This is a genomic window from Aquirufa aurantiipilula, from assembly GCF_019923745.1.
Classification (GTDB): Bacteria; Bacteroidota; Bacteroidia; order Cytophagales; family Spirosomataceae; genus Aquirufa; species Aquirufa aurantiipilula.
In genome coordinates this window covers 1-115343 of sequence record NZ_JAANOG010000008.1, presented here as the reverse complement: position 1 = coordinate 115343, position 115343 = coordinate 1, and the positions used below count along the sequence as shown (strand labels likewise).

The 115343-nt window shown below is 38.1% G+C and carries 96 protein-coding genes, 1 tRNA gene and 1 pseudogene (1 of these 98 running past the window's edge); 46 read left to right on the top strand and 52 right to left on the bottom strand.

What is annotated here, in order from left to right; all coding sequences use genetic code 11:
• From G9H60_RS10190 to G9H60_RS10175, 4 genes are all read left to right on the top strand, one after another.
• On the top strand, positions 1-2990 hold the 3' portion of the coding sequence (locus G9H60_RS10190) for a PVC-type heme-binding CxxCH protein (protein WP_223143953.1). The gene continues 64 nt to the left of window position 1, outside the view; only the last 2990 of its 3054 coding nucleotides appear in the window; its start codon lies off the left edge, out of view; the stop codon is at positions 2988-2990.
• Between the two features lie 2 nt (positions 2991-2992).
• A complete protein-coding gene (locus tag G9H60_RS10185) occupies positions 2993-3922 on the top strand; it encodes a hydroxypyruvate isomerase family protein (protein WP_223143952.1) in 930 nt (309 codons plus the stop codon).
• 63 nt (positions 3923-3985) lie between these two features.
• Positions 3986-4273: an autorepressor SdpR family transcription factor gene (locus tag G9H60_RS10180; protein WP_223143951.1), complete on the top strand. Its 288-nt coding sequence runs from the start codon at positions 3986-3988 to the stop codon at positions 4271-4273.
• 56 nt (positions 4274-4329) lie between these two features.
• On the top strand, positions 4330-4887 hold the full coding sequence (locus G9H60_RS10175) for a hypothetical protein (protein WP_223143950.1): 558 nt from the start codon (positions 4330-4332) through the stop codon (positions 4885-4887).
• On the opposite strand, the gene G9H60_RS10170 is transcribed toward G9H60_RS10175, so the two are convergent.
• Genes G9H60_RS10170 through G9H60_RS10160 form a run of 3 tightly spaced genes read right to left on the bottom strand, consistent with a single transcriptional unit; the run spans position 4884 to position 7735 of the window.
• Positions 4884-6149 (bottom strand): MFS transporter, encoded by a 1266-nt coding sequence (locus tag G9H60_RS10170; protein WP_223143949.1) that lies wholly within the window; start codon positions 6147-6149, stop codon positions 4884-4886. The two genes, G9H60_RS10175 and G9H60_RS10170, sit on opposite strands and share 4 nt — an antisense overlap.
• The gene (locus G9H60_RS10165) at positions 6130-6924 is read right to left on the bottom strand and encodes a hypothetical protein (protein ID WP_223143948.1); all 795 of its coding nucleotides are present in this window, start codon (positions 6922-6924) and stop codon (positions 6130-6132) included. Before G9H60_RS10165 ends, G9H60_RS10170 begins: the two co-directional genes overlap by 20 nt.
• Positions 6911-7735, bottom strand: a complete 825-nt coding sequence (locus tag G9H60_RS10160; protein WP_223143947.1) for an MOSC domain-containing protein — start codon at positions 7733-7735, stop codon at positions 6911-6913. The genes G9H60_RS10165 and G9H60_RS10160 overlap by 14 nt, the downstream gene beginning before the upstream one ends.
• Positions 7736-7853: 118 nt before the next feature.
• On the opposite strand from G9H60_RS10160, the gene G9H60_RS10155 reads away from it, so the two are divergent.
• Positions 7854-9173, top strand: a complete 1320-nt coding sequence (locus G9H60_RS10155) for a TolC family protein (protein WP_223143946.1) — start codon at positions 7854-7856, stop codon at positions 9171-9173.
• On the opposite strand, the gene G9H60_RS10150 is transcribed toward G9H60_RS10155, so the two are convergent.
• Complete coding sequence (locus tag G9H60_RS10150) at positions 9144-10955, bottom strand: ABC transporter ATP-binding protein (protein WP_223143945.1); 1812 nt, start codon at positions 10953-10955, stop codon at positions 9144-9146. The two genes, G9H60_RS10155 and G9H60_RS10150, sit on opposite strands and share 30 nt — an antisense overlap.
• Before the next feature lie 90 nt (positions 10956-11045).
• On the opposite strand from G9H60_RS10150, the gene nusB reads away from it, so the two are divergent.
• Genes nusB through G9H60_RS10120 form a run of 6 tightly spaced genes read left to right on the top strand, consistent with a single transcriptional unit; the run spans position 11046 to position 16526 of the window.
• Positions 11046-12209: a transcription antitermination factor NusB gene (gene nusB, locus G9H60_RS10145; RefSeq protein WP_223143944.1), complete on the top strand. Its 1164-nt coding sequence runs from the start codon at positions 11046-11048 to the stop codon at positions 12207-12209.
• A 1-nt stretch (position 12210) separates the two neighbouring features.
• Positions 12211-12510 (top strand): YtxH domain-containing protein, encoded by a 300-nt coding sequence (locus G9H60_RS10140; RefSeq protein ID WP_109323430.1) that lies wholly within the window; start codon positions 12211-12213, stop codon positions 12508-12510.
• A gap of 1 nt (position 12511) precedes the next feature.
• Positions 12512-12949: a DUF1573 domain-containing protein gene (locus tag G9H60_RS10135; protein WP_223143943.1), complete on the top strand. Its 438-nt coding sequence runs from the start codon at positions 12512-12514 to the stop codon at positions 12947-12949.
• Between the two features lie 17 nt (positions 12950-12966).
• Positions 12967-13257 (top strand): preprotein translocase subunit YajC, encoded by a 291-nt coding sequence (gene yajC / locus G9H60_RS10130; protein WP_109323432.1) that lies wholly within the window; start codon positions 12967-12969, stop codon positions 13255-13257.
• A gap of 4 nt (positions 13258-13261) precedes the next feature.
• Positions 13262-14683, top strand: coding sequence for a dephospho-CoA kinase (gene coaE, locus G9H60_RS10125; protein ID WP_223143942.1), 1422 nt, complete (start codon positions 13262-13264; stop codon positions 14681-14683).
• 40 nt (positions 14684-14723) lie between these two features.
• Positions 14724-16526 carry a DNA polymerase III subunit gamma/tau gene (locus G9H60_RS10120; RefSeq protein WP_223143941.1) on the top strand — a complete coding sequence of 601 codons (1803 nt, stop codon included), beginning with the start codon at positions 14724-14726 and terminating at the stop codon, positions 16524-16526.
• On the opposite strand, the gene G9H60_RS10115 is transcribed toward G9H60_RS10120, so the two are convergent.
• The 13 genes from G9H60_RS10115 to G9H60_RS10055 all read right to left on the bottom strand — a co-directional run bounded on the left by G9H60_RS10115 (position 16523) and on the right by G9H60_RS10055 (position 28932).
• Complete coding sequence (locus G9H60_RS10115) at positions 16523-16828, bottom strand: helix-turn-helix domain-containing protein (RefSeq protein WP_223143940.1); 306 nt, start codon at positions 16826-16828, stop codon at positions 16523-16525. The genes G9H60_RS10120 and G9H60_RS10115 overlap by 4 nt on opposite strands.
• 146 nt (positions 16829-16974) lie before the next feature.
• Positions 16975-17511, bottom strand: a complete 537-nt coding sequence (locus G9H60_RS10110; RefSeq protein WP_223143939.1) for a DUF1697 domain-containing protein — start codon at positions 17509-17511, stop codon at positions 16975-16977.
• Complete coding sequence (locus G9H60_RS10105; protein WP_223143938.1) at positions 17511-17945, bottom strand: nuclear transport factor 2 family protein; 435 nt, start codon at positions 17943-17945, stop codon at positions 17511-17513. Before G9H60_RS10105 ends, G9H60_RS10110 begins: the two co-directional genes overlap by 1 nt.
• A gap of 50 nt (positions 17946-17995) precedes the next feature.
• Complete coding sequence (locus G9H60_RS10100; protein WP_223143937.1) at positions 17996-19252, bottom strand: glutamate-5-semialdehyde dehydrogenase; 1257 nt, start codon at positions 19250-19252, stop codon at positions 17996-17998.
• A 13-nt stretch (positions 19253-19265) separates the two neighbouring features.
• Positions 19266-22325 (bottom strand): BamA/TamA family outer membrane protein, encoded by a 3060-nt coding sequence (locus G9H60_RS10095; RefSeq protein ID WP_223143936.1) that lies wholly within the window; start codon positions 22323-22325, stop codon positions 19266-19268.
• Between the two features lie 48 nt (positions 22326-22373).
• Positions 22374-23414 carry an NAD(P)/FAD-dependent oxidoreductase gene (locus G9H60_RS10090; RefSeq protein WP_223143935.1) on the bottom strand — a complete coding sequence of 347 codons (1041 nt, stop codon included), beginning with the start codon at positions 23412-23414 and terminating at the stop codon, positions 22374-22376.
• On the bottom strand, positions 23401-24087 hold the full coding sequence (cmk, locus tag G9H60_RS10085) for a (d)CMP kinase (RefSeq protein ID WP_223143934.1): 687 nt from the start codon (positions 24085-24087) through the stop codon (positions 23401-23403). Before cmk ends, G9H60_RS10090 begins: the two co-directional genes overlap by 14 nt.
• A complete protein-coding gene (locus G9H60_RS10080; RefSeq protein ID WP_223143933.1) occupies positions 24080-24802 on the bottom strand; it encodes an alpha/beta fold hydrolase in 723 nt (240 codons plus the stop codon). Before G9H60_RS10080 ends, cmk begins: the two co-directional genes overlap by 8 nt.
• Position 24803: 1 nt before the next feature.
• Positions 24804-25328, bottom strand: coding sequence for a hypothetical protein (locus G9H60_RS10075; RefSeq protein ID WP_223143932.1), 525 nt, complete (start codon positions 25326-25328; stop codon positions 24804-24806).
• 6 nt (positions 25329-25334) lie between these two features.
• Positions 25335-26588 carry an ATP-dependent Clp protease ATP-binding subunit ClpX gene (gene clpX, locus G9H60_RS10070; protein ID WP_223143931.1) on the bottom strand — a complete coding sequence of 418 codons (1254 nt, stop codon included), beginning with the start codon at positions 26586-26588 and terminating at the stop codon, positions 25335-25337.
• Positions 26589-26590: 2 nt separating this feature from the next.
• Positions 26591-27298: a ClpP family protease gene (locus G9H60_RS10065; protein ID WP_109323446.1), complete on the bottom strand. Its 708-nt coding sequence runs from the start codon at positions 27296-27298 to the stop codon at positions 26591-26593.
• A 141-nt stretch (positions 27299-27439) separates the two neighbouring features.
• Positions 27440-28780: a trigger factor gene (locus G9H60_RS10060; protein WP_223143930.1), complete on the bottom strand. Its 1341-nt coding sequence runs from the start codon at positions 28778-28780 to the stop codon at positions 27440-27442.
• 67 nt (positions 28781-28847) lie between these two features.
• Positions 28848-28932 (bottom strand) — tRNA-Leu (locus tag G9H60_RS10055).
• A gap of 303 nt (positions 28933-29235) precedes the next feature.
• Here G9H60_RS10055 and G9H60_RS10050 point away from each other — a divergent pair.
• A complete protein-coding gene (locus tag G9H60_RS10050) occupies positions 29236-30927 on the top strand; it encodes a sodium:solute symporter (protein ID WP_223143929.1) in 1692 nt (563 codons plus the stop codon).
• On the opposite strand, the gene G9H60_RS10045 is transcribed toward G9H60_RS10050, so the two are convergent.
• Together G9H60_RS10045 and G9H60_RS10040 are read right to left on the bottom strand one after the other, a co-directional pair.
• A complete protein-coding gene (locus G9H60_RS10045; RefSeq protein ID WP_223143928.1) occupies positions 30911-31486 on the bottom strand; it encodes a peptidylprolyl isomerase in 576 nt (191 codons plus the stop codon). The two genes, G9H60_RS10050 and G9H60_RS10045, sit on opposite strands and share 17 nt — an antisense overlap.
• 47 nt (positions 31487-31533) lie before the next feature.
• Positions 31534-32745: an MFS transporter gene (locus G9H60_RS10040; protein WP_223143927.1), complete on the bottom strand. Its 1212-nt coding sequence runs from the start codon at positions 32743-32745 to the stop codon at positions 31534-31536.
• A 270-nt stretch (positions 32746-33015) separates the two neighbouring features.
• Here G9H60_RS10040 and G9H60_RS10035 point away from each other — a divergent pair, with 270 nt between their 5' ends.
• From G9H60_RS10035 to G9H60_RS10025, 3 genes are read left to right on the top strand one after another with little or no spacing between them, the layout of a single operon-like run.
• The gene (locus G9H60_RS10035; protein WP_223143995.1) at positions 33016-34155 is read left to right on the top strand and encodes a Gfo/Idh/MocA family protein; all 1140 of its coding nucleotides are present in this window, start codon (positions 33016-33018) and stop codon (positions 34153-34155) included.
• 11 nt (positions 34156-34166) lie between these two features.
• Positions 34167-35312, top strand: coding sequence for a Gfo/Idh/MocA family protein (locus G9H60_RS10030; RefSeq protein ID WP_223143926.1), 1146 nt, complete (start codon positions 34167-34169; stop codon positions 35310-35312).
• A 5-nt stretch (positions 35313-35317) separates the two neighbouring features.
• A complete protein-coding gene (locus G9H60_RS10025; RefSeq protein ID WP_223143925.1) occupies positions 35318-36370 on the top strand; it encodes a sugar phosphate isomerase/epimerase family protein in 1053 nt (350 codons plus the stop codon).
• Between the two features lie 245 nt (positions 36371-36615).
• Here G9H60_RS10025 and dnaG read toward each other — a convergent pair whose 3' ends face one another.
• The 8 genes from dnaG to kduD form a co-directional block, all read right to left on the bottom strand.
• Positions 36616-38580, bottom strand: coding sequence for a DNA primase (dnaG, locus tag G9H60_RS10020; protein ID WP_223143924.1), 1965 nt, complete (start codon positions 38578-38580; stop codon positions 36616-36618).
• A gap of 4 nt (positions 38581-38584) precedes the next feature.
• Complete coding sequence (locus tag G9H60_RS10015; protein ID WP_223143923.1) at positions 38585-39823, bottom strand: NupC/NupG family nucleoside CNT transporter; 1239 nt, start codon at positions 39821-39823, stop codon at positions 38585-38587.
• 26 nt (positions 39824-39849) lie between these two features.
• Positions 39850-42138, bottom strand: coding sequence for a polyphosphate kinase 1 (ppk1, locus tag G9H60_RS10010; protein WP_223143922.1), 2289 nt, complete (start codon positions 42136-42138; stop codon positions 39850-39852).
• A gap of 8 nt (positions 42139-42146) precedes the next feature.
• Positions 42147-42359 carry a hypothetical protein gene (locus tag G9H60_RS10005; RefSeq protein WP_223143921.1) on the bottom strand — a complete coding sequence of 71 codons (213 nt, stop codon included), beginning with the start codon at positions 42357-42359 and terminating at the stop codon, positions 42147-42149.
• A gap of 4 nt (positions 42360-42363) precedes the next feature.
• Complete coding sequence (gene gyrB / locus G9H60_RS10000) at positions 42364-44331, bottom strand: DNA topoisomerase (ATP-hydrolyzing) subunit B (RefSeq protein WP_223143920.1); 1968 nt, start codon at positions 44329-44331, stop codon at positions 42364-42366.
• Positions 44332-44471: 140 nt separating this feature from the next.
• Positions 44472-45992, bottom strand: coding sequence for a bifunctional phosphoribosylaminoimidazolecarboxamide formyltransferase/IMP cyclohydrolase (gene purH / locus G9H60_RS09995; RefSeq protein ID WP_223143919.1), 1521 nt, complete (start codon positions 45990-45992; stop codon positions 44472-44474).
• Between the two features lie 175 nt (positions 45993-46167).
• Positions 46168-47340 (bottom strand): glycoside hydrolase family 88 protein, encoded by a 1173-nt coding sequence (locus G9H60_RS09990; RefSeq protein ID WP_223143918.1) that lies wholly within the window; start codon positions 47338-47340, stop codon positions 46168-46170.
• Positions 47341-47419: 79 nt separating this feature from the next.
• Positions 47420-48175: a 2-dehydro-3-deoxy-D-gluconate 5-dehydrogenase KduD gene (kduD, locus tag G9H60_RS09985; protein ID WP_223143917.1), complete on the bottom strand. Its 756-nt coding sequence runs from the start codon at positions 48173-48175 to the stop codon at positions 47420-47422.
• A 185-nt stretch (positions 48176-48360) separates the two neighbouring features.
• On the opposite strand from kduD, the gene G9H60_RS09980 reads away from it, so the two are divergent.
• On the top strand, positions 48361-48573 hold the full coding sequence (locus G9H60_RS09980; RefSeq protein WP_223143916.1) for a DUF2188 domain-containing protein: 213 nt from the start codon (positions 48361-48363) through the stop codon (positions 48571-48573).
• Positions 48574-48575: 2 nt separating this feature from the next.
• Entirely contained in the window at positions 48576-49010 is a 435-nt protein-coding gene (locus tag G9H60_RS09975) for a hypothetical protein (RefSeq protein ID WP_223143915.1), read from the top strand.
• A gap of 222 nt (positions 49011-49232) precedes the next feature.
• On the opposite strand, the gene G9H60_RS09970 is transcribed toward G9H60_RS09975, so the two are convergent.
• Positions 49233-50072 carry a helix-turn-helix transcriptional regulator gene (locus G9H60_RS09970; RefSeq protein WP_223143914.1) on the bottom strand — a complete coding sequence of 280 codons (840 nt, stop codon included), beginning with the start codon at positions 50070-50072 and terminating at the stop codon, positions 49233-49235.
• 131 nt (positions 50073-50203) lie between these two features.
• Here G9H60_RS09970 and G9H60_RS09965 point away from each other — a divergent pair, with 131 nt between their 5' ends.
• Entirely contained in the window at positions 50204-51169 is a 966-nt protein-coding gene (locus G9H60_RS09965; protein WP_262900010.1) for a phytanoyl-CoA dioxygenase family protein, read from the top strand.
• Between the two features lie 58 nt (positions 51170-51227).
• On the opposite strand, the gene G9H60_RS09960 is transcribed toward G9H60_RS09965, so the two are convergent.
• Positions 51228-52574, bottom strand: coding sequence for a glycoside hydrolase family 88/105 protein (locus G9H60_RS09960; RefSeq protein WP_262900009.1), 1347 nt, complete (start codon positions 52572-52574; stop codon positions 51228-51230).
• Between the two features lie 127 nt (positions 52575-52701).
• The gene (locus G9H60_RS09955) at positions 52702-55551 is read right to left on the bottom strand and encodes a PQQ-dependent sugar dehydrogenase (RefSeq protein WP_223143912.1); all 2850 of its coding nucleotides are present in this window, start codon (positions 55549-55551) and stop codon (positions 52702-52704) included.
• 169 nt (positions 55552-55720) lie between these two features.
• Between G9H60_RS09955 and G9H60_RS09950 the strand changes: the two genes are divergently transcribed.
• Complete coding sequence (locus G9H60_RS09950; RefSeq protein ID WP_223143911.1) at positions 55721-56146, top strand: YybH family protein; 426 nt, start codon at positions 55721-55723, stop codon at positions 56144-56146.
• Here G9H60_RS09950 and G9H60_RS09945 read toward each other — a convergent pair.
• The 4 genes from G9H60_RS09945 to G9H60_RS09930 all read right to left on the bottom strand — a co-directional run bounded on the left by G9H60_RS09945 (position 56127) and on the right by G9H60_RS09930 (position 58948).
• Positions 56127-56741, bottom strand: a complete 615-nt coding sequence (locus G9H60_RS09945) for a low molecular weight phosphatase family protein (RefSeq protein ID WP_223143910.1) — start codon at positions 56739-56741, stop codon at positions 56127-56129. The genes G9H60_RS09950 and G9H60_RS09945 overlap by 20 nt on opposite strands.
• 67 nt (positions 56742-56808) lie before the next feature.
• A complete protein-coding gene (locus G9H60_RS09940) occupies positions 56809-57666 on the bottom strand; it encodes a diacylglycerol/lipid kinase family protein (protein ID WP_223143909.1) in 858 nt (285 codons plus the stop codon).
• A gap of 9 nt (positions 57667-57675) precedes the next feature.
• Positions 57676-58104, bottom strand: coding sequence for a CBS domain-containing protein (locus tag G9H60_RS09935; protein WP_223143908.1), 429 nt, complete (start codon positions 58102-58104; stop codon positions 57676-57678).
• Positions 58105-58213: 109 nt separating this feature from the next.
• Complete coding sequence (locus tag G9H60_RS09930) at positions 58214-58948, bottom strand: dioxygenase family protein (RefSeq protein ID WP_223143907.1); 735 nt, start codon at positions 58946-58948, stop codon at positions 58214-58216.
• Between the two features lie 164 nt (positions 58949-59112).
• Between G9H60_RS09930 and G9H60_RS09925 the strand changes: the two genes are divergently transcribed.
• The 4 genes from G9H60_RS09925 (at position 59113) to G9H60_RS09910 (ending at position 64109) form a co-directional block, all read left to right on the top strand.
• Positions 59113-59829 (top strand): SDR family oxidoreductase, encoded by a 717-nt coding sequence (locus tag G9H60_RS09925; protein ID WP_223143906.1) that lies wholly within the window; start codon positions 59113-59115, stop codon positions 59827-59829.
• Between the two features lie 78 nt (positions 59830-59907).
• A complete protein-coding gene (locus G9H60_RS09920) occupies positions 59908-61224 on the top strand; it encodes an MFS transporter (protein WP_223143905.1) in 1317 nt (438 codons plus the stop codon).
• Positions 61221-62171 carry a carbohydrate kinase family protein gene (locus G9H60_RS09915; RefSeq protein ID WP_223143904.1) on the top strand — a complete coding sequence of 317 codons (951 nt, stop codon included), beginning with the start codon at positions 61221-61223 and terminating at the stop codon, positions 62169-62171. Before G9H60_RS09920 ends, G9H60_RS09915 begins: the two co-directional genes overlap by 4 nt.
• Before the next feature lie 6 nt (positions 62172-62177).
• Positions 62178-64109, top strand: a complete 1932-nt coding sequence (locus tag G9H60_RS09910; RefSeq protein WP_223143903.1) for an amylosucrase — start codon at positions 62178-62180, stop codon at positions 64107-64109.
• Between the two features lie 16 nt (positions 64110-64125).
• On the opposite strand, the gene G9H60_RS09905 is transcribed toward G9H60_RS09910, so the two are convergent.
• Positions 64126-65016, bottom strand: coding sequence for a sugar phosphate isomerase/epimerase family protein (locus G9H60_RS09905; RefSeq protein WP_223143902.1), 891 nt, complete (start codon positions 65014-65016; stop codon positions 64126-64128).
• A gap of 175 nt (positions 65017-65191) precedes the next feature.
• Here G9H60_RS09905 and G9H60_RS09900 point away from each other — a divergent pair, with 175 nt between their 5' ends.
• Entirely contained in the window at positions 65192-66274 is a 1083-nt protein-coding gene (locus tag G9H60_RS09900) for a Gfo/Idh/MocA family protein (RefSeq protein ID WP_223143901.1), read from the top strand.
• Between the two features lie 63 nt (positions 66275-66337).
• On the opposite strand, the gene G9H60_RS09895 is transcribed toward G9H60_RS09900, so the two are convergent.
• Positions 66338-68383 carry a S9 family peptidase gene (locus G9H60_RS09895; protein WP_223143900.1) on the bottom strand — a complete coding sequence of 682 codons (2046 nt, stop codon included), beginning with the start codon at positions 68381-68383 and terminating at the stop codon, positions 66338-66340.
• Positions 68384-68440: 57 nt separating this feature from the next.
• On the opposite strand from G9H60_RS09895, the gene G9H60_RS09890 reads away from it, so the two are divergent.
• The 3 genes from G9H60_RS09890 to G9H60_RS09880 all read left to right on the top strand — a co-directional run bounded on the left by G9H60_RS09890 (position 68441) and on the right by G9H60_RS09880 (position 71843).
• Positions 68441-70474, top strand: a complete 2034-nt coding sequence (locus tag G9H60_RS09890; RefSeq protein ID WP_262900008.1) for a M13 family metallopeptidase — start codon at positions 68441-68443, stop codon at positions 70472-70474.
• A 320-nt stretch (positions 70475-70794) separates the two neighbouring features.
• Entirely contained in the window at positions 70795-70950 is a 156-nt protein-coding gene (locus tag G9H60_RS09885) for a tyrosine-type recombinase/integrase (protein WP_262900007.1), read from the top strand.
• A 500-nt stretch (positions 70951-71450) separates the two neighbouring features.
• The gene (locus G9H60_RS09880) at positions 71451-71843 is read left to right on the top strand and encodes a hypothetical protein (RefSeq protein ID WP_223143899.1); all 393 of its coding nucleotides are present in this window, start codon (positions 71451-71453) and stop codon (positions 71841-71843) included.
• A 155-nt stretch (positions 71844-71998) separates the two neighbouring features.
• On the opposite strand, the gene G9H60_RS09875 is transcribed toward G9H60_RS09880, so the two are convergent.
• The 7 genes from G9H60_RS09875 to G9H60_RS09845 form a co-directional block, all read right to left on the bottom strand.
• Complete coding sequence (locus tag G9H60_RS09875; protein ID WP_223143898.1) at positions 71999-73444, bottom strand: RagB/SusD family nutrient uptake outer membrane protein; 1446 nt, start codon at positions 73442-73444, stop codon at positions 71999-72001.
• 18 nt (positions 73445-73462) lie between these two features.
• The gene (locus G9H60_RS09870) at positions 73463-76612 is read right to left on the bottom strand and encodes a SusC/RagA family TonB-linked outer membrane protein (RefSeq protein WP_223143897.1); all 3150 of its coding nucleotides are present in this window, start codon (positions 76610-76612) and stop codon (positions 73463-73465) included.
• A gap of 175 nt (positions 76613-76787) precedes the next feature.
• A complete protein-coding gene (locus G9H60_RS09865; RefSeq protein ID WP_223143896.1) occupies positions 76788-78218 on the bottom strand; it encodes a SusD/RagB family nutrient-binding outer membrane lipoprotein in 1431 nt (476 codons plus the stop codon).
• 21 nt (positions 78219-78239) lie between these two features.
• Positions 78240-81446: a SusC/RagA family TonB-linked outer membrane protein gene (locus tag G9H60_RS09860; protein ID WP_223143895.1), complete on the bottom strand. Its 3207-nt coding sequence runs from the start codon at positions 81444-81446 to the stop codon at positions 78240-78242.
• A 206-nt stretch (positions 81447-81652) separates the two neighbouring features.
• Entirely contained in the window at positions 81653-82966 is a 1314-nt protein-coding gene (locus tag G9H60_RS09855; protein WP_223143894.1) for a gluconate:H+ symporter, read from the bottom strand.
• Between the two features lie 167 nt (positions 82967-83133).
• On the bottom strand, positions 83134-84000 hold the full coding sequence (locus tag G9H60_RS09850; protein ID WP_223143893.1) for a sugar phosphate nucleotidyltransferase: 867 nt from the start codon (positions 83998-84000) through the stop codon (positions 83134-83136).
• Between the two features lie 8 nt (positions 84001-84008).
• Positions 84009-85085, bottom strand: coding sequence for a GHMP family kinase ATP-binding protein (locus G9H60_RS09845; RefSeq protein ID WP_223143892.1), 1077 nt, complete (start codon positions 85083-85085; stop codon positions 84009-84011).
• 78 nt (positions 85086-85163) lie between these two features.
• Between G9H60_RS09845 and G9H60_RS09840 the strand changes: the two genes are divergently transcribed.
• Positions 85164-86249: a DUF5009 domain-containing protein gene (locus G9H60_RS09840; RefSeq protein WP_223143891.1), complete on the top strand. Its 1086-nt coding sequence runs from the start codon at positions 85164-85166 to the stop codon at positions 86247-86249.
• Positions 86250-86346: 97 nt separating this feature from the next.
• On the opposite strand, the gene G9H60_RS09835 is transcribed toward G9H60_RS09840, so the two are convergent.
• The 3 genes from G9H60_RS09835 to G9H60_RS09825 form a co-directional block, all read right to left on the bottom strand.
• Positions 86347-86739: a group III truncated hemoglobin gene (locus tag G9H60_RS09835; protein WP_223143890.1), complete on the bottom strand. Its 393-nt coding sequence runs from the start codon at positions 86737-86739 to the stop codon at positions 86347-86349.
• Positions 86732-88048 (bottom strand): vanadium-dependent haloperoxidase, encoded by a 1317-nt coding sequence (locus tag G9H60_RS09830; protein ID WP_223143889.1) that lies wholly within the window; start codon positions 88046-88048, stop codon positions 86732-86734. Before G9H60_RS09830 ends, G9H60_RS09835 begins: the two co-directional genes overlap by 8 nt.
• 65 nt (positions 88049-88113) lie before the next feature.
• Complete coding sequence (locus tag G9H60_RS09825; protein WP_223143888.1) at positions 88114-89322, bottom strand: NAD(P)/FAD-dependent oxidoreductase; 1209 nt, start codon at positions 89320-89322, stop codon at positions 88114-88116.
• Between the two features lie 86 nt (positions 89323-89408).
• Here G9H60_RS09825 and G9H60_RS09820 point away from each other — a divergent pair, with 86 nt between their 5' ends.
• The 3 genes from G9H60_RS09820 to G9H60_RS09810 are packed head-to-tail and all read left to right on the top strand — an operon-like array spanning position 89409 to position 91725.
• A complete protein-coding gene (locus G9H60_RS09820) occupies positions 89409-90170 on the top strand; it encodes an alpha/beta fold hydrolase (protein ID WP_223143887.1) in 762 nt (253 codons plus the stop codon).
• Entirely contained in the window at positions 90146-90841 is a 696-nt protein-coding gene (locus tag G9H60_RS09815; protein WP_223143886.1) for a hypothetical protein, read from the top strand. The genes G9H60_RS09820 and G9H60_RS09815 overlap by 25 nt, the downstream gene beginning before the upstream one ends.
• A gap of 2 nt (positions 90842-90843) precedes the next feature.
• Complete coding sequence (locus G9H60_RS09810; protein WP_223143885.1) at positions 90844-91725, top strand: NAD kinase; 882 nt, start codon at positions 90844-90846, stop codon at positions 91723-91725.
• Between the two features lie 83 nt (positions 91726-91808).
• Here the strand turns inward: G9H60_RS09810 and mutS are convergent, their stop codons facing one another.
• On the bottom strand, positions 91809-94454 hold the full coding sequence (gene mutS, locus G9H60_RS09805; protein ID WP_223143884.1) for a DNA mismatch repair protein MutS: 2646 nt from the start codon (positions 94452-94454) through the stop codon (positions 91809-91811).
• Between the two features lie 297 nt (positions 94455-94751).
• Between mutS and G9H60_RS09800 the strand changes: the two genes are divergently transcribed.
• The 9 genes from G9H60_RS09800 (at position 94752) to G9H60_RS09760 (ending at position 105273) form a co-directional block, all read left to right on the top strand.
• Positions 94752-96506: a GMC family oxidoreductase gene (locus G9H60_RS09800; protein WP_223143883.1), complete on the top strand. Its 1755-nt coding sequence runs from the start codon at positions 94752-94754 to the stop codon at positions 96504-96506.
• On the top strand, positions 96506-97144 hold the full coding sequence (locus G9H60_RS09795) for a gluconate 2-dehydrogenase subunit 3 family protein (protein ID WP_223143882.1): 639 nt from the start codon (positions 96506-96508) through the stop codon (positions 97142-97144). Before G9H60_RS09800 ends, G9H60_RS09795 begins: the two co-directional genes overlap by 1 nt.
• Positions 97137-97883, top strand: a complete 747-nt coding sequence (gene pgeF / locus G9H60_RS09790; protein ID WP_223143881.1) for a peptidoglycan editing factor PgeF — start codon at positions 97137-97139, stop codon at positions 97881-97883. Before G9H60_RS09795 ends, pgeF begins: the two co-directional genes overlap by 8 nt.
• Positions 97884-98290: 407 nt before the next feature.
• Positions 98291-99157: a hypothetical protein gene (locus tag G9H60_RS09785; RefSeq protein ID WP_223143880.1), complete on the top strand. Its 867-nt coding sequence runs from the start codon at positions 98291-98293 to the stop codon at positions 99155-99157.
• A gap of 15 nt (positions 99158-99172) precedes the next feature.
• A complete protein-coding gene (locus tag G9H60_RS09780) occupies positions 99173-100441 on the top strand; it encodes a YcaO-like family protein (RefSeq protein WP_223143879.1) in 1269 nt (422 codons plus the stop codon).
• Between the two features lie 3 nt (positions 100442-100444).
• Entirely contained in the window at positions 100445-101164 is a 720-nt protein-coding gene (locus G9H60_RS09775) for a tetratricopeptide repeat protein (protein WP_223143878.1), read from the top strand.
• A 4-nt stretch (positions 101165-101168) separates the two neighbouring features.
• Positions 101169-101999: a SagB family peptide dehydrogenase gene (locus G9H60_RS09770; RefSeq protein ID WP_223143877.1), complete on the top strand. Its 831-nt coding sequence runs from the start codon at positions 101169-101171 to the stop codon at positions 101997-101999.
• A 2-nt stretch (positions 102000-102001) separates the two neighbouring features.
• On the top strand, positions 102002-103165 hold the full coding sequence (locus G9H60_RS09765; protein ID WP_223143876.1) for a hypothetical protein: 1164 nt from the start codon (positions 102002-102004) through the stop codon (positions 103163-103165).
• Entirely contained in the window at positions 103162-105273 is a 2112-nt protein-coding gene (locus tag G9H60_RS09760) for a carboxypeptidase-like regulatory domain-containing protein (RefSeq protein ID WP_223143875.1), read from the top strand. The genes G9H60_RS09765 and G9H60_RS09760 overlap by 4 nt, the downstream gene beginning before the upstream one ends.
• 2 nt (positions 105274-105275) lie before the next feature.
• Here the strand turns inward: G9H60_RS09760 and G9H60_RS09755 are convergent, their stop codons facing one another.
• The 4 genes from G9H60_RS09755 to G9H60_RS09740 are packed head-to-tail and all read right to left on the bottom strand — an operon-like array spanning position 105276 to position 108053.
• Positions 105276-106001 (bottom strand): carboxypeptidase-like regulatory domain-containing protein, encoded by a 726-nt coding sequence (locus tag G9H60_RS09755; RefSeq protein ID WP_223143874.1) that lies wholly within the window; start codon positions 105999-106001, stop codon positions 105276-105278.
• A gap of 58 nt (positions 106002-106059) precedes the next feature.
• Complete coding sequence (locus G9H60_RS09750; protein ID WP_223143873.1) at positions 106060-106890, bottom strand: phosphatidate cytidylyltransferase; 831 nt, start codon at positions 106888-106890, stop codon at positions 106060-106062.
• Positions 106891-106899: 9 nt separating this feature from the next.
• Complete coding sequence (locus G9H60_RS09745) at positions 106900-107106, bottom strand: DUF2007 domain-containing protein (RefSeq protein WP_223143872.1); 207 nt, start codon at positions 107104-107106, stop codon at positions 106900-106902.
• On the bottom strand, positions 107103-108053 hold the full coding sequence (locus G9H60_RS09740) for a CPBP family intramembrane glutamic endopeptidase (protein WP_223143871.1): 951 nt from the start codon (positions 108051-108053) through the stop codon (positions 107103-107105). The genes G9H60_RS09745 and G9H60_RS09740 overlap by 4 nt, the downstream gene beginning before the upstream one ends.
• A 33-nt stretch (positions 108054-108086) precedes the next feature.
• On the opposite strand from G9H60_RS09740, the gene dusB reads away from it, so the two are divergent.
• The 3 genes and pseudogenes from dusB (at position 108087) to G9H60_RS13450 (ending at position 111333) form a co-directional block, all read left to right on the top strand.
• Positions 108087-109079 carry a tRNA dihydrouridine synthase DusB gene (dusB, locus tag G9H60_RS09735; protein WP_223143870.1) on the top strand — a complete coding sequence of 331 codons (993 nt, stop codon included), beginning with the start codon at positions 108087-108089 and terminating at the stop codon, positions 109077-109079.
• Positions 109080-109082: 3 nt separating this feature from the next.
• Entirely contained in the window at positions 109083-109970 is an 888-nt protein-coding gene (locus G9H60_RS09730; RefSeq protein WP_223143869.1) for a DMT family transporter, read from the top strand.
• Positions 109971-110064: 94 nt separating this feature from the next.
• Positions 110065-111333, top strand: a pseudogene (locus G9H60_RS13450) (DUF2851 family protein).
• On the opposite strand, the gene G9H60_RS09715 reads toward G9H60_RS13450, so the two are convergent.
• The gene (locus G9H60_RS09715) at positions 111325-113079 is read right to left on the bottom strand and encodes a family 43 glycosylhydrolase (protein ID WP_223143866.1); all 1755 of its coding nucleotides are present in this window, start codon (positions 113077-113079) and stop codon (positions 111325-111327) included. The pseudogene G9H60_RS13450 and the gene G9H60_RS09715 sit on opposite strands and share 9 nt — an antisense overlap.
• An 87-nt stretch (positions 113080-113166) precedes the next feature.
• Between G9H60_RS09715 and G9H60_RS09710 the strand changes: the two genes are divergently transcribed.
• Genes G9H60_RS09710 through frr form a run of 3 tightly spaced genes read left to right on the top strand, consistent with a single transcriptional unit; the run spans position 113167 to position 115205 of the window.
• Complete coding sequence (locus tag G9H60_RS09710) at positions 113167-113865, top strand: fatty acid desaturase (RefSeq protein ID WP_223143865.1); 699 nt, start codon at positions 113167-113169, stop codon at positions 113863-113865.
• Between the two features lie 52 nt (positions 113866-113917).
• On the top strand, positions 113918-114628 hold the full coding sequence (pyrH, locus tag G9H60_RS09705; protein ID WP_223143864.1) for a UMP kinase: 711 nt from the start codon (positions 113918-113920) through the stop codon (positions 114626-114628).
• Between the two features lie 16 nt (positions 114629-114644).
• Entirely contained in the window at positions 114645-115205 is a 561-nt protein-coding gene (frr, locus tag G9H60_RS09700) for a ribosome recycling factor (protein WP_109323537.1), read from the top strand.
• Positions 115206-115343 lie beyond the last annotated feature (138 nt).

Below are 115343 nucleotides of genomic sequence, written 5' to 3'. Positions count from 1 at the left end.
TTGTCTCTTCTTTTTACAAAAATCAATCTGCCCGTTGGGGCCAAGTTTTATTGGATTCATTAACTGAATCGCAAAAAAGACAAACAGAAAATGCTTTAAAAGGGTTAAAAATACATCCTGAACTAGAAATCACCCTATTTGCTTCCGAACCAATGCTTCAAAACCCGACTAACATCGATGTCGATGCACAAGGTCGTGTTTGGGTCGTAGAAGCTTACAATTACCGTCCTAATATCAACGGAAACCCGACAAACCCTCAGGGCGACAAAGTGTTAATTCTCGAAGACACGAATGGTGATGGGAAAGCGGATTCAAGAAAAATATTTTATCAATCACCAGAATTAAATGCTCCACTTGGTATAGCTGTGCTGGATTCCATGGTCATAGTTTCTCAAAGTCCGTATATCTGGAGAATGTTTGACGATAATCGAGATGGGAAAGCGGATCGCAAGGAAGTCATGTTTCAAGGAATTGGTGGTGAGCAACATGATCATGGCGCCCATGCCTTTACATTTGGTCCTGATGGAAAACTCTATTTCAACTTTGGAAATGAAGGAGGACAATTATTAGACGCGCAAGGAAAAGCTGTCTTGGATCAAGATGGAGACCCCATTGGGCCTAAAAAATACAAGCAAGGCATGGCCTTCCGTTGTAATGTAGATGGTTCACAGGTAGAGGTTCTTGGACATAATTTCAGAAACAATTATGAAGTAGCCGTTGATTCCTATGGTGGTTTATGGCAATCTGACAATGATGATGACGGAAATAAAGGTGTGAGAATCAATTTCGTGATGGAACATGGAAACTATGGATACCGTGACGAAATGAGTGATGCGGGTTGGTCAGCCAATCGTACCAATATTGAACCAGAAATCCCTAGAAGACATTGGCACTTGAATGACCCAGGCGTTGTACCTAATTTATTGCAAACAGGCTCAGGCTCACCTACGGGATTGATTTTATATGAAGGTAATTTATTGCCCAAGGCCTTTCAAAATCAAATGATTCACTGCGATGCAGGTCCTAATGTAGTAAGAAGCTATCCCGTTAAAGCCCAAGGTGCAGGCTATGAAGCTAGTATCCTACCTTTGGTAGAAGGAATCAATGACCAATGGTTTAGACCTGCAGATGTAACCGCTGCTCCCGATGGGTCCTTATTCATTGCCGACTGGTACGACCCAGGCGTTGGTGGACATCAAGCTGGCGACCAAACCAAAGGTAGAATTTATCGTGTTGCTCCTAAAGGCCATGCATACCAGGTAAAGTCAATGCCTTTGAATACTCCGGAGAATGCTATTCTTGCATTAGAAAACCCCAATTTGGCTCAAAGGTATTTGGCATTTAAAAAATTAATGAATTGGGGTAAATCTGCTGAATCTGCCTTGGAAAAATCTTATCAAAATAATGCAAATCCGCGCATGAAAGCACGTGCTTTCTGGGCTTTAATGAAAACGACACAAGCACAGAAATACCTGCAATTAGCTGCAAATGACGGATTAGCGGATATTCGCATGATGGCTATTCGTCAGGCGAAAAGAACTCCATTCGCTCAGTGGAAAGAACTTGCAACATCTTGGGTGAAGGATGAAAACCCACAGGTTCGTCGGGAATTAGCCATTGCTTTACGTCATTTTCAAGATCCACAGGCAGATGTTATGTGGGCACAATTAGCCCAGCAACACAATGGCCAAGACCGTTGGTACTTAGAAGCGCTAGGTATCGGTGCGGATGGACTTTGGAACAGTCGATTAAATGCTTATTTAGCTCTTTCTGTTAATTCGTCTTCAGCAGCATTTCAAGATGTTATTTGGAGAGCTAGAACAGAAAATGCGCTTCCATACATTTTTGCTGAATTAAAAAGCAATCAAACTCTATCACAAAAACTTCGTTATTTCAGAGCGCTAGATTTTATTCCAAGTGATAAAAAATCAGGTATGTTAATTGATCTGATATCCAAAAATTTCCAAGGACAAACCGAGTCTCAGTTAATTGGATTACGGCATATCAATCCAACATTCATCGCTTCCAATGCCGACGCCAAAAAAGTATTGAGAGATTTATTACCTAAAACTTCCGAAGTAGAATATTTAGAATTGGTCGAGAAATACGAGTTAGCGGAGGAAAAAGAAAAAGTATTGCAAATGGTTTTGACTGGCAAGCAAAGTAGAAAAGCAAGGTCAATCCTCTATAAATTAAATGGAGGTGCTGCTTTGGTGGCTCAAACTTTTCAAAAAGGGAATGAAGACCAACAAAAAGCTATTATCGAATCCATTCGCTGGATTGGTCAGCCAAGTACCTTATCTCTGTTATTTGATGCCATGAACCAGAAAAACCTGTCTATGAGCATTAGAAAAGAAGCTGCCCGAAGTTTAGGTAATTCTGCCAATGGTGAAAACTATGTATTGGATATTTTAAAAAATAAAAAAGTAAGCACCGAATTTATTCCTTCCGTGGTTGAAGGTGTCAGTAGAACATGGAGAAAGGCTGTTCGTATGGAAGCTAATTCCTATTTAGGTGGAACCACTCAAAATGCCAAAACAAAACATCTGGATTTGAACACCCTTTTAGGACAAAAAGGAAATGCGCAAGCCGGAATAAAGGTATTTGTCGATCAATGTTCTATGTGCCATCAGGTATATCAAGAAGGAATCGACTTCGGTCCAAAATTAACGGAAATTGGCTCTAAATTATCCAAAGATGGCATGTATGTATCCATCATGCACCCTAATGCTGGAATAAATTTTGGTTATGAAACCTATGAAATATTAACCAAGTCTGGGGAGACTTACCAAGGTATCATCAGTTCTAAAAACGAAACGGATATTATCATGAAATTGCCCGGTGGAATGGTACAAAACTTCAAAACTTCCGCCTTAAAATCAGTGAAACAATTACCTAATTCCATGATGCCAGAAGGATTAGCCGATGCTATGAGCACCACGGATTTAGTCAACCTAGTCGAATATTTAACTACCTTAAAAAAGAAATAAACATGGATCGTCGTTCCTTTGCCCAAATGATGGGCGGAAGCTTATTGGGAGCAGGTGTTACTAGTAGCCAAGCTACTTTAGCTGCTTCATCAAGTCAATTACACAGCTTGGCTGCCGAGCCTGCATTTAGCTTAAAATATGCACCCCATTTCGGTATGTTCAAAAATCATGCTGGTCCAGATGAGATAGACCAATTAAAATTCATGCATGAAATGGGATTCCGTGCTTTGGAAGACAATGACATGATGGGCAAAAGTCCAGAGCTTCAAGCCAAAATTGGCGAGACACTCACCAAATTAGGAATGACCATGGGAGTCTTTGTAGTGAAGTTTGATGGCTTCTTTGACACTCAACACATGACTACAGGCAAAAAAGAGGCCACCGAAATGTTTGTAAAAGCCTGCAAAACAGCTGTAGAAACAGCCAAACGTTGCAATGCCAAATGGATGACTGTAGTACCTGGAAACTTCAATCGTAAACTGCCTTTAGGAGTTCAGACAGGCCATGTAATTGACAACCTTAAGCGTGGAGCAGAGATTTTTGAACCGCATAACTTAACCATGGTATTAGAACCATTAAGTGATAATCCTGATTTATTCCTTCGCTATTCTGATCAATCCTACATGATTTGTAGAGCCGTAGGTAGTCCTGCTTGTAAAATCCTATTTGATATGTATCACATGCAGCGCAATGAAGGTAACATGATTGCTAACATGGATTTATGTTGGGAGGAGATTGCCTATTTACAGATTGGAGATAATCCAGGAAGAAAAGAACCTACGACTGGTGAGGTGAATCATGCCAATATTTTCAAGCACTTAAGAAAGAAAGGATATACCGGAGTCTTAGGTATGGAACATGGAAATTTCTATCCTGGAAAAGATGGTGAGGTGAAATTAATTGAAGCTTATCGTAAGGAAGACAAAGGATAATTCCACGGATAATTTGGAATACTACCTTTATATTTAAATATTTGTTTAATTATTTAAGATATTATGGATATTGTATTCAAAGCAATCAATGATCCGACAAGAAGAGAAATACTTCGCTTTTTGACTCATGGCCCACAAAATGCGGGAACTATTGCTCAGCAATTTAACATGACAAAGCCTAGTATTTCTCATCATTTGGATTTATTGAAACAGGCTCAGTTGATCGATTTCAGCAAAAAGGGGCAATTTTTAGTCTATACCCTCAACAAGTCGGGCTTTGAATCCATACATGCTTGGTTTCAGCCCTTTACTTTATTTTTCGAATTGCCAAAGCCGAAAATCCGACTTTAATTTAGGTTTGACATAATCCAATCTTTCCTTAATTTCGTTTCCAAATTGCCATTCCTATGAATCATTCACTTCCAGCATCATTATCTTTTCTTCGTTCAGAACTTCCCTCCCATTGGGTTGGACTTGGAGTCATTCAGTTACCTAAGCGTAATTTTTTCCAATCCATCGGTGATTATTTTGCAGAAAAATCAGGAAAGCAGCGAATTTCTTTTGTAGTTGTGAATGAAGAATCCCTGAAAACCCTTCATTACCAAGGTTCTAGTTTGATTGGCAGCGAATTCATTGACATTCACAATTTGGACCATTTTTATTTCTCTGAAGGTAATACTTCGGATGGATTAGTTTCCCTCTTCAATTGTGAAGCAAGCGTCGTTATTTCAAAAAACAAAAAAGGGGATTTGAAACTAAAAGATTATTTCCTCAAAATCATGCCTGCTTTATTGGGAGAAAATGCAGAGCCTATCCGTAAAATTGAAGATATTCAATGGGCCCAAGAAAGTAAGAAACACATGGCTGAAGTTCTAAAACATTGGCCAGAACACATCAAAGCAAGAAAAGACAAAGAAGAAGCCGAGGAAAAAGAACGATTAGCTCAAGAAGCTCATATCAGTTAATCAACGGAGTCAACCTTTTTTGCCACTTGTAATTTCAGTAAATCCTTCGAGTTCAAAGCCACTAAGCTTACAATCACCAAAGTAGCTGTTGCCCCAAGCAATACAGATGGTACCGTTCCCATCAATTTTGCCATGACTCCTGATTCAAAGGCGCCTAGTTCATTGGAAGAACTTACGAATATTCCATTCACAGAAGAAACCCTTCCTCGCATCTCATCCGGTGTATAAAATCGTAAAACGGTTTGTCGGATAACCACACTCACCGAATCAAACGCACCTGTAAAAAATAGCGCCACAACGGATATCCAAAAATTGGTTGATATACCAAACACCAAGGTGGCTATTCCAAATCCAGCAATAGCTAACAATAAATTTCTCCATGCCTTCTCTAATGGTGGAAAATAAATCATACATCCCATGGATAATAGGGCTCCAATGGAAGGCGCTGCCCGTAAAATACCTAATCCCTCTGCTCCTACTTTCAAGATATCTTCAGCAAAAATGGGTAAAATAGCAATTACCCCTCCAAACAAGACTGAAAACAAATCCAAGGAAATGGCATACAGGATAATCTTGGTTTTAAAAACATACACAATACCCTCCTTTAAGCTATGCCAAATGGACTCATGAGTAACAGCTTTGGGAGGAACAGGTCTTTTCTTAATAAAAAACAAACAAGTCATCACTCCCAACAAAAACACAATAACCGTTTCTAATGAACCTGCCAAACCCAAATAGGCATACAAAAAACCAGCCATTCCAGGGCCCAAAATCGCTCCCAATTGCCAAAATGAACTATTCCAAGTCGCTGCATTAGCAAATACCTCTTTGGGCACCAAAAATGGATTTAATGAAGAGGCAGCAGGGCTGAAAAAACCTTTAGCCAAACCAATCAAAAATATGACAAAATAAATGGTATATATATGAAAATCAGGGCTTTGTGCGTCTAATTGTAGGCTTGAATAAAGCAATAAAAATGAACCTAAAATGATAATCGATAAGGAAATTTGCATGATCTTTCGCTTATCTCGATTATCGGCATAATGCCCCCCAAAAAGAGCCAAAGAAATATAAGGAATCACTTCTGCTAGTCCGATTAAACCCAAGGCTAAGGGATTGTGGGTAATCTTATAGATTTCATAAGACACAATCACCTCTTGCATCAAAAGTGCCATGGTGAATAAGGTATTACCCACAATAAAGGCTCTAAACTCCGGAAATTTTAAAGCGCTGTAAGCGTCCTTATTTTGAAAAAAACTCATAGGCGAAATACAGAAAAGGGCTACAATAAGCTAGTTCTCCCCAAGTACGTGAGGCTAGCTTGTTTTTTGAAAAATAATGAATCCAACATTGTATGGCAAATGTAATGGCAAATGGCATAAAAGCGATTTTTTCGTCGAAGTAAAACAACATACCTACAAATAGTACCAAAAAAATCCCTTCGACTCCTAATAAAATCCGTTTCCAGCTCTGTATAGATTTCAGCTGTCCTACTTCTTCCCATTCCCATAAACTATACATTCCCAAATTTTGGAATACCAAAAGAAACAACATCACCGCTAGTAGGACTGTCCATACCGACCAAGAAATTCGATACCAAGAACTAGCCCCAACTCCCATGGTATAAATCAAAGCCGTCAAGATTTCTTTACTGGATGACAGATGATTAAAGAATCCATAAAACCATAATATCCAATATATCAACATCATAGCACCCAAGCCGAAACCAAAGTAAATCAAATGTTGATCCAAAAAGAGCGTACTTACTCCACCCATTAGCCCCAACAAAACCAAGATTATCTTCATAGCGATAGCATGCTGAGATTGAAATATATGCCTCTCATCTTGTACCATTCCTTTCTTTCGATCTATTATTCGGTCAACTAAATAAATACCCCAAACAGCACAAGCCAAAGATAGCTGCTCAGAAAAACTAGGCATATCATTCAAAAAAATCTCATGTAGAAATGCCTGAAAAGCCATTGTTCCCAAAACAACATCTAAACTGACTAAATGGGCAATTTTAATAAACCGCATCTTGTTGAATTTGAACCATGATTTGATCTCCTACAGCTATTTTACCAAGAAGGTTAGGTACAAATTGCTGACCAAAATATACCTTATTACCAATCTTCCTAATGTGGCTTAGTGCTGTTAACACTTCCTTTTGAATCGTGCCTTGTTGAGGGTGAACTGTCACTAATTGACAACGAGCACAAGGTTTGGCCCCAAATAATTCAACATTCCCCGCTTGAATTTGCTTCCATGTATCTTCTTCAAACGCATTTGATCCGCTCACAATGATGTTAGGTCGAAAACGTAAACGATCAACCTTATCTCCCAATTCGTCTTCTAAAGCTTCATAAGAGGCCTCTGAACAAAGCAAAATAGGTAAAGCATCTGCGAAAGAACTTTCTTTGGACAAAGGAGTTTGATATTTTTCTTTAATGAACCGAGGTGAAGAATCCGTCAAACGCACTAAAAACACCCTTTCTTGTAACAATTGACTAAACCATTCAGACCAATCATCTAAGACCAATCTGGCCTCTACATGATCTTCCCAAATTTCTACCATTTTAGTTTCTCCCAATTCAATGGATGAGCTCAATGTTTTTTTCTGACCTGAATGCTTATCCTCGACTAAAAAACCATCAGCTTGTAGGCTCAATTGAAATCGAGTTAAATCTGGCCGAGTGCGTTGGGTGATAAATTTTCCCTGCTCATCAACTAACATATATCGGCGGTCACCTGCCAAGCCTTGAATTTCAACTTGGGCATCTTGAAGTGACAATGCACCCAAAGATTTTATGGGATAAATGTAGATTTGTGAGATTTCTAAAGTAGGCATAAAGCAAAAATAGCTAAAAACAACTCAAAATAGCTATGAGTACTTGTATGCTAAGTGTATCGGAAAATGCTCCAAAATCATTATGTTTGCTAATTATATATGCCAAATAGATTACCATATGAAGATATCAGGCCTAAGCATTAGCCTACTTGTTGCATTTTCAGTAAGTATATTTCCTTCTCAAGCGCAAAAAAACTTGAGTTTAGAAGATGCGATTCAACAAGGTTTACAAAACCACTATTCGATTCAAGTAGCGAAGAAAAGAGAAAAACAAGCATTAAATGACAACACCTTAGGTAATGCTGGATTTCTACCAACCATTACAGGTAATTTCAATAAAAACTATACCGTATCTGGCTTAAATCAAGAGTTTTTTGGAGGAATACGTGCTCCTTTAGTTCAGTCAGGGGTTAATTCCAATTCATCCAATACCGGTCTTGCTATGGTTTGGACTCTTTACGATGGAAAAGGTATGTTTATCCTGAGAGATCGTTTTAAAGAATTACAAAACTTAGGAGCTAAACAAACTGAGGCGACTATTGAGAACTTAATAGCCTTAATCAGCTCTTCTTATTATGACATCATCCGTCAGGATTTACGTGTCAATAACTTCAGAAAAGGATTAGAGATTTCCAATGACCGTTTGAAATTGGCCAAAGATCGCTTTGAAGTAGGACAAGGTTCCAAAGTAGATTTTTATTCAGCGCAGGTGGATTACAATGAAGACAAAGCTCTTTTATTAGCTCAAGAACAATCTTTTTTAAGCACTAAAATCAATTTCAATACGCTTTTGGTTAGAGATCACATGGTTGATTTTGATGTGGTTTCAACCATTGAATTATTGCCAAAACTGAAATTGGAAGAATTAAAAGCCCAAGCATTACAGCAGAATCCTAATTTAATTACTGCTTTATTAAATAAAAAAGTAGCTGATTTGGATATTAAAAATCTACAAAGTCAACAACAACCAGTGATAGATCTTTTAGCAGGATATAACTATAATACAGTTAACAATGGAGCTGGTTTTGGTGTTTCTAAAGGTAGTAGTGATGTGATGAACTACGGTATTCGTGCTTCCATCAATATATTTGACGGTAGTAACCAAAAACGTCGGATTCAAAATGCTAAAATCAATGCTGAAATCGCAGACTTACAAGTTGCAGACTTGAAAAACACCTTGGTTTCCAACATTGAAAAAGCCTATGTCAATTACGAAAATGCGTTAAACCTAATCAACCTGGAAACAGAGAATTACGGTATTGCAAAACAAAATATAGACATTGCATTTGATCGATTCAAAGTTGGAATTGCAACATCGTATGAACTAAGAGAGGTACAAAGAAACGCGGTAGCAGCCGAGACTCGATTGATTGAAGCAAAATTTGCTGCCAAAACAGCGGAGATTGAATTAATTCGATTGAGTGGTAACCTGCTCTAAATTCTGCTTTTCTTGATTTAATTGTTGTTGGTACAAATCATAATAACTACCCTTCTTTTTCATTAAAGAAGTGTGAGTTCCTTGTTCTACGATACGCCCTTCATGCAAGACAAATATTCGTTTAGCCAATTTGGCGGATGAAACACGGTGTGATATAATCACGCAAGTTTTACCCTCCATGATGTGTTTCAAATGATTTAAAATCTTATGTTCTGTGTGGGTGTCAACAGCTGATAAACAATCATCCAATACCAACATACCCAGATTTTTAGCCAAGGCTCTAGCTAAAGAAACTCGTTGTTTTTGTCCACCCGACAAGGTCACACCCCTTTCACCCAAAACGGTATCAAAGCGATCTGGAAATTCCATGATGTTTTCATAGACATCCGCATATTTAGCCGCTTGTTCCAAATCTGTTTGGCTTAAATCGGCTTGACCAAAACGAATGTTCTCTGCTATACTCGTTGAAAACAAAAATACATCTTGAGGAACAAATCCTAGGTTAGAGCGAACCAATTCCATGTCCCAATCTTTCAGCTCTATCCCATCCAATAATATTTTACCTGCGGTAGGATCATAAAAACGAGCCATCAAGGCCGCTATGGTACTCTTTCCTGAACCCGTAGTTCCTAGTAAAGCCACTGACTCACCAGGCTCAATTTCCAAATGAATATCACGCAAAACGGGGCGTTCGGTTTCTGGATAAGTAAAATCAACATGTTCAAATGTCCAACGACCTTGAATTTTTTGTCGGATTTGTTTGCCTGTCAATAGCTCTGATTTTACTTGTAAAAATTCATTGATTCTACCCTGAGAAGCTGCGGCTCGTTGAATTTGAGAACTTGTCCACCCCAAGGCGGTCACTGGCCAAGTCAACATGAATACATACATGATAAACTCGGTGATATTACCAATGGAGATTCTTCCAGCCATCACTTCCTGCGAACCCACATAAACCACCAACAGGGTAGAAAAACCTACCAATAGGGAAATCAAAGGAGTAAACAAGGAATCCACTTTGACCAAGTCCAGGGATTTCTTGCGGTAGTTAGCCGAGGCTTCTGCAAAAGCCTGAACCGATTCCTTTTCACGTACAAATGATTTCAAAACACGAATACCAGAAAAAGCTTCTTGAGCAAAAGTAGAAATGGTCGAGAGTCCTGCTTGAATTTCTTCCGATTTCCTCAAAACAAGGGAATTGACATAATAAATACTCACAGAAAGTATGGGCAGAGGTAATAAAACGTACCACATCAAAGTTTGATTGACATGCCACATGTAATAAATCACCAATACGAATACGCAAATCAGGTTAAGACCGTACATCATGCTGGGCCCTACATACATGCGCACCTTACTAACGTCTTCTGAAATACGAGCCATTAAATCACCCGTATTTTGCTTTCTATAAAATGATAAAGGCAGGGCTTGGTAATGCTCATAAATTTCATTTTTCATATCGTATTCGATATGTCTTGACATCACAATGAGCGTTTGGCGAACCATGAATAAAAAGACCCCTTTGATGAGTGCCATCAAAATAATCAATCCACCATAGAAAAATAAAGTAGCAGCAAAAACCTCGTAAAAAGCACCCTGAAGAGAGAATTGCTTGAAAAGAAAATAAACATCAATGGTCTCTGTCACCAAGTCCAAGGCATATCGCACTAATTGAGCAGGAACGACACCAAAAAAATTGGAACAAAAAGTAAAGACAATGCCTAAGAATAGCAGCCATTTATACTTCCAAAAATATTTATTGAGGTGACTTAGTGCGCCCATGCTTAATTTACTTCTAACAAAGATAGAATCTTTATCAATTAAAATCCTTAATTTTGTGTTTCAAACAACAAGAACGCTCTTTATTTTCGGATGGTAAACAGAAGATTACTTCGGGTGAAAGCATTTCAGCAATTGTATGCTTACAACACGCAAGAACGTGCCCAATATCAATTGGCATTTGACGAATTAGCTGTCATTTTTCAGCCAGATTTATCACTCATGGTCGCAAAGGAGGAACAAGCTCCTCGATTAGAAGGCCTAAAAAAATTAGCGGAGATACAATTAAACGAGTTTTTTCAAGAAATACCTACGGAAGAAAGTATACCTCCTGAATCTTTAGCTGCGGCCAAGTCGGTTTACCGAACCTATCAAAACAATACCAAAAAAATTGCTGAGAAGTTAAAAAAAGACATGGTTAAGGAAGTAGAGTCTATCTACAAGCAATACCTGAAAATCCTTTTTTACTTACAACATCTATCGGATATTGCCGTTTGGGATGAAAACCGCCGTTTATTAGAGAATCCCATCAAGACAGCACAACTGAGCAAAAACAAGATCTTGGCCATCATGCCTAAGTGGAAAGCCTTGCAACAAGCTTTTGAAGATCAGCACATTGGATGGTCTGAAGACGAGGAGAACCGCATCAAAAAATTGTTTTTAGAAGTTATTCTTTTGGATCAAACTTTCGTAGACTACCTTCCGAATGCTGGAAAAAGTTTCGAAGACGACATCGAAATGATTCGCTATATTTTAAAAACATTTATTCTAAAACACTCGAGTATGACCGAGTATTTTGAAGAAAAAGATTTAAATTGGCATCTTAATAAAGATGTAGTAAAAAGTTTGTCGACCAAAACATTTAAGGTAGATGCATTAGAAGATTTGAGCTTACAACCTTTAGCTCTTCAATGGGAAGATGATAAATTATTCTTTGAAGAGTTGTTTGAAAGTACCATTCAGAACGACAAAGATTTAGTGCTTTGGATTGGTGATCAAACGAAAAATTGGGAATCTGATCGTTTGGCCATGGCTGATTTTATTTTGTTAAAAATGGCTTTGACAGAAATGATTAAATTTTCCAGCATACCCGTTAAAGTAAGTATTAACGAGTACATTGAATTAGCGAAAAATTACTCTACACCCAAATCAGGGCAATTCATCAATGGTATTCTTGATGTAATTTCTTTGAGATTGATACACGAAAAAATAATTACTAAATCAGGTCGAGGATTAATCGACATAGCTAGCAAATAATATGAGTAGATCATCAAAATCCTTTTGGGCATTTGTCGTAGGAGCTGCCACAGGTGCAATTATTGGAATTTTATATGCCCCTGATAAAGGTGAGAACACCCGTAATAAATTGTATTTTCAGCTAAACAAATACAGAGAGCAATTGAAACAATTGATCAATGATATTGTAGAAGGTAAAGAAGTACCTGAAACGTTGGCGAAATCAGAAGGCAAAAAAGTGGTCAATGATACCAAAGTAAAAGCTGAAAAATTGTTGGAGGATGTAGAGAAAATGATGAGTCAGATTAAAGCAAAGCCTTAAGATGAAATACGTCATTGCCTTGTGCTTTTTAGGTCTTTTATCCTGTACCAACAAACAGAAAGAGGCTAGAAACTCAACAGAAGAATCCATTCCTATGGAATTGAGACCTTCGGTTGAAAAGCATCCTGTGATGAAATTTGATCAACCCGTAGTTTACCTAGGGAAAATCACTGAAGGCGATAGCATATCCTATACCTTTCATTTCAAAAATGAAGGAAATATGCCTTTAAAGATTTTAACTGTGAATGCTTCTTGCGGCTGTACAACCCCCAAATGGAGCAAAGAATTAGTTCAACCTGGCAAAAAAGGCTTCATTAAAGTTAGTTTTGATTCCAAAGGCAAGGAAGGGAAAGTTCAAAAAACCGTTACTGCTTACGCTAATACCATGCCATCCGATAATATGGTGGCATTCAAAGTAGAAATTAATAGAAAAAAATAATTAACAATCGAACAATTATGGCTAACAATCCTCAAATCATGCAAATCTTCCTTTTTGGTGGAATCTTTGTAGTGTTTTATTTTTTCATGATTCGTCCACAACAAAAAAAGGCGAAAGAAGCGAAAAAATTCATTGATGAATTAAAAACAGGTGATAAAGTAGTAACTATTGGAGGAGTACATGGAACCGTAGTTTCTATTCGTGAAAAAACATTGGTAGTAGAGATTGACTCTAGCAAAGGGGTTCGTGTCGTTTTTGAAAAATCAGCTATTTCAAAAGATGCTTCTTCTCGCTTAACTGAAGAGTAAATCCATGGAAAAAAGCCTTCGACCTCTTATAGGTATCACAGGCGGTATGGGATCCGGCAAATCAATCATTTGCCGGATTTTTGCTTGTCTAGGCGTTCCTGTTTTTGAAGCAGATAAAGTTGCCCACCAATTAGTGACAACTAACCCTGTTATTCAACAAAAAATCAAGGGTGCCTTTGGCCCAGAAAGTTTTGATGATCAAGGCACTTATAACCGAGATTATATTCGTAGTCGAGTTAAAAACAACCCGGATTTATTATCTGCTCTAAACCACATTATTCATCCAGCTGTTCGTGAAGCATTGCAGCAATGGGCACAAGTTCCCAGTTCGGCACCCTTTAAATTATATGAGGCAGCCCTTTTGACGAATAAAAATAAACCAGACTATATACACCAATTAATTGCCGTAGTTTGTCCTTTAGAAGAACGCATTGAACGGCTAGAAAAACGAAACCATTTAACCTTTGAAGACAACATGAAAATGTTACAAAACCAACCCAGCTACGAACAATACACCGAAGGTGTTGATTTGATTGTAAAAAATGGAAAAAATGACCGTGTTTGGCCACAAGTAGAAGCCATTTTCAAAAGACTTTCCCTCATTTTGATAACACTCTTAATTTTCAGTCAGACAAGTATAGGACAAATCAAAGCCATGACTTTCAATATCCGAATGGATACCAAGTCAGATGGCATTAATCAATGGTCAAATCGCAAGGATCACTGCGCTGAATTAGTCAAATATCACCAAGCTGATATTATTGGTATGCAGGAAGCATTTATTCACCAAATCAAAGATTTTGCGGAAAGATTACCTGGCTATACTTGGTTTGGACGGGGCCGCGACGATGGAAAAGAGGAGGGTGAATTTTCTCCTTTGTTTTACAATACCAAGAAATTTAAAGTCTTGGAACAAAAAACTTTCTGGTTATCAGATTCATGTGATAAAGTAGGTTTTGGTTGGGATGCGGCTTGTCGACGTGTTGTTACCTGGGGACATTTTCAAGACTTGAAAACAAAAAAGAAGTTTTATGTATTCAACACCCACTTTGACCATTTGGGAAAAGTAGCCCGTAGAGAAAGTGCCAAATTAGTATTGACTAAAATCAAAGAAATCGCTAAAAATAGTCCTGTCATTTTATTGGGAGATTTTAATGCCAAGCCAGAAGATGAACCGATTCAAATCTTAGTAGACCCTAAGAATCCAGACCGATTAACAAATGCTGAAAGCATTAGTAAAAATGGACATTATGGCCCCAAAAACTCATTCAATGCCTTCAAAGAGGAAAGAGAAAACAGTCAAATCGATTATATTTTCGTGAAAAATGGAGTTAGCTGTGAGCAACATGCCACACATTCTGAGACCTGGTCTAACCGATATCCAACTGACCATTTTCCAGTAAGCGCCACCCTCCGAATCCCTTAAATCGATTTGGGTTTTATGACCTCAAATTGTAACTTGCAGTATGGAAAATTTTATTGTTTCGGCGCGAAAATACCGTCCTACCCAGTTTGATTCTGTGGTTGGTCAAAGCCACATTACCACTACCTTAAAGAATGCGATCAAGTCGAATCATTTGGCTCAAGCATTTTTATTCTGTGGTCCAAGAGGCGTGGGTAAAACCACTTGTGCGCGTATTTTAGCCAAAACAATCAACTGTGAAAATCAAAGTGCAGAAGGTGAAGCTTGTGGTGCTTGTTCCTCTTGTCAATCCTTCCAAGAAAATACCTCATTGACCATACATGAGCTTGATGCTGCTTCGAATAACTCGGTGGATGACATCCGTAGTTTGATCGATCAAGTTCGATATCCGCCTCAAAACGGACGTTATAAGGTCTACATCATCGATGAGGTTCACATGCTTTCTGCCCAGGCTTTTAATGCCTTTTTGAAAACATTGGAGGAACCTCCCTCCTATGCCATTTTTATTTTGGCTACTACGGAGAAACATAAAATCTTGCCTACCATTTTATCACGTTGCCAAATCTTCGATTTCAACCGCATCAAATGGCAAGACATGGCCTTGCATTTAGCATCCATTGCAGAAAAGGAAAATATCACAGCAGAACCTGCAGCCTTAGAATTAATTTCCATCAAAGCCGATGGTGGTTTGCGCGATGCTTTGTCGATGTTTGATTTAAATGTCACCTTTTCAACCGACAATACCCTGCGCCACAAGGCTGTTTTAGAAAATTTACATATCCTAGATAGCGACTATTACTTCAGTCTAACAGATCATTTGTTAGAGCAAAACCATACGGCTGTTCTACTTCTTATTGAAGAAATCATGCGAAAAGGTTTTGATGGCATGCAGTTTATTTCGGGGCTAATGGAGCATTTGCGTTTATTATTATATGCCAAAGACCCCAAAACCTTGGCATTAATGGAAATGAGTGATGAGAGTAAAGCCAAGTTTAAAAAACAGGCGGAATTAACTTCCACTTCTTTTATACTTTCCGCCATGAATATCTGCGCTCAAGGAGAAGTAAATTATAAGAGTGCCAAAAATCCAAGATTGCATTTGGATTTAAGTTTACTGAAAATCAACTACTTAAATTCGGCATTCAAGCCTAACCAAACACCTGTGGTGGAGGACGGCGCTGGAAAAAAGCTTGAGGCTTCGGCCAATCCCACCCTGGAAAACAAGCTTGTTCCTGAACAAAATGCCTCAGTAAAACAGGAATTACCAGTAGAAAATGCCCCTACTCCCTCAGAAGAAATAAAAGATGTTAAAACAGAGCTGCCTGAAAATAGCCTGTCAAACCCTAGTCCTATCCCTAGTCGACCAAGCATCCAATCGTCAGGTTTGCGAAGTGCAAAAAAACTGGTTGAAACCAAACAAGCAGAACAAAAAGAAGCTACCTTATTGACAGGAAGTGCCACGGGGGCGGAGAATAAAACCTTTACTTTAGAGGACATTAGTCAAGAATGGATACGAATCGCAAAGGCATATGAGGCTAATCAGGACATCAATAAATATGTCATGATGAATCGGCCGATTGAACTTGTGGGTACGGTATTGCATTTAAAAGTAGAAAACGAATTGCAAATCCAGCAGTTTAACGAAGCCATACGAATGGAGGTTTTAAACCAACTACGCTCATCACTTCATAATTTTGATATTGACATTGAACTGGATATCCTAGTTCAGGAAAAAAGCGATAAAAAAGTATTATATACCCAATCTGATAAGTACGAATACCTTTCCGAGAAGCATCCTATTTTAGTAGAAATGAAACAAAGGATGGGATTGGACTATGAATTTTAAAAATCAATGGATATATGAAGTTGACCTCCTAGACCTACTTTTACTATTTTCTTCAAGGTCGACAATCGAACTTCTTTCACATCATTTTCAATTTTAGAAATATATGATTTCGTAGTCCCTACTTTCAAGGCTAATTCTTCTTGGGTTAATCCCTGATTTTTTCGAGCTTCATGAAGCAAGAAGCCTAATTTGAAATGTTGATATCCTGACTCAAATTGATCCCTCGAATTGTTATCAGAATTACCATAATTAGATTCAATAAATTGATCTAAACTAACAAATTCACTGTTTTTCGTTTTCATATATTATTCATTCAATATTGCTCTCTTCAAAGTGAGCTTTCAGCAAATGAAAGAAAATAGTATATCAATTCATCTCATGGATTTAAAACGAATAATAATTATCAAGAAACTGATAATTTAAACATCGAAAAATATATGGTAATCACTTAAAGCATATCTCGCAAAGTCAACATCGTCTTCCAATTTCGTGTAGTAGCAGAGACTTTCAGTTTATTCTCTAAGAAATTATTGCTCAATTTGGCGTTTCCATAACCTTTGGGAACATATAAATAAACTGCCCTTTCAATGAGTTGATAGGTCTCTTCCTGAAAGGCAAAACTTGCTAGTTTTTCCACGTCTTCTGCCAATGGCTCCTTCGCTAATAAAGTCACATACAATTTAGCTTCATCCAGATTATCCCGCCTTACAAAGGGATTATTGGCAATAATTTGATTCCAATTGGACACAGTAAAGACCTGAACATCTACCTCAAACCCAAATCTTTCTAGAATAGCTGAATGAATCTTTTCAACCATTTCATTTTCCATTAAATCCACACTTTGAAACAACACATTCCCACTTTGGATATAGGTCTGTACAGCCTCCAATCCTATTGATTCAAACATGGCTTTTAACTCCACCATCTTGATCATCTTCTGACCAGATACATTAATTCCTCTCAGCAAAGCAATGTAAGTAGCCATTAAAAATTATCGTAATAGGTGAAGTCTTGTACAATCTTACCATTTTCAATACGGAAAATAACAGCTATGGGAAGTTCGAATTTCTTTTGATCAGCTCCAGTACCCGTAGAAACAAACTCCACAGTCACCTGCTTGTCACCAGATGGATAAACGTTCAGCACTTGGTCATGTACATCTGGGAACTGCTGTTGCAAACCAGTATACTCCTCCACAAACTGAGCTTTGGTCTTTTTAATGACCTTCCTCCCAGAAGTAGGATCTTTAAATTCGGCTGAGTCAGCATACATTTCCGACAAGGCCTTCCAATCATGCTGATTAAACAAAATAAAATAACGTTCAATCAGTGCCTTATTCTTTTCCTCCATACTGCTGGATGAGCTTTGGCATGCTGTAAAAAACAGACCAAATGCCAGAAGTATACCTATTGCTTTCATCGTATAGAAATTAGACAAAGTAAAAACTACTTCAGAACTCTTTCAAAGTTTTATCTCACTTGACCATTCCCAACTAGCACCCATTTCTCTGTCACTAATTTCTCTAACGCAAATGGACCCCGAGCATGTAATTTCTGGGTTGAAATACCAATCTCTGCGCCCAATTCAAAAACTCCTCCATCGGTAAATCGAGTAGAGGCGTTCCAGTAAACGGCTGCCGTATCAATGGCCTGCAAAAAATAATTAGCCTCTGCCTCATCTTCCGAAATAATCGCCTCGGAATGACGAGAAGAATAATTCGATATATGTAAAATAGCTTCTTCAGTACTATCCACCACTTTAATGGAACAAGCAAAATCCAAAAACTCGCGACCAAAATCTTCTTCGGTTGCCTCAAATAAGTAAGGATAAGCCTGAGCCTTTAACAAAGCATAAGAACGTGGGTCGGCATGGATTTTAACGTGATATTGAATAAAATCATCCTGAATCAAACTCAAAAAACGAGATAATTTACTTGCATGAATGACTATGGTATCCAAAGAATTACACACAGATGGTCGAGTAACTTTGGCATTGACCACTACTGGAACTGCTTTAGCCAAATCAGCTGTTTCAGCCACATAGGTATGACAAACTCCAGCACCTGTCTCAATAGTCGGAACCAAAGATTCTCTACGTACTCGTTGAATCAAGGCATCTGATCCTCGTGGGATAATGACATCAATATATTTAGTCGCTGTTAATAAAGTGCTCACATGAGCTCGATCTGTTGGCAATAAACGTACTAAATCTTTCGAAAACCCATTTTTTTCTAAGGCTTGATGAATCAAGGAAACCAAAAAAGAGTTACTATACCAAGCATCAGTTCCTCCGCGAAGGACAGCAGCATTTCCTGAACGAATACACAAAGCAGCTACATCAATCGTCACATTGGGTCTAGATTCATAAATAACACCCACCACACCCAAAGGAACAGCTAGTTTCCGTAAGTGTAAACCATTCTTTAGCTGTTTCTCTAAAATCACCTGCCCAGATGGATCAGGCAATAACATGATATCACGTAAACTATCTGCCAAGGATTGAATGCGTTCTTCGGTCAACAATAACCGATCGCGCATGGGATTATTCGCCTCATAATTAGCCAAATCTTGGGCATTCGCTTGAATGACTCCCAATTTGTTTTCTTCCAATAAGGAAGCTAATTCAGATAAAATGGCATTTTTCTGATCACTGCTTGCCATAGCCAAGGAGATGGCGGCATGTCGGGTAGCAGCTAAAGAAGCTAATAGTTCACTCGTATTTTCCATGAATTAATGTAGGCTAAAAATCGTAACCAAATGACAAATAGGTTACTGGTGCTTTAATTTCTTTATTATCCATACCAAAGGCATAATCCAATTTGATGAAATAACCCAATAAATAAGCTCTGGCACCCAATCCATATCCAACTAAAAATGGATTTCTAAAATCGGTTACTGTAGCTAAAAATGGGTTGGTATTACCTCCATAGGTATTGGTATTGAATCCATTGGTTCTGGCAAATGGATTGGAGCCTGTCCAGGCACTACCTATGTCCGTGAAACCAGCAAATTGAAATGAATTCATGAATCTAGATTTGGAAAAATCTGGACCCATTAGGGATTTCAAAGGGACACGCAATTCTAAGTTCAACAGGATATGACTTTGTCCTGACAATTTATTGACATTAAAACCACGTAAAGGACTAGCTACATCACTCATAAATACATCTCGCTGGGCAATACCACCTGTCCCCATAGGATTCTCCTTATTTCTCCCCTCTCGTTGAATAAACAACCAATTATCTACGCCTCCCAGCATGGTTTGTGGTGCAGCAGCGTCCAAAGCATTGGAAGCAGATAAGCGAGCAGCCAATATGAAACTATTGCTTAGCTTCATGTAGCGACGCATATCCAGTCGTATACGACTAAAATTTTGGGGCAATGCTAAACCTGTTTGATATTCCGCAGAAAGATTCATTCGAAAACCCGTACGTAAATTTTCGCCCAAATGTACCGTATTATCAAAGGTATATTCCAATTTCGCGCCAGCATAAGTAGCCAAGTTTTCTGGAGTAGCCAGACTATACTGATCGATTGCTCTATTAGAACTGAATGACCCCGTAAAACTCACTTTGCTCAATAAATTAAATGGATATACTCCTTTAACTTCAATCCGATTATACCGTACTTTTTGAGAAAAACTTTCATTCTCTTGATCTAGCACCTTTCTGTCAAAACGCACAAACCAATCTATTTTATTAGCTAAATAACCATATTCAGCCCATAAATCTGCATTTCGCAAATTGGAAGTCACAAATATGCCTGTCCGAACCAAATGATTTTCTAATAAATCATTCATCTTCACCTCAAAAGAATAGCCCAATCCACGAATTGGATCCACCATGAAATTTCCTTCTGATTTGTTGACAACAAATGAATTCTGATAATCCACGGGACCCAATAATTTACCCGGATCTTTTCGTAATCGTTGACTTTGCTGCCTCAATTCTATCCTTGCTCTACGCTGATCTGCTCGACGAATCAAAGGCTTTTCTAGGCTATCCTTTGAAGTAAGCGTAGGGTCCACTGAAGTTAACTCATTCACTTGTGGATACCATCTACTTTGGCCAGCACTGATTAATGAGACAATTGGATAGGTGCTAATCATTTGAGTTAGCATATCGTTTTGACGTACGACCAAGAGATCTTTGGTCCATTCAGCAGATCTCCATGGACCTGATCGTGCGCTATTTTGAAAAAAAGTAGTGTCAGACCAACGCAAACTTATCAAATTAGTCCCTGATGTTTCTTCACTTAAAAAGGCCCAAGCTGTATCAGACACTTGTCTTAAATTATGAATATAGCCACGGTGAGCAAAAATGCGTTGAGGAGTCGATGGTTCATCGGCTTTCCAATGGTACAAAGAATAAATACCATCCTTGGAAACGTTCGCTTTCCAAGTTGAATCCACGTATTTCTCAGTAATATAGGCTACATCATTCCCATTGTTCCACCAATGTGCTTCTATTTCATCATTGGCATCTTGGGTCACAGCAGTATATCGATTACGTCTCAAATCATATATACCCACATCTACCTGTCCATTTTTTAATGCACGAACCAGCATTCGTTGTCCATTGGATGCCATCTCAAAATCCAAGCAATTTAAATCCACCAACTTCTTTTTACTATCCACTCGAAGATTGAACTTATTGGCAGTCAAAGCAGAATAAGTTTGCAAATAGGAATTGCCTTCTGAACTATAAAGAATGGATAAAACATTTGATTTACCCCAGGATAATAATGGGCCACGATCGGTAGAAATACGTTCTGAATCCTTTAGACCTGTTTGAAAAATACTTTGTGATTTTTGATTGCCTAAATTCATCAAGTTCACTTGAAACTTTCCTGATTCCCCTAGAACATAGGCTAACCATTTACCGTCTGGACTAACTTTAAAATCTCCGAGTATTTGATCATTCAGCATATCCACCGATGTCAAATTTTTCAATCCATTTAAAGCCACAGTATTAACTTCTTCCTGTTTGGACTGATTCATGTAGTACTCAAACCATTCCCGCAAAAACTTACTAAAAGGTTTTTTGATCGTACTGGATATACTGGATTGCTCATTACGAATGATGCGAGTCAAATTCAAAATATTGCTAACGGGCTGTTTTCCATAGGTTTTAACCAAATAAGCCCAAATAGAATGCCCCAACCAAATGGACTCTTTCCCTTGTGCCAAATTAGGTTTACGCACCCGGTTATTAACCACCACTTGATACATAAATTGATTCATTTCTGGAGAATCTCCCTCTGCAATGTAGGCGGCAATTCCTTCCGAAAACCATTCAGGAACAGACAACAAAAGAGAGTTTTGGAGGGCATCTTTAATACTTCCACCAAAAAGCATGTCGTTTACATACACTTTGGTGACTTCCCTGACTAACTCCTTTTTGTATTCTGATGTATTATTTTGAAAAGCTATTTCAACTTTAAACTTGGCAAAATTTTCTGCTTTAGCTTCTGCGGCATTATCCAAACTGATACCTGTATTGGATTGTATCCAATCTTGATGAGAAGGATAAACAAAAAGTTTGATTTTATTAAATGGACTATACCCTAAAATATCGGTAATTCTAGGAAATTCAGATTCCAATATTTGAATGGTATTTCTGGCCAAAGCCTCATTTTTACCAAAATAATAAACCTCAAAGTTTTGGCTGGTGAAAAACTTCCAAACGAATTTTTGATACTGAATTCGGGTTTTATCGAATTTCTTTTGACTCGGATAGAAGTCTTGCCCGGATAGCATAAAGGAAAAAAGCAGCAAAATCAAAAGCAAAAATCTTTTCATCCAGGTTTCAGATTAATAGGCAATTTCAATAAAACCAAATTTAATGATTTATGTGGAAAATAAATGGTAAAATCGACGAATTGATGCTTCAGAATTTATCTGCCCTTCTCCTTTCCATTCGGCTAGCCATTGTTGTGCAAAATAAGGACTCAAAGAAACCCCCTTGGAACCGAATCCATTAAAAATAGCCAATGGTAAATGTGGATGAAATCCCACCAAAGGCCTTCGGTCTTGAGTGGCTGGCCTTACCCCAGTAGACATTTCTATTTCCTCGTAGGAATCTACCCCAAATGATTTTAGTTTATTCTTTAAATCCAATTGTGCCAAAGTACTTGGCTGATTTGAAAAATCATCCCAACGGTAAGTAGCTCCAACTTTAAATTCATGATTTCCTAGAGGGAGAAGGAAGCCATTTTTATTTAAAATATATTCCTGGGAAGCATCATTGGACTTAATTTTCATCAATTCTCCCTTCGCAGGTAAGAAATTTAAATGACCAAAATATGGATTGTGTTGCTGAGCATGAAAGCCCTCACAAAATATAACACAAGCATAAGCTTGCCCTTGAAAAAGTATCTTTTCTCTTAATATTTCTAAATCACTAGACGGATTTAAAGCAATTTCTTGCCGTATATTTTTTGATTGAAAATATTGCTTGGAACAGTTTAATACATTTTCCACATCCAACCACCCCGCCTTTTCAATCCAAACTCCTTCATCAGTCCAACGAAGGTATTCATTATCGATACTTTCTTTTCTTTCCAATAGCCAACTTTTCATTTCCTCATTAGCAAAAGGTCTAAATAAGGGCATTGGATGAAAGAATGAGCCAGATAAGGATTTTTCTAATTGAGTATAAAATGGAAAAAGGTAGCTAAATAACTCATCTACTAGCCAAGATTTCTCCAATTTTCTACCGGTAACAGGATTAAATATCCCTCCTGCAGCGAAGGAAGACGTGAAATAATTCTTGGGAGCATCGAGGATATGAAAAGGTACATCAGCTTGGTCCAAGGTATGAGCCAATATGGTCCCAGCAAGCCCCTGTCCTACAATTAAAACAGGAAGGGAATGCTTATTTTTTATCATGTTGAACCCGTCGAACTTGTTCTAAGACAAAAGCCACTTGTTCATCCATGGACTTATACGATGTATCTAAATCAATGGCATCATCGGCACGTTTAAGAGGGCCTTCACTTCGATTGGAATCAATCTCATCCCGTATTTTTAAATTCTCGACAATTTGTTCAATCGGTAAATCTTCACCTTTTTGCATTAACTCCAATTTTCTTCTTTGCGCCCGAATTTTAGGGTCTGCTGTCATGAAAATTTTAACTTCCGCATCAGGAAACACCACCGTTCCCACATCCCTGCCATCCATCACCACGCCTTTCTTTTTGCCCATTTTTTGTTGCTGTGCAACCATGGCATGACGTACCGTTGGAATGGCACTAACTTGACTCACAATATCCGAAATGTACATTTTGCGAATTTCATTCTCCACATTTTCACCATTCAAGAAGGTATCAGACGCTTGCCTTTCGGGATTAAACTCAAAGGTAATATGCACCTCATCCAAGGCTTTCTCAACAGCCTCTAAATCAGCACAGTCTACTTGATTACGATGAAAAAAGAGTGCTACAGCGCGGTACATAGCTCCAGTATCGACAAAAGCATAGTGCAGTTGAGCCGCAACTCGTTTGGCAGTAGTACTTTTTCCACAAGAAGAAAAGCCGTCAAGGGCAACAATAATTTTAGACATGAACAGAGTTAATAAACTTAATAATAGCCAAATGTACTAATTCTGGAACTTCATAAGCTGCTTGATGCCCAGCATTTGGAATTCGAATTAATTGATGAATGGAAGAAAGATTCGTCGCTTTTTCTGCATCTTCCAAAGGAACTAAGGCATCCATATCGCCATGAATAAATAAAAATGGGATGGGTGTTGATGCCAAAAAGTCCAAACTTGCAGAACGGTCTCGCATAGCTTTGGAAGCTGCTACCAAACCTGAGGCTGGCAATTCTTGGTATCGATTGATTAAGCTTTTGATCACTTCTGGATTTTGTTGGACAAAATCAACTGAAAACAAATTGGGAACAAAAGGACCAATGAAGGCTTTTGTTCCCAATTTTTGTAAAAACTCCATCGTTTTATTCCGGTTCAATTTTTTCTCCTCTGAGTCAGCCATGACGGTTGAATTCAACATGACCACTGATTTCACTTGTTCCGGAAACTCTTTAGCTATTGCTAAGGCAATATAGCCCCCCATCGAGTGCCCTATAAGATGCCAAGCTTTATTTTTGGGCAATGCTAAGGCAATTTTCTGAGCATATTCTGACATATTTTGACAATCATCCCAGCCTGCATAATCAGGGCTAACAACAGAAAATGGCCAAGTATATGTGGGTATGAAATCATCCCAAACACGGTGATCTTCACCAAATCCGTGTAAACAGACGATGATTCCCTTCATATTAAAACGTATGCAAAAGACCTAAGAGCACAAATATCAAACCTATGAAAGCAGAAACTGCTCCAATGGCTCCCAATCCAAAAATCGAAAGAATGATACCTATAATCAACAAAATTACCCCGATTTTCACTTTGGAATCCCAAGATGAAGGACTGGATGCTTGTTTTTGTTTTTTTGCTTGAGTTTTGTATTCTTTTATTTGAGCTTTAAGCTGAGCTTTGAATGCTTTTTTGTGCTGAATCAACTCTTTTTTCTCCATGTGCTTCATGGATTTAACTTCCTGATGTAAGGAATTCCATTCTGAAACTAGCTTTACTTCTTCAGATGTACTTGGCACAATAGGAGCAATTTCTTCAGACAGTTCATTTGATTGGCTAACCAATAAGCTTGGTTCTTCTTCTTTTACTGGGCTAACAATAGCTTTTGTAGAAGGCTGCACTTGTTTGTAAACAGCAAAATAAGCTCCTTTGTGTGAACAAGAAGCAATGAATAAAGTTAAGGCGAGAACGATTAAATTGTTTTTCATAAGTATTTAGGCTACAACTTTCATTTGATGGAACACTGTTTTTTCGAATTTCAATTTAGCATATGCTAAGTCCACTTCAAATTTTGAAATGTCTGTTTGAGAGGGAATATCAAACATGGCATCAGTCATGATGGCTTCCATGATGGATCTCAAACCACGCGCACCTAATTTATATTGCATGGCTTGTTCCACCATGTAGGTCAATGCTTCATCGGTAAAAGTTAACTTCACTCCTTCCATGTCAAACAATTTTTCATACTGCTTGACAATCGCATTTTTAGGCTTGGTCAAAATGGCTAATAAGGCCACTTGATCCAATGGATTAAGGTAGGTAATCACTGGCAGACGACCTAATAATTCAGGAATTAACCCAAATGATTTTAAATCTTGAGCCGTAACATATTTCATGATTTGATCCTTCTCAAATGAATCATGGAAGGTATCATCACCCGAAAATCCAATTGGACGTGCATTTAAACGTTTAGAGATATGTCGACCGATTCCGTCAAAAGCACCTCCACAAATGAATAAGATATTCTCTGTATTCACTGCAATCATTTTTTGATCGGGATGTTTTCTTCCTCCTTGAGGTGGCACATTCACGATGGAGCCTTCTAACAATTTCAACAAAGCTTGCTGAACCCCTTCACCTGATACATCACGCGTGATGGATGGGTTATCGGATTTACGCGCTATCTTGTCAATCTCATCAATAAAAACAATACCACACTCTGCCTTGGCTACATCGTAATTAGCGGCTTGCAACAAACGTGTCAAAATGGTTTCTACATCTTCACCTACATATCCAGCCTCTGTAATGACTGTAGCATCGGCAATGCAAAATGGAACTTGGAGTTTTTGAGCTAAAGTACGTGCCAAATAAGTTTTACCAGTACCTGTTTCACCCACCATCAAGATATTTGATTTTTCAATTTTAACATCCTGATCATTACTTGGCTGCATTAGTCGTTTGTAATGGTTATATACCGCCACTGAAAGATGCTTTTTAGCTTCTTCCTGACCTATGACATAGAGGTCCAAATGTTCCTTTAAGTCTTTAGGTTTAACTAATTCAAATTGTTGTTTCGAATTCTTTATATTAACAATAGGAGCCCCCAATTCTTCTTTGATGACTTCGTAGCCTTGCTGTAAACATTGATCACAAATGTGGCCATCAATACCGGACAATAATATTCCTACCTCCGATTTATTGCGTCCACAGAATGAACAATTAATATTATTCTTTTTGGGATTAGCCATCCTTACACGTTGCGCGTTAAAATTTCATCAATCAAACCATACTCTTTTGCTTCAGCTGCTTTCATCCAATAATCACGATCGGAATCACGCTCAATTTCTTCAAAAGTTTTACCTGAATGCTTGGCCAAAATATCGTATAATTCTTGGCGAATTTTAACGATTTCACGAGCAGTGATTTCAATATCACGACTTTGACCTTGTGCTCCACCAGAAGGTTGGTGAATCATCACGCGAGCATGCTCTAATGCAGAACGTTTTCCCGCCGCTCCACCAGCTAATAATACAGCTCCCATAGAGGCTGCTAAAGAAGTACAAACGGTAGCTACTTCAGGACGGATGTAATTCATCGTATCATAAATACCCAAACCAGCATATACAGAACCTCCCGGACTATTGATGTACATCACAATGTCCTTTTTAGCATCGGTAGATTCCATAAATAATAACTGAGCCACAATGATGTTGGCCATATAATCATCCACAGGCACACCCATGAAAATAATACGATCCATAATCAAACGAGAAAACACATCTATCTGTGCGAAACGCATTGGACGCTCTTCAATGATGTATTGGGTCATGTCGTCAATACGATGATTGACTTGGCTGCCCATTTGATTCATGTATTGATCTACTGCTAAACCGTTTAAGCCTTTATGGTGTACCGCATATTTGCGAAACTCGTCTCCTGATAATTCCTTGGGATACATAATTTTTAGTTTAAGATTCAAATTTAAAATAAATGTCGGATTAATTGCGAGCAATTAGCTGGTAAACCAAATTTTGAAATGCTTAGTTCACACAAAACCCCGTAAAAACGGGGTTTTGAAAATTCCAACAAATATCCTGTACTATAAAGCTGCAACGATTTCTTTGAATTTATCCACATCGATTTTAGAAACCTTGTGTGGTATTTTCTCAACGATGACAGAAGATACTTTATCTGCAAAAGCTTGATTGTATAAATTCATAAAATTGTCTGACTTCGATTTATCGCTCAAATAACCCATGGCTATTTTCTCAATCATTTCTTCAATACCTGGTTGGTCAGCTGACAAATAACCGCCAAACTGTTGACGCACCATGTCTTTGGCTTTTTCTACCACCTCAGCATATTCTACTTTCACTTCAAATTTTTCAGCGATTTCGTTTTTGATTAGGTTCCAACGGATATCCTTTTTCACATTATCGAAATCTTGATCAATTTGCTCAGGTGTAAATTTACCTTCATTGATACGTACTAACCAATTGCGTAAGAATGCTTCAGGTAAATCAATTTTTACTTGATCTAACAATGCCTTCTCAGCATCGATACGCAACAAGTAATTGGCTTCACGTTTGTAGTTATCTTGAACAATCTCAATCAATTGCTCACGGAAAGATGCTTCATCTGAAGCTTTTCCAGCTCCTAACACTTTATCAAAAAAGGCTTGATCCAAACTTGCTGGAACGGAACGCGTGATATCTTCCACTACATAAGAAACCTCTCCTGTCAAATCAGCAACTTCCTCTTCCTTCTTTCCTGTAGCTAATGCCAATGATTTAGCATCGTTGAATACTTTATCAATAGCAAACTTCAAGGTATCTCCTACTTTAGCTCCAATGAAAATCTTTTTTGACTTATCATTGATAGAATGCAATGGAATTGCTGATTTCTCTACCCAGTCACCTTGAGTGAAAGTTCCGAAAACCAAATCACGATCTTCAACTGACTCAGGATGAGTTTGCTCACCAAATTGCTTTTTTAAGTTCTCAATCGTTTCTTCAATTTCCTTCTTATCCGCTTTGATTTCGTAAGAATTCACCGACTTGATTTTATCTAAATCAACTGAAAATTCACCGTGGAAACCTAAGTCATAATGAAAAGTAAACTCCGTATCTTTTTCCCAGTCGATAGCATCTGCCTCTTCTACTGCAGGCATTGGCTCACCAACAAGGTTTAATTTATTTTCTTTGATATAATCACTTACTGCATGACCCAATAAATGATTGATTTCTTCCACTAAAATGGATTGTCCTGCCAATTTCTTGATCAAAGGCATAGGTACCATACCTGGGCGAAAACCTTTAATGCTCGCCTTTTTACGGTAATCTTTTAATTTAGTTTCTACCTTTTCTTGGTAATCAGCAGCTGAAACGACAACAGACAAACGACCTTCTAAATCATTTGAATGGTTGAGCGAAATATTCATATGGAAGTATTTAAATTTTTTAATTAAAAAAAGCCCCCAATACCTTTTGGTCTTGAGGGCTTGCCGATGGTACGGGCGGAGGGACTCGAACCCCCATGCCTCGCGGCGCCAGATCCTAAGTCTGGTATGTCTACCAATTCCACCACGCCCGCTTGCATTTGGAGGTGCAAAGGTAATTAGCAAAATTAAGTATTCCAAAACACTTGGAAAATTTATATTTGGCACTTGATTTTCGTCTCAATTTTTAAAAAAGAAATCGCAAATTTTAACAGCTTTTAAGATTAAATGCGATAATTGTAAGCTTTTCTAAGCTATTTTTAGAAATTCAAATCAACCATGAAACAAGAAACACCGCAACACCATACCAATTGGAAAGTTTGGTATTTATCCCTTGGCCTATTCGTGGTATTCATTATTCTATTTTTTGTGATTTTTAGCGCCATATTCCAATAATCATGCATCAATTAGACTGGATAGTTTTACTATTAACCATTGGCGGAATTGTGCTTTATGGAAGTTGGAAAGGCCGTGAAGCTAAACACTCGCTGAAAGGCTTTTTATTGGCCGATCGTGAGCTCCCTTGGTATCACATTTTATTATCGGTGATGGCCACTCAGGCATCTGCTATAACCTTTTTATCTGTACCAGGACAGGCCTATACCGATGGCATGCGTTTTGTTCAATTTTATTTGGGTTTACCTATTGCCATGATTGTGCTTTCAGTCACCTTCATTCCCCAGTATTATCAATTAAAAATTTTTACCGCTTATCAGTTCCTCGAAGAACGATTTGATTCAAAAACACGAATATTAACTAGTTTTTTATTCTTAATCCCTCGGGCCTTATCAACCGGAGTCACCATTGCCGCTCCATCCATTATCTTATCTACTTTATTAGGGTGGGATTTAACTTGGACCAATTGCATCACTGCAGCTGTTGTAACTTTCTATTGTATATTCGGAGGTTCCAAAACCATTTCATACACTCAATTATTGCAAATGGGTGTAGTTTTAGCCGGCATGGTCATTGCTGCCATTTACATCATTCAAGCCTTACCTCAAGAAATAGGCATGAAAGAGTCCTTGCAACTAGCTGGGAAAATGGGGAAAATCAATTTAATAGATTGGAAATTTGACATCAATAACCGCTATACGATTTGGTCAGGTATCATTGGTGGATTCTTTTTACAGCTTTCCTATTTTGGTACGGATCAAAGCCAAGTGGGTCGTTATTTAACAGGACATACAGCCAATGAAAGTAAGAAAGGTTTGCTATTGAATGGTTTCTTGAAAATTCCCATGCAATTTTTCATCTTATTGGTCGGTATATTAGTTTTTGTCTTTTACCAATTCAATCAGGCTCCCTTATTTTTCAACAAAACGACAGAGCTTAGTTGGAGTGCAGCCAAAGGGCATGAGGCGATTGATCAAGAAAACAAACAAATTTTCATTCAGAAAAAACAGACCGAAACTGCATTAATTCAAGCTATTTCGAAAGAAGAAACAACGAAGATTCCAGTTTTGAAATCACAGATTATGGATTTGCATGATCAACAAGCTAAAGTCAAAGAAAAAGCTGTTGAATTATTGAAATCACAAGGTAGCAAAGCTGAAAGTCAAGATACCAATTACATCTTCCTCCGCTTTATCGTGGATCATTTACCCATTGGTTTAGTAGGATTTCTAATTGCCATGATATTATTAGCTTCCATGGGCTCTATGGCATCCGCATTTGGATCTTTGACGTCCACCGTTATGGTAGATATATATCAAAGATTCATCAACCAGCATGCAAGTAATGAGCATTATTGGTGGTCGTCCAAATTAGTAACCTTAGCTTGGGGAATTTTCTGTTTGGTTGTCGCTCAGTTTTCTGTCAATATGGGCAGCTTGATTGAAGTAGTCAATATCTTAGGATCCTGGTTTTATGGCACTATTTTGGGAGTATTTCTATGTGCTTTTTACTTACCAAAGACTCAAGGCTCTCATGTATTTTGGGCGGCAATTATCGCAGAAGTATTTGTGATTTATGCTTGGAAAATAGACCTAATGGCTTTCTTGTGGCTGAATGTACTCGGATGTGTCATGGTCGTAGTTCTGGCTTTTATATTCCAAAGCATCGGTCAATTAACTAAGGCAAAACCTTAATATCAAATTTTACTGGAATGACAGGTTTTTCGTCATAAGATTTGGCTTTAAAGATAGAATCTACGACTGCCATACCTTGGGTCACTTTTCCAAACACCACGTATTTCTTGTAAAATCGAGCTGCTTGTTCGGTATCGGTGACAATAAAAAATTCGCTGGGAGAAGAGGCTTGTTCGGGATTTCCTTCATCATAACGGGCCATGGCAAGACTACCTCTAACAGGCTTTAATTCGTCGATATATTCGGCAGGAACCAAATAATTCAAACGATCTAGGTATTCCCCTCCTCCTTGAATTCCTGTTTCATATACAATTCGATAGAAATATCGGTCTTCAAAATAACCCATTTTCACTAAACGGATAAAATTCAAGCGATGCAAAGGGGTACGAGGATCCAATTCCATTTCAAAATCCCCTAAACGAGTACTTACTTGCACTTTGTTTTCAGTCCATTGATCGGATCCTTTTTGTAAGGATTCTTTCACATGTACGGGATCTAAATTCCAGTTGGATTGACAAGAAAACAGGCAAAAGACAAAAAATAAAATAAGTATACGCATAAAAAAAGGGGGCCTAAAAGCCCCCTAATTTAATTCAAATATCTGGTTTAAGCAGAATGGTTTACTTTCTTTCCAAAGAAGTATAATCCGATAAATGCTACGATTAAGATAGCTGGGAAAATCAACATATTAGAAAGGGTAGCTTGACCAGCAGCTAAATCAGCTGCGTCACCTGCTAAACCTGTAGCTTCTGCAGCCACTTTATTTTCTTGAATCCAAGCTCCAATGATTGGTTGGAACATAGAAGAAGAGAACATACCGATACCACCAAGAATAGATAATCCTAAAGCACCAGTTTGAGGCATAGTCTCACTAACGTAACCTAACATGTTTGGCCAGAAGTAGCAAATACCTAATGCGAAGAAAACAGCTGCTACGTATAACATAGAACCGTCCATTGTAGACATCATGTATAAACCAATTACTCCAAAGATAGCAGAACCTAAAAGTACACCAACTGTGTTTAATTTATGGATGATTGGTCCAGCGAAATAACGACCAACCGCCATTAAGCCTGTTACAAGAGCAAGGATCAACATTGGGCTAGCACCTGCTTTTGCTAAAATTGGACCAACCCATTGCTGAGGACCAAATTCAGAAATAGCCGTTAAAGCCATACATGCTGCCATGAATAAATACAATGGATTTAACATAGCTTTGAAGCTATCCAATGCGTTTTCAGCGCCTGCACGAGGTTTAGGGAAAGCTTGACCGTAGAACAATACCGCATAAATAGCCGTAGGGATCAAAATAACCCAGATTTGCGCTTGCCAAGGCATAGACGCATCAGTCATAAATTTAGAGATCAATGAACCAATCACGATACCACCTGGGAACCACATGTGAAAACGATTCAATTTGCTGTTGAAATCCAATCCTGAATAAGAATCGGCGATCATAGGATTACAAGCTGCTTCAGTACAACCATTACCTAAACCAATCAAAAGAGTGGAGATTAACAAAGTATTGTAGTCAACCGCATAAATGGTTAATAATATACCAATTGCGTGTGCGATCAAAGCAATTTGCATGATCAATTTTGGTCCAATGGCTGAATAGAAAACCCCACCAAGAATCATGGATATCGGGAAACCTAAGAACCACATTTGGTTGATATGGCCTAATTGGACCGTATCTAAGCTTAATTCTGCTCCTAACTGTGTTAGAATACCTGCTCTAATGCTAAAAGAGAAGGCCGTCGTGATAAGCGCAAAACAGCTAGCATAAAACAGACGATTTGCATTAATGGTTTGACTCATAGTTGTTTAGATTTAGTTAAAGGGTGAAACAACGTTTTTTCTTGAAAAATTAAAAATTAACATTAGAAAAATCATGTCAAAAAAACGAAAAGATTTTCAAAGTTTCCTATTAAATTGAAAATATTTTTAATATTTCATTAATTCTACAGCGCTTTTGGCTCAAATTAGTATATTTAGAGTCAATTTTTTAAAAAAATCTAAATCAATATAGATATGATTCAGGGAGGATCTTCCACACAGGCTAAAAACCGTCAAGGCAGAAAAATCCGAATGGGGATGATTGGTGGTAGCTTAGAAGCATTTATCGGGGCTGTGCACCGTCGTGGTTCACAATTAGACGGAGAGATAGAATTAGTATGCGGAGCATTCAGTTCTAGTGCAGAAAAATCCAAGGCTACGGGCGCTGCCTTATACTTGGATCCAAGTCGAGTTTATGGATCATATGAAGAAATGATCTTAAAAGAAAAAGCATTACCAGAAGGTGATCGCATGGATTTTGTTTCCATCGTTACACCGAATCACCTACATTTTCCTGCTGCCAAAATGGCTTTAGAAAATGGATTCCATGTAGTTTGTGATAAGCCTGCTACTTTAAACCTAGCTGAGGCAAAGGAACTTAAGAAAGTCATCGATGCTTCCGGACTCATTTTTGCCTTAACCCATAATTATACGGGATATCCCATGATTAAGGAAGCCAAGCATTTAGTTGACTCGGGAGAATTAGGAGAAATCCGTAAGGTGATTGTGGAATATCCTCAAGGTTGGTTAATCGACTTGGTAGAAGCCACTGGTCAAAAACAAGCTGCTTGGAGAACCGATCCAGCACGTTGTGGAGCGGCAGGTGCTATTGGAGACATTGGAACCCATGCTGAAAACTTAGCTGAATATATCACGGGATTGCATATAGAAGAATTATGCGCCGATTTAACCATTTTTGTGGATGGTCGTCAATTGGATGATGATGGGAATATTTTAATCCATTACAATAATGGAGCGAGGGGCGTTTTACATTGCAGTCAAATTTGTAATGGAGAAGAAAACGACTTGAACATACGAGTTTACGGTTCAAAGGCTGGAATCGTATGGCATCAAATGGATCCCAATACCTTGATTATTAAGTCGAGAGATGGAGGAAGTAGAACCATACGTACCAATGTAGGCAGTTTATCTGCTCAAGCACAAGCTCATACACGCCAACCGGCAGGACATCCAGAAGGTTACGTAGAAACTTTTGCGAATATTTACCGCAATTTCGCTTTTGCGCTTCGTGCACGCTGGGAAGGTAAAGAGCAAGATCCTATGTTTGATTTCCCAGGAATCGATGAAGGAATTAAAGGGATGGCATTTATTGAAAATGTGGTTAGGTCATCCAGAGACAATACAAACAAGTGGACCAAATTTGAAATTTAATATAGAATAACATGACAAAAATTAAAGTTGGAATCGTAGGAACAGGCTTCATTGGACCTGCTCATATTGAGGCATTAAGACGATTACCGAATGTGGAGGTAGCTGCACTTTGTGAAGTTACCATTGAATTAGCAGAAGCTAAGGCCAAACAATTAGGGATTCCTCGTTGGTATACATTTGATGAATTAATGAAACAAGATGACATCGAATGCGTACATATTTGTACTCCAAACTTCTTACATTATTCTCAATCGAAAGCTGCATTACTAGCTGGAAAACATGTGGTTTGTGAAAAACCATTGGCCAAAGATTTGCATGAAGCAGAAGAATTAGTAGATTTAGCCGCCAAATCAGGTAAGGTGAATGCGGTACACTTCAATTTACGTTACTATCCATTGGTACGTCAAATGAAAACCATGCGTGAAAAAGGTGATTTAGGAGAAGTTTATTCTATCATTGGTTCCTATTTACAAGATTGGTTGTTTTACGAAACAGATTATAACTGGCGTTTAGAACCAGATAAATCAGGTGATTCTCGTGCTATCGCAGATATTGGATCACACTTAATGGATATCATTGAATACATCACTGGATTGAAAACAGTGGAAGTTATGGCCGATTTCAATACGGTACACCCTACACGTAAGAAACCATTAAAAGCAATTGAAACTTATTCGGGTAAAATGCTTCAACCAGAGGATTATGCAGATGTGAATATAACAACGGAAGATCATGCCAACGTGTTATTGCGCTTTGATAATGGTAACCGTGGGTCAATTACTGTTTCTCAAGTTTCGGCTGGACGTAAAAACCAATTGAAATTAGAGATTTCAGGGTCTAAGAAAACCTTTGCTTGGAATTCTGAATCTCCTAATGAAGTTTGGTTAGGTAATAGAGATCAAGCGAACCAAGTTTTGATGCGTGATCCATCTTTGGCATACCCAGAAGCATCAGCCATCATGACTTTCCCTGGAGGACATAATGAAGGATTCCCTGATACTTCAAAGCAATTATTTAAGGAAGTATATGCGGCTATTGAGCAAGGAAAACAACCGGAAAAGCCAAGCTATCCAACCTTTGCTGACGGATACCGTGAATTGTTAATTTGTGAAAAAATTCTTGAAAGTACCCGCAAGCAAGCGTGGGTTAAAATTTAATAACTATGCAAACCATTAAAGGACCTGCTATTTTTTTAGCCCAATTTATGGGTGATGAGGCTCCATTCAATACTTTAGACGGAATCACTACCTGGGCTGCAGGATTAGGCTATAAAGGAGTTCAAATTCCTTCTTGGGATCCTCGCTGTATTGATTTACAAAAAGCAGCTGAATCAAAAACCTATTGTGATGAATTGAAAGGTATGCTGGCTGCCAAAGGCTTGCAAATCACAGAACTTTCTACTCACTTACAAGGACAATTAGTGGCTGTAAACCCGGCCTATGACATCATGTTTGATGGATTTGCTCCAGATGCTGTGAAAGGTAATCCAAAAGCCAGAACAGAATGGGCCATTCAACAATTGATGTATGCTGCCAAAGCATCTGAAAACTTAGGTTTGAATGCGCATGCTACTTTCTCTGGTGCCTTAATGTGGCATACGGTTTACCCTTGGCCTCAACGTCCTGCAGGATTAGTGGAACAAGGTTTTGCCGAATTAGCGAAACGTTGGACACCCATTTTGAATCGATTTGATGAGTGTGGCGTGGATCTTTGCTATGAAATTCACCCAGGAGAAGATTTGCATGATGGTGTTTCTTACGAAATGTTCCTAGATGCGGTAAAAGGTCACAAACGTGCCAATCTATTATATGATCCATCTCACTTCGTATTGCAAGCATTGGATTATAAACAATACATTGATTTTTACCACGAGCGCATCAAAATGTTCCATGTGAAGGATGCGGAGTTTAACCCAACAGGTAAACAAGGTGTTTATGGAGGATATCAATCGTGGGTAAATCGAGCTGGTAGATTCCGTTCCTTGGGAGATGGCCAAGTGGATTTCAAAAGTATCTTCTCTAAATTAACTCAATACGGATATAAAGGTTGGGCTGTTTTAGAATGGGAATGCTGCATTAAAGATCCAGTACAAGGCGCTACAGAAGGTGCTCCATTCATTGCTAAGCACATTATCAAAGCTACTGAGAAAGTATTTGATGATTTTGCTGGCGGCGGCGCGGATGAAGAATTCAACAAGCGTGTATTAGGATTATAAGAATAAAAGCGATTCATGCTTTTACCAGCTTTTTGCTTAAACGCTGTCAAGGTTCCAAACCTTGACAGCGTTGTAAAAGCATGAACGTTTTCGAAAGGAATAAAATTGTCATATTCCTAGAATTACCAATTAACTGATTTCTTTAGTTAATTATCAAATTCAACAAGTCTTTTTTGATTAAATTTCCCTAGCTTTCGGCAAGGCTGTCAGCGTTCCAAACGCTGCCAGCCTTAGGGGAAAATCAGTTATTTTTCGATCACTGTTCCCAGTTCTTGGGATATGTTTTTTTGGATTTCTTTGTAATGAATGAAATCCAATAATAAAGCATTCATAGCTTCCGCATCTCCCTGAAATGATTCCATTTTCTCAAGGGTTTCATGTAAATGCTGGTCATTATACACTTTACGTAAACGCAGGACATTTTTAAAAGCCAAATCCTCGAGCATCTCATCTTCCGACTTTACTCGAATATCATGTTTGTCCTTCCAAACATCTGATAAACTATGTTTGCCCGCACTGATATCAATGGCAAACTTTTGAATATCTTCATTTTGATGATGCAAATAAAACTCAGGAGCGGGAAAACGATGCTGGTTAAACTCCGCTTTACAAATCTCCAAAATCTCCTCGAATAGTGGTGTTTGAAAATGCGTTCCTTCTAACTCTTCAATCAAATATTGCATTAATGTAACTCCTGGAGCCTTGGATGGGCTAATTTCCAAATGCCCAAAACTAACCAATAAGCGTATGCATTCCGACTCTTGATAATACGCTAAATTAGTTTGTGTTTCGGTGGCTACTTGGACAGTCGGTTCAATGATTTCCTGAATCTCCTGCCATTGCTGATTCGAAATCGTTTCAGAAGGATTTGCTCCAGACCCACTCCGCTGTTTCAGATTTCTTAAGTGAATTTTATTCAATTCAGCCAGCAACACATCCTCATCCAAACGCATCAATGAAGCTGTTTTTTGAACAAATAAACTGCGTTGAATGGCATCTGGAATCTTAGAGATACTCTGAACCATTTCCTTGATCAATTCAGCACGTTTAAATGGATCATCTCCCGCTTCTTTCAAAAATAAGTTGGCTTGAAATGAAATAATATCCTTCGATTCTGATTTGATGTATTCCAAAAATGCCTCATAACCTACCTTCCTAACAAAACTATCTGGATCTTGTCCCTCTGGAAACACCACTAAATTAACTTGTAATCCTTCTTCCAAGATCAAGTCCATCCCACGCAAAGCTGCTTTTATACCCGCGGAATCCCCATCATACAATACGGTAACATGCTGAGTAAATCGACCAATCAGTCGAATTTGTTCGACCGTCAAAGATGTTCCGGAAGAGGCCACAACATTCTTAATCCCTGCTTGATGCAGAGATATCACATCCGTATAACCCTCTACTAAATAACATATATCCTTAGCACGAATTTCATTTTTAGCCTGAGAAATACCATACAAAGTGGCTGATTTATGGTAAACCTCCGTCTCAGGAGAATTCAGGTATTTAGCCTGATTTTTGGTATCCGATTTTAATATTCTTGCACCAAAGGCAATTACTTTCCCCGCTACGCTGTGAATAGGAAAAATAACACGATTGCGAAAACGGTCATAAACTTTACCCTCCTCATTTTTCTGGGTGACTAAACCTGCCTTTTCTATAATTTCTTGACTGAAACCATGTTTAATAGCCGTTTTATAAAAGATATCCCACGATTCAGGACTATAGCCTAAATCAAAAGTTTGTAAGGTCGAATCTGAAAATCCCCGCTCTTTGAAATAGGGAATAGCAATGGATTTGCCCTCAGGAGATTCTGTTAACTGTTTTTTAAAAAACTCTTTGGCATATTCCAAAATAATCAACAAACTCTCTCGCTCATTTTGACGAACGATTTGATCATCTGTTAATTCTTCTTCTTGAATGTCTATACCGTATTTTTTGGCCAAATGCCGCAAAGCCTCACCATATCCCAAGCCCTCAATATCCATGATGAATCGGACTGAATCCCCAGCTTTACCACAACCAAAACACTTGTATATTCCTTTACTTGGTGAAATAGAAAAAGAAGGAGTCTTTTCCCCATGAAATGGACAACATGCCCAATAGTTCGCACCTTTTTTCTTCACCGTCACATAATCTCCCACAACGTCCGCTACAGCGGCCGCTTGTTTGATTCGTTCGACGGTTTCAGGATCAATGCGCATGAAATTACAATAATAAACCTGCTAATGTTGCGGATAAATAACTTGCTAATGTACCTGCAATTAAAGCCTTGAAGCCTAATTTGGCTAAATCACTTCTACGGGATGGGGCTAACTCTCCAATACCACCAATTTGAATAGCTACTGAGCTAAAATTGGCAAAACCACACAAGGCAAAGCTCGTAATTGCTATGGTTTTAGGGTCAAGTGTATCTTTCACTTTCATCATATCCAGGTAGGCCACAAACTCATTCACGACCATCTTTTTACCCATCAAGGCGCCAGCTACTTCGATATCTGCTGAAGGAACACCCATAGCAAAGGCAAAAACAGAAAATACTTTCCCCAACAGTAAATTCATAGATAATGTCGGCATGCCAATCGAATTACCAATATGACCTAATCCTAAATCAACCAAGGCAATCAAGGCTATAAAACCAATCAACATAGCAATTACGTTCAAGCCTACTTTCAAGCCTTCGCTTGCCCCAGCGGCAATGGCATCCACCAAATTGGCATGGGACTTTTGTTTTTCTAATTTAACAGCGCCTTCCGTTTCAGACTTCTCTGTTTCTGGAAATATAATTTTTGAAATAACCAAGGCCCCCGGTGCCGCCATCAAACTCGCTGCTAATAAATAGGCAGCAGGAACTCCTAATGAGATATACACTGCCATAACTCCACCTGCAATACAAGCAAAACTACCCGTCATGGAAGCCATTAACTCACTGTTTGTCATGTTTTTCAAATAGGGCTTAATCATAATTTGAGCCTCTACTTGTCCAACAAATGTAGATGCCACGTTGGATAGAGCCTCCGCCCCACTTACACCCATCAACCAGTGAACCACTTTACCAATGGCCGCAACTACACGTTGCAAAATTCCCAAATGATAAAACATATTGACCAAAACCGCCACAAAAATGATGGTTGGAACTACCTTAAAAAAGAAAATATAATCATTGCCAGAGCCAAATGCACGCGACATAAGGTCACGATTCACTAATGAACCAAACACAAATTGTGCTCCTTTATCTGCTTGTCCCAATAGGGTATTAATGGAATCCCCTAACCATTGGAAAATAGCTTGACCAGTATCCGTTTTAAGAATAAATACGGCTAAAAATATTTGTAAAAGCAAACCAACACCTACTGTTCGGTAATTAATTGCCTTCCGATTGTTTGACATTAAAAATGAAACTCCCAGAATTAAAATAATCCCCAATAGCCCCGTAAATCTTTCCATAATGATATATTGATGTTCGTGTATGCTTAAACTTTTCCTTCCAAAGTAACAGTAAATTGATCAAATGGCAATTGACTTACCAAATCATCTTCTTTAATCTCATAAAATGCTTGATGTATATTAAATGGATCATTGCTCTCCACTTTCCAATAAGAACCGTCTTCCTGCATTTCATAGGAATTTACAGTATCTCTCAAATTCCATAATAAAATGGTGATTGCCATGTTTTTGGCTCTTGGATTTACCAGCTCAAACAATGATTCGATTCGTCGGTCAAAACTTCGTACCATGACATCAGCAGAACCGCCATAAACCTTAGGTTCTCCGGCATTATGGAAATAAAACACGCGTGTATGTTCTAAATAATTACCTACAATGGATTTGATGTAAATATTTTCTGACAAACCCTTTCTTTGAGGTCGTAAACAACAAATTCCACGTACAATTAGTAGAACAGGCACTCCAACTTGAGAAGCCTCATACAGCAACTCCATGGTTTGAGTATCTTGCAAGGAATTGATTTTCAAACAAATACCGGATGGCAAACCATTCTGATGATTTTCCATTTCTGTTCGAATCATTTCCAACAATCGATTTCGCATGTCACGTGGAGCAGTGATTAAATGCTCATAATGCGTCGGCATAGAATGTCCTGTGATAACATTGAAAAACTCAGAAATATCTTGAGTAATTCGACTATCAGTCGTCAACAAACCAATATCTGTATACAGCTTAGCTGTATCTTCATTGTAATTTCCAGAGGAAAGGTGGGCATAGCTCATTACATAATTTCCCTCATTACGAATGACTTGTAATAATTTGGTATGCGTTTTTAAACCTGGTATACCATAAATCACAAAGCATCCAGCTTTCTGTAATTTTGTAGCTTCACGGATATTGTTTTCCTCATCAAAACGAGCTTTTACCTCAAACAATACCGAAACGTGTTTTCCTTGTTCAGCTGCTCGTAACAAAGCATGGGAAATTCGAGAATTCTTTGAAATACGGTATAAGGTAATTTTGATGGCCAACACATTGGGGTCGTCGGCGGCTTGGTCCAACAATTGAACCACAGGATCAAAATTATTATAAGGGTGATGCAATAATATATCACCTCGTTTCATTGTTTCGAAAATATCATCAATTTTCACAGACTTCAATCCTAATGCAGGAACTACGGGAGGATTCGATGCCATTTTCCCTTTAAACTCCGGATGTTTGACGATTTGCCAAAAGGCTGTAAAATCTAGAATCGAGGATTTAATGAAAATATCTGACTTCTCTAATGACCAGCGTTTCAACATTTCCTCCAATAGAAATTCGGAATGTTCCTTTTCCACTTCTACGCGAGTCACGCGCCCCAAACGACGGTCCTTGATTTTCTTTTTTATCTCATCTACAAAATCGATTTCAGCATCTTCGTGCTCCACCACATCAAAGTCACCATTTCTAGTAATACGGAATAAAGTAGTTGATTCTATTTCTACATTACGGTACAACACTTGTAAATGATGACGGATCAATTGTTCTATGGGTAGAAAAAGTACTTTGTCATCCCGCTCAATCACGTAAAAACGTGCCAAATTCAAAGGAATTTGAACAAAAGAAATCTTCTTATCTTTTTCCGACTTATGCTTTCCATGAGCCTTTTTATCTGAAGTCCCAACAGTCACCACACCAAAAATCAATGTTTTTGCCAATAAACTAGGGAATGTATGGGTATGGTCAAAAACCATAGGAGTCAACATCGGATAAATGGTTCGGTGGAAATAGGTTTCCACTTCCTGCATTTCTTCTGAAGTCAAATCTTCCAAATTAGCCAACAAAAGCCCATTATCAGGAAATAGAGGCAAAATCTCTTCCACAAATAAACGGTGTTTCTCTTGACTAAATTCTTGGGCAGAGGCTATCAAGGTTTGTTTGAAAGGAATTTCCCGCAATCCGGAATAATCTGTTCTTTCTTTACCGAAATCGATGTAATTATACAATGAACCTATACGAATCGTAAAAAACTCGTCTAAATTGGAGGCTGTAATGGCCAAGAATTTTAAACGATCAAATAAGGTTCTTTGATTATCTCTCGCTTGATCTAAAACACGCTCATCGAATTTGAGCCAAGACAAATCTCTAGAGATAAATTTTGATTTAGCAATGATGTCTTTCGACTTCTGCATGGCCTTCTCCACTTTACGTGAAGAGTCCCTTGGTGCGACCAAATTGATCTTCCAATTCTTGGGCTTTAGTAATGACAAAAGATTCCCTGTGGAGGAATCTTTTGTATAGCTATGTTGAGATGCTTTATTCGAATGATCCATTGTTTTATTTAGGCATTTGAATGCTTAATTGCTTCATAATCTGAACCCAATCGACCTACTTCCTGAAGTAAGTATCGCTGAAGCTCCACATTAAAAACTTTCTTTTCCTCTTCATCTAAGCTGGCGTAAAAGTCCTTCAATTCTTGATTGATGGCTTTTTTCTCCGCTTCGTCGGCCGCATTAATGGCTCTGACATGGTACGATTTAAAGTCAAACTGCATGCTTCTAAACGTCTACTTTTGCGTATTTAGCATTCTTCTCAATGAAATCTCTACGAGGAGCAACTTCATCCCCCATTAACATAGAGAACAATAAATCTGCCTCAATGGCCGAATCAATGGTCACTTGTTTCAACGTTCTGGATTCAGGATTCATAGTTGTTTCCCATAATTGCTCTGCATTCATCTCTCCCAAACCTTTATAACGTTGCACACCAACATTATCTTCCTTACCACCACCAGCTAATTCTTGAATAGCTTGATCACGTTGGTTTTCAGTCCAAACATAACGTACGTTTTGTCCTTTTTTAACTTGGTACAATGGAGGCTGAGCAATGTAGATATAACCATTATCCACTAAAGGACGCATGTAACGGAAGAAGAATGTCAAAATCAACGTACGAATGTGGCTTCCATCCACATCGGCATCGGTCATGATAATGATTTTATGGTAACGTAATTTATCGATATTCAGGGCTTTCTCATCTCCATCCTTACCAAAAAAGACTCCCAAAGCGGTCATCATATTTTTGATCTCCTCATTCTCATAGATTCGATATTCCTGTGCCTTTTCTACGTTCAAGATTTTACCTCTCAAAGGCAAAATAGCCTGGAATGCACGATTACGTCCTTGTTTGGCAGTACCACCTGCCGAGTCTCCCTCGACAAGATACAACTCACAAATTTCAGGATCTGAATCAGAGCAGTCGGCCAATTTACCCGGCAAAGAATTAGAACCTAATACTGTCTTTCTTTGAACCATTTCACGTGCCTTACGGGCAGCATGTCTGGCTTGAGCTGCTAAAATAACTTTAGCGACAATTTGACGAGCCTCTTTAGGATGTTCTTCCAACCAAGACTCCAACATATCTGACATCGCTGCAGAAACCGCCCCTGATACCTCACCATTACCTAATTTAGTTTTGGTTTGTCCTTCAAACTGAGGCTCTGCTACTTTCACTGAGATAACAGCCGTAAGACCTTCTCTAAAATCGTCTCCAGCGATATCAATTTTTAACTTTTCTAATGCACCTGACTTATCCGCATAGTTTTTCAACGTACGGGTCAGTGCCCCTCTAAAACCTGCTACGTGAGTACCTCCTTCGATGGTATTAATGTTGTTCACATAAGAAACCACGTTTTCAGAATAAGACGTATTGTATAGCATGGCCACTTGAACCGGAACACCGTTTTTATCGCCTTCCATGTAAATTGGCTCAGCAAATAATGGCTCACGGGTAGCATCTAAATAGGTAACAAACTCACGCAAACCACCTTCTGAGAAAAACTCTTCCGATTTGGCTACTCCATTCTCATCCAAATCGCGCAAATCCGTTAAAAACACACGAATACCTGCATTCAAAAAGGACAATTCGCGCAAACGACCTGCTACTGTTTCATATTTGTATTCTGTTACAGTAAAAATACTTTCGTCTGGCTTAAACAAGACAGAAGTACCCGTTTTATCGGTTGTCCCCACTTCCTTTACTGGATACTGTGGCACACCGATTTTATATTCTTGTTGGAAAATCTTTCCTTCTCTTTGAACGGTAACTTTCAAATCCGTCGACAAAGCATTCACACAGGATACACCTACCCCGTGAAGACCTCCAGAAACCTTATAAGTATCTTTATCAAATTTACCCCCAGCGTGTAGCACAGTCATAACTACTTCCAAAGCAGAACGCTTCTCTTTGGTGTGCATACCTGTAGGAATTCCCCGACCATTATCTTCTACCAAAATAGAATTATCCGTATTGATTGTCACTTTAATCAAATCACAATGACCCGCTAAAGCCTCATCAATGGAGTTATCAACAACCTCCCAAATCAAGTGATGTAGACCTTTAAATCCGGTATCACCGATGTACATGGAAGGACGCTTACGAACCGCCTCTAAACCTTCTAAAACTTGGATATTATCTGCACCGTAATTTGCTCTATCTTGAGCCGCCGAATCTTGTGCTTCTGACATAATGATGTGTAAAAGGGTTAAATGAAGAACTCCCTATTTCCACAGGGCAGTCCTCGAAAAATTCTTGAATTAATTTTTTAAAAATAAGGATTTTTTCCCTGAAAAACTAGTAATTCCTCAGGGAAAAAATACACGAATTATTAATGTTTGAAATGGCGAATTCCTGTCATGACCATAGCCATTTGGTTGGCATCACAAAAATTAATGGAATCTTGATCCTTGATGGATCCTCCTGGCTGAGTCACAGCCACCACGCCTGCTTTACTGGCAATTTCAACGCAATCTGGGAATGGGAAAAAGGCATCCGATGCCATCACAGAACCTTGCAAATCAAAACCAAATTCTCTTGCTTTTTCGATGGCTTGTTTTAAAGCATCCACACGAGAGGTTTGACCTACGCCTGAAGCCAGCAATTGTCCTTCTTTGGCCAAGACGATGGTATTGGATTTGGTATGCTTACAAATCTTCAAAGCAAATGCCAAAGCTCTTTTTTGTTCTTCTGTAGGTGCCAATGTCGTAACTGTTTTAAAATCAGCAACCCCTTCCATCACTAAATCTTTATCTTGCTCCAAAACTCCATTCAATAATGTCTTGAACATTACCTTAGGGAATTCCACTTGATTTCTCTTCAATAGAATGCGATTCTTCTTTGTTTTTAATATTTCCAAAGCCTCCTCTGTAAATGAAGGGGCAATTAAAATTTCACAGAATAAAGGATTAATGGATTCTGCTGCAGCTTTATCTACTTCTTGATTGGTTGCCAGAACTCCTCCAAATGCCGAAACGGGATCGCATGCCAAAGCTTTATCATATGCTTCCTTCACCGAATTACCTGTAGCCACACCACATGCATTCATGTGTTTGATGATCACAAAGGCTGTTTCTTCAAATTCATCCAACAAAGACAAACAAGCATCTACGTCCACTAAGTTATTGTAAGACAACTCTTTACCATGTAATTTATCAAACAAAGCTGCTAAATCACCATAAAACTTACCTTGCTGATGAGGGTTCTCTCCATAACGCAAGGAATGAGATGGTAAAGTGGTGTAATTTGCTAAATCAGCTGATTCACCAGCGAAATAACGCTGAATAGCTCCATCATAATGCGATGAAACAGCAAAAGCTTTCTGAGCAAAACTTCTTCTTTGCTCTAAACTTGTACCTGCACCATTCACATCAAAAATGGAAGAAACTTCTGCATATTGCTCTCTTGAAGATACAATCAACACATCTGCAAAGTTTTTCGCCGCCCCTCGAATCAATGAAATACCTCCAATATCGATTTTTTCAATAATATCTTCATCTGATGCTCCTGAAGCTACTGTCTCCTCAAAAGGATACAAGTCCACCATTACTAAATCCAAAGCTGGAATTTCATATTGTTTAGCCACTTCCACATCAGAAGTGTTATCACGACGGTACAAAATACCTCCAAAAACTTTAGGATGTAAGGTTTTTACTCGACCTCCAAAAATGGATGGATAGCCAGTTAAATCCTCAACAGCAATCACAGGAATACCCAAATCTTCAATAAACGATTGAGTTCCACCTGTAGAATACAAGGTTACTCCTTCTTCATGAAGTTTTTGAATGATAGGCGCTAAACCATCTTTGTAATAAACAGAAATTAAGGCTGATTGAATTTTTTTAATCGACATGGGGCTTGGAAATAAATGAAGCCACAAAGGTACGAATTAAAACAAAAACCGACTAATGAAAATGTAAGGGATTATTGGAAATTGAGGACCCCTTGGGGGAATAAAACCATAGGGATATTCCAAAAAAAAGGAATCCATGAAATTCATGGATTCCTACTATTCAATTCTGAAACATTTACTTTTTACCTTTCTTATTCAAAGCTTCATATCGCAATAAGCTCTCCAAATAATAGTAATCCGCATACACCAAAGGCACGTCGATTTCAGAATTCAGCGACTTTGCTCCTACACAATGCTTGATTAAAAAATTATTATTCTCCCCCAATGCTGCCCGATAAGCAGGACTTGACAATGAACTTAACATAGCCACAGCATCCTGGTAATAGCGCTTACCTTTAGCTCCTGAATAAGTACTCAACTCAAACAAAGCTGAGGCGGTAATAGCACCAGCAGATGCATCTCGCTCTTCATTCGGGATATTGGGGGCATAAAAATCCCAATACGGTATTTTATCAGCAGGTAAATTCGGATGGTTCAAATAAAAATCAGCAATCTTTTGAGCAAAATCTAAATACTTCTTATTCTTTGTTTCACGGTACATGGTCGTAAATCCATAAATAGCCCATGCATGTCCACGTGTCCAAGTCGACTCATCCTGGTAGCCTTGATGCTGCTTCTTCGCTAACACCTTGCCTTCTTCATCGTATAAAATCACATGATAACTTGAATAATCTGGGCGAAAATGGTGTTTGATGGTATTTTCTGCATGAGTAATGGCTATATCATGGAAACGCTTATCCCCGGTCTCACGAGATGCCCAAAACAATAGCTCCAAATTCATCATGTTGTCGATGATAACAGGATATTTAAATCCACCTTTAAAGCTATTCCAAGATTTAATGAGACCTACTTTAGGGTCAAAACGGGTAGATAAGGATTTTGCCGACTGAATCAGCACTTGTTTGGCTTGTGGGTCTTTGGTTAGGCGTAATTGATTTCCGAAGGAATCAAACATCATAAATCCTAAATCATGGGTACCCGTATTGAATTGTTCTTTCTTAACTGCCGCAGACCATAATCTGGCAGCCTTTTCCCATTGTGGATCCTTTGTTTTTTCATAGAGAAACCAAAGACTTCCTGGAAAAAAACCAGAACACCACCAACTAGATGGCATATTTCGATAAGTGCCATCTGGCCTAGCAGAATGTACCGTTGTGCTCGTATCTGGATGATCCGCCAACATACGCTGGTACTGTTGACCTGCCAAAGCAAACTGCTTATTGACATCAATTTTCTGAGCAAATAGTCCTGTGCTAAGGAAGCACAAAATTAGATAGACATGTTTCATAGTTGTGTGTAGTATTTCAATAGGTATGAAGGATCCTCCATTTATAATTCATAATTTATAATTTATAATTTACCATAAATTACCTTCCCATCCAGCCTCCATCTACGGTTAGGATAGTTCCATGTACGTAGTTCGAAGCTTCAGAGGCTAAAAACACCAATGGCCCTTTAAAATCGTCTGGGCTCCCCCATCTTCCGGCTGGGATTCGACTCAAAATAGACGTGCTACGATCGGGATCATCCCGAAGAGCAGCGGTATTATCGGTGGCAATATATCCTGGAGCAATGGCATTGACATTGATTCCTTTGGATGCCCACTCATTAGCCAAGGCCATGGTCAAACGGGCAATTCCACCTTTACTTGCTGCATAACCAGGAACATTGATTCCTCCTTGAAAACTCAAAAGAGAAGCTGTGAAAATGATTTTACCTGAACCTTGTTTTAACATAATCCGACCCACCTCTCTACTCAAAATAAACTGGGAAGTTAGGTTCACTTCAAGCACTTCATCCCAATATTCATCCGAATGTTCTGCGGCAGGATCACGTAAAATAGTTCCGGCATTATTAACTAAAATATCGATTCTAGGAAAATCAAAACTGACATTTTTAATGAGTTGATACAAAGATTCCCGATTGGAAAAATCAGCTTGGTAAGCTTTAAAATTTCGCCCTAAAGATTGAACTTCCTTCTCAATTTCAGAACCTTGTAATTCCAAATTAGCCGATACTCCGATGATATCTGCTCCTGCCTCAGCTAAGCCTAAAGCCATAGCTTTACCTATTCCTCTTTTACATCCGGTTACTAAAGCTACTTTTCCACTTAAATCAAACATCTTGGTTTCAATTTTACATTCAAAAGCTGAATCTTGATTAAAATTACTCAAAGTCCTAAAATACGGCTTAAAAAGGACTTTATTTCGCATTTCATCAATCAATTGATATTTATTCAAAACTTGATTCAGCGCAAGTTTTGAATAAATTAAATGTTACAATTTTAACTATTCAAATTGACAACAATATGACAAAAAAATCGAATCATGTAGTTCCAACGCTTTCAGGAGGCTGGTCAGTTAAAAAATTAGGTACTTCTAAGGCAATAAGAAATTTCGATAGCCAAGAAAAAGCCATCGAATACGGGCAAAAGATAAGTCAAAATCAAAAGACCGATTTTTATATCCATAAAAAGAATGGTATAGTACAGAACAAATTCTCTTTCAGTACCAATAAATAACAATGGATTTTGAGAAGAATATTTTTATCAACTGCCCAATTGACCAAGAATTTATTGACAATCTTTTAAAACCCATTTTATTCATTGTAATTAAAAACGGATTTAATCCTCGAGTGTCACTTGAAATTTCAGATTCAGGCCAATCTAGACTTTTAAAAATTACAGATATCATTAAAAATTGTAGGTACAGTATTCATGATATTTCAAAAGTCAAATCTAAAGCTTCTCATGAATTTTCACGAATGAATATGCCATTTGAACTTGGCATTGACTATGGAATTAGATACTCAGGATTAGAGACTTTTGACACTAAGCATTTTTTGATTCTTGAGGCTGTAAAATATGAATATATGCATGCCTTATCGGACATAAGTGGTTTTGATACCAAAGCCCATAAAAACGAAACAAAAGAACTTTTCAAATGTCTATATTCATAGTTCAGTGAAACTTTAAAAATAGATAGACAAGATCCCCCCAAGAAAATATTTGATGACTTTATGCAATTCAATTCATGGTTATTTAATGAAAAGTTATTTCAATATAAAAATGAAATAATCGCATTGGATTATATTAAAAACATCACAATTCCCGAATATATACAGGAAATAAAAAATCAATTTTAAAACAATTGTAAGGGATTAAATTGATTCAAACATTTTTTAGAGACTTTTCCTGTATCGATTTGGGCTCTTTCCAATCGTCCTAGTAAAAATTTTCGTAAAATAAGACAGCGATTCAAAACCGCAGGCATATGCTATTTCTCCAATGCTGATATCCTGCATCAGCATTTTCTTAGCTTGGGTAATGCGGTATTGATTGACATAATTACTGAAGGTTAATTGGGTTTTTGATTTAAAGTACCGACAAAAGGCTTCTTTCGACAAATTACATTTTTCCGCTATTTCATGCAAGGGTATTGACTCCATAAAATGATTTTCAACCCAGTCCTTCACTATCTGCCAACGCTGCTCTTCTTTCTTTGATGGATTATCCCAAGTGGCCATTTCATTCAAATAAACCCATTTCAATTCTTTGGCTAATATTTGAAAAACCGATAGTATCTCCACGAATTGATCAAAGTGCGATTTTTCTGGTAAAGCCATTAATCGATGTCCTATTTCTTCTTTTCTTTCTCCTTCAAAAATAATTCCCGTCTTGGCTCTTTCAAATAATTCCTTAATGGCATGTAATTCAGGTACTTCTGTCCAAGTTTTTCCCAAAAAATCCTCTTTCATCTGCACAACTATTTTACGATAAGGCACTTTTAAGCCATAATCAAAATTCAAATGAGGGATATGAGGACCAATAAACACTAAATCACTCTGTTGGTATTGACTCACATGGCTACCAACCCTGCGAGGACCCGCTTCTGCTTCGATATAAAGTAATTCATACTCTGGATGAGAATGCCACAAATAAAAGTCCTGTAAATGGGGTGTCTGCAAAATTCGAAATGAACTTTCTTCTTGAATTTGTATGGCCTCAAATTGAACCTTCATTTTAATCAAATTGATAATTAATACACAATAATACCAACAAAATATCAATACAGTTATAAAACTGGTTAATTCTCTTGTAAAACTTGCGATAGTCTCATTCTAACTTGCATTATTCAAATTTCAAACAAAACATGCAGACAAATATAGTAAAGCAGGCCACGATGGGCACCATGAATGCCCACTTAGAGATACCAGGTAATCCATCAATAGCCAAAAGCAGTATCAGTCAACTGAATGATGGAACTTCTGCTAAACCTTTACGAGCATTAAGTGAGGAAGAATTTAAATTCTGGAAAAGAGAAGGTTATATCGTCGTTAAAAATACCATCTCGAAAGAGCAGGCTGCACAAACGGCGCAAGCCATTTGGGAGTTTGAAGAAAAAGATCCCAAGGATAAAAGTACGTGGTACACGCCACCCAGAGCAGATATGCAAATGAAGGAATTAATTGGTTCAGGTATGGTAGAAATGTACAACCATCCTCTATTATGGGCAAATAGACAAAGTCAACGGGTGTACGACGCGTTTGTGGATGTATGGGGAACGGAAGACTTATGGGTCACCATTGATCGTTGTAATCTTAACTTTCCAGTTCAAGCAGACAAGCCTTTTAAAGGGTTTATTCACTGGGATTATGATCCAGAAACCAAACCTGTGAATGTTCAGGGAGTGCTTGCATTAGTAGATCAAACTGACGAAAATATGGGAGGTTTTCAATGTATTCCCGAATTATACCGTACTTATGATACTTGGAAATTAAGTCAACCTGCAGATCGTGATCGATTTAAACCAGATACCACGGGATTTCAACTGTCCAAGATTAAAATGGAGGCGGGAGATTTACTTATTTTCAATAGTTTATTGGCTCATGGTATCAGACCCAATTTAACTCAAGATAAAGTTCGAGTAGCTCAATATATTTCCATGATGCCAGCAGAACCTACTAACCAAGCCTTGAAAGATTGGCGTATAAATTCCTGGAAAAATAAAATTGCTCCTGAGGGTTATGCTTTTCCTGGCGATCCACGAGAGAAAGAAAAGACACAGCCTGTGGCTGAATTAAATGCCTTAGGGAAAAAACTGCTAGGTCTGGTCTAGTTAAAATCCGATGCATGCATCGGATATACATGCATCGGATATGCATGCATCGGATATACTACCGCAAATGAATAGCTGAATCTTTGAGCTCAAAAGGATGATTCTTCATCATTTCCCACATGGCTGCTCCTGCTAATAAAACGGGACCGTAGCCATGGGCAGCAAAAGGAGATATAGGTCTATTGAAATAAAAGGCAGGATCCCAAGCAAGGCCAGTACCTACACATGTTCCGTCGACTTGACCTTGTGCATTAACTTTAGATGCAACAGCTTGCCAACCCAAAATAGCCGCAGGACCATAAGTTCTTGGATCTAACCAACCTTGGTTTACACCTTTCGCTATCACATAGGTATAAATAGCTGTTGCTGAAGTTTCCAAATAGGAATCATTTCGATCAATTAGTTGATGCCAAAAACCTGTTCCATCTTGATGTGCCAGTAGTCCCTTCAAATGTTTTTTCAATTGAATTAACAATGCTGGACGAGCAGGATGATTAGCTGGCAAATGCTCTAATAATTCCGCATTGGTTAACAATGCCCAACCATTAGCTCTAGCCCAATGAAATTCTGGATGCTCTTCAGAACCTTCTAAATAGCCATGCATAAACATGCCTAGGCTAGGATTAAACATTCTTTTTTGATACGATTCAAATTGAAATGCCGCCTCATTAAAACAATTGACATTGACAGAATCCTTTCCAAGTTGAAGAAGTGCAGGAATGGCCATATATAAATCATCCAACCAAATGGTATTAGGTAAGGGACGCATACGGGCTAAAGTCTTATCAGGTAAACGATGTTCCTCCTTCATGATAAAGTTCAATGCCTTTTGAGTAATCAAGGAATCATCTCCATCAAATCCAGCGCGTTTTGCTTTTAAAAAAGCCATGGACATTGCTCCAATATCATCCAATGCTTTGGGGTTGATTAAACCACTTAACACATGGGTTTTAGTAGGATTTTGCTGGGTGTATTGATAGGCTTTAGGCAAAGTCTCTAATATGAATTTCAATCGCTTAAAGACATACTCTTTGTATTTGGCATCTCCACTGACTTTTTCTAATGCTAACATGCCACTGTAGGTTACTCCAAACTCATAAGAAACAGGTCGAAAATCTCCTTTGGCAAACACCAACTGATCCGAATAGATTTGATACGGATTCCAGGCCTCTCCAGAAGCTTTATGAATCAAATTGGCGGGAGTCGCTTTTTCTAAATAAGTATAAACCTTGTCTATTGTAGCTTTGATTTGGGTCTCATTAGGAACCACATAGGGAGTCGGATAATCAGGCTGAAGGGCATGCAAAGGTGCATTGGCATCCGATGCTGCTGTAATATTTTTTTGAGCTATAACGGAAACAATGGAGCCAAAAAATACTCCCAAAATCAAGATTACATTTTTCATATTCAATATTTTACACATGGAATAAAGACCAAGGGCCAACAAAACTACGCAATAACAGACAAAAAAAAGGAGTTTTCTTCCGTTGTGAACGTCTAGAAAACTCCTTTTATATGGATTTATTGTGAGCTTATTGCTTCACTTCTATACCTGAAATCTGCACAACAATTTGCTGTGGAGCTGTTTGTGGGTTTACCGCAACAAAATAGACATCGTGTGTTCCGCTTACGGCTTGGATATCAACTTTTATTGGAGCTGGACCACCCATTCTTCTTTGTCCACCACCTTGGGCAGGAGCACCTGCTGCTGGAGCCGGCGCAGTAGTTGGTGTTCCTAAAGGTGCACCTTTTTGTTGTGGATTAGCTGCTGCTGGAGGAGGACCAAATCCCGTAGCTTGTGATACTGCAATTGGTGTAGTTTTTCCAATTAAAGTACCTGTAGGTGAATCCAAACGAATTTCGATAACACCACCAGTTGCATTGGTTCTTGCCTGAGCCGAAGCAGCGATTTCCATCGATTTAATTCCAGTCAAATCCAATTGCTTGTAAGCGATGTAAGGATTTTGACCCACCATGTTAGTTGCTCGTGCAGGTGTAATCAACTGTTGAATTCCAAATCGTAAATCCGCTTTCTCTGGATCTAAGGATGGGTGACGCAACAATAACCATTTCTCTGATTGAGCAGGAGCAATTTTATTATTCCCTTTATCCAAATAGGTAGCACGAACTACGAATACTCCTTTAGATCCTACGTTTTCTTTCGGAATAACAGCATCAATTTCACCAGCTAATGGAATGTTATTATTGGCTTTTTTATCGCCTAAACTCAAAATATAGTTGACCATGGATTTAGCATCTGCTTTAGAAATTTGTGGGTGAGCACTCATTGCATGTTCTCCCCAAACTCCCATTCCACCTGCTATAACTTTAGCTGACAATTGATCCACTACGTTTTGACCTTTATACTTAGTTGCCACTTCTTGGTAACTAGGTCCCACAGAACGTACATTGGGAAGGTGACAAGATTTACAATCACTTTGATTGATCAATTTCAAGCCAGCAGAAGCAAATAAATCACTATCTGCTTTACGGTGACTTTGAGACATTTCAATAGGATCATAACCAGAAGCGATGTAGTCGATAGTAGCTGCCACTGACTCAGGGGCAATTCCTTTTCCTAGAACACCATCTTCTTTATCTTCAACCTGTACTTGGTAGGCTAATTTTTGACCTGGGAAATAGAAAGACTTGTTTCCAGTTGGTACAATAATGTCCACCTTAGGAGACTCATTACCTACTTGAACTTCCAAAGATGCTGAATTACTTAAACCTTTTGGATCTGTCACTTTTAAGCTCACTTGGTATTTACCTGATTGACTTAAAGCTAATTCTGGAGATATTCCTGATAAAGTTTTAACCACTTTACCCTGCTTTTTAACAGTCCAAGAATAAGTTAATTTATCTCCATCATAATCTTTCGTTCCTTCTGCAGATAAGGTTGTTTTGAATGGTGCAGCACCACTTAGTTTACCTGCACTCACCTCTACGGAAGGTTTTCTATTTCCGCCTTGGTATTCAACCTTAACTAAACGAGCATTATCATTTCCTCTAAACCAAGCAGAACCGTATTCCAATACATATAAATCACCATCTGGACTAAACTTCATGTCAATAGCACTACCAAAACTTTGGTTAGGTAAGAAACGCTCCATGGATTTATAGTTGCCGTTTTCATCTAATGTAACCGACATAATCCAACCACGCATGAATTCAACGATCAACCATTTTCCTTCATAATACGAAGGGAATGCACGTTTTGCTGTGCTAGGGAAATCAGAACGGTGATAAACTGGACCACCTGTTGCACTTCTACCTGAAGCTCCCACCAATGGGAACTCTTCTGATGTACCGTATGGATACCAAATAAATGCCTTTTGAGCAGCTGGCAATTCCTTTAAACCATCGTTATTAGGTGACTCATTCAATGGTTTCGCTGGATTAAAACGAGGGCCTGCTGTGGAGTTCTCGAAATTATAATCCGCATAGGCTTTGTTATCCCCAATAAAATAAGGCCATCCAAAGAATCCAGGACCTTTAGCTTGGTTAAACTCATCATATCCTCTAGGACCTCTATCTGAATCAACCGATGCATCTGGGCCTACTTCACCCCAATAGATAAAACCTGTTTTGGAATCAATACTTACTCTCCAAGGGTTACGATGTCCCATGGTATAAATTTCTGGACGGGTCTTTGGAGTTCCTACAGGAAATAAGTTTCCTTTTGGAATTGTATAAGAACCATCTTTCTCTGGATGAATACGTAAAATTTTACCAAGTAAATTATTAGTATTAGCCGCTCCTCGTTGATCATCCCAATATGCTTGACCTGCACGCTCATCGATAGGTGCATATCCATCTGAATTACTGTTACTTGTGTTATTTCCTACAGTCAAGAATAAATTTCCTGACTTATCAAAAGCCATGCCTCCGCCTGTATGACAACATTCTTCACGCTGGGTTGGCACTTCTAAAACCACTTTTTGTTGGTCTATTAGTAGCTCTTCGCCTTTCAACTCCATACGCACTAAAATGTGCTTACTTTCTGTTGGATGAGCATAATATAAATACAACCAATGATTCACTTTGAAATTAGGGTCTACAGCGATACCCATTAAACCTTCTTCTGCTTCACGAACCATACCGACACGGTTCTTGTATTTGGTATTGACAACAATGTGACCAATTACCTTCGTTTCTTTTGTACTAGGATTGTATTGTTTTACATCTCCTTTTCTTTCCACAAATAAAATGCGACCATCTGGCAAAAAAGCCATTTCCATTGGTTCATCTAATTTTTCCATTAATACAGACTTGACGAATCTATTTTCATCTGGAGCCTGTGCATTTCCTTGGAATGACCAAAGAGCGATGCAAGAGAGCATAAAAAGGCGAGTTAATTTGCCCGTTGTCAATTGTTTCATATATGTAAGGTTGTTCATTTTACAAAAATGATACAATAAGTCGAATGAAAAAAATGCAGGTATGCATTTGCTACCAATACGCACTATTTGTCGACAAAGCATGAAATAGCTCTTGAAATCCAAATAAAATCCTGAAAAAATCCCTAATTTTCAAAAAAAACAGATCCTTATGATGGGTAAATTTTGTCTCTTCTTCTTCCTTGCATTCAGCAGTTTGGCTCAAACCAATTCTGATGAAGTTGCTATCCGTACTATTCTAGCTACTCAAAATAAACTTTGGAATGAAGGTGACATTCCTGGATTTATGGCCTATTATCACCATTCCAATGATTTGAAGTTCATCAGTAAAAATGGTATTACCCAAGGCTGGGATGCCACCTTAGCGCGATATCTTAAAAGCTACCCGAATCAAGAAGCCATGGGACAATTGACTTTTGATATTTTGGAAGTAGATATTACCGCTGCTAAAACTGCCTGGGTAATTGGAAAATGGAATTTAGCTAGACCTAAACTAGGCGATATTGGTGGGCATTTTACCTTACTCTTGAAAAAAGTAAAAGGCAAATGGCTTATTTTCAGAGATCATACGAGCTAAGACATTCAAACGCATAAAATAGCTCCGATGCTATTTGCATGGAACGTTCATCGTATTGAATTGCCTCCTCTGGACTATCATCAAAGGCCTTGGGGTCTTCATATCGCAAGGGAATTCTGGCAGATGCTCCTGGTATAAATGGACAGTTTTCATCCGCATGCGAACAGGTCATCACCGCAGCAAATTGCTGGTGCGGATTGATGGGATGATCGAAATTTTTTGAAAATGCAATCATCGGTTGAGCATCTTCCGTATGAAAAATAATATACACCGGATTGGCATGCCCTCGCTTAATAACTTGAAATCCCAAGCGCTGTATAGAAGCCACAGCCCGCTCATTGAATGCTGTTTCTTCCACCCCTCCCGAATATGACTGCAAAGGAATACCAAAATAATCTGCTGCTGTTTGGGCCCAAATCTGGGAAAACTGACTTCTCCTAGAATTATGTGTACAAATAAAATTCAAACGCAAAGGCTTACCTTGTTGCCTACATTCTTTCATATATGCCACCAAAACAGCAATCTGCTCTTTTCTATCAGCTGAAATAGGTCGTTCTCGAATAGCTTGAATGTTTGCCTCTAATGCAGAATACATGGAATATCAAAATTTACATCGCAATATTACGATAAACATTTAGTTTAATAAACAGCCCTAAAAAAATTTATGGAACAATAACTTGAAAATGACCGGGCAAAACATGGAACTCAAATCGATGGGAGGCGATTAGTTCACCGTCAATTTGAGCTTTTAATTTCCTTTCTGACAGAATCGTTACTTGTTTGGCTTGCTGAAAATGCAAAAATGAAATATGCTCATGTTTACCTTGCTGAATCTTGGGCAAGTACCAAATTCGCCTAAAAATGGATAAAGGTTCACAAAGTAAAATGTCCAATTGATTATCCCAAATGGAAGCATTGGGCACAAAATGAAAGCCTCCCCCTGCCCTAGAAGAATTGAAAACCATGCATAAAAAAACGCGGCGTTCTATCCATTCGCTTCCTAAGCTCATGCGGATGGGAAAAGATCTAAACATGAAAATCTGCGGAATAGCTGCTAGAAAATAGCCAATTAATCCTCCAATAGCCCGTATGGTATTCATGGATTCCAAAACCTCTCCCTCCAAACCCATGCCCACACCATTTAAAAATAACTGTCCATTGCACATCCCGGCATCAACAGCCTGAATATTAGCCGATAAAATAACTTCTAGGTGTGCTTCTCGACTGATGTCACCATACAATTTCCAATAAAAATCGTTTCCTGTACCTCCTTTGAAAAAGGCAATTGGCAGGTGACAATTGGGATATGCATTGGCAAAATAATTGTACGTCCCATCCCCCCCAAGGACCCAAATTTGAGTAAACCCGTCCAAATTTTGAGGCCAATTTTGAAAAAACATAACAACACGTAGTCTTCCTCGTGTAGTTAATTCCACCTGCTCCTCTACCCAATGAGCATAGGCTTTAGCTCTTTTGGAACAAAAAGGATTAATCAAAAAAGCGATATGACTTATCTCCACACCCAAACCTTACATTTGAATGTAATTTTTTAGATGCTCAATGGTATCCAAATGATCTTGAATTGTTGCGGTAATTAAATCGTTGACTGAAATAATGCCCACAAAATGACCATTTTCAAGTACAGGCAAATAGCGAATATTTTTTTCCGACACGATGATCATGCACATTTCCAGCGTGGTATCCCGATTAATATGGGGTAAATCAGTGGACATAATTTCCTTCACCGAGGCATCTATGGAGCTTTTTCCTAATAGTATCACCTTACGAGCATAATCTCGTTCTGTCATGATACCCAAATATTGATTTCCTTCCATCACAACCACGGAACCAATATTTTGGTCTTGCATTATTTTCAATGCTTCAATCACATGCGTATCGGGTCTAACTGTGATCGTATCCCGTTTTCTTTGCGATAAAATGTCGTTGACTTTTTTCATAGCTTTATTTTTGTGTTGGAATAATTCAAGTTAAAACAAAAATATTACAAACAAAAAGCTTTGAACATAAAAAAAGAGGCCGAAGCCTCTTTTCTGATTTATAAACCAATTAAACAGCTATAAAAATAGTATGATTTAAATCATAGCCTCCTGAGGCATTGACCGTTACGCTAGCTAATTCATTCGACAAAGAATCCTTAATGATGGAATCAGTGGTATTTTTAGTCGAATTTTGTCCGTGTGCTTTATACAAATCGGTATTGTAAATAGCGGTATTAATTTCTTCAGGAAAAGCAATTTGCGTTGTCAACTTCAGGACGTTATTCACATAAATTTGTGCATGAATGTGCGTAACTCGCCCTTGGTACCATCCTGGATAAATCGTTGTGAATTTGGCAATACCATTGGCATCTGTGGTAGCAATTCCGCGACAAAACGTTTTTGCGGTATTGTCTTGCGTACCTAAATATCCGCTATTGGTATATCCAGAATAATATCCGTCTTTATCACAATGCCAAACATCGACACGAGCATTGGGTAAAAGTGCGCAATTGGCATTTACATTTTTAACGGCTATGACCATTTGTAAAGGAATACCTGTTTTACCTTCCGTAATATCCGCATGGGTAATGGTGGCATCTCGCTTATTATATAAAGGATATGGACCATCGGTTTCGGTATCCCCTACCTTACAGGTACTTGTCGAACTACTCGAGGATGAACTACTACTAGAACTTGTACTACTCGCTGGACTAATTGTTTCTTCTGATTTACAGGCTACTATGGCTGCAGGTCCCATCAATACGGAAGCGCCTGCTTTTAATAAAAAATCTTTCCTTTTCAATGAATTTTCAATTTAGGGTGGTGTAGAACTAATGCTTAAAATAAAAGAATACTCTTTGAAATTTTTGAAACAATCGGTAAACCCTGAAAACATAAAGTCAAAATCAATCATTATGTCGATATCCATTTCAGCTCAAATCCTTATCTTAGAAAAAAAATAGAACCATGTCACAAAAACCTCCCGTTGCTATCATCACAGGTGCATCCAAAGGAATAGGGAAAGCCCTAGCCTTATTATTAGCTGAACATAATTTCCAATTAGGCCTTATTGCAAGAAGTAAAGGAGAATTAAAGGATCTATCTGAAAGCATCGCTGAAATTGGACATCGCCCCTTGTATTTTGTTGGAGATGTCGCGGATGAAAGTTTTGTGAATTATGCCGTGGATAAAATTGCCCATACTTTTCAAGGAATCGATTTCCTAATCAATAATGCGGGCTCTGGTATTTTTGGACCTACGGAAAGCTATAGCGTTGAAAATTGGGATCAGACTTACAACACGAATGTCAAAGGAACATTCTTATTTTCAAAAGCCGTGTTAGCTAGTATGAAAGCTGCAAAAAAAGGACATATCATTTCGATTGCTTCGGATGTCGCCAAACGCGTTTTTGATGGTGGATCCTTATATTGCTCATCTAAATATGCCCAACATGCTTTTACAGAAGCATTAAGAAAAGAGGTAAGAAAAGATGGAATTAAAGTATCTACGGTATATTCTGGACTGGTAGACACGATGTTTCATCCGGAACCTCAAGGGGACAAAAGCCATCAAACATGGTTAACCTGTGAAAACATGGCTGATAGCATCTATTTTATTATGAATCAACCTGCCCATGTTGTAATCGATGAGTTAATGGTACACCCTTTGTCTCAAGAATATTAAATTTTAATTCATTAATTTCTAAAAAAAGCAGGTTTTATTCATGGTATTATTTATATTTATTTTTGCAATAAATACATTATGTCCCTAATAAAACCTACTTTAAGCTTCCAACAAATCATCAATATGAATGTTGGATTTTTTGGAATTCAATACAGTTTTGGATTACAGCAAACGGCCGTCGGGCCATTATACAGCTTTTTAGGAGCTCATGAAGGAGAACTTCCTCTCTTGTTCTTAGCTGGCCCGGTTACTGGTTTACTCATACAACCCATCATTGGCGCCTTAAGTGACAAGACCTGGCATCCCAAATATGGCCGAAGAAAACCTTTCTTTTTAATTGGCGCTATTGCTTGTAGTCTTTGTTTATTCGCATTCCCTTTTAGTCGAAGTTTATGGATGGCAGCCGGTTTATTATGGATATTGGATGCAGCCAATAATACAGCCATGGAGCCCTATCGAGCATTCATTGCGGACAAATTACCTAGTGAGCAATTGGCTACAGGTTTCCTCACGCAAAGTTTTTTCACAGGTTTGGGTATCACCCTAGCCAATGTTTCCTTATTTGTATTTCAAAGTTTCATCAAAGGACAAAGTGAAGTTGGAATACCTTATTGGGTGTATGGTTCTTTCTTTGTTGGAAGTTTTTGTTCGATAAGCTCTGTTTTGTGGTCTGTGGTAAAAACACCTGAAATTCCTCCTTCCGATGAAGAGTTAATTCACATGCGTGCTCAAAAGCGTAATTTTTTAGATCCTTTTTTTGAGATTTTTGAGGCTATTGGGGATATGCCACGTGTCATGTGGCAACTAGCGTTAGTTTATCTATTCCAATGGTATGCTTTATTCATCTATTGGCAATATGTGCCCTTGAGTATTGCCCGTTCTGTTTGGAATACCAGTTCGGAAGAAAACATACAGCTTTATGAAGAAGCGGCAGCTTGGACTGGCTTAGTCAATGGTTTTTACAATGTCATCACCTTTTTATCAGCCTTTTTCTTGGTAAGCCTAGCTAAAAAATTTGGTCCAAAGTGGGTCCATATTGTGTGTCTTTTAGCAGCGACTGTCTCCTTGCTCATTTTACCGACCATTCATGACAAATATCTGTTATTTGTTCCTATGATTGGCTTTGGTGTGGCGTGGGCAAGCATGATGGGAGTTCCTTATTTATTAGTTGTGGAAAGTTTACCCAAAGAGCGTTATGGGGTTTACATGGGCATCATCAACATGATGATTGTAATCCCTATGATTATCCAAACCTTAAGTTTTGGCGCTATCTTTGAAAATATGTTGGGGTCCGACCCAAGGAATGCCATTTCCTTTGCGGGAGCTCTGTTGGCCGTAGCCGCTATAGCCACAGCTTTTATACCTACCAATGAATCTAAAATAACCCAATCATGAGTGTACTTTGTATCGGCGAAGCGCTGATCGATATGATATGTACCGATAAAGGATCGACTTTATCGGCTGGTGAAAATTTCCTGAAAAAACCTGGAGGCGCACCTACCAATGTGGCTGCTGCTATTGCTGTACTGGGTGGTGAAGTCTACTTAAGTGCCAAAGTAGGAAATGATCCTTTTGGAAAACAATTGCAAGAAGTGATGAATAGCTTTGGTGTAAACACCCAGCATGTTCATTTCGACGACCAACACTTTACCACCTTTGCCTTTGTATCCTTGATGCTGGACGGCGAAAGGGATTTTGTATTCAATCGAGGTGCTGATGCACAATTAAGTATTGATGACATCAAATCCATTGATTTACACAATCAGCAGATTATTCACTTTGGATCAGCTACCGCTTTTTTGGACGGTCAACTGAAAGAAGCTTATTATCATTTATTGAATGAGGCTAAATCCCTAGGCAAAATCATCAGTTTTGACCCTAATTATCGGCATTTATTGTTTGGAGATAAACAGGAAAGTTTCATTCAACAATCCATGATATTTCTTCAACAAGCCGACTTCGTCAAGCTAAGTGATGAAGAAGCCATGTTGATAACCCGTACTCCAAGCCTAACTGAGGCTACAGAAAAATTACTCCAGATATGTCCAGGGGTATTTGCCATTACTTTAGGAAAAGAAGGAACGCTGTTAGGTTTAGCAGGAAAAACGTATATCATTTCGAGCATACCCATCCAACCAACCGATACGACTGGTGCTGGAGATGCCTTTGTGGGAGCTGTTTTATATCAATTAGACCAATGGAAGATTAAGCATCTGCTTGAATTAAGTTCAGATGATTGGACAAAAATCATTCAAAATGCCAACAAGGCAGGTGCGCGTACTTGCGAATACCTGGGCGCCATGGAAGCATTCCGTCATTTAAATTCAGATATTTTTAATTAAATAATCGTGTATAATCCTACTTTACAACCCTTCATTGATTCCATTAGCCAGTCGAAAAAACTAAGCAAATCGACTCAAGATCAATATTTCTTACATCGTTTAATTGCTAATATTGATGATATACACGCATTATTTGCGGGAATATACGGGCATTTACCCCAAGCAAAAGACCTATTTGGACAATTGATCCAAGTCTTATTTCAAGCGCATTTAGATAGAAGCCCCGCATTGAAAAACAGAGATGAGGCTAAGGAGAAAAAAGGGAAATGGTTTTTGAGCAATGAACTTACCGGCATGAGTTTGTACGTGGATCGATTTGCTGGGAATATCGGAGGGTTGGAAAGTAAATTACCCTATTTAGAAGATTTGGGTGTCAATTTATTGCATTTAATGCCCCTGTTTAAAAGTCCAGAAGGAGAAAGTGACGGAGGTTATGCCGTAGAAGACTTTCGGGTTATCGAAACAAAGCTGGGTACGATTGAAGATTTACGAAAACTTCAATCCCATTTGCTAGAGAAAGACATGTACCTCATGATTGATATTGTGCTTAATCATACGTCACATCACCATGAATGGGCAAAAAAAGCCAAAAAAGGGAATCGTGAATTTCAAGATTATTATTATTTCTATGACGACAGGTCTATACCTGATCAAATGGAGGAAACCATGCCCGAGATTTTTCCGGAAAGTTCTCCGGGCAGTTTCACCTTTCAGGAATCTGTACAGAAATGGGTTATGACTGTATTTCACCAATACCAATGGGATTTAAATTACAGTAATCCCAAGGTCTTGGTTGACATGTTAGACAACTTACTTTTCTATGGAAATTTAGGGGTGGATATTGTCCGCATTGATGCCCCAGCTTTCATCTGGAAACAGATGGGTACCACGTGTCAAAATTTACCTGAGGCACACGCTTTACTTCAATTAATCAAATTATGTACCGAAGTGTCAACACCAGGTATGGCCATTTTGGGAGAGGCTATCGTAGCTCCAGCCCAAATCATGGAATATTTCGGAAAAGGTCGATATGCAACGCATGAATGTGATTTTGCCTATAATGCTACGCACATGGCCTTACAATGGGATGCTTTAGCCACGGGTGACACTCGAATTATGTTAGAAGCTCAACACGAGTTAGCTAAAAAACCACTGGGCAGTTCATGGATTACTTACACCCGTTGTCATGATGATATTGGCTTAGGATATGACGACTACATGATTGCAAATGTTGGATTTACCCCTTATTTACATCGATATTACTTAAAAAATTATTACGGAGGTTTACAAGAAGATTCTCCAGCAGCTGGGGCACTTTTTGCCATTAATCCGAAAACACAAGATGCCCGAATTTCTGGATCTTTGGCTTCTTTATGTGGATTAGAAAAAGCAATAGTTGCTAATGATAAGCACTGGATAGAGGAATCCATTCAAAAAATCCTTTTGATGGAAGCGCATTGTCTATTCTTAGGAGGTATTCCCATGCTATTTTATGGAGATGAGGCAGCCTATACCAACGACTATTCCTATCTTCAAGATCCAGGCAAAAGTTATGATAATCGCTGGATGCACCGTCCCATCATTCATTGGGAGAAAAATGCCCTAGTCAAGAAAAAAGGAACAGTAGAAAATAAGGTTTATGCTTCCTTGAAAAAATTGATTGCCTTGCGTAAAAAGCTGAAGGTAGTTGCTGACCTAAAAAATCTGGAATGGTTACCTTGTAGCAATAAATCCATAGTGGGTTATGTACGGTATATTGGTCATGAGCGTGTGTATTTCTTGTTCAACTTCTCCTCATTGGAACAATTGATTCCGGTACATGCCATAGAACCAAACAAGCAAAATAAAAACTGCCTTTGGTCTAAGAAACAAGTTTCGTTAGAGAAAGGCAGTTTACGTTTTCAACCGTACCAGTTTTATATCTTGGCGGATTCTTAGGGGATTTTTAGGTATTTTATAAAATTTTATCCAAAGCACTCTTACCTAAACGGATGCTTTCAAAGGCATCTTTAGGCATATCATGCTCAAGGAAGTAGTGTTTCAAGCCTCCAATTGAAGCCGCTTTGAAAATTGGCTCGTAGTTGATGATTCCTTGTCCTACTGGTACTATATTTTTGAAATCTGCATCAAAATCTTTGATGTGGCAAAGAGGGAAGCGACCTGGTTGTTTTTTGAATAACTCAATGATGTTCTCTCCTGCTTTGGTAGCCCAACCTAAATCCAATTCAAACTTCAATAAATCAGAAGAAATTTGGCTAGAAAATACATCAAATGCTCTTTGTCCATCAACTACTTTAAATTCAGCATCATGGTTATGGTAGCAAAAAGTAAGACCAGCTTTTTTTGCTAGTTCAGCTGATTTACCTAACGTATCTACGGCTTCTGAAACTTCAGATTTTGATTCAATAGGTATGTTGGCACACACCAAATAATTAATACCTGCTTCAGCCACATTATCTACAATCTGGCTAGCATCTGTTTTTAAGGTTAAGAACTTAGGCATTTTGCTCACATCAAATCCTGGGCGAGGTTTCAAAGGAGCACCCATCACGTGATGAGAAACCCAATTCAATCCCAAGTTATTGGTCAATGATTTGAATTCTTTACCCGTATAACCGTAAAACATTGGCTTAAAACTGAAGGCAGATTCTAATTCCTTGATTCCTAAATCCGCCACTTTCTTCAAATTTCCAGGTACATCTTGGTCGATGACATTGAACAAGGTAAATAATTGTAGACCCAAAGGCTTGGAGGTCAACATACCTTCCCACATAGCTGTTTTGGACAAAAATAAGGAGGAGGCTAATAAGGAACTGGATTGTTGAATAAACTGTCTTCTTTTCATGATGGCTGGGTTTTATTTTCACAAGTATAATGTATTGTTTTGATACAATAAAATTTATTTATCATGATTTTGCGATATGAGCTCCGAAGGGAAGACCAAAGGGGAGAAAACCCGACAGCCCCTTTCGATTTATCCTCCATTCTTTATAATTTCACTATTCAAATCAGCAAGACACATGAGTTCAACAAATAAATTACGTGTATTAGTAGTAGGTTGCGGAAATATGGGAGCCTCCCATGCCATGTCATTTCATACCCATCAGGGTTTTGAAATATGTGGATTAGTTTCCACCGGAGTGAGTAAAGAAAAATTAAATCAAGATTTAGGGGGACAATATGAACTGTATTCAGATTATGAAACAGCATTATCTGTCACAAAACCCGATGCTGTTTGTATTTCTACTTATCCTGATACCCATGAGGCATACTCCATTGCTGCCTTAGAAGCAGGCTGTCACGTTTTTTTAGAAAAACCCATTGCTGATTCCTTAGCTGGAGCTGAAAGAGTGGCTGAAGTAGTTCGTAAAACGGGCAAAAAACTCGTGGTAGGGTATATTCTGCGTCATCACCCTTCCTGGATGAAGTTCATTGAAATTGCCAAAGACTTAGGAAAACCTTTGGTCATGCGGATGAACCTCAACCAACAAAGCCACGGATACATGTGGGATGTACACCGAAATTTAATGAAGAGCCTGAGTCCTATCGTCGATTGTGGTGTACATTACATTGATGTCATGTGCCAAATGACCCGTTCTAAGCCAATCAGGGTTTCAGCTATCGGAGCTAGGTTAACAAATGACATTCCAGCGGATAATTACAATTATGGCCAACTACAAATTCATTTTGAAGATGGTTCAGTAGGTTGGTATGAGGCAGGTTGGGGACCTATGATTTCCCAAACAGCCTATTTTGTCAAGGATGTATTTGGACCTAAAGGCTCAGTTTCCATTGTGGCCAAAGATGCAGGTGGAGAAGGAAAATCCGATTCAGTAGAATCACATACCAAAACAGAATCTCTCCGGGTACATAAATCTGATATTAATGCTCAAAATGAATTTACACAAGAAGACGAATGGGTGAATTTATTGGATGAACCTGATCATCAAGGTTTGTGTGATCGAGAGCAAGCTTATTTTTATGACGCAATCACTCAAAATTGGGATTTAACAGACCATGTGGCTGATGCAGTTAATAGCTTAAAAATTGCCTTTGCTTGCGATGAGTCAGTAAAAACAGGTAAAATGATTGAGCTCAATTAAATAACCTAGCGCATCAATTAATTTAAAAGCCCAAGCAAGTGAATCATGCTTGGGCTTTTTCTATTACTTTAAGTAGGTGGCTAACCAATTTCGAATTTCCTGATAATGAAAACGAGAATTTTCTGCTTTTAGCACCCAGTGATTCTCCTCTGGAAAAACAATCAGCTTACTTGGCACTTTTTGTCGCTGCAAAATACTCCAGTTTTCTAAGGTATTATTAATGGGTACGCGAAAATCATTTTCACCCACAGTTAAGAGAATAGGTGTTTTGAAATTAGCTGCATAGCGCATGGGGTTTTGCTCCTTCCATGTTTTAGTAGGTACCCAAGGTGCACCACCATTCATCAATTCTCTACTATAAACAAAATCCGATGTACCCCACTGTGCTTCTGAATTCACTAAACCGGCATGGGAAATCAGGCATTTAAAATGACTTGTACTTGCCTGCATCCAATTGGCTAAATGCCCTCCATAGCTGGCTCCACCAGCAGCCTGCCGACTACCATCAATAAATGAATATCGCTTGATGGCATCATTAGCTGCATCCAAAATCTCTTGACCTGGGCCTTTAAAAGGATCCAACTGTATATCTTGAGCAAATTTTTCTCCATATCCTATTGAACCCGTATAATCCGTCATGACAATGACATATTCTGTACCAGCCAACACATGTGGATTCCAACGATAACCATATGCATCTTTAAAAGAGGAAGCTGGTCCACCATGCATTAAAACAAATAGCGGATATTTTTTGGAAGGATCAAAAGATGCTGGTTTTATAAGAAAACTTCGGATTTTTTTACCCCGACTCACAGTCCAGAACTCTTCAGGATCTTTCACATCATAGTTTTTCAGCATGGCTTGATTGGCATTTGAAATGGCCACTTCTTTATCTACCCGATGCACAAACACCTCGGCTGGACTTGACATACTATTGTATTGGTAAGCAAATACATTTTCCTGATTGGATAAGGAAACTTGATTAAAAGAACCCTGCTTCCCTCCTAGTACCGCTTGATAAGACCCATCTTGTATTGCTATCTTAATCAAACGATCGACACCTTGGTCTTCAACACTAGCCAAAATATACTCTTTCGAAATCTCCATTTGATTGATAGGTCTATCCAACGTACTTATTAATTCGGTTTTATTGGACATTTCCGGCCAAGAAAAACGGTATAAGTGATTCATTTGATAAAATCTTGTTTGATTCAAAGGTGCTCCTAAGGCGATGGCATATTTTCCGTCTTCAGAAAAATCAATCGAATTATAATCCCCTTGATCATCTACTAAAAGCTTTTCCTTGCCACCCTGAATACTAACTTGATAAATTTTCGAAATCGAATTTTGATAGGCTGTCGTATGAAGGTCTATGGCGGCAGTAAAAACAACGGATTGTTGATCTGGAGCCCAAGTAAAAGATCCCAATTGAAAACCCTTGGATTGAATTAAACTGATACCAGTGAATACATTTTGGATTTGTTGGGTTTTTAAATCGAGCACAAAAACGTGTGACTGTTTTTCATCCAACCAAGTATCAAAATAACGAATGGGAAATCCGGTATAGACTCTGGCTTTATACTTCAGTTTCTTCTTTTCTTCTGCATGCTTTTTATTCAGTGAATCCGTAAACACACCTGGGAACACTTTAGCTGAGAACAACACTTTATTCCCATCAGCATTTATTTGGGGGCTTCCAATACCTAATGAAAAACTACTTACTCGTTGGGCATCTCCCCCATTAGACAAATCTAGCATGTACAATTGTGCAGATTCATCTCCTTCTCGCTTTGCAGTAAAAAACACTTTCCTCTCAGATGGGTGCCAAAAATAGTTGTCTTCGCCAGCCTTTGTCTGGGTGATTTTCCGAGGTGCTTGAGTTCCATCTGACGAAGCCAACCACAAGTCACTTGTATTGGATTCTGAATCATAAGAAACCGACTGTTGCGAATAAATAAGCCATTGACCATCTGGGCTAATTTTAGGAACCCCTACTCGCTTGATAGACATCATCGCTTCGTGGCTCAGCGTTTTCAAAACGGGTTGCTGTGCCCAAGTGGAGTAAACTGAAAAAATCAGGATAAAAGAGAGTGTTAACAATTTGTTCATAGATGAAGTTATATTAATTTGAAATGAATTTAAAAAAATCAACTAACTAAAACGAATATGAAGACTATTTACCAATGTTTGGTAGTATCTGGCTTATTATTAAGTTCAGGAAATCTGGTCGCGCAAAGTCCAGAAAAATTCATTGATAAGGCCAATATGAACACGAAAGTGAAGCCTGGAGATGATTTTGCGGAATATGCTAATGGCACTTGGGTAAAGAATAACCCGATCCCCGCTAAAGAAACCCGATGGGGTAGCTTTAATCAATTAAGGGATTTCAACATCAATGCCGTCAAGACGATTCTTGAAGAGGCCAAATTGAATCAAAAAAATTATCCTGCAGGTAGTATTGAAAGACGCGTAGCTGACTTTTATTCAGCAGCCATGGATAGTATAACGATTGAAAAATTGGGATATACACCCATCAAGGCAGATTTAGACAAAGTAAATGCCATTTCATCTAAGAAAGAAGTATTAGATGCTTTGGCACAATTTAGAATTTCTGGCATGGGTTCTCCCTTATTTGGTTTCGGAGTAGGCCAAGACCGAAAAAATGTAGAAAAAATGGTACCTCAACTTTCTCAAGGAGGTACAACTTTACCCGACCGAGATTTCTATTTAAAATCGGATGTTCGAAGCGCAAAAGTTCAAGAAGTGTACAAGAATTACATCAAAACGCTATTTGAACTTGTAGGAAACACATCTGACCAAGCAAAGGTTAATTCAGCTATTGTTTTTGCTTTGGAAAAGCAATTAGCTTCTGCCCAAATGTCACGCGTAGAAATGCGTGACCCTTATAAAACCTATAATAAATTTGCTTGGAATGAATTTCAAGAAAAGACTAGTGAAATAGATTGGAGCAATTTATTTACTCAAATGAATGTGCCTAAACAAGATTCCATTTTAGTTTCAGCTCCAAAATTTTTCGAAGAAGTTAATCGATTAGTTAAGGATACACCTTTAAATGAATGGAAAGTCTATTTGCAATGGTCCATTTTAAAAGGAGCGGCTCCTAATTTAAGTAGTCCTTTCGTCAAAGCTAGCTTTAGTTTTAATCAATTATTGACCGGACAAAAAGTTCAAACTCCTCGTTGGCAACGTATGTCAAGTTTAACCGATGGCACAATTGGGGAATTGTTAGGACAATTATATGTAAAGAATTATTTCAAACCTGAAGCCAAGGAGCGCATGAAGGTATTGATTGAGAATTTAAGAAAAGCCTTTGAAATCCGTATCCAAAAATTGGATTGGATGAGTGATGTAACCAAGCAAAAAGCCTTGGACAAATTACATGCTTTTACGCCCAAAATTGGCTACCCAGACAAATGGAGAAATTATGAAGGTTTAGAGATTTCTGGTGATCAATATTTTCAAAATTTGAGAAATGCGAGTGCTTGGAGTTTTAAAGAGAATGTAAATCAAGTAGGCAAAAAAGTAGATCGTAGCCGTTGGGGTATGACTCCTCCTACAGTGAATGCATATTACAGCCCTGTCATGAATGAAATTGTTTTCCCAGCAGGTATTTTACAGTTTCCATTCTTTGACCCCAAAGCAGATGATGCGGTAAACTACGGTGGTATAGGTGCGGTTATTGGCCATGAGATGTCACATGGTTTTGATGATTCTGGTAGTAAATACGATAAGGATGGTACCTTACGAAATTGGTGGACCGACGAGGATTTAAATAAGTTTAAAGCTAAAACAGCACTTTTAGGAGCACAATTTGATGCATACACCATTTTGGACACCATTCATGTCAATGGTAAATTAACCATGGGGGAAAACATTGGTGATTTGGGTGGTTTAAATATGGCCTATGAAGCTTTTAAAATGACGGAGCAGGGAAAATCTAAAAAGAAAATAGATGGATTTACTCCAGATCAACGATTCTTTTTATCCTGGGCTCAAGTATGGCGTGGAACTACTTTACCTGAAACAGCGGCACAGTTGATTATCACAGATCCACATTCGCCAAATCAATACAGAACGATTGGTGCGCCTGTCAATATGAATGCTTGGTATGATGCTTTTAAAATCAAACCAGGAGACAAATTATACAAGAAACCAGAAGACCGAATTAAGATTTGGTAATTGATATCCGTTCTTGAATTAAATCGCCCTTGAAAACTCAAGGGCGATTTTTTTATGTCAAAAATTTGAAATATCTATTACTGATTTCTAGAATTGTTACTAAATCTTGAAATTGAAAATTATGTTATAAATCCAAATAGAAACAGCTCATTTAATCTTCGTATTATAGAGGGTCACCAAAATCATCAAATGCAGATTTTACAAGCTAAGGGTAAAAAAGACAGCATTTCACCCCTATCAAGCACTATTTTGATGAGGTTAAAGGAATATTATATAATTAAAAACCCATTACCTATTTATTTAAAGGACGAGAGCCAGGAATGGCATATGATGAAAGAAGCCTAAGCGAAGTGTTGAAGCAAGCTATGGAGAAAGCAAAAATAAAAAAAACAGTTACCTTGCATTGCTTGAGGCATAGCTATGCTACCCAGCTCTTAGAGAGTGGTACAGACTTGAGGTATATTCAGGAGATATAGGACATAGAAGCAGTAAAACCACGGAAATTTACACACATGTTAGAACGAAAAGCTCATAAAACGTAAAAAACCTTTTGATGATTGATATAATTAATATTTAAGAAAAAAATACACATAAAACCACCCACAAGCCAACCAAAATGGGTGTATAAAGGGGGAGTTATTGTACATATATACAAGTTACAAGCAAGTGTAGGACGACCCCTAATTGACAAAAAAGCGGGTTCAATGGTTACTTGAACATTCTACCTCGAATCAAATTTTGTGGTATGTTGACAGTTTAGTGCTCCGAAATCGCTTCTTCACCAAGCCGCAAAACGTTAAAGGCCATAACAAAATAGTCACAAAAAAGACTTATATTCGAAATATGGAAAAGGTCCTAAAAATAACGACTTTAAAGGAAAATAAGTCAGACTTTGCCTATTGGTCGACTAAAAGTTTCAATGAACGTTTAGGCACAATAGAAATCCTCAGACAGCAATACTTTAGTTTAAAAAAAGATGTTCAGCCAAGACTTCAGAGAGTTTGTAGAATTGTTAATCAATCATAACGCAGAATATCTAATTGTTGGAGGTTATGCAGTTGGTGTTCACGGACACCCGCGTTATACAGGTGATCTGGACATTTGGTTGAATCCGACCCCTGAAAATGCTGAAAGAATTTTAGCGTGCGTTAACGAATTTGGTTTCGCTTCCTATGGACTCAAAAGAAGTGTCTTCATGAAAGAAGGTAACATCGTTCAATTAGGATATCCCCCACTTAGAATTGATTTACTGACACAAATTGACGGAGTGACATTCAAAGAATGCTATCAAAATAAAACTCAAGTCGAAATAGAAGGTCTTATAGTTAACTTTATTGGTTATAACGACCTCCTAAAAAACAAAAAGTAATCTGGGCGACTCAGAGACTTAGACGATATAAATAACCTCTCCTGAGAAATTACAGCCTATAACAGTGGCCTTTCGCTAGTCATTTTAATTACACGTGGAAATACAAAAGGGGCTTGCCAATGGCAAGCCCCTTTGAGATTCATTAGGCATCAAACTTAATTTCCGATACCCGGATTAGTTTGTGTTTCTACTAATGGTATTCCATAAATATAACGTGGGTCTGATGGAGGAATCACAGCTCCTGCGCCAAATGAATTGATTGACTCACCTCTGCGTAAGATATCGTTAGCACGGAAACCTTCAGCTAAGAATTCGATACGACGCTCAGTTAAGATTGCCTTTACCACATTGGCTTTTGAATCCAATCCTGTAAATGCATAAGATGGATCAGAACGTTTATGAACAGCAGTTAAGATGTCAATGGCACGATTCAAATTACCACCTTCTGCTTCTGCTTCTGCCAAGTTCAATAATACTTCTGCATAACGGATGTTCGGTACAAAATCAATGTACGGAGATACACCACTAAACTTAGTAGATGATGGAAACTTCGCGATTGAGGTAGTAGCTACGGTCAACTTCGTTTTACGATCATCTGTTGCTGAAAATTGCGGATTACTATAGATACCAGTAGAACCTGTGTTCAAATAATACTCTACGTTACCAGCATTAAAGTAATATCCCAATTGGTTTTGAGTACCTGGTGCGTTAGTTGCATCCATTGGGAAAGAGAAGATGGATTCAGTTGTTGTATAAGGTGCTTTAAATACAGCTGAAACATCGGCTTGCAAGGTATGAGCAACGCGGCTGTTGGATCTATACGGAGCTGTAGCAGAAACAATTTTGTTCGCTTCTGTAATCACACCAGCATAATCTCCTTTGGCTAACAACACACGAGTTTTTAAGGCAATAGCCGAATTTTTGTGTGCACGAGTCGTATTCAATAAAGCGGATGCATAGCTATCTGGTAGCTCTGTTTCTGCCTCATTCAAATCTTTCAAGATTTGATCGTAAACTTGAGCTACGGTACTTCTTGCTAAGTTATTATTAGCTGAAGAAGTTTCACCTTTCAAACGCAAAGGCAAACCTGCCGAAGCACCTTTGTCTAAGATATAAGGCTTAGCAAAGAACTGCACTAAGGAGAAGTAAGTCAAAGCACGAATGAATTTAGCCTCACCACGGTAATTAGCTGCCAAGGCTGTTGAAACAGCATTTGGATTAGCTGCAAGACCTTCTAAAAACAAATTAGCACGGTTGATGGTCAAGTAACCTTGAATCCAGAATCCAGCTAAATAGGTATCAGATGGATCTTGGTTACCTTGATAAGTAGAATAACCAGTTACCGAGTTGGTTGTACGGTTAACAAATTCTTCTGCACGAATATCATTATAGATCAAGTAACGACCACCGAATAAGCTACCACTTTTAGCTGATCCATATAAACCATTTACTTGAGAAAGCACGCGAGCTGGGGAATTAAAAACTGTCGCATCAGACAAGTCTAATTCAGGAACTGCACTAAGAAAATCCTTACTGCAAGAGGAAACTGTCAAAGCTAAAGCGATGGTCAGATATCCTATTTTGTTTGTGAATAATTTCATTTTATATATCCTTTAAAATTATAAACCGATGTTAATACCAAATGTAAATGCTCTAGCTTGAGGAATTGAATTTCTTTCAATACCAGAAGCTAAGTTAGAATCTCCATTGGATGAGATTTCTGGGTCAACACCTTTGTAAGGTGTCAATAGGAACAAGTTCGTTGCTTGTGCATATACACGTAAACTTGTAATTCCTAAACGACTCAAATCAGCTGGAATTTTATAACCTAAAGTAGCTGTTTGTAAACGTAAGAAATCTCCTTTTTGGATGTTAGCATCAATCAAGAATGAAGAACCATTGGATACGTTATCTCCGTAAACTGCACGAGGAATCTCCGTGATATCTCCTTCTTTTTTCCATGAAGTCAATACATCTACTGAGTTATTCCAAACACGTTGGTCACGTAAACCAGCCTGAGATCCGTTGTAGATATAGTTACCTCCAGAGAAAGTAAAGTTCAATCCTAAATCAAAACCAGCATATTTAAAGGTGTTGTTAAATCCACCATAGAATGTAGGTAAAGTATTTCCTAAGATTTGTTGCTCAGAAGATGGAGAAGTTGTAGCCTTACCATCTAACGTAGTCCAAGCTAAAGCACCACCTAAGTGTTGATATTGTACTTTAGTCCCGTCTCTCTTGATGTAAATTCTACGGCCGTTCGCTGGGTTCACACCATCAGTTTTAACTCCATAAATTTGAGCAGCAGAATAACCCACCTTAGTAATAGAGGTTGCCTCTAAACCAGAAGTGTTCGACAAAATAGGCGTATTGGCATCTACTAATGAAGTTACCATGTTTTCGTTGGTAGCAAAGTTCAAGCTCGTGTTCCAGCTGAATTTACCCGAATTGATAGGAGTAGCTGTAATGGCTACCTCAAATCCTTTGTTATACATCGATCCTACGTTAGCTAAGATAGAGTTTCCTGGAATACCTTTAGAAGGAGCTTGAGGAACGTTCAAAATCAAATTGTTGATATCCTTGTAATAGTAGTTCGCTTCTAATGTGATACGATCATTTAAGAAGCTTACGTCAATACCCACGTTCGTTTGTGCCGAAGTCTCCCATTTCAAATCCTTGTTTCCTGCTTGGTTGAAAGATAAAGTTGGAATAGAACCATATAAACCAGAACCAAAAGTAGAATAAGAACCATAAGCGTTAGGTACGTTACCATTACCTACTTTACCATAACTAGCTTTTAATCTTAAATTAGAAATGGTGTTTCCTAAGTCCATGCCTTTGAAGAATTCTTCCTCAGAAACTGTCCAACCTAAAGATACTCCACCAAAATCACCCCAACGGTTTTCAGCAGATAAAGCAGAGTTACCATCACGACGAAGGTTACCACTCACGAAATATTTCCCTTTGAAGTTATAACTCAAATTAGCAAAATAAGCTTCGTAAGCTACTTGCGAGATACCGTTACCTGCTGCCAAGTTAGTTCCAAAGTTTCCTTGGAAATCTGTAAAGAAGAAGTCAGCTAAAGTTTGACGCTGTGCACCCCAGTTCAAAACACGTGTTTTTTGAACATCAGAACCTACGATAGCTGAGATGTTGTGGTTCTCGGCCAAAGTAACATTATACTGTAAGGTATTAATCCAGTTCCAGTTGTCAGAACGCGCTGTGTTGTTGTAAGCATCTCCAGATGTCGACCAACCGTCACCATTGTATGGGTTAAAGAAACGAATGTTCTCTGTATTTCTACGATCCCAAGAGTAAGATGTTTTAGCCGTTAAACCTTCTGCCAAACGTACTTCTGCACCTAAATTGGCGATTAAACGGGTATTTTCTGATGTAATTTTATCTAAATCACGAACAACTGCTGGGTTTGGAAACTGTGCAGGCAATAAGTTGTTCAAACGACCTACAGTATTGTTTTCCAAGTTGTATGAACCATCAGGTAAATAAGCTGGTAGGTTAGGAACCTGAGCGACAGCGATACGACCTAAACCTGAAGTATTGAAAGCACCACCTGCATTCGATCCTGACATAGGAGCTTTGTTGAATGTATTCGAATAATTGAAATTAGCTGTCAACTTCAACCATTTGGTAGCTTGGTGATCCATGTTGAAACGACCAGAACGACGTTGGAAACTATTGCTTCTCAAGAAACCATCTTGATCTGAATAACCACCAGAGAAATAGTAAGTAGTTTTATCATTACCACCAGAAATGGTCATGTTATGATTTTGAGAAACACCCGTTTGATACACTTCTTTGTACCAATCAGTATCGATCAAACTTCCATCTGGATTATAATTCGGCAAGAATGATTTATTCTCTGAATTACGTTGCGTAGAAGTAACAGCATTAGGATTTAATAATAAGGCATTAGCAATAGCCATATTTTTGTGATCCATGTATTGTTGCGCGTTTAACACATCAGGTAAACGAACGGCCTGACTTACACCAGCCCAAGAATCAATCGATACTTTTGCTTTTCCTGATTTACCACGTTTCGTTGTAATTAATAACACACCTGCACCAGCACGTGAACCATAAATAGCGGCAGAAGCAGCATCTTTTAACACGTCGATCGACTCAATATCCGAAGGGTTAATATCGGCTAATGGGTTGTTTGTCGTTGAGTTAGCAGAAACGTTATCTGTACTGATTGGTATACCATCAATGACAACCAATGGAAATGAGCTCAAAGATAAAGAGCTTAGACCACGTACACGGATAACTGGAGGGTTGTTCAACAAACCGTTAGGCTGCGTGATGTTCACACCGGCAGCTTGTCCAGTAAGACCTTGAGAAAAACTTTGAACCGGTCTTTCTGCGATAGAAGCAGCTTTAATGGTGGAAGCAGAACCCGTAAATTCAGTTCTTTTCTTAGTACCATAACCAACTACAACAACCTCACTTAATTGTTTAACGTCAGAAACTAATTGAACGTTAACTACAGAGCGATTTCCAACTGGTACAGTTTGACTAGTGTAACCTACAAAACTAAACACCAAAGAAGCTCCATCGGCAACTTGAATATTGTAAGAACCATCAGCTGAGGTGGTGGTTCCTCGAGTGGAGCCTTTCGCGCTCACACTAACTCCGGGTAATGCACTCCCATCGTCAGATGAGGTAACTTTCCCCGTAACTTGTTTGTTTTGAGCTAAAAGTGAACTGAATACAGTTGTCACTAATACCCCAACGAGTAATAGTTTTTTCATTTTTTTAGTTTGATTAATGAGAAATAAGTTAAGGACCATCCGCTTATAGGCTTTATAATCCGCTCATAAATTAATTCACAACGTTCATATATAAAAATGTTTTCGAGTTTTTTGAACAAAAAAGAGGGGGCTTCTCGCGAAGCCCCCTCTTAAAATTAGAATAATCTAAATTCGACTAGAATTTATCCCAATACAATTTAGTAGTTACAACGTCACCACCAATAGCAGAAGCTGCAGCTGTATAATTAGTGCCGTTCAAAGTTTGCTCATTAGCAGCATAAGTCAAACGAGTTGGGAAACCAGATTTTGCACCTACTGGAGCAGAAATCTTAGGTTGGTCTAAACGACGCAACTCAACCCATCCTTCGTAAGGTCTGTTGTATAATGCAATCCACTTTTGTGTACCGATTTTTTGTTTCCAATCACCAGCAGCAGTAGAATATGCTACAGATTCTTGAGCTAAATAAGCATCAGCATCAGCAGCAGTTCCACCCCAATAGATGATAGAAGCACGAATCGCATTGTTGTAGTGAGACTCAGCAGTACCAGCTACGTTAAATCCTCTTTCTTTTGCCTCAGCACGTAAGAATTCAGTTTCAACATAATCCGCTAACACACATGGTGCAGAAGCGTCAATGATTTTAGTACCAGCACGAGAGAAATCTACGTAAGTGTTTCCTTTTCCAACAATTCCACCAGCGTAAACACCTGCATTGTTTGGAGTAAAGTAAGCACTTGTACGTGGATCATTCCATCCTAATAATTTGTCCATCAAATCTTTTGCAGCGATATAGTCAGAACGACCTCCTAAAACGATATCCACATATAATGGATTTTGGTTAGGCGAAGCAGCCATATAAGTAAACAAACCATTGTCAGCAGCAGCAGAAATAGCACCAGCATCAGAAGCTTCAACGGCAGATTTTGCAACCGAAGCATCTACGTCAGCTTGTACCATACCAATCTTCATACGAAGAGTATTAGCAAATTTCAACCATTTAGCAACTGATCCTTTGTAAATCAAATCTTCTCCAGAAGCAAATCCAGCAGCTGAAGTATTGATTTTAGTTATATCAGCATTCAAACGATTAATCAAATCCGTAGAAACGGTTTTTGCATCATCGTATTTTGGAAATAAAATAGCTGGGTTTAACGACTCAGAGTAAGGAATATTACCGAAAGTATTCACTAGAATACTGTAAGTATATACTTCCATGATATCGATAATCGCTAATTTATTAGCTTTCTCACCTGGAGCTAAAGAAGCATCCGCATTGATCAATTTAGCTGACTCACGTAAATCCGCGATAACATCACGGTACATGGTTGTCCACCATCCTTGAGGAATGTTACGAGTTGCAAAATCATACTGTGCCTCATCTTGATAAGTAGACATAGCCCAGTGACTCACAGTAAAACGGAATACGTTCGTATTCACACTAGGAGAAGCTAAAGAACCAGAAATGGTCTTAACCGCATTCGAGAACAAGGTAGGTGCAGGTACTGCAGCTGGCCTTTTAGTCTCAATATTTAATTGAGAAATATCTTCTGTACAAGCCGATGCAAGGAGCAAAAGTGGTACAAAAACTAAAAATATTTTTTTCATCTTTATCAAATTTTAGGATAATTAGAATAATAATTTGATGTTAAATCCAATCGAACGAGTTGTTGGATATGCACCCGATTGATTTCCTTGAATATTACCTGCAGAAAGATTTTCTTCAGGATCTGCGTAAGGAACATATTTCTGGATGATCCATAAGTTTCTTCCGAAAATAGACAAATCAACACCTTTAACACCTCCTAATTTACGTACAACTGAACTTGGTAAAGAGTAAACAATGTTTGCTTCTCTTAATTTGATGTAACTAGCATCGTAAACGAATGCAGCTGCAGGGTTTTGTGCGTAACCAAAAGTACCATAATCATTCTCTACACGAGTTGTATTAGGAGTACCATCAGCTTTAACACCTGGCATAATCACACCACCACCTTCAGCAATTGGTGAACGAGATGGATTTCCTTTGTCGTTGATAACAACTGACTCAGGATAAACACCTGTTGCTTGACCGTAGTATTGATCCAAAGAGAATACACTACCACCACGCTTCATATCAATTAAGAAATTCAATGTTACATTCTTATACTTGAATGAGTTATTGATACCACCGATCCAATCTGGATTCACATTACCAATGTTGTTGGTTGTAGTTGATGTTACATCATATCGTCCATTGGCTTTTACCAATTTTTCACCATTTAAAGTCTTCCAAGTTTTACCTTGTAAGATACCATAAGGCTGACCGACCGTAGCATTTAAACTAACACCACCTTGGAAAGTAGCCAATTGTAAGTTCTTGCTGTCGTTATATAAGCTTAATACTAAACTGCTGTTCTTGGTCCAGTTTACATTTACGTTCCAAGAGAAATCAGCTGTTTTGATTGGGCTAGCATATAAGCTAACTTCAAAACCTTTGTTTTCGATATTACCTGCGTTTACGAATGTACTAGAGAAACCTGTTGCAGAAGAAACCGATGCAGGTAAGATTTGGTCTAATGTATTCGTGTGGTAATAAGTAAAGTCAAAGCCTAAACGATTTTGCAAGAATGCCATTTCCAAACCAATCTCTTTACTTTGAGTTTGCTCTGGTTTCAAGAAAGGATTATTCTGAGTTGAAGGAGCAGAGAACAAGATAGTTGAACCAAATGGATCTGGTTTGTCATATACGTTTCTGATAGATCCCCAAGGAGCATCATTACCTACTGTTGCATAGTTCATTCTCAATTTACCTGAAGTCAACCAAGGAAGATCTTCAATGTGGTGAGAGAATAACCAACTAGCTGAACCAGCATAGTATAAATAAGCGTTGTTAGCTACTGGCAAAGTAGAAGACTTATCCTGACGGATAGTTCCATCTAACGTTAAGAAATCTTTGTAAGTCAAAGTCAAACCTCCGAATACACCAAATACCTCACGTGGGTTGTAGTTTTCACCTGGAGCAGATACTGTACCTCTAGAGTTAGCGATAGAATATAAACCTGGTACGATCAAACCACCGTTAGTAGATGCTGAGATAGAACGGATATACGATTTACGTAAGTTCAAACCAGCTAATGCTTTTAAGTTTAAGCCAGTTAAAATTTCCTTATCAAAGTTACCCATCAAATCGTAGTTAAGCTCTTGGAAAGTACGATCGAAACGGCTGTATGAAGGAACACCTTGGCTACCTACTGCAATACGCTCCTCTTGGAATTCATTGTAAGTATCTACAGTTACACGACCCATGAAATTCAAGAAGTCAGCTGCTTTGTAGTTTACCATCGCGTTTCCGAAAAGACGAGAACGAGTATCGTTCTGGTAGTTTTGGTAACGAGTCCAGTAGTAGTTATCTGTGTAAATTGGCTTCAAACCAGCTGCTGATGAAGGATCAGACCAGTTCCAAGTTACGTTTTGTTGATTTCTGAAATAAGCTTCTTTTTGCTCTAAGATATCCACGTTAGTTTGATACCATTGACGGAAGTTTTGGTTTACGTTCAAACCACTATATCCAGAACCATAACGACCTTTTCCTTCAATAACTGAGAAGTTAGCTGCAGCAGATGCTGTAACTTTCTTAGAGATATTGTAAGAACCAGCCAAGTTCATGATATTTTTAGTCACGTTTGAGTTTGGTAAAGTACCACGCTCATCATTACGTGTATAACCTAATTTGAAAGTACCTTGATCGGTAGCTCCATCTAATTGAACGTTTACGTTATTAGAAATAGCAGTCTCATAAAATTTAGCTGGCGTATTAGTTGCAGCTACATAAGGCTTAGCTTTCAAATAGTTTGGACCTGCTGGATCAAATGAATCCCATTGGTAAACCATTAAAGAAGGGTTGAATTTAGTACCATATGAAGCATCTTCCGCTGTATTGATAACTAAATCTTTAGTACCATCACCGTTAGCATCAAAATACAAGAAACCATCTTTTTGATATGGATCTGAATAACCAGCACCATATTGGTTTTGGTAAGTAGCAAAAGTAGATTTGTCGATAGTACCTACTGTTAAACCAGCATTAACTGTCAAACCTAAACCTTTCTTCGCTTTCTTAGAAGTAATCATGATAACACCATTCGATGCACGAGAACCGTAAAGAGCTGTTGCAGCTGCACCTTTCAATACCGTCATAGACTCGATATCATCTGGGTTAATATCTGCTGCCGCGTTACCGTAGTCATAACCACCACGACCAGTTTGTTGGTTACCTGTGTTTTTGTTAGTATTATCTACCGGCACACCATCCACAACAAATAAAGCCTGGTTGTTACCAGTCAAGGACTTATTACCACGAATAACCACGTTGGTTGAACCACCAATCGCATTACCTTGGATAATTTGAAGACCTGCTACTTTACCTGACAAAGCAGAAAATGCATTACCTGATCTAACACGTGTTAATTCATCTCCTTTAACCTGCTGAGCAGCATAAGGTAATGAGTTTTTGGTACGAGTTAAACCTAAGGCTGTTACTACTACTTCGCTCAATTCCGCTGCATCCGTTACTAACACAACATTAATCGTGCTTTGACTTCCAACAGTAATTGTTTGAGGCTTGTAACCAACAAAGGAGAACTGAAGAGCCGCTCCATTGTCAACACTGATTTTGTAAGAACCATCAGCCGTGGTAGTAACACCACGTGAGGTACCTTTAAGGCTAACACTAACGCCTGGTAGCGCTGTGCCATCCTCTGAAGCAGTTACTTTACCGGTAACCACCCTTGATTGGGCTAGCAACGAACTGCACGCAGTCGTTACTAGTGCCATCACTAGTAAGAGTTTTTTCATGTTGATTAGTTTATTTAATGAAAAAATAATTTGAAAACTTTGGCAAATTATAAATTTTCCAATAGATACCAAAGAAAATTGCGCATAAACAGAAGTTTGCAAGCGAAAAAGCCCCTAAAAGCGCAATACAGCAAAATTTGATTTTGAATTTTTCCGGGAGAAATAAAATCTACTCTATTTTTTATTAAAAAATTGCAAATTCCCCATTAAATAAATTGATTTAAAACGAGTACCCCGATTAGACCTACTATAGAGACGATACTTTCCATGAGCGACCACGAGCGAATCGTCTCTTTTACTGAGAGGTTAAAGTATTCTTTAAATAACCAGAAGCCCGTATCATTGACATGGGAAAACATCAGGCTTCCTGCGCCAATACTCAATACCATTAAGTTAGGATTTACTAATCCTGTAGATACAATCGGGTAAATCATGCCAGCTGCCGTTAAGCCTGCAATCGTGGCTGAACCCACGCATACGCGAATAATAGCTGCCATTAGCCATCCCAATACCAAAGGAGGAAAAGGTAATGTTTGCAGGTATCCTGCTATTTCTTTACTAACCCCTGATACCAATAATACCTCTTTCAATGAACCTGCACCAGCAATAATTAATAATATCATGGCCACGTCTTTTACCGCATCAGTATATATGACCATGATTTCTTCCATTTTTTTACCTAATCTCAAACCCAAGGTATATGTCGCAACGCAAATGGCAATCAACATGACCATGGACGGATCAGCAATTAAATGAATTAATGGTGTCAATGCCGAACTTTTATCAATTTTCAAATCCGCCAATGTAGTTACTACCAAAAGAAAAACAGGAAATAAAGCTGTTATGAAACTAGAAGTTCGGCTGGGTAATTGAGATTCAGGGATGGGTTCTCCTTGAAAAGCTTTCAATGACCGAATGGGTAAATGAGTTAAGGTTTTGGAAAATATAGGTCCTGCACATATGATGGCAGGTATAGAAACAATGATTCCATAAAATAAAGTAGTCCCCATATTGGCATCAAATTGAGCAACCAAAGCTGCGGGGGAAGGATGTGGTGGCAGAAATCCATGAGCAACCGATAAGGAAGCCATCATAGGTATGCCGGTAACTAAAGGATGTAATTTAAATTGATGAACCAAGGCAAATATTAAAGGTATCATCAACACAAAACCAACATTGTAAAATAAAGGTATACCAATAATAAAACCGGTAAGCATCAAACCCCAAGCCATGTTTTTTTGACCAAAAGCTTGAATTAAACTACCTGAAATTTGTTGAGCTGCTCCGCTACTGGCGACTAGTTTTCCTAACATGGCTCCCAATACAATGATGGTCACCAATGAACCTAGGGTATCTCCGATACCTTTTTGTACTGACTTAGCTAATTCTCCAAGTGGAAGTCCTAGCAAATAACCTGTCGTTAAACTAATGATTAAAAATGCGATGAACGCATTGACCTTTTGATAGGTAATCAAGAAAACTAAAAGGCAAATACATAAAACGACAATAGCGATAGTCATAAAGTTCTATTATGGAGTGATTAAATGGAGTACGGAAATTATTAGCAAAAGCTTATTTTTTCTTTAAAATACTCCATTTAATTCCAAATATATAGAATGGATCCTACATTTCAGCATTCTTCATTGATATGCCAAAAAATCCATTGGAAATAAACCTTAAAATTGGATTAGAAATCGCCGTAGGTATCTTCCAAATATTTCTGCATTACTAAGATGTCTTCTTTGGAAGTCAAATCAGGTACATTTTCTGCCAAAGGAATAGCAAAAAAACCTTGGCCTTCACCCTCTCCGAAAAGTGCTACTGAAGTTGGTAATTCCTTTTCGTTTCTAAGCGGATGGAAAGGCGTTTTGGCCAAATAAGGTAAAAAAGTAGATGCTTCAAATACAAAAATATTCATGCTGACACCTAGTCGACCCTGCTGTGTCATCAGTTCTTCTGCCTGCTGTGCAGTAGGCTTCTCTATAATCTCCAACAAAAACCCTTCAGCATCAGTACGTATAAGAGCAAAGGCTGAAATTCTTTCTGCTGGATACAATAAACTATCCCGATGATAGGAAATTAAGGCTTGAGCATGATCTGTAGACCAAAGTGTTTTCAAGGCATTTACCGAATAAAGATTATCAGAATTACATACAATCACTCGCCCACTTTGCCAATCTGCATGTTGCATCAATGCTTGATAAACCGCATCTGCAGTTCCAGCGGGTTTTTCACGGTCAGCAGGTATTTGTTGACGGGCAAACACTATGGTCAATCCCCAACATGCGTAACGAGACATTAAGTCTTCGCAATATTGTTGAGTTACTTGATCCGTAGGATGCAACAAAAGCATCACTTCCTCAATCCCTGCCAAATGTGCATTATATAATTGATAATCAATTAATGTCTTCCCATTCTTCCCTACCTGAATCATTCCTTTGGTTACTGAATTGGCTTGTGCGACCAAATTAGGATCTAAATCACTACCCTCCGACAAGGCTTTCTTCATTCGAGAAGCCATTCCACCTGCTAAAATCAATAATCTCTTTTTCATGTCTAGTATTAATAAAACAAACTTTCTTTTTCCACTTTAGTACCTTCGTCTACCCGTATGATGTAGGCCTTTCCTCCTTCTTTTTCTATCGCTTCTACTACTTTCTCGGGGTGAACAGGGGCATATGCAAACATACAACCTCCTCCACCAGAGCCATTAATTTTAGCTCCTAATGCCCCAGCTTCCAGAGAAGCCTGTATCATTCGATCAATTTTTGATGTTGATATTTTCTTATGCTCTCTAAGGTTTACCTGGTGACGGTTCAACAAGTCGCCCAATTTTTCGTCACTCCACTCCGTTTTACCTTCAAACATTAATTTTGCTTCCAATAAAATATCGCGATCGGAGATATTGGCTTTCAACAATACCCATTCAGCCTCAGTCAAGATAGGCTGATAGCTTAAACAATCATCTAACGTTGCTTTTTCTAATTCAAAATCCGGGTTTACTTGTTGAATTTTCTCCAATCCACTCAACATTCCAAACTTCACATGGGCTAAAATCTTTAAAGTATCTTTAGCTTCCAAAGAATCTCCCAAAACAAAAGTTCCTAAATCTCGGGCATAGGTTTCAATGGCTATTTTGGGTTTACTTTCCAAAAAAATCACATTACCTACTGCAGTAGAATATTGATCCATCATTCCACCTGGTTCCGTAAATTCCAAAACTTCTGCTTCATAGGTTATTTCTCCTATTTCTTTTTGGGTTGCAGGTATTTGGTACATTTCACACAAGAACTTGACCCAAGAAACAATCAGGGCAGAAGAACTGGAAGTACCTGAATTGATAGGAATGTTTCCTCTAACTTCAATTTCTAGACCCTTAGCTAGGGAGTGACCTTTACGGTGCAATACATTGCATACACTTTTGAAATAATCACGCTCTTTGGTATATGTTAAAGGAAAATCCAATTCAAATTCCTCGACAGCATCCATGTCTGGTAAGGAAAAACGAACAGTTTTATCTGCTCGAAATTGGCCCTTCATTTGTATTCTTTTCGAAATTGCTGCTGCAATAACAGGTAATCCTAAATAATCTTGATGTTCGCCAAACAAGCAAATCCGGCCGGGAGTAGAAACAATCATGCTAAATTTTAATGTATAACAAAAGTACAAATTAGATTTAAAAAAATACCTTACCTTTGAAACACTTAAATACTATCGATGATTACGAAGCGCATCCCATCCGTCGATTATTTTAGAGGCTTTATCCTCTTTCTTCTTGCTGCGGAAAGTACTGATTTGTACCACAATCTGGACAAACTTTTCCCTGACAATTTCATCATTACTCAATTTTTCCATGTTAAATGGCAAGGATTACATTTCTGGGATTTAATTCAACCCGGGTTTATGATGATTGCAGGCGCTGCCTTATATTTTTCTACATATAAACGATTGGATAATGGAGATACCTATTTAACACTTTGGCCAAAAGTATTAAAACGCTCTTTATTATTATTTTTATTTGGAACTGGTCTGCATTGCTTGGGCAAAGAAAAATTGGTTTTTGAATTATGGAATGTACTTACCCAGCTCTCAGTTACCACCATTATTGCCTTTTTTCTATTACGATTTTCTATCCCTCTTCAAATAGCGGCTTCTTTACTGTTATTATTGCTTTCTCATAGTTTATACGTCTTTAGTGATATCCCTGGTTATAATGAACCTTATACACCAGATAAGAATTTTGGATCGTACATGGATATGTTACTCATGGGCAAATTAAGTGGGGGACATTGGATTGCGATTAACTGCATACCTACAGCTGCACATACCATATGGGGAGCTTTGATTGGTCGAATCATCCATCGAAGCACATCACACCAAATAGTTATCCGCACGTTGCTAGGTTTGGGAATTTTAGGAATCTTAGTTGGCTATGGCCTTGATTTTGCTGGTATTCCAATTATCAAAAGAACTGCAACTCTTTCTTTTACCTTAGCTTCGGGTGGTTGGATTTCTTTGATGATGGCAGCTTTTTATCTGAATTGGGAACGAAGCAAAGCCATTTTACCTGCTCCAGATTATATTTTATCATTCGGAAAGAATTCCATTTTTATCTATTTATTTTTTGAATCCGTAGGTCCTCAATGGCTCAACAAAGCCTCTTTTGTTTTTGTAGGAGGATTTTTAGAGAAAGTTTATATCACAGAAAATATTGCTGAATTGGTGAATTCCCTCGTTGTATTGGGAATCATTGGCTGGATTGCTGTTTGGCTTGATAAGCACAAAATTTATATTTCTTTGTGAACAACGTTGTCAAGGTTTAAAACCTTGCCAACGTTGTTTTATGCCTCAAAATAAGCGAAAAAAACCAATTATACTCTTCAATTAATCGATAATCACTTTATTTATCCAGCTTATTCATATAATCAAACTTATAGGCCCAAGTTTGGGCAATATTGAAAGCTTTGGTTTTTGCTTCCTCCGCTTTGGGGCCTTCAAATAAAGCATCGATGGTTTGGGTAAATAGAGCTATCCAATGCTCAAAGTGGGCTTTTGTCAAAGGTACAATTTGGTTCACCAATAAATGTGGTTGCATGGGTGCACCTTTGTAAGAATGGCCATCCAATAAAAGCATTTCCCAAAAGTCATACATTTTAGGCAAATGATGATCCCAGTCTACGTGCATGACGTCTAGAAAAATATGACCTACCAAGTCGTCTGATGTCATACTTTTATAAAAAGCATTGACAAATATCTTGATATCTTCTTTTGTATTTATATCACTTTTACTCATGTGTCTTAATACTTTGAATCAACCAAGACCCTACTTTTTGTCCTTGTTTTGCCCCTTCATCCAATGCTGGCCAAAAGTGAATCCCTCCATAAAGTCGACTAATGGAAGCCTCATCTGATGCCTGAGTAAATGAAGTGAATTTTCTTGGTGGTAAACCATAAGGAATTTCGGTGGAATCATTGAAAGCAACATTATCTCCGTAAAGTTCCGTCAAAACAACAGCAGCTGACCGAGAGATCGTGCTATGACCAGAAGTGTATTCTGGGAATGGTGGCGTTTGTAAAACAGGCATCCATGTTTTATCGATTGAAGCATTAATTACTGTTTCTGGACGAATTCGAATGGAACGATATTTTTCATCCCAGCAAGAAATAAAACCATCAAAAATAGCAATTGAAGTTAAGGCAAAAGCCTCCGCAGTTTGTATATAGTTCTTTTTTAATTGTCTTGAAACTTGGCCGGCAATCCCCAACCAGTGTCCACCAGGAGACATCTTTTTAGTCGCAAACATGGCATGGCCAGTAATGTTCATTTTGAACGGATTACAATCCCAAAAATTGGCAATATCACGTTGTTCATTCGTTAGATTTTTTACCGTTTCATAAGCCTGCATGACCTCCTTGTGATAGGGGCTTCCTTTTGTTAAATCAAATTTACTTGGTTCAGGAGCTCTGAATTGAGAAGATGAATCCAATACCGCTGGTCTAATTTTCGTCCAATATGGCTCAACTGCATCGATATAAGCAGGTGGCGTCGGTGTCCATGTTCCAGGTAAATTTGTTACAGTGAATCGAAACCCTCTTGTTTGCTTATAATTATCTTTTGAAGCATATTTCATGATGGATTCTGCTACGGAATCTCCAAATGCAATAGACCTCTCATATACATCATCCGGTATACCAATTTTCTTATAATCTGCTTCAAGTTTTTTATCAAACTCTTCATAAAGTTCTTGAGCAAAAGTTAATTTTTTCCCAACGGCCAAATAGGCTCTTACAGAAGCTAAAGGAAAGCAATATTCCTCTCCTGCTTTCGGTTGAGCTACTTTTTCAAATCCATTCAATTGACCGACCAAAGACTTATACCCTTTATTCCCATGGACAGCAGCCTCATATCCAGCAATACTAGCATACATGTAAATTCTTGAAGAAACGGGTGGGGCAAAAATATCGTGGATGATACTTTCTGTCAGCATAACCTCTGAACGAATCAAAAATTCAGGATTAGCGGCTTCTTCTTGGTAATTGGGATTGTCCGATTTACAAGCAGCAAACCATAAGGCAACAAATAAAATGATATATCTCTTCATGGGTTTAATTTTTCGAAAGACAAATATACCAATACTTACAATTAGAATGGAAACATTGACCAAAATCAGCTAATAGCTGCCTCAGCTGCCATACGACCTGAAGCAAATGCAGCTTGCAAGGATGGATATTGAGTATAATCTCCTGTAAGAATAATTCCTTTTTTATGTGCTTTTTGCTTGATAAACTTCCAAAAGCCCTGCTTGGAAAGAGATTCAGGAATGGAATATGCTTTCAAAAATTTCCAATTCAGTTTTTCTTGGCCTACATACTGCTTTAGTTCTTGCAGTACTTCCTTTTCAGTCATATTGGTTTTTAGCGTAGTGACAGAAATCAATTCTTTTCCTGCAGGTGCTATATTAGGATTAACCTTACTTAGACAAGCATAGTGCAAAATATTCGATTCTTCTGACTTGGGAACCAAATGCAGTAGTTTACCATCATTAGGAAAAGTATCGGCTGAAAAATAGAATGTTTTACTCTGCAAAATAGCCCCTTTAGCCAAAGGAATATCCAATAAATCGGCTGCAGCCGTGGGATTGGCTGCCAAAATGATTTTTGAACAAGCTATTTCCTCTCCATTTTTCAAAACCACTTTCCCTTCTTGCAAACTTTCCACCTCAATGCTTAACCGAACCGATTCTGCTGGCAAAGCGCTCAATAATTGATCAGAAATAGCACCCATCCCAGCTTTGGGAATAGCCGCCCTTCCCTCCAAAAATTGTTTTAAATAAAACACAAACAAAGAGGCTGGTTGAGACAAAGTATCATCAAGGAATATGCCATAAAAAAATGGCTTTAAGAACCCATCTCGGAAGATGGGAGAAAAATGAAGTGAATGGATATACTCCATGGCACTTAATGGACTCTTAGATAAGGGTTTAGCATCCAATTGTATTTTCAACCAAAGTCTGGCTAGTTTAACTAAATCAGGAATTGTAATAATCCCATCAGCAACTGCCCTTAATAAAGAAAATGTGTCATGCCAAGGACTGAAAAATGGATGCCAAGCATTTTCTTTCCATAAATATGCACCAGAATCAAAATAAGATAAATCCAAATCGGGCAATCGTAAACTTTGTTGAACTTCAGGATAAGATGTTTGTAAAACTTGAAAACCATGATCTAAGGTAAAACCTTGAAAATGTTCACTTTGTACCCTACCCCCAACATGAGCTTGTTTTTCCAATAAGACAAAAGGAATTCCTGCCTCATGTAACACATTGGCTGCTTGGAGGCCTGCAATACCTGCTCCGATTATGACGATTGGTTTCATGATAAATTTATATTTAAACAAACTCTTTGAACTTACAAAAGTTTAAAGTCTTTTTTATTACTTTGCATATTAAATGATTCCCTGGAATGAATTACAAAATTAAGGAGGAAAACGGTTATCACTATATCGACGAGGGTAAAGGGGAAATATTATTGATGTTACATGGGCTTTTTGGCGCTTTAAGTAACTGGGAAGGTGTCATTTCCTACTTCAAATCTAATTACCGCATCATTATACCGCTTATGCCCATTCACGACATGCCCATTAAAGAGGCTGGTTGTGAAGGCTTAACCGTTTTTATTGAAGATTTTGTAGCCTTCAAAGAACTAGATAAATTTAGCTTAATTGGAAATTCATTGGGTGGTCATGTGGCATTAATTTACACACTTAGACATCCAGAAAAAGTACAGCGACTCATCTTAACGGGTTCCTCAGGACTATTTGAAAATTCCATGGGTGGATCATATCCAAAGCGTGGGAATTACGAATACATCAAAGAAAGAGTAGAATATACTTTTTATGACCCAAAAACCGCCAGCAAAGAATTGGTTGATGAGGTTTTTGAAATCACCAATAGTATTCCGAAAGTAATGCGCATTATTGCCATTGCTAAATCAGCTCAAAGAAACAATATGGCCAAAGATATTGTCCGTATTAACACCCCTACCCTTTTAATTTGGGGATTAAATGACACCATTACGCCTCCGCAAGTTGGACATGAATTCAATCAATTAATTCAAGGCTCAGAACTTCAGTTTATTGATAAATGTTGTCATGCCCCCATGATGGAAAGACCTGATGAATTTAATGCCATTTTAGATAAATGGCTACAAAAAACGAAAGTTTAGCTATGCTAGTCTTATCCTATTTATCCTTTGACTATCCCACGCTTTCTTTGCAAGATAGCCTTCCAAAGGCTTTAAAAGCAATGGAATCACATAAAGTTCCCGCACTAAGTGTTTTGGATGGAAAAAAATGGGTAGGTACTATCAGCGCTGTTCAAATTTCACAGCAATTATCCCAGGCCTCCAAATTAAAAGATATTCAATCAGAATTTCAAAAGGACAAATTGGAATTAGAAGAGGATATTTTAGCTAGCCTTCCGCTTTTTGAAAGTACAGGATTTAATGTTCTTCCTGTTATAAATGAAGAAGGAAATTGGATGGGATATATCCATCAAGATGTCATTACGAACATGTTTATCCAATCTGGATTTACAGGAAAAAATGGAGGAATTTTACGTATTCCATTTCATGTTCAGCGAGATTCCATGAGTGTCATTTTACGAATCATTGAAGAAAACAAAGGTCTTATGGTACGAAGTTTTTTTCATCGCTCAGAAAAAAATCCTCAAGCTTTACCTGAATGGGTCATTCAAGTTCAAACAGATCAATTTTCTAATTTGGTTAAAAGTTTGGAACGACATGATATTGGCATTGAAAAAGCATTTGCGTTTGGACAACAAGAAGATATAGATCAAATGCGATTTGATCTACTTTTAAAATACTTAAACCCCTAGTTTTGAGTCTACGAATCGCCATTCACGGAAAACCATTTACAGGTGATACCAAAAGCCTGATGGAGGACTTATGGGCAGATATTCTATCAAAAAACTGTCAAATTACCTTATCCGAAATTTTTAAATCGCATTTAATAGAGCATGGTTTTGATGTAAACTCAATCCCAGCTTATTCTTCCACGGAAGGCCCAAATCAAGTGGACATGGCTTGGAGTATTGGAGGAGATGGGACTCTATTGGAAACCTTAACGCATATCGGCAGTAAAATGATACCTATTTTAGGTATCAATACGGGTAGATTGGGCTTTTTAGCAACCATTTCTCCTCAAGAAGTTTCTCAAGCTTTGGATTTTTTAATTGATGGAAATTACCGAGTGGAAGAACGAGGCTTAGTTGAGGTAAAAACGGAAGTAGACTTATTTGAAAATAAATCATTTGGTCTAAATGAAGTAGGTATTATGAAAACTGATACCTCTTCTATGATTGTTATTAAAGCTTATGTGGACGGCAATTACCTGAACTCCTATTGGGCAGATGGTCTTATCGTATCCACTGCCACGGGCTCCACTGGTTATTCCTTATCTGTGGGTGGTCCATTAGTGATGCCAACCTCAGACATCTTCATCATTGCGCCAATGAGTCCTCACAACCTTAATGTGCGTCCTTTAGTCGTTTCTAGTGATACCCATTTACGCTTTGAGGTTAGTAGTCGGAGTCAAAACTTCTTAATTTCCATTGATTCCCGCTCTAAAGTGGTGGATAGCCAATTTAGTATTGAAGTTCAAAAAGCCCCGTTCCCTGCCAGATTAATCAAAATCCCCGGTGATGACTTCTTACAAACCCTTAGAAACAAATTGAATTGGGGATTAGATGCGAGAAACTAAATTGGAAATTATGAATGGCGAATTGTGAATGAAGAGTGTAGAATGTAGAAAGGAAGCCCCATTTATACTTTATAATTCATCATTTACAATTTATTACTTATCATCTTCTTCAATTCATTCAGCTTCAATAGAGCTTCAATCGGTGAAAGTGAATTAACATCCAATTTTTCTAATTGATCATTAACTTCTTTTAATCCAGCTGGAATTTCAGCCCCAAAAAGACTTAATTGATAATTGACTTTAGGCATGTCTTTGAGTTTTTGATCATGATCTTCTTTGATATGATCCTTTTCCAAATGCCTCAAAATTTCATGTGCACGAAGTACTAAAGGGGTAGGCATTCCGGCCATTTGAGCCACATGAATACCAAAACTATGGGCAGATCCCCCAGGCAATAGCTTTCTCAAAAAGATGATTTTATTTCCCATTTCTTTCACTGATACATGGAAGTTCTTAATACGTGGAAAATCATCCGCTAATTGATTCAGCTCATGGTAGTGAGTGGCAAAAAGCGTTTTTGCTAGACTTTTAGGGTGATTATGTAAATGCTCGGCTATAGCCCATGCCATGGAAACCCCATCATAAGTAGACGTCCCTCTGCCTATTTCATCCAATAATACGAGCGATTTATTGGATAAATTATTCAAAATAGCTGCAGTCTCCGTCATCTCGACCATGAAAGTAGATTCTCCTTTAGAAAGATTATCCGATGCCCCCACGCGAGTAAATACTTTATCTACCAAACCGATAGTTGCAGCCTTGGCGGGAACAAAAGATCCCATTTGGGCCATTAACACAATCAATGCTGTCTGACGAAGTAAGGCTGATTTACCCGCCATGTTGGGCCCAGTAATCATGATGATTTGTTGGGATTCATTATCCAAATAAACATCATTTGGCACATAAGCTTCCCCTACTGGTAACTGTTGTTCAATGACTGGGTGACGCCCTTCCTTGATATCAATTGCATCGGAATCCTGCAATTCAGGCTGTACATAATGATTTTTTTGAGCAATAGTGGCAAAACTCTGCAACACATCCAAAGTTGCCACGCACTGGGCATTCACTTGAATGAGCTCCAAATATTCCATCGCTTCCCGAATCAGTTCTTGAAAAATCCCATATTCAATCTGAGATATACGATCCTCTGCTGTTAGGATTTTTTCTTCATATACCTTTAGCTCATCTGTAATGTACCTTTCGGCATTCACTAAAGTTTGCTTCCGGATCCACTCGGGAGGTACTCGGTCTTTGTGCGAATTGGTTACTTCCAAATAGTAGCCAAATACCTTATTATAAGCTACTTTCAAAGAGGAAATTCCGGTTCTCTCTATTTCTCTTTTTTGTAAGTCTTGTAAATATTCTTTTCCATTGGATGAAAGTAAATGTAGTTCATCCAATTCTGCTTGATACCCTGTTTTTACAATTCCTCCTTGATGAGCCAACATAGGTGCATCATCTCGAAGAGCTAATTCTATTTTTTCCACCAATGTGGTACAGGGATTTAAGCAATCTGCCCACTTTTTTAAACTGCCTTGGCTATTATCCCACAGTAATTCCTTGATTAATGGAATTTGCTGTAATGCCTTTTTCAACTGAACTAGTTCCCTTGGATTAATTCTACTCGCAGCAACTTTGGATATCAAACGTTCCAAATCACCTATGGGCTTTAAATAACTAACTAGCAAATCCAATAAATCTTGATTTTGAACTAATTCCGCAACACCCAACTGACGATCTTGAATTTCATTCAACTGTTTCAGAGGAAGAACCATCCATTTTCGAAGCAAGCGAGCCCCCATAGCGGTAAGCGTTTGATCCATCAATGAAATTAGGGGAACTCCACCTTCTTGAGAAGGATGTATTAATTCCAAATTCCGAATGGTGAATCGGTCTAGCCAAACATATTTATCTTCTTCAATGCGTTGAATGGAAGAAATATGAGCCACTTGTTTGTGCTCTGTTTCTGCTAAATAATGTAAAATTACCCCTGCTGCAATTATCCCCAAAGGCATTTCTTCTATACCAAATCCCTTTAAATTTTGTGTTTTAAAATGCTGGGTTAATAGTGGATAAGTAAATTCGTGGCTAAAGATCCACTCTTCCAAACTGAATGAATGAAACTGATCGCCAAAAGATTCTAAAAACTGATTTCTGAACTTTTTGGGGTATAGAATTTCAGCCGGTAAAAAACTTTGAATTAACTTTTGTATATAGGCCAAAGGGCCTTGGGAGCACATATATTCACCGGTAGAAATATCCAATAAAGCCAATCCATACAAGTTTTGAGTGGTGGACGGAAAGGCAATGGAAGCCACATAATTATTTCTTTTGTTGTCTAAAACTTGATCATTAAAAGAAACACCAGGAGTCACTAATTCTGTTACCCCTCGTTTAACAATCCCTTTAGCTTCAGCAGGATTTTCCAATTGATCACAAATAGCTACACGCTGTCCAGCCCGAACCAATTTGGGTAAGTAAACATCCAAGGAATGGTGGGGAAAACCAGCCAGGTGGTCATCAGCATTTCCATTGTTTCTTCGTGTTAAAACAATGCCTAATATTTTGGATGCTTTCACCGCATCTTCCCCAAATGTTTCATAAAAGTCCCCTACCCTAAAAAGCAAAATTGCCCCAGGATATTTGGCTTTAATCTGATTAAATTGTCGGGAAAGTGGAGTTTCTCCTTTTTTCAAAGGTTCTTGTCCATCTGCTGCTTTTCTGGCCAAACTAGTATTGATATAAAGGTTGTAAAAATAAGAATTTTGGCCGAATTATTACACCAAAGTGCCGGATTTTGACCATTTTTAAAATGAGCGATAAACGGAATAAAAAATACGAATAAATTGACGAGGCTTATTACTAAGGAAGAGAAAAAATGGTTCATTCCCTTTAAATAAACGAACATTCATTCCATTTTAAAAAAGCATATAGATAATCCTGGATTAGCTATTTTTCAGGATAAGAAAATTAGAAATTGAAAAATTATTTCCCTATTTTGCCAAATAATTTCGAAACCCATAACTATGATTAATTCTTCCATATACATCAAATCTCAACAAGAGGTTTTTGATGTGGTGATTGTTGGCTCAGGTGCTGGTGGTGGTATGGCTGCCCATATGCTAACCAAAGCAGGAGCTAAAGTCTGTTTATTAGAGGCCGGTCAACCTTATGACCCCGCTGATCCAAAAAATATTACCCAATTAAAATGGCCATATGAATCGCCTCGTCGTGGTGCAAATACCACCCGTCCTTTTGGTGATTTTGATGCAGCTTATGGTGGTTGGGATATTGAAGGTGAACCTTATACCCGTAAAGAAGGAACCAAATTTGATTGGTTCAGATCTCGTATGGTGGGTGGTAGAACCAACCACTGGGGCCGTATTTCTTTGCGTTTTGGACCTGATGATTTTAAAAGAAAAAGTATAGACGGTTTAGGTGACGACTGGCCTATTGGCTATGACGACATGAAGCCATATTACGATAAAGTAGATCGTTTAATTGGTGTATTTGGTACCAATGAAGGACTAAGAAATAACCCAGATGGAATTTTCTTACCTCCTCCTAAGGCTCGTTTGCATGAATTAATGATTAAGAAAGCGAATAAGGCCATCGGAATCCCGACTTACCCATCTCGTCTTTCGATTTTGACTAAGCCAATCAACAATGAGCGTGGCCAATGTTTCTACTGTGCACAATGTTCTCGTGCTTGTCAGGCATATGCCGACTTCTCTTCTTCCTCTGTATTGGTTAAACCCGCAGCAGCAACAGGTAATTTGACATTATTGCCATATGCCATGGCTAGAGAAGTAACAACTGATCCAATATCTGGTTTGGCAACTGGCGTTTCTTATGTACATACTGGTACATTACAAGAATATTCAGTGAAAGGTAAAATTGTTGTTTTGGCAGCTTCAGCTGGTGAGACGGCACGTTTATTATTGAACTCAAAAAGTTCTCGTTTCCCGAATGGTATTGCCAATTCCAGTGGGGTAGTTGGAAAGTACATCAACGACTCAACAGGAGCTTCTCGTTCTGCCATTATTCCTTCCTTATTTGATCGCAAAACATACAATGAAGATGGCGTAGGTGGTTCTCACATTTACTCTCCTTGGTGGGGCGATAACAGTAAATTAGACTTTCCACGTGGTTACCACATCGAATACGGTGGTGGTATGGGTATGCCTAGCTACGGTTTTGGATGGGGAATTGAAGGATTAAATGGACGTGAAAACTTCACTCGTGATGGTTTGAAAAAAGCAGCAGGTGGATATGGAGCGACATTGAAAGAAGATTATCGTCGTTTTTACGGTTCTTATGTCAGCTTTGCTGGTCGTGGAGAACCTGTACCTAGAGAAGATAACTATTGTGAAATTGATCCAAATGTGGTTGACAAATATGGTATTCCAGTTTTACGCTTCAATTACAAATGGAGCGATTACGAAATCAAGCAGGCAAAACACATGCAAGACACCTTTGAGCAAATTATTGATGCCATGGGTGGTAAGGCCATGGGCAAAAAGCCGGGTGCAGATACCAATTACGGCTTAGCAGATCCAGGACGTATTATTCACGAAGTAGGAACAGCGCGTATGGGAAATAATGCGAGCACTTCGGTCGTAAATTCAAATTGCCAGGCACATGATGTGAAGAACTTGTTCTTGGCAGATGCGGCACCATTCGTTTCTCAGGGAGATAAGAATGCTACATGGACTATCCTTGCACTTTCTATGCGTACTTCCGAATATATTATTGATCAACGTAAAAAAGCCAATTTATAATGAAAAGAAGAGATTATTTAAAAAATATCGGCTTAAGTTCATTGGGCTTAGCTGCATTGAATCCACAAGTAAAAGCCATGGAGGCATTAGAAGGCGCACCAGACCCTAAAAAAGTCGCTCCTTTAAAAGTACCTAATGGTAGAACCATGGATGAAGCAGAACGTGATGCCAAATTAATGGCAGAAAAGTTCTTAAATGCTCATGAGTTAGCCACTATCACCATTTTGTCGGATATCATTATCCCTGCAGATGGCAAATCGGGAAGCGCTTCTCAATCGGGTGTCACTAAATTCATTGAGTTTATTGTAAAAGATAAACCAGAATTTAAAACCCCAATGCGAGGTGGTTTGAGATGGTTAGATGGTGAATCAAAGCGTCGTTTTAGTAAATTATTTACGGAAATTACTCCAAAGCAACGTATTGAAATCGTGGAAGACATTGCTTATCCTGAAAAGGTCAAACCTCAGTTTTCTCAAGGAGTGAATTTTTTCACATTGATGAGAAACTTGACAGCAACTGGATTCTATACGTCTAGAATTGGATTAGATGATTTGGCGTATAAAGGAAATACTCCCAACGAATGGAAAGGGGTACCAGATGATGTATTAAAGCAATACGGATTATCTTACGATGATTAAACCATCCGATTTATACCTTAAACCGGACATTTTTAAACATATTCCATCTTTAGTGGCGGGTGTCAGCACCCGCCACGGTGGAAAAAGTCAAGCTCCTTATCATTCACTAAATCTAGGAGTACATACCAACGACCAAGTTGAAACCATTCAGGAAAATATTAATCTTTTATGCCAATCCTTAGGCATAGACGCAAGTCAATTAGCTAGGTCATTTCAAACGCATCAAGATCATATTTGGGAATGCCAACTACCTGATTATGAGAATGGATATGATGCCATTATCAGCACTCAGGTGAATATATTTTCAGCAGTAGGCATTGCAGATTGTTGCCCAATTCTCTTAGTGGACCCCGAACAGAAAATTACGGCAGCAGTTCATGCGGGTTGGAAAGGGTCTATCTTGGGAATTGTACCTAAAACTGCTGATTTATTGATTAGTAAATACCATAGTAAACCAGAGATTTTATTGGCTTATATTGGCCCATGCATCAGTGTTCAACATTTTGAAGTGGGTGATGAAGTAGCTGAAAAATTTCCAGAGTCTTGTAAACAAAAGCTATATAACAAATGGCATGTGGATTTAAAAAAACACCATGCTTTACAATTAAGGAAATCAGGCATTACACAAATTGAAATTGCTCCCTGGTGTACTGTTGAACACAATGAACATTTTTTTTCTCATAGAAAAGAACAGGGATTGACTGGCAGAATGTTAGCTTTTGCCGGATTTCAGTCATAAATTTTAATCAAGTTTTTGGAATCTCAAAACTTGTCAAAAATCAAATTTGTATCTCAATTGGACGCCTAAGCCCATTTCTTATTTAAAATTATCTACAAACTGATAATGTAATCCCCCCGCATTGACAAGCCTTTTGTAATTAGGACATTTTTTTGAAATTGCCTTCGAAATAATTCAATCAACCTAACCCTAATCACAATGAAAAAGTTAAAATTAACCCTGACTGTTTTAGAAAACAGAGATGCTTCTTTCGGAGGATCAAACGAGGTAGCACTTGCTGGTTCGACTTGCACTTGTACATGTACTTGCTGCAAATCAAACAATGATGCGCCAGCAGAAGCGACAGCCTAATTGGATAAACGGGTGGAGATTTTCTCCACCCGCTTTACCTAAATACCTACCCACACATGAAAACTACGATACCCCACCAAGCCATATTTTGTGGTCCGGATACTCTATTCATCGTAAACGGAGATCAAAATTTAATAGAAATACAAGGTGAATCAACTCCCTTGATCAAACAAATACTTCAAGGAATTCAGCAAGAGGACTCCATAAGTCACATTTATGAAAAACACAAGGAGGATTTTGGAGATGATTTTGAAGTTTTTCAAGAATTATTCGACTGGTTGAAGGAAAAACAAGTAATCCAACAGACCCAAAGTCCTCAAAAAGTAAAAATCCATGTACTCGTAGATGCAAAGCAATCAGATCAATCTAGCTCCCTTATCCACTTACTGAATCAAGTAAGTAAGCCTTCCTTTGAATATATCTTGGAGGATAATTTGATTGATTCAGATGTAATCTTATTTGTGGGTTCTCTTTTTACACATCACAAAAACATAAAAGAACTAGCACAATTAAGTTATGAGGCTAAAATCCCTCTTTTATATACGGAAATTGATAGTTCAACTTTCACGATTGGACCTATCATTTCTTCCAAATTATTAAGTCCATGTTTGAATTGCTATGCCAATCGGAAACGAGTCCAACTGAAGAACCCAAAAGCTTTCTCTGTCTTTCAGAAAAAGCATAATCAAGAGTATGTCTACACACCATTGATTCAAGAAAAACGCTATTTCTTGGCCCTCAGTAATTTTATCCATGAAGAATTGCAACAGTTTTTCAATTCAGGATTAACATTCTCACCATTAATTGGACAAAGTTTTGTCGTTCAAGGTAGTCCTATTGAAGTACAGAGGTATAAAATTTTAAAAGTGCCTCAATGTCCTATTTGTAGTCATAAAAATCAATCCATGACCTTCAATGTTTAATCCGTCTTCACTAACATGATAGCACTTAAAGATGATTTAATCCACGGAAATCAATTTCAGATACCCACCAGAAGGTGTTTGCCAGCTGGGCTATTTCAAAGCTACGTTGAAGCAACACATCTAGACATGTTGGCCTCCAATACTTACATGATTCAAGGCTCAGGTATAGGGTTCAGCCAAGGCGAAGCAACAAATTCGGCCATTGGTGAATGGACAGAGAGGTATGCTGCATCTCATCAAGACATACAGGATTTAGTCTTTGCAAGTGAGTCTGATATGAGGAGTCAAGATAAAAATTTCTTACCTGTAGAAACTTTCATTCCTTATGCCCCAGAACAATACACTCTAGATTTCCCCTATCAAAAATGGGAACCAAATGACGTAATAAGTTGGATTAAAAGTGAAAATGTCAATAATCAACAATCCGTTTGGGTACCCGCATTCGCAGTGCATTTACCTCATAATACCGATTGGGATAGTAAAAAGAATTATGCCCTTCAAACCTCAACCGGTATTTCGGCGGGCAAAAATATCCATGATGCTACTGTTGGAGGCTTTTTAGAATGTGCTGAAAGAAATGTATTTGCAGAGTTCTGGTATCGGCAAGATCATTGGATCAAGCATATCCCGATGTTAAACCAAAAAGAAGTCTTAGCATCTTTCGAACACCCTAAAATCAAGCAATTATTTGATAATAATCGAGTGCAAATAAAGCTTTTCGATTTATCCCCCTTAAGTCCTATAGAAACGCATGTTGTTGTACTTTTTTTCCCATACAAAGGACAACTTTTCCAATCGATGGGTTGCGCCTGTCGATTTAGCAAAGAAGAATCCATCATCAAAGCGTGCCTAGAAGCCTATCAAGGAATTGAATATGCCATTGGTTTAAGTCAAAAACCAGAAGAATGGATAGATAATTTGCCAGGCTTTGACAGCATTAATAGTTTTGACAAGCATTTTGCATTCTACAATCGTTTTCCCCAATGGAGAAAAAAATCCGCTATTCTCCAAGCAGCTCTAAGCACAGAATCTCATTTCCCTGAAAATGAACGAATTAAACCTAAAATTCAATCTTGGAATGAAATAAATCAACTGGACTTAAACCACATATTAGTTGTTCCATTAAGTACTGAGGATGTTCAATCTCAGGGTATGGAAGTAGTCCGAGTAATTGTACCTCATTGGAATTTATTAACAGGAGTACATCGGCAACCCTTTTTAAAATACCTAAGGGCAGAACCGAATGAAAATCTATTTCTAACATATCCACACCCTTTCCCATAAATCATGAAAAAACGAATAATACTCCTTATAGCAACTTTATTATTACCTGTCTTGTGTTTGGCACAGGGAAACATGGAAAATATAGTACACGAGGTTCAAAAAATATCATGGAAAACACATAAGGATAGTCTACAAAAAATCATCACTTACATGAATAACCATCCAAGCAACGAGTATTACTATTTGTACTGGAATGCCTATGCTCATTACATGGATTACTTCAATTATAAATTATCGAATTCAACTGAAGAGAAAAAAGCCCAACAATCCCTCGAGCAAGCTTCCTCCATGATAGGTAAAATTACGAAACCCAATTCGGAAACTTTAGCATTACAATCCTTGATAGATGGACTGAAGCTCAATTTTACCAATGTTTTCTTATTGCCTATCAAAGCAGGAAAAGTTGGAAGATTAGCAGAAAGGGCCATTGATTTAAATCCTAAAAATCCAAGAGCATATTATGCCTTAGCTATATATGATTTTTATACTCCCAAAATGTACGGAGGGCGTAAACTAGTGGAATCCAATCTCATCAAAGCTATTTCATTAGCATCTACCGTGGTCGAAAATTCCAAAGATCCTCAATGGGGTATCCCAGAATCCTATTTATTTCTAATCCGATTTTTTAAAGAAGAGAATCAGAAAGCCAAAGCTCAACATTATCTACAAGAGGCTAAAAGCAAATTCCCTGAGAATAATTTATTCCATCAGTATAAACTTTAGAACCATGGCCAAAACTCGAAATCTATTATTTGAACCTTGTATTTCAGATATCTCATACGACTTCCTGGAACATAGTAAATTATATAGTTACCAGGCCAAGGAGTACAGCGAACGCCTGAATGCAGTGATGTCCAGTGACTATTTCATGAGAAATATTAGTCATCATAGTATAGAATTAGGTTTCTGTGAGGAATATGATTTAGCAATCAATACCCCTTTACCACCATTGGCGAAGGCATTGAATCAATTAAATCAAGAAAGAAGCAGTCAAAGAAATTATGACCCAGATAACAAACTCTCCTTACAGGATCTTTCTCAATTTTTGTATTTAAGTTATTCCATAACTCAGCGATTTGACCCATTGTTATTGATCCCTCCTCGAAGAAATATCCCATCGGGTGGAGGTTTATATCCAATTGATGTATATGTAATCAATCAACTGATAGAAGAGCTTCCTTTAGGAGTATTCTTATATGACCTATTCTCTTCGAAACTCAAATTAATACATGCTTTTAAGGATCGCGAAGAATTAAAAGTTGCCTTGAATACCACACTATTTGCTGAGCAAAAAAATGATATCGATTATAGCAATTCAAGTGCATTTATGGTCCTGGGGGCAGAACTTGAAAGATCCTGTTTTAAATACCTTGATCGGGGTATTCGATGGGCCATGATCGAAGCCGGTGAAATTGTTCAATCCATGTATTTAGCCAGTGGATCCCTAGCCATGAGAACTTGTGCCATAGGTGGATTCAATGATGAAGCACTTGCTCAATTGATTTCATACCAAAATCCGAGTCAGATTACTCTTTTAGCTTTATCTCTAGGCAAATAACTATGAACTATGTCATTAATCCAGATTTTAAACTCATTTATGCTAAGGAGAGCACCGATGACCTCTATTTCAAACACAATTGGAAAGACATGTTGATTCAAATCAGTCAATGTGAATGGGAAATACTTTCTCACCTAGTAAATAATCGAGATGAAAACAAAACCTTGGCATATATAAAGCAAAGTTATGATGCTGACTTAGCTATACTAAATCAATTAATTCAGTATTCACAGGAAATCGAATTGTTGATGCATGAAGATGCCTTGGAAGCCTACCAAAATCAAAAAAACAAAAAGATCACACAAAATATCACAGCTTGGAAATTGGCTGTAACTCAGCTGTTTTCCTTTTTAAATATCACCATTGAATTTATTGGAAGAGGTAATCTACGATTTTTCAAAATTGCAAAAATCCCTTTAGAAAAAACATGGATGGAAAAATGGGCCAAAAACGCATGGGTACAAAACCTAAGTAGTATTGCTTCTTTGTTACTTATTATTTTGGGAATAGGTCAATTGGCATTTCATCCTACATTCATAGAACATTGGCTTGAATTTGAATTATTGAGTAGCCCCTATCTAATCCCCTTTTTAATTTTAGGGCTTCTCTCTTCTACTTTTTTACACGAATTTGCTCACTATCTGATCTATTTGAGGTACGGAGGCTTAGTCGCTGATTTGGGATTTTCTCTGGTTCTAGGCTTCATTCCATTTGTTCACATCAATACGAATTCCCTTCATTTTTGGGATAATCACAAACATCGCATTCAAGTCATATTAGCAGGAATAATCCTAGATATTTCATTAGTACTGGGGATTAATATACTCTTGAATTGGGAAATGGATAAAATTTGGTTCTCACATTGGCAATTTTTACAGTGCTTCATCGCATTTCGAATAGTCTTTAATGCAGTTCCCTTTATCCCAGGTACCGATGGATATTTTCTACTATCCGAATTTTTGCATGAGCCGGCTCTATTCCATGAAGCAAGTAGATCCCTCAAAAAGTGTAAATCCGTATTATTCCGAATTGAATCCATCGAATTAACTGCTAAGGATTATTTATATGGCTCATTTATCATAATGAGTTACGGCTTTATTTCTGCCTATTATTGCCTATTGGCACTTTGGATTATTGTCCCATATTTCATCAGCATCATACCATGAAAATAAAGTACTTACTAATATTTTTCATTGGTATTTCAACCTGTTCAATAGCTCAAACTCAGCTAAGAGGGAGAGTTATGGATGCCTACCATCAAACCTATTTAGAAAATGTAAGTCTACTTTTAATTCATAATAAACTTAGTTTACTCAGCGATTCGACGGGGACATTTCAATTTTCAAAACTAAGCAAAGGCCTACCTGATACCCTACTTGTTTCCATGATAGGTTATAAACAAAAATATATACCGATCCAGTATAATAAGGATTTAGAAATACAATTAACATTAGATAAACCCAATGCCCTCGCGGAAGTAAAAGTAAAGGCTAGTGTTCCAATGTCAGAAGATTTTGTTAACCAAAAAATCAATTTTTTAGATGTTGTAGTCAATGCATCCTCCAAGGCCGACCCCCTTTTAGCGGTTCAATCCACCTCAGCAGCAAGCCCCTTTGGTGAATCTGCCTCCATAAGTTTTAGAGGAAGTAATCCCCAATTAACTCAAATATACCTCAACGATATACCCATTCCAGAACCCATTAAATTCACCCAAATGTCCAGTTTGGGCACTTTCAGTCTAATTCCAATCAATTCCATCAAAGACTTACTTATTTTTCCAAGTAACCCTCCTTTAGAACTACTAAATGCTAGCACGGGAGTAGTACAAATTCAAAGCAATGAATCATTCAGCAAGCAAAACATGGAAATAGATCTTAGCCTTGGACAAGCAGGTATACATTGGACTCCATGGGCAAAAGATAAAAATGGAATTAGCATATTTGGCCATCATCAATTCAGCCCCTTATTAAAATCATTTAATCCCACCTCTCTACAAGATTTACCACAATTTAACGAAAGTGACTGGGGCCTAAATGCTTTTTTTCAAACTAAAAATTTATGGAGATTCAAAATATTCAGCCTCCTTATGATTGAAAAATATAGTAGTCAATTTAGACATCCTTCTTTTGCTGGTCCTTTTGAATATCAAAAAAATAGGCACATTCAGACCCTCAATCTATCTAAACTGCAAGAACATGCACAGTGGACATTAAAATTTGGACTTCATGAATCCACTCAACATGATAGCACTGGCAATTATGCCTACCACCCAAAATCAGTTCAACTCTTCAGCGGAATTGACCTACAACTTTTTCCTCAGGAAAACTGGACCATTAAAACGGGCTATCAATGGTTTCAATCTCAAACTTCATATCAAATCAGAAGACCTATTTATAGCTTTGATTACCGTCCACAATCACCTGTTATTCTGTTTTCAAACACTCCCAGTCTTTCTCAACAGGAATTATTTCTATCCAACAATTATGCATTTTCTAAGCCATTTAGAATGGGATTCGCAGTTAAGCTGACTCATTTTCCATCTATATCTGATTGGCGGTTTACCCATCAAATCCATACTCGATGGTATCTTCATGAGCTGGAAAAATACCTTAATCTAGCATGGAGTAAACAAATTGCTAGCTTATATACCCCAGAAAATGAGTATTCCATAGTAACAAGTCAACAGGTTTCCTTTGATTTAGTCCAGGAAAAGGAACTACAAAAATGGAGTTTACATACTTTTTACAAAACGGAAAAATCTCTCCATTATACGATAGAAGCATTTGGAGCAGAATGTAACTTCAGTTTAGTTACATCAAAATCCAAACATGAATGGAGTTTAGGTAGCCACTGGAGTCAAATGAAAATTGGGACTATAACTCAACACTCTCCCTACCAAATCCCTTACTTCTTACGAACAAACTCACAATGGAAGTGGAAATGGGTGGACCTTAGTTTAAGCAGTTTAATAAGGATGGGGAATTATTATAGACCATTATTAGCATCAGCATTTTCCTCAGAATTACAAGTTTATGTTCCTCAATTTGATTCCCTTTCCTCAGATAATTTATCACCTTATATGCGAATAGATGCTATGCTCAGTAAAATGTTCCATAAATCAAATCAGCTATCTTGGATTACATATATATCGATTAGTAATGTATTAAACCGTGACAATGTTAAATCCATCAATTATAACTGGGATTATCAACAGTCCTTCCAAGAATATTTTCAGAAAAGAATTATTTACGTAGGAGTACAGATGAGGTGGTAATCCTACTTATTGGTATTGGTCTCCCTCAAAAACTGCTGTCTAGAGATATTTTCCTTTGGCAAAAATTCATAGGCTTTCTTCCATTCTTTCTTCTTCAAATCGCCATTTTTAATGGATTGAATGAAATTAATCCAAGCAAAAGGATTGGTAAGTGACAAAATTGGACTAGCATAAAAAGTTTTATTCGCCTGAGCAGAAACCATTTGATCTGAAAAATTTCTAAAATTGGAGGAGGCCCCCATCCCTGCTTGTAAAGCAAAAACATTCAGCTTCGATTGTTCCAAATTATTAGCTAAAATCCCTCGTTGTTTTTCATCTCGAAGGCGCATATTTAAGAATGCTTGTTTGAACTCTTCTTCTGAACTATGCGGAAAAACCTTTACTTCAGACAAAATTTTAGATTCTTCCGATAAAGAAATGATAGCTCGATGTACTTGATCTGTATTTTTAGGAATGATGTAATATTTTTTCTGATAACCCACATAGGTAAACACCAAACTATCTCCAGGAAAGACATACATCTCTACCATACCAAAATTGTCACTCAAGGCCCCACGGCCAGCCTTTGGGTTATATACATAAGCCAATGGTAAATCCTCCGCTTTGGTAGCAGTTACTACCCTTCCAAGAAATAACACCGTTTTATCCTGCCCTTGAGCCAAAAGATCTTGGCTAACACATGCAACTAAAAAGAAAAGTCCCAATATGACTCGTTTGCAAATTTTCATTGAGCTGCAAATAATATTTTTACTAATTCGTTTTCACTTTTCGTTAAACGAATGAAAATTAAAATAATTTTAAAAAAGTAATAATAAAAGGGATGGATAATAATAAGCCATCAAAACGGTCTAAAAACCCTCCATGACCTGGAATGGTATTAGCCGAATCCTTTATATTAATACTTCTTTTAAACAATGATTCTACTAAATCTCCATAAGTACCTGCTACCACGATAATCCCACCAATGGCAAACCATTCCCATACTTCATAATTGGTGAAATACCTTGAAATAACATAAGCCGCAATCATGGCACTCAATAATCCTCCCATCAATCCTTCCCAAGATTTTTTTGGGGAAACTCGTTCAAATAATTTTGTCTTCCCAAAATAAGTTCCAGCAAAATAAGCACCAGAATCACTGGCCCATAATAAGAACAAACAACCCATGATAATGTTCGCATCATAAGAACCTGATCTCATAAATGCTAAAACTGTCAATAAGGCAAAAGGAAGTGCCACATAGATAATCCCTAAAAAGGTAAAGGCAATATTTTGAAAAGGCTTGCCATCTTCGGATTTATACAACTTGATAAAAAAGATAAGGGTCAATAAGGGCGACAGAATATAGTAATTGTGGTATCCTATCATCCCCTTTTCAATAAAAAAGGTAAGTAAATGCAGAATAACCCCACAAAAAGTACCATAAAAAGTTAAAGGTAAATTCCCCTCTAAACTCCCAACTAACTTATAAAATTCTAATTGAGCTAAGGCACCAATCAATAAGAATAAGGCTAAAAAAGTATAATCGTTGAAATTGATACAGAATAACAAAAAAGGAACTGCAATCACTGCCGCAATAACTCTCTGCCATAAATTACTCAAATTGGACAATCCCATAAGTTGATTTTAATTCTTGGATTCAACAATAGCTAACTTAGCCTGTTCGACATGATCTTGATGTACATACAATTCAAAAACGCCCAAATTATAAGGGCTAATTTTCTTATTTATTACGACAGCTGGTATTTCATAGCTTTCAGAAAGCATTGATTTTTGCATTTCTAGATCAATGCCATTTTCAGAAGTACCTAATAAAACCCAGTCCTTGATCATAATTCCTCCCTTTGTTGATACATTAAACGAATATAATAAATAAGGAACATCAATGAAACAGCGGCTGACCATAATGGGATCATCTCTCCAACTTGCTCAGGATCTAAATCTATCAGTTTTTCTTGATACAAATAGGATAAGGTCAATGTCCAAGCATTGTTAAAAAAATGGGCTAAAATCGGCAACCAAATATTTCTAAACCAGATGTATAAATACCCAAAAAAGGCACCCAATAACATCCTTGGCAAGAACCCATAAAACTGAAAATGTATGAAACTAAAAATAGCTGCAGATAACCAAACAGCCACATGCACATTCACTAAATACCGCTCAAACAAATTTTGCAATACACCACGGAAAAACAATTCTTCTCCAATAGCCGCCATTCCCGCAATCACAGCTAATGCTGTCACAAAATCCAGTGGTGTTTCAAAATGCAATAAAAACTTGGTTAGTCGGGCCATATTATCTTCCGAAGATCTCATCCAAGCCTCCACTTCTTCATAACCTGCAGGAAGCACAATGGATTGATTCCATTGAATAATGTATTCCATCAAAGGAATGGAAACCAATAAGGCAATAATAGCCCAGGAAAAAATACGCCAAGAAGGAGCTTCCAATGGACTTAAATCATATAAACTGCGTTTTTCAATAAATTTCAAATAAGCCCATGAGCCTCCTACAAATGTAAATAATGACACAAACCACTGCAATGCCATGATTCCTTTAAATGCTCCTTGGTATTTTTCTGGATTAGCCATAAAATCCAGAAGTAATTTTTGAAATTCTGCCACATTAGTGGAAGGAAATTCCATGATTAAAACTACCGCTACTAGACCCAAAAACTGCCCTAAAAAGCTTCCAAGCAGAAAAAATCCAAATAAGCTAAGCAACTTCGAAAAAAGACCAAACCAACGCGCGGGTCCAGAAATGTAGTTTTCTTCCATAATGGTCGTAAATTTACTGAATTTTTAATGAGAATGGTAAAAATAGGCAACATCGAATTAGGCTCTTTCCCTCTGCTTTTAGCACCTATGGAAGACGTATCTGACCCACCCTTTCGTGCAGTGTGTAAAGAAAATGGAGCAGACTTGATGTATACTGAATTTATCTCTTCTGAAGGTCTTATCAGAGATGCAGCCAAAAGTGTCCAAAAGTTGGATATTTTTGAATATGAACGCCCCATTGGAATTCAACTTTTTGGTTCATCCATTGAAACTATGGCTTCTTGCACTGAAATTGCCACGCAGGCAGGCCCTGATTTAATTGATATCAATTATGGCTGCCCAGTAAAACAAGTAGCCTGCAAAGGGGCTGGCGCTGCTCTTTTGCAAGATATCCCCAAAATGGTTGCCATGACGAAAGCTGTGGTTAATGCTACACACCTACCCGTTACAGTTAAAACTAGATTGGGATGGGATGAGTCAACCAAAAATATCGAAGATGTAGCAGAAAGGCTACAAGATATTGGTATTCAGGCATTGAGCATTCATGGTCGTACTCGAGTGCAGATGTACAAAGGTGAAGCCAATTGGGAATTAATCGCCAAGGTCAAAAATAACCCCCGCATAAAAATTCCAATTTTTGGGAATGGCGATATTGATACTCCAGAAAAAGCCTTGGAATATAAAAATAGATACGGAGTTGATGGAGTCATGATAGGTAGAGCCACCATTGGTTATCCATGGATTTTCAATGAAATCAAGCATTTCATTCAAACTGGAGAACATTTGGCGCCACCTACTTTAGAAGAACGTATCCGTGTGTGTCAAAGTCACTTGGATTTTTCCATCAAATGGAAAGGAAATCATGGTGGTATTGTTGAAATGCGTCGACATTATGCCAACTATTTCCGTGGTATGGATCATTTCAAACCATTTAGAAGCCGATTAGTTACCTCTTTATCTTACGAGGAAATCAATCAAATATTACAGGAAATTGCTGAACATTATCAAGCAATTTTACAGGAATAACACATGACATCAACACAAAAAGTACCAGCACTTTGGATTATTCTAGCCATTGCGGCCATTTCACTCATCTGGGGAAGCTCCTTTATTTTGGTCAAAAAAAGCCTTAGCACCTATTCGGCTATGGAAGTCGGTGCCTTACGCATTGCCTCAGCTGCTCTTTTCTTCTGCCCATTCTTTTTTAAAAGAAGAAAATACATCCAAAAACAACATTGGCCATCTTTCCTTTTGGCAGGTTTAACGGGTAATTTATTTCCCGCTATACTTTTTTCCATTGCTGGAGAACACCTCCCAAGTGCACTTTCTGGCATGTTAAATGCTTTTACCCCCCTGTTTACCTTGATTATCGGAATCGTTTTATTCCAACAAAAATTTGTTTTAAAACAAACTGGGGGTATAATCTTAGGTTTAATTGGCTGCATTGGTTTACTCGTTGCAGGTAAAAGCTTTTCCTTTCAATTTAATTACCATGCCCTTTGGGTTATTTTAGCCACATTTTTATATGGCATTAACCTACATACTGTCAAATCAAAATTCGCAGATTTACATCCACTTACTTCTACTGCTGGGGTATTCATGATGATCGGCCCCTTAGCTCTTGGACTTTTAGCTTATTCTGGATTCTTCAACCGACCTTGGTCTGACCATGCGCAAATGTGGCCATTATTGGCAGCCATTGCATTAGGATTATTTGGTTCAGCTATTGCCATGGTCCTTTTTAATCAATTAATTAAATGGACCAGTGCCATTGTTGCTAGTTCTGTTACCTACCTAATCCCCATTGTAGCAGTTGCTTGGGGACTTTTTGACGGGGAAACTATTTATTGGTCGCAAATCGTATTTATGTTCATCCTACTTTGGGGTGTTTACCAAGTAAACAATTCAAAATCTTGATAATTTCTTAATCTAGGATTCCCAAATGTAGATTATCAAACAACTTTTAAGAATGCATACTAGCTTGCTTAGACCTTTTAATTAGGTCTATGCTATGAACGAGCAAATACTAAGCCGAATTTGGAGTAAACAACTTTTTGAACGCAAGAACCTGCGTAGTCAACAAGGAGAATATCTTCAAATCATTCATCCCGGATTTTTAAACAAACATGCGGGTGCAGATTTTCAAGAAGCACACATTCTCCTGAGTGATTTTGCGTGGATTGGATCAGTAGAATTACATGTCCGATCTTCCGATTGGCTTCTCCATGCTCACCACCAAGATTCCTCTTTTGAAAATGTCATTTTACATGTTGTCTGGATAGCAGATTTGCCCATTTATTATCAAGACGGGAGAGAAATTCCTACCCTCGAACTATGCCATCGTGTACAAAATACGAATATCATGGCTAGTCTTGAACCTCAAGCTAATTCCATTGCCTGTCAACCATTTTTTCAGGAGATTCCTCATGAGATCAAAACCCGTATGCTGACTCTTTGTACAGAACAAAGAATGCAAATCAAATATGAAGCCATCATTGATTTATGGAATAAAAACAACCAGGATTGGGATGAAACATTTTATCAATCTCTAGGCAAAAGTTTTGGATTTGGGCTCAATGCAGAACCCATGCTCCGCCTTACACAAGCCATACCTCTTAAACTCATATTAAGAAACAGAGATCGTTAATTAGGTATTGAAGCGGCAATGATGGGGCTAGCAGGAATGCTAGAAGAGCCCATCAAAGATGAATACCAATGGGAATTAAGAAGAGAATTTATCCATCTAAAGAAAAAACATCAATGGGAAAATGCCTTTTTACAGATGTCCGATTGGAAATTTCTACGATTAAGACCTGCCAATTTCCCCACCATTCGGATGGCACAATTTTCAGAAGTCATTCGAAACAATTGTTCTCTACTTTCCATTTTATTAGAAATCCAAGAACTAAAAGTGATACAAACACTCTTTGAAATTAGTCCTTCGACTTATTGGCAAACGCATTACCATTTTGGCAAAAAAAGCAAAAAGCCTCATAAGCAATTAGGAAGGTCTACTTTCTATTCTTTGTGCATCAATACCCTAATCCCCATATTGTTGGCTTATGCTCACTGCAAGAAAGAATCAAAATATACTGACAAAGCATATCGATGGCTATTTGAGATGGAAGCAGAAAACAATGTCATTTCCCGCATCTACACTCAGTTGGGTTTAGAAATCAAAAATGCTCACGACTCCCAAGCTTGTTTACATTGGCATAAAAACTATTGTCAAATAAAAAAGTGCCTCTCGTGCTCAATAGGTCAGCACATTTTACTCTGATTTTAAGATGACTCCTCGTTTACCAATACCATTTTCATTAAAAGCTTCTATTTGAAAATAATAGGTTTTATCCTTATCCATGGATTTGAAATAATACTCATTGGCACCAAAAACTTGGATGGATGTGTATAATTTATCAGGAGCAATTCCTGAATAAATTACATAGCCTGTAGCCAGAGGGTCATGTCGCCATTTCAACCAAGCCGATCGTTTATCATGCTCACCTCGCAAAACCACAAAATCTTTGACCTCTCTAGCCAACTCCCCATGCCCCTTACCAAATACCCGTAAACCACTTATGGCAAATTTTCCAGCCGCCATATGTACATTGACTAATTTAATATACCTCACTTCCACTGGCTTTGCCAATTCTACATAGTCATGAGGAACATCTTTCTTATTCTTTGATTTATCTATTATCAACTGCCAACTTTTCCCATCCTTACTCCCAAAAACTTGATACTGATGGTATATGCCTGGTATTTTTCCCAAAAAACTCGAATCCACATCCTGATCGGCATAATTAATTTGAATAGCTTTCACGGTAGAAACTTCCCCTAAATCCGATTGAATAAACTCGCCTTTTTTAGAAGATTTTGCCGACCAATAAGTTTTCATTTGCTCGTCTACTGCATAATTAGCTCCATAACCCGCCAAACTAGAAGATACATTCACTGGCTTATTGTAATTAAGCAACATCCAACCTGTAAATAAATCAACCGGCTTATCGAATTTCGATTTGGGCATACGATATGGATAATCTCCATAGGCCGTTTCTGTATACAAAACTCCATCTTGATCAAATGCACTTGGCCAAAGGCCTAACCGACGCTCAAAGCTATTTTTTACCGCAATTGTTATGGTTGACACATGCCACCAATTTCCAAATTGCCCTTCAAATGTGGCACCATGCCCCGCTCCCCTAGTAAAACCGCCTGGTTTAAACGAAAAAGGATTGTGGGATTGATAAGTAAAAGGCCCCATGGGTTTATCCGAAATATAAACACCATCCCCATAAGCAGAAAACTCGGTACCCGGCGCACCATATTGTAGGTAATATTTTCCTTTGTATTTGTTCATCCATGCCCCTTCCATAAATGGCTTCAAAAAAGTATTGTCCTGATACTCTCCAAATCGCTCCCAACCATGTAACTCATCATTCAATCGGATTAAATCCATTCTTTCCCCAATCGGCTGAAGCGTTTTACGATCTATCTCTTGTCCGTACATAGGATAAAAATTACTGGATCCATGATACAAATACAGTCGACCATCATCATCTAAAAAAAATGCTGGATCCCAAGCCCCTGCCTTAAACGCATGTACGGATTCTTTCCAGGTATCCGTTTCTGGGGAATGACTAGACCATAACGTAAAATCTTTGGCATATGTTGACCCAATTACATACAAACTATCCCCCATCACGAAGGTCGCTGGAGCACAAAGTTCATCATACACTTTGTGGTAAGGTTGTAAAAAACGACGTGAGACAAAATTCCAATTCAACATATCTTTACTCCACCAATATCCCCATTGATTGGTTGAAAATAAATAATACTTATTCTTAAAATAACTGATTACCGGATCTGCCGTTGCCCTATGCCTCCCTGCTTCTGAAAAATTGGGAATTGGAGTAAAACCATAATCTAGATTCATCGGGTTACAATAGGTATTTTGTGCTGAAATATCCCTCCCAGTGAAAGCCAAACAAATGGCAAAAATCCAAGTTAAGTAAGTAGTTTTCATTTTTACAAAGTGAAATTATTGTCCAAAATACACATTGATCCCGATAAAAGTACCAATTTTACATGGACAAAAACACGTAAAATCCCTATGAAAAAATATGCCGGTATATGTAGTGCAGGGATAATCATCTTGGTTTGGATACTACATCTAGCCTTTTGGATTCAAATGCCTTTGGATTGGAAAAGTCCATTTTTATATTTGGCTATCTTGATTCAGACTCATTTATATACAGGTTTATTCATAAGTTCACACGATGCCATTCATGGTGTAGTTTCTAAGGAGCACCCCCGTTTAAACCATGCGATTGGAAGATTCTGTGCTACCTTATTCGCCTTCAATAATTATACGATTTTACGCAAAAAACATCACCACCATCATGCTTATGTCAATACGGCTGAAGACCCTGATGTTCACCAAGGAAACTTTTTTATATGGTGGTTTAAGTTCATGTTTCAATATGTGCATTGGACACAAATCTTGGCCATGGCCATCACCTATAACGTGTTAAAAATATGGTTTCCCATGACAAACATCATTCTTATCTGGGAATTACCTGCCATCTTAGCCACACTTCAATTGTTTTATTTTGGCACTTATTTGCCACATCGCGGGGAACATGAGCCGGGTAATAAGCATCAATCAAGAAGCCAAGAAAAAAACCATATTTGGGCATTTATTTCTTGTTATAATTTCGGCTACCATTATGAGCACCACGATAAACCCTATTTACCTTGGTGGAAATTAGCAGAAGCCAAGGAGCAAAACAGCCAAATTTCTAGCAGATAGATGAATATTTTTTCTAAATTTGCAGCGCACATAATCGACCCATCACATTCCAATGTCAGAACCCAAATACAAGCGAATTTTATTAAAACTTTCTGGTGAAGCCCTTTCCACACCTACGGAAGTAATTGATCCAAACATTCTAGATCAATACGCTGCAGAAATTAAAAAAGTACATGATTTGGGTGTTGAAGTGGCTATCGTTATTGGAGGTGGAAACATTTTCAGAGGCGCTAGTGCCGCTAAAGCTGGTATAGACCGCGTTCAAGGTGACTACATGGGAATGTTGGCCACGGTCATCAATGGAATGGCAGTGCAAGCATCTTTAGAAAAACACGGATTATACACCCGCATGATGACAGCCATCAAAGTAGAGGCTGTTTGCGAACCTTTCATCCGAAGAAGAGCCATGCGTCACTTAGAAAAAGGAAGAATCGTTATTTTTGGTGCAGGTACAGGAAATCCTTACTTCACCACAGATTCTACTGCTTCTCTGCGTGCCATTGAAATTGAAGCAGATGTGGTATTGAAAGGAACTCGAGTGGATGGAGTATATACGGCTGACCCAGAAAAAGATCCTACCGCTACGAGATACACCCATTTGAGCTTTTCAGAAGCAATTGGAAAAGGATTAAAAATCATGGATACTACGGCATTTACCTTATGCCAAGAAAATAAATTACCTATCATCGTATTTAATATGAACAAAAACGGAAACTTGTGTGATTTGGTTTCTGGCAAAGATGTAGGAACCTTAATTAGTTAATCAGCAATTATATTACATGGAGGAGTTAGAATTTTATATTGAAGCCGGACAGGAAACAATGGAAGGAGCAATCAAGCACCTAAACATTGAACTTTCAAAAATTAGAGCAGGAAAAGCCAGCACGAGTATGCTGGATGGCTTAATGATCGAGTACTACGGCGTACCTACACCCATCACTGGAGCAGCATCCATAACCACTCCAGATGCAAGAACCATAGCTATTAAACCTTTTGAAAAAGGAATTTTTGGTGAGATTGAAAAATCCATTCGTAATTCAAACCTTGGTTTGAATCCCATGAATGATGGTGAACTCATCCGTTTATCCATCCCTCCTTTGACAGAAGAACGCAGAAGAGATTTAGTGAAGCGCGTTAAACAAGAAATAGAGACCGCTAAAATCAATATTCGTAATGCCCGCCAAGATGCCAACAATAGCATCAAAAAATTAAAAGGTGAAGGTGTTGCTGAAGATGATATCAAAGCATCCGAAGATAGAATACAAAAATTAACGGATGCTTTTGTGGCCAAAATTGATCAAATCTTTTTGGACAAAGAAAAAGACATCATGTCTGTTTAAAATCATACCCTTGTCCCGTCCTAAAATAGGTTGACAGTTTTTTAGTAAATATAGTCCTTGTCAGGTAAAACTGGCAAGGATTTTTTGTAATGTATTTGATTGGGAGTTTTATATTCTAAAGCTAAGTGAGGTCTTTTG

What these genes read in the sequence shown, in the direction of transcription:
- G9H60_RS10185 (WP_223143952.1), top strand. Translation starts at nt 2,993, where the DNA reads ATGGATCGTCGTTCCTTTGCCCAAATGATGGGCGGAAGCTTATTGGGA.
- G9H60_RS10180 (WP_223143951.1), top strand. Translation starts at nt 3,986, where the DNA reads ATGGATATTGTATTCAAAGCAATCAATGATCCGACAAGAAGAGAAATA.
- G9H60_RS10175 (WP_223143950.1), top strand. Translation starts at nt 4,330, where the DNA reads ATGAATCATTCACTTCCAGCATCATTATCTTTTCTTCGTTCAGAACTT.
- G9H60_RS10170 (WP_223143949.1), bottom strand. Translation starts at nt 6,149, where the DNA reads ATGAGTTTTTTTCAAAATAAGGACGCTTACAGCGCTTTAAAATTTCCG.
- G9H60_RS10165 (WP_223143948.1), bottom strand. Translation starts at nt 6,924, where the DNA reads ATGCGGTTTATTAAAATTGCCCATTTAGTCAGTTTAGATGTTGTTTTG.
- G9H60_RS10160 (WP_223143947.1), bottom strand. Translation starts at nt 7,735, where the DNA reads ATGCCTACTTTAGAAATCTCACAAATCTACATTTATCCCATAAAATCT.
- G9H60_RS10155 (WP_223143946.1), top strand. Translation starts at nt 7,854, where the DNA reads ATGAAGATATCAGGCCTAAGCATTAGCCTACTTGTTGCATTTTCAGTA.
- G9H60_RS10150 (WP_223143945.1), bottom strand. Translation starts at nt 10,955, where the DNA reads ATGGGCGCACTAAGTCACCTCAATAAATATTTTTGGAAGTATAAATGG.
- nusB (WP_223143944.1), top strand. Translation starts at nt 11,046, where the DNA reads ATGGTAAACAGAAGATTACTTCGGGTGAAAGCATTTCAGCAATTGTAT.
- G9H60_RS10140 (WP_109323430.1), top strand. Translation starts at nt 12,211, where the DNA reads ATGAGTAGATCATCAAAATCCTTTTGGGCATTTGTCGTAGGAGCTGCC.
- G9H60_RS10135 (WP_223143943.1), top strand. Translation starts at nt 12,512, where the DNA reads ATGAAATACGTCATTGCCTTGTGCTTTTTAGGTCTTTTATCCTGTACC.
- yajC (WP_109323432.1), top strand. Translation starts at nt 12,967, where the DNA reads ATGGCTAACAATCCTCAAATCATGCAAATCTTCCTTTTTGGTGGAATC.
- coaE (WP_223143942.1), top strand. Translation starts at nt 13,262, where the DNA reads ATGGAAAAAAGCCTTCGACCTCTTATAGGTATCACAGGCGGTATGGGA.
- G9H60_RS10120 (WP_223143941.1), top strand. Translation starts at nt 14,724, where the DNA reads ATGGAAAATTTTATTGTTTCGGCGCGAAAATACCGTCCTACCCAGTTT.
- G9H60_RS10115 (WP_223143940.1), bottom strand. Translation starts at nt 16,828, where the DNA reads ATGAAAACGAAAAACAGTGAATTTGTTAGTTTAGATCAATTTATTGAA.
- G9H60_RS10110 (WP_223143939.1), bottom strand. Translation starts at nt 17,511, where the DNA reads ATGGCTACTTACATTGCTTTGCTGAGAGGAATTAATGTATCTGGTCAG.
- G9H60_RS10105 (WP_223143938.1), bottom strand. Translation starts at nt 17,945, where the DNA reads ATGAAAGCAATAGGTATACTTCTGGCATTTGGTCTGTTTTTTACAGCA.
- G9H60_RS10100 (WP_223143937.1), bottom strand. Translation starts at nt 19,252, where the DNA reads ATGGAAAATACGAGTGAACTATTAGCTTCTTTAGCTGCTACCCGACAT.
- G9H60_RS10095 (WP_223143936.1), bottom strand. Translation starts at nt 22,325, where the DNA reads ATGAAAAGATTTTTGCTTTTGATTTTGCTGCTTTTTTCCTTTATGCTA.
- G9H60_RS10090 (WP_223143935.1), bottom strand. Translation starts at nt 23,414, where the DNA reads ATGATAAAAAATAAGCATTCCCTTCCTGTTTTAATTGTAGGACAGGGG.
- cmk (WP_223143934.1), bottom strand. Translation starts at nt 24,087, where the DNA reads ATGTCTAAAATTATTGTTGCCCTTGACGGCTTTTCTTCTTGTGGAAAA.
- G9H60_RS10080 (WP_223143933.1), bottom strand. Translation starts at nt 24,802, where the DNA reads ATGAAGGGAATCATCGTCTGTTTACACGGATTTGGTGAAGATCACCGT.
- G9H60_RS10075 (WP_223143932.1), bottom strand. Translation starts at nt 25,328, where the DNA reads ATGAAAAACAATTTAATCGTTCTCGCCTTAACTTTATTCATTGCTTCT.
- clpX (WP_223143931.1), bottom strand. Translation starts at nt 26,588, where the DNA reads ATGGCTAATCCCAAAAAGAATAATATTAATTGTTCATTCTGTGGACGC.
- G9H60_RS10065 (WP_109323446.1), bottom strand. Translation starts at nt 27,298, where the DNA reads ATGTATCCCAAGGAATTATCAGGAGACGAGTTTCGCAAATATGCGGTA.
- G9H60_RS10060 (WP_223143930.1), bottom strand. Translation starts at nt 28,780, where the DNA reads ATGAATATTTCGCTCAACCATTCAAATGATTTAGAAGGTCGTTTGTCT.
- G9H60_RS10050 (WP_223143929.1), top strand. Translation starts at nt 29,236, where the DNA reads ATGCATCAATTAGACTGGATAGTTTTACTATTAACCATTGGCGGAATT.
- G9H60_RS10045 (WP_223143928.1), bottom strand. Translation starts at nt 31,486, where the DNA reads ATGCGTATACTTATTTTATTTTTTGTCTTTTGCCTGTTTTCTTGTCAA.
- G9H60_RS10040 (WP_223143927.1), bottom strand. Translation starts at nt 32,745, where the DNA reads ATGAGTCAAACCATTAATGCAAATCGTCTGTTTTATGCTAGCTGTTTT.
- G9H60_RS10035 (WP_223143995.1), top strand. Translation starts at nt 33,016, where the DNA reads ATGGGGATGATTGGTGGTAGCTTAGAAGCATTTATCGGGGCTGTGCAC.
- G9H60_RS10030 (WP_223143926.1), top strand. Translation starts at nt 34,167, where the DNA reads ATGACAAAAATTAAAGTTGGAATCGTAGGAACAGGCTTCATTGGACCT.
- G9H60_RS10025 (WP_223143925.1), top strand. Translation starts at nt 35,318, where the DNA reads ATGCAAACCATTAAAGGACCTGCTATTTTTTTAGCCCAATTTATGGGT.
- dnaG (WP_223143924.1), bottom strand. Translation starts at nt 38,580, where the DNA reads ATGCGCATTGATCCTGAAACCGTCGAACGAATCAAACAAGCGGCCGCT.
- G9H60_RS10015 (WP_223143923.1), bottom strand. Translation starts at nt 39,823, where the DNA reads ATGGAAAGATTTACGGGGCTATTGGGGATTATTTTAATTCTGGGAGTT.
- ppk1 (WP_223143922.1), bottom strand. Translation starts at nt 42,138, where the DNA reads ATGGATCATTCGAATAAAGCATCTCAACATAGCTATACAAAAGATTCC.
- G9H60_RS10005 (WP_223143921.1), bottom strand. Translation starts at nt 42,359, where the DNA reads ATGCAGTTTGACTTTAAATCGTACCATGTCAGAGCCATTAATGCGGCC.
- gyrB (WP_223143920.1), bottom strand. Translation starts at nt 44,331, where the DNA reads ATGTCAGAAGCACAAGATTCGGCGGCTCAAGATAGAGCAAATTACGGT.
- purH (WP_223143919.1), bottom strand. Translation starts at nt 45,992, where the DNA reads ATGTCGATTAAAAAAATTCAATCAGCCTTAATTTCTGTTTATTACAAA.
- G9H60_RS09990 (WP_223143918.1), bottom strand. Translation starts at nt 47,340, where the DNA reads ATGAAACATGTCTATCTAATTTTGTGCTTCCTTAGCACAGGACTATTT.
- kduD (WP_223143917.1), bottom strand. Translation starts at nt 48,175, where the DNA reads ATGTTTGATTTAAGTGGAAAAGTAGCTTTAGTAACCGGATGTAAAAGA.
- G9H60_RS09980 (WP_223143916.1), top strand. Translation starts at nt 48,361, where the DNA reads ATGACAAAAAAATCGAATCATGTAGTTCCAACGCTTTCAGGAGGCTGG.
- G9H60_RS09975 (WP_223143915.1), top strand. Translation starts at nt 48,576, where the DNA reads ATGGATTTTGAGAAGAATATTTTTATCAACTGCCCAATTGACCAAGAA.
- G9H60_RS09970 (WP_223143914.1), bottom strand. Translation starts at nt 50,072, where the DNA reads ATGAAGGTTCAATTTGAGGCCATACAAATTCAAGAAGAAAGTTCATTT.
- G9H60_RS09965 (WP_262900010.1), top strand. Translation starts at nt 50,204, where the DNA reads ATGCAGACAAATATAGTAAAGCAGGCCACGATGGGCACCATGAATGCC.
- G9H60_RS09960 (WP_262900009.1), bottom strand. Translation starts at nt 52,574, where the DNA reads ATGAAAAATGTAATCTTGATTTTGGGAGTATTTTTTGGCTCCATTGTT.
- G9H60_RS09955 (WP_223143912.1), bottom strand. Translation starts at nt 55,551, where the DNA reads ATGAAACAATTGACAACGGGCAAATTAACTCGCCTTTTTATGCTCTCT.
- G9H60_RS09950 (WP_223143911.1), top strand. Translation starts at nt 55,721, where the DNA reads ATGATGGGTAAATTTTGTCTCTTCTTCTTCCTTGCATTCAGCAGTTTG.
- G9H60_RS09945 (WP_223143910.1), bottom strand. Translation starts at nt 56,741, where the DNA reads ATGTATTCTGCATTAGAGGCAAACATTCAAGCTATTCGAGAACGACCT.
- G9H60_RS09935 (WP_223143908.1), bottom strand. Translation starts at nt 58,104, where the DNA reads ATGAAAAAAGTCAACGACATTTTATCGCAAAGAAAACGGGATACGATC.
- G9H60_RS09925 (WP_223143906.1), top strand. Translation starts at nt 59,113, where the DNA reads ATGTCACAAAAACCTCCCGTTGCTATCATCACAGGTGCATCCAAAGGA.
- G9H60_RS09920 (WP_223143905.1), top strand. Translation starts at nt 59,908, where the DNA reads ATGTCCCTAATAAAACCTACTTTAAGCTTCCAACAAATCATCAATATG.
- G9H60_RS09915 (WP_223143904.1), top strand. Translation starts at nt 61,221, where the DNA reads ATGAGTGTACTTTGTATCGGCGAAGCGCTGATCGATATGATATGTACC.
- G9H60_RS09905 (WP_223143902.1), bottom strand. Translation starts at nt 65,016, where the DNA reads ATGAAAAGAAGACAGTTTATTCAACAATCCAGTTCCTTATTAGCCTCC.
- G9H60_RS09900 (WP_223143901.1), top strand. Translation starts at nt 65,192, where the DNA reads ATGAGTTCAACAAATAAATTACGTGTATTAGTAGTAGGTTGCGGAAAT.
- G9H60_RS09895 (WP_223143900.1), bottom strand. Translation starts at nt 68,383, where the DNA reads ATGAACAAATTGTTAACACTCTCTTTTATCCTGATTTTTTCAGTTTAC.
- G9H60_RS09890 (WP_262900008.1), top strand. Translation starts at nt 68,441, where the DNA reads ATGAAGACTATTTACCAATGTTTGGTAGTATCTGGCTTATTATTAAGT.
- G9H60_RS09885 (WP_262900007.1), top strand. Translation starts at nt 70,795, where the DNA reads ATGGCATATGATGAAAGAAGCCTAAGCGAAGTGTTGAAGCAAGCTATG.
- G9H60_RS09880 (WP_223143899.1), top strand. Translation starts at nt 71,451, where the DNA reads ATGTTCAGCCAAGACTTCAGAGAGTTTGTAGAATTGTTAATCAATCAT.
- G9H60_RS09875 (WP_223143898.1), bottom strand. Translation starts at nt 73,444, where the DNA reads ATGAAATTATTCACAAACAAAATAGGATATCTGACCATCGCTTTAGCT.
- G9H60_RS09870 (WP_223143897.1), bottom strand. Translation starts at nt 76,612, where the DNA reads ATGAAAAAACTATTACTCGTTGGGGTATTAGTGACAACTGTATTCAGT.
- G9H60_RS09865 (WP_223143896.1), bottom strand. Translation starts at nt 78,218, where the DNA reads ATGAAAAAAATATTTTTAGTTTTTGTACCACTTTTGCTCCTTGCATCG.
- G9H60_RS09860 (WP_223143895.1), bottom strand. Translation starts at nt 81,446, where the DNA reads ATGAAAAAACTCTTACTAGTGATGGCACTAGTAACGACTGCGTGCAGT.
- G9H60_RS09855 (WP_223143894.1), bottom strand. Translation starts at nt 82,966, where the DNA reads ATGACTATCGCTATTGTCGTTTTATGTATTTGCCTTTTAGTTTTCTTG.
- G9H60_RS09850 (WP_223143893.1), bottom strand. Translation starts at nt 84,000, where the DNA reads ATGAAAAAGAGATTATTGATTTTAGCAGGTGGAATGGCTTCTCGAATG.
- G9H60_RS09845 (WP_223143892.1), bottom strand. Translation starts at nt 85,085, where the DNA reads ATGATTGTTTCTACTCCCGGCCGGATTTGCTTGTTTGGCGAACATCAA.
- G9H60_RS09840 (WP_223143891.1), top strand. Translation starts at nt 85,164, where the DNA reads ATGATTACGAAGCGCATCCCATCCGTCGATTATTTTAGAGGCTTTATC.
- G9H60_RS09835 (WP_223143890.1), bottom strand. Translation starts at nt 86,739, where the DNA reads ATGAGTAAAAGTGATATAAATACAAAAGAAGATATCAAGATATTTGTC.
- G9H60_RS09830 (WP_223143889.1), bottom strand. Translation starts at nt 88,048, where the DNA reads ATGAAGAGATATATCATTTTATTTGTTGCCTTATGGTTTGCTGCTTGT.
- G9H60_RS09825 (WP_223143888.1), bottom strand. Translation starts at nt 89,322, where the DNA reads ATGAAACCAATCGTCATAATCGGAGCAGGTATTGCAGGCCTCCAAGCA.
- G9H60_RS09820 (WP_223143887.1), top strand. Translation starts at nt 89,409, where the DNA reads ATGAATTACAAAATTAAGGAGGAAAACGGTTATCACTATATCGACGAG.
- G9H60_RS09815 (WP_223143886.1), top strand. Translation starts at nt 90,146, where the DNA reads ATGGCTACAAAAAACGAAAGTTTAGCTATGCTAGTCTTATCCTATTTA.
- G9H60_RS09800 (WP_223143883.1), top strand. Translation starts at nt 94,752, where the DNA reads ATGATTAATTCTTCCATATACATCAAATCTCAACAAGAGGTTTTTGAT.
- G9H60_RS09795 (WP_223143882.1), top strand. Translation starts at nt 96,506, where the DNA reads ATGAAAAGAAGAGATTATTTAAAAAATATCGGCTTAAGTTCATTGGGC.
- pgeF (WP_223143881.1), top strand. Translation starts at nt 97,137, where the DNA reads ATGATTAAACCATCCGATTTATACCTTAAACCGGACATTTTTAAACAT.
- G9H60_RS09785 (WP_223143880.1), top strand. Translation starts at nt 98,291, where the DNA reads ATGAAAACTACGATACCCCACCAAGCCATATTTTGTGGTCCGGATACT.
- G9H60_RS09780 (WP_223143879.1), top strand. Translation starts at nt 99,173, where the DNA reads ATGATAGCACTTAAAGATGATTTAATCCACGGAAATCAATTTCAGATA.
- G9H60_RS09775 (WP_223143878.1), top strand. Translation starts at nt 100,445, where the DNA reads ATGAAAAAACGAATAATACTCCTTATAGCAACTTTATTATTACCTGTC.
- G9H60_RS09770 (WP_223143877.1), top strand. Translation starts at nt 101,169, where the DNA reads ATGGCCAAAACTCGAAATCTATTATTTGAACCTTGTATTTCAGATATC.
- G9H60_RS09765 (WP_223143876.1), top strand. Translation starts at nt 102,002, where the DNA reads ATGAACTATGTCATTAATCCAGATTTTAAACTCATTTATGCTAAGGAG.
- G9H60_RS09760 (WP_223143875.1), top strand. Translation starts at nt 103,162, where the DNA reads ATGAAAATAAAGTACTTACTAATATTTTTCATTGGTATTTCAACCTGT.
- G9H60_RS09755 (WP_223143874.1), bottom strand. Translation starts at nt 106,001, where the DNA reads ATGAAAATTTGCAAACGAGTCATATTGGGACTTTTCTTTTTAGTTGCA.
- G9H60_RS09750 (WP_223143873.1), bottom strand. Translation starts at nt 106,890, where the DNA reads ATGGGATTGTCCAATTTGAGTAATTTATGGCAGAGAGTTATTGCGGCA.
- G9H60_RS09745 (WP_223143872.1), bottom strand. Translation starts at nt 107,106, where the DNA reads ATGATCAAGGACTGGGTTTTATTAGGTACTTCTGAAAATGGCATTGAT.
- G9H60_RS09740 (WP_223143871.1), bottom strand. Translation starts at nt 108,053, where the DNA reads ATGGAAGAAAACTACATTTCTGGACCCGCGCGTTGGTTTGGTCTTTTT.
- dusB (WP_223143870.1), top strand. Translation starts at nt 108,087, where the DNA reads ATGGTAAAAATAGGCAACATCGAATTAGGCTCTTTCCCTCTGCTTTTA.
- G9H60_RS09730 (WP_223143869.1), top strand. Translation starts at nt 109,083, where the DNA reads ATGACATCAACACAAAAAGTACCAGCACTTTGGATTATTCTAGCCATT.
- G9H60_RS09715 (WP_223143866.1), bottom strand. Translation starts at nt 113,079, where the DNA reads ATGAAAACTACTTACTTAACTTGGATTTTTGCCATTTGTTTGGCTTTC.
- G9H60_RS09710 (WP_223143865.1), top strand. Translation starts at nt 113,167, where the DNA reads ATGAAAAAATATGCCGGTATATGTAGTGCAGGGATAATCATCTTGGTT.
- pyrH (WP_223143864.1), top strand. Translation starts at nt 113,918, where the DNA reads ATGTCAGAACCCAAATACAAGCGAATTTTATTAAAACTTTCTGGTGAA.
- frr (WP_109323537.1), top strand. Translation starts at nt 114,645, where the DNA reads ATGGAGGAGTTAGAATTTTATATTGAAGCCGGACAGGAAACAATGGAA.